General features: G+C 68.4%; 96 protein-coding genes and 2 pseudogenes (2 of these 98 running past the window's edge). 50 read left to right on the forward strand and 48 right to left on the reverse strand.

Annotation, left to right across the window (positions count from 1 at the left end; genetic code table 11):
* Positions 1–1,203, reverse strand: the 5' portion of a protein-coding gene (locus tag Rhe02_RS02170; RefSeq protein WP_203906319.1) for a serine hydrolase. 195 nt of this gene lie to the left of the window's left edge; the window shows 1,203 of its 1,398 coding nt (coding positions 1–1,203); its start codon is at positions 1,201–1,203; its stop codon lies off the left edge, out of view.
* Positions 1,204–1,414: 211 nt separating this feature from the next.
* Between Rhe02_RS02170 and Rhe02_RS02175 the strand changes: the two genes are divergently transcribed.
* A complete protein-coding gene (locus tag Rhe02_RS02175; protein WP_203906320.1) occupies positions 1,415–2,227 on the forward strand; it encodes a dihydrolipoyllysine-residue succinyltransferase component of 2-oxoglutarate dehydrogenase complex in 813 nt (270 codons plus the stop codon).
* Between the two features lie 15 nt (positions 2,228–2,242).
* The gene (locus Rhe02_RS02180; RefSeq protein ID WP_239123249.1) at positions 2,243–3,001 is read left to right on the forward strand and encodes an arginase family protein; all 759 of its coding nucleotides are present in this window, start codon (positions 2,243–2,245) and stop codon (positions 2,999–3,001) included.
* Here Rhe02_RS02180 and Rhe02_RS02185 read toward each other — a convergent pair whose 3' ends face one another.
* The 4 genes from Rhe02_RS02185 to Rhe02_RS02200 are packed head-to-tail and all read right to left on the reverse strand — an operon-like array spanning position 3,002 to position 5,544.
* Positions 3,002–3,586, reverse strand: coding sequence for a hypothetical protein (locus Rhe02_RS02185; RefSeq protein ID WP_203906322.1), 585 nt, complete (start codon positions 3,584–3,586; stop codon positions 3,002–3,004).
* Entirely contained in the window at positions 3,583–4,197 is a 615-nt protein-coding gene (locus Rhe02_RS02190) for a M23 family metallopeptidase (protein WP_239123230.1), read from the reverse strand. The genes Rhe02_RS02185 and Rhe02_RS02190 overlap by 4 nt, the downstream gene beginning before the upstream one ends.
* Positions 4,194–4,760, reverse strand: coding sequence for a GNAT family N-acetyltransferase (locus tag Rhe02_RS02195; RefSeq protein WP_203906323.1), 567 nt, complete (start codon positions 4,758–4,760; stop codon positions 4,194–4,196). Before Rhe02_RS02195 ends, Rhe02_RS02190 begins: the two co-directional genes overlap by 4 nt.
* Positions 4,761–4,773: 13 nt before the next feature.
* The gene (locus Rhe02_RS02200) at positions 4,774–5,544 is read right to left on the reverse strand and encodes a DinB family protein (protein WP_203906324.1); all 771 of its coding nucleotides are present in this window, start codon (positions 5,542–5,544) and stop codon (positions 4,774–4,776) included.
* A gap of 126 nt (positions 5,545–5,670) precedes the next feature.
* On the opposite strand from Rhe02_RS02200, the gene Rhe02_RS02205 reads away from it, so the two are divergent.
* Positions 5,671–8,760 (forward strand): AfsR/SARP family transcriptional regulator, encoded by a 3,090-nt coding sequence (locus tag Rhe02_RS02205; protein WP_203906325.1) that lies wholly within the window; start codon positions 5,671–5,673, stop codon positions 8,758–8,760.
* A 355-nt stretch (positions 8,761–9,115) separates the two neighbouring features.
* A complete protein-coding gene (locus Rhe02_RS02210) occupies positions 9,116–9,313 on the forward strand; it encodes a hypothetical protein (protein WP_203906326.1) in 198 nt (65 codons plus the stop codon).
* A gap of 149 nt (positions 9,314–9,462) precedes the next feature.
* On the opposite strand, the gene Rhe02_RS02215 is transcribed toward Rhe02_RS02210, so the two are convergent.
* Positions 9,463–21,477 carry a LamG-like jellyroll fold domain-containing protein gene (locus tag Rhe02_RS02215; RefSeq protein ID WP_203906327.1) on the reverse strand — a complete coding sequence of 4,005 codons (12,015 nt, stop codon included), beginning with the start codon at positions 21,475–21,477 and terminating at the stop codon, positions 9,463–9,465.
* Between the two features lie 116 nt (positions 21,478–21,593).
* Here Rhe02_RS02215 and Rhe02_RS02220 point away from each other — a divergent pair, with 116 nt between their 5' ends.
* Positions 21,594–23,051 carry a class I adenylate-forming enzyme family protein gene (locus Rhe02_RS02220; protein WP_203906328.1) on the forward strand — a complete coding sequence of 486 codons (1,458 nt, stop codon included), beginning with the start codon at positions 21,594–21,596 and terminating at the stop codon, positions 23,049–23,051.
* On the opposite strand, the gene Rhe02_RS02225 is transcribed toward Rhe02_RS02220, so the two are convergent.
* The gene (locus Rhe02_RS02225) at positions 23,036–24,445 is read right to left on the reverse strand and encodes a dihydroorotase (protein ID WP_203906329.1); all 1,410 of its coding nucleotides are present in this window, start codon (positions 24,443–24,445) and stop codon (positions 23,036–23,038) included. The genes Rhe02_RS02220 and Rhe02_RS02225 overlap by 16 nt on opposite strands.
* A 68-nt stretch (positions 24,446–24,513) precedes the next feature.
* Here Rhe02_RS02225 and Rhe02_RS02230 point away from each other — a divergent pair, with 68 nt between their 5' ends.
* The 4 genes from Rhe02_RS02230 to Rhe02_RS02245 all read left to right on the forward strand — a co-directional run bounded on the left by Rhe02_RS02230 (position 24,514) and on the right by Rhe02_RS02245 (position 28,391).
* On the forward strand, positions 24,514–25,698 hold the full coding sequence (locus tag Rhe02_RS02230; RefSeq protein WP_239123233.1) for a CaiB/BaiF CoA transferase family protein: 1,185 nt from the start codon (positions 24,514–24,516) through the stop codon (positions 25,696–25,698).
* The gene (locus Rhe02_RS02235) at positions 25,698–26,453 is read left to right on the forward strand and encodes a cyclase family protein (RefSeq protein WP_203906331.1); all 756 of its coding nucleotides are present in this window, start codon (positions 25,698–25,700) and stop codon (positions 26,451–26,453) included. Before Rhe02_RS02230 ends, Rhe02_RS02235 begins: the two co-directional genes overlap by 1 nt.
* Before the next feature lie 148 nt (positions 26,454–26,601).
* Positions 26,602–27,963 (forward strand): MmgE/PrpD family protein, encoded by a 1,362-nt coding sequence (locus Rhe02_RS02240; RefSeq protein ID WP_203906332.1) that lies wholly within the window; start codon positions 26,602–26,604, stop codon positions 27,961–27,963.
* Positions 27,964–27,965: 2 nt separating this feature from the next.
* Entirely contained in the window at positions 27,966–28,391 is a 426-nt protein-coding gene (locus Rhe02_RS02245; protein ID WP_203906333.1) for a nucleoside deaminase, read from the forward strand.
* A gap of 2 nt (positions 28,392–28,393) precedes the next feature.
* On the opposite strand, the gene Rhe02_RS02250 is transcribed toward Rhe02_RS02245, so the two are convergent.
* From Rhe02_RS02250 to Rhe02_RS02310, 12 genes are all read right to left on the reverse strand, one after another.
* Positions 28,394–29,908: an HNH endonuclease signature motif containing protein gene (locus Rhe02_RS02250; RefSeq protein WP_239123235.1), complete on the reverse strand. Its 1,515-nt coding sequence runs from the start codon at positions 29,906–29,908 to the stop codon at positions 28,394–28,396.
* A 90-nt stretch (positions 29,909–29,998) separates the two neighbouring features.
* Positions 29,999–31,546 carry a SigE family RNA polymerase sigma factor gene (locus Rhe02_RS02255; RefSeq protein ID WP_203906334.1) on the reverse strand — a complete coding sequence of 516 codons (1,548 nt, stop codon included), beginning with the start codon at positions 31,544–31,546 and terminating at the stop codon, positions 29,999–30,001.
* Between the two features lie 52 nt (positions 31,547–31,598).
* The gene (locus tag Rhe02_RS02260; RefSeq protein ID WP_203906335.1) at positions 31,599–32,420 is read right to left on the reverse strand and encodes an HpcH/HpaI aldolase/citrate lyase family protein; all 822 of its coding nucleotides are present in this window, start codon (positions 32,418–32,420) and stop codon (positions 31,599–31,601) included.
* Complete coding sequence (locus Rhe02_RS02265; protein ID WP_203906336.1) at positions 32,417–33,574, reverse strand: acyl-CoA dehydrogenase family protein; 1,158 nt, start codon at positions 33,572–33,574, stop codon at positions 32,417–32,419. Before Rhe02_RS02265 ends, Rhe02_RS02260 begins: the two co-directional genes overlap by 4 nt.
* On the reverse strand, positions 33,561–33,902 hold the full coding sequence (locus Rhe02_RS02270) for a Zn-ribbon domain-containing OB-fold protein (protein WP_203906337.1): 342 nt from the start codon (positions 33,900–33,902) through the stop codon (positions 33,561–33,563). Before Rhe02_RS02270 ends, Rhe02_RS02265 begins: the two co-directional genes overlap by 14 nt.
* On the reverse strand, positions 33,899–34,996 hold the full coding sequence (locus tag Rhe02_RS02275; protein ID WP_203906338.1) for a thiolase C-terminal domain-containing protein: 1,098 nt from the start codon (positions 34,994–34,996) through the stop codon (positions 33,899–33,901). The genes Rhe02_RS02270 and Rhe02_RS02275 overlap by 4 nt, the downstream gene beginning before the upstream one ends.
* Positions 34,993–35,775: a MaoC/PaaZ C-terminal domain-containing protein gene (locus tag Rhe02_RS49575; protein WP_239123237.1), complete on the reverse strand. Its 783-nt coding sequence runs from the start codon at positions 35,773–35,775 to the stop codon at positions 34,993–34,995. The genes Rhe02_RS02275 and Rhe02_RS49575 overlap by 4 nt, the downstream gene beginning before the upstream one ends.
* Positions 35,772–36,446, reverse strand: coding sequence for a RidA family protein (locus tag Rhe02_RS02290; RefSeq protein ID WP_203906339.1), 675 nt, complete (start codon positions 36,444–36,446; stop codon positions 35,772–35,774). The genes Rhe02_RS49575 and Rhe02_RS02290 overlap by 4 nt, the downstream gene beginning before the upstream one ends.
* Positions 36,443–37,711 (reverse strand): MmgE/PrpD family protein, encoded by a 1,269-nt coding sequence (locus tag Rhe02_RS02295; RefSeq protein WP_203906340.1) that lies wholly within the window; start codon positions 37,709–37,711, stop codon positions 36,443–36,445. The genes Rhe02_RS02290 and Rhe02_RS02295 overlap by 4 nt, the downstream gene beginning before the upstream one ends.
* Positions 37,701–38,891, reverse strand: coding sequence for a CaiB/BaiF CoA transferase family protein (locus tag Rhe02_RS02300; RefSeq protein ID WP_203906341.1), 1,191 nt, complete (start codon positions 38,889–38,891; stop codon positions 37,701–37,703). The genes Rhe02_RS02295 and Rhe02_RS02300 overlap by 11 nt, the downstream gene beginning before the upstream one ends.
* Positions 38,888–39,871: an LLM class flavin-dependent oxidoreductase gene (locus tag Rhe02_RS02305; protein ID WP_203906342.1), complete on the reverse strand. Its 984-nt coding sequence runs from the start codon at positions 39,869–39,871 to the stop codon at positions 38,888–38,890. The genes Rhe02_RS02300 and Rhe02_RS02305 overlap by 4 nt, the downstream gene beginning before the upstream one ends.
* Positions 39,858–40,352 (reverse strand): MaoC family dehydratase, encoded by a 495-nt coding sequence (locus Rhe02_RS02310; RefSeq protein ID WP_203906343.1) that lies wholly within the window; start codon positions 40,350–40,352, stop codon positions 39,858–39,860. The genes Rhe02_RS02305 and Rhe02_RS02310 overlap by 14 nt, the downstream gene beginning before the upstream one ends.
* A gap of 77 nt (positions 40,353–40,429) precedes the next feature.
* Between Rhe02_RS02310 and Rhe02_RS02315 the strand changes: the two genes are divergently transcribed.
* Positions 40,430–41,110, forward strand: coding sequence for a hypothetical protein (locus Rhe02_RS02315; protein ID WP_203906344.1), 681 nt, complete (start codon positions 40,430–40,432; stop codon positions 41,108–41,110).
* A gap of 348 nt (positions 41,111–41,458) precedes the next feature.
* On the opposite strand, the gene Rhe02_RS02320 is transcribed toward Rhe02_RS02315, so the two are convergent.
* Complete coding sequence (locus tag Rhe02_RS02320) at positions 41,459–42,259, reverse strand: IclR family transcriptional regulator (protein WP_203906345.1); 801 nt, start codon at positions 42,257–42,259, stop codon at positions 41,459–41,461.
* Positions 42,260–42,381: 122 nt separating this feature from the next.
* Between Rhe02_RS02320 and Rhe02_RS02325 the strand changes: the two genes are divergently transcribed.
* The 6 genes from Rhe02_RS02325 to Rhe02_RS02350 are packed head-to-tail and all read left to right on the forward strand — an operon-like array spanning position 42,382 to position 49,467.
* Positions 42,382–43,380 (forward strand): flavin reductase, encoded by a 999-nt coding sequence (locus tag Rhe02_RS02325; protein ID WP_203906346.1) that lies wholly within the window; start codon positions 42,382–42,384, stop codon positions 43,378–43,380.
* Positions 43,380–44,672 (forward strand): acyl-CoA dehydrogenase family protein, encoded by a 1,293-nt coding sequence (locus Rhe02_RS02330; protein WP_203906347.1) that lies wholly within the window; start codon positions 43,380–43,382, stop codon positions 44,670–44,672. The genes Rhe02_RS02325 and Rhe02_RS02330 overlap by 1 nt, the downstream gene beginning before the upstream one ends.
* Positions 44,669–46,105, forward strand: coding sequence for an aldehyde dehydrogenase family protein (locus Rhe02_RS02335; protein WP_203906348.1), 1,437 nt, complete (start codon positions 44,669–44,671; stop codon positions 46,103–46,105). Before Rhe02_RS02330 ends, Rhe02_RS02335 begins: the two co-directional genes overlap by 4 nt.
* Positions 46,102–47,007 (forward strand): isocitrate lyase/PEP mutase family protein, encoded by a 906-nt coding sequence (locus Rhe02_RS02340; protein ID WP_203906349.1) that lies wholly within the window; start codon positions 46,102–46,104, stop codon positions 47,005–47,007. The genes Rhe02_RS02335 and Rhe02_RS02340 overlap by 4 nt, the downstream gene beginning before the upstream one ends.
* The gene (locus tag Rhe02_RS02345) at positions 47,004–48,080 is read left to right on the forward strand and encodes an FAD-dependent oxidoreductase (RefSeq protein ID WP_203906350.1); all 1,077 of its coding nucleotides are present in this window, start codon (positions 47,004–47,006) and stop codon (positions 48,078–48,080) included. Before Rhe02_RS02340 ends, Rhe02_RS02345 begins: the two co-directional genes overlap by 4 nt.
* On the forward strand, positions 48,073–49,467 hold the full coding sequence (locus tag Rhe02_RS02350) for an aldehyde dehydrogenase family protein (RefSeq protein ID WP_203906351.1): 1,395 nt from the start codon (positions 48,073–48,075) through the stop codon (positions 49,465–49,467). Before Rhe02_RS02345 ends, Rhe02_RS02350 begins: the two co-directional genes overlap by 8 nt.
* On the opposite strand, the gene Rhe02_RS02355 is transcribed toward Rhe02_RS02350, so the two are convergent.
* Positions 49,452–49,736: a Dabb family protein gene (locus tag Rhe02_RS02355; protein WP_203906352.1), complete on the reverse strand. Its 285-nt coding sequence runs from the start codon at positions 49,734–49,736 to the stop codon at positions 49,452–49,454. The two genes, Rhe02_RS02350 and Rhe02_RS02355, sit on opposite strands and share 16 nt — an antisense overlap.
* 96 nt (positions 49,737–49,832) lie before the next feature.
* On the opposite strand from Rhe02_RS02355, the gene Rhe02_RS02360 reads away from it, so the two are divergent.
* Genes Rhe02_RS02360 through Rhe02_RS02405 form a run of 10 tightly spaced genes read left to right on the forward strand, consistent with a single transcriptional unit; the run spans position 49,833 to position 58,669 of the window.
* Positions 49,833–51,344, forward strand: coding sequence for a nitrilase-related carbon-nitrogen hydrolase (locus Rhe02_RS02360; RefSeq protein WP_203906353.1), 1,512 nt, complete (start codon positions 49,833–49,835; stop codon positions 51,342–51,344).
* An 8-nt stretch (positions 51,345–51,352) separates the two neighbouring features.
* Entirely contained in the window at positions 51,353–52,153 is an 801-nt protein-coding gene (locus Rhe02_RS02365; protein WP_203906354.1) for an oxidoreductase, read from the forward strand.
* A complete protein-coding gene (locus Rhe02_RS02370) occupies positions 52,150–53,052 on the forward strand; it encodes an alpha/beta hydrolase family protein (protein WP_203906355.1) in 903 nt (300 codons plus the stop codon). The genes Rhe02_RS02365 and Rhe02_RS02370 overlap by 4 nt, the downstream gene beginning before the upstream one ends.
* Complete coding sequence (locus Rhe02_RS02375) at positions 53,046–54,221, forward strand: aromatic ring-hydroxylating dioxygenase subunit alpha (RefSeq protein ID WP_203906356.1); 1,176 nt, start codon at positions 53,046–53,048, stop codon at positions 54,219–54,221. Before Rhe02_RS02370 ends, Rhe02_RS02375 begins: the two co-directional genes overlap by 7 nt.
* Positions 54,218–54,907 (forward strand): hypothetical protein, encoded by a 690-nt coding sequence (locus Rhe02_RS02380; protein WP_203906357.1) that lies wholly within the window; start codon positions 54,218–54,220, stop codon positions 54,905–54,907. The genes Rhe02_RS02375 and Rhe02_RS02380 overlap by 4 nt, the downstream gene beginning before the upstream one ends.
* Positions 54,900–55,823 carry a hypothetical protein gene (locus tag Rhe02_RS02385; protein ID WP_203906358.1) on the forward strand — a complete coding sequence of 308 codons (924 nt, stop codon included), beginning with the start codon at positions 54,900–54,902 and terminating at the stop codon, positions 55,821–55,823. The genes Rhe02_RS02380 and Rhe02_RS02385 overlap by 8 nt, the downstream gene beginning before the upstream one ends.
* Positions 55,820–56,566 carry an SDR family NAD(P)-dependent oxidoreductase gene (locus tag Rhe02_RS02390; RefSeq protein WP_203906359.1) on the forward strand — a complete coding sequence of 249 codons (747 nt, stop codon included), beginning with the start codon at positions 55,820–55,822 and terminating at the stop codon, positions 56,564–56,566. Before Rhe02_RS02385 ends, Rhe02_RS02390 begins: the two co-directional genes overlap by 4 nt.
* Positions 56,563–57,165: a hypothetical protein gene (locus Rhe02_RS02395; protein ID WP_203906360.1), complete on the forward strand. Its 603-nt coding sequence runs from the start codon at positions 56,563–56,565 to the stop codon at positions 57,163–57,165. The genes Rhe02_RS02390 and Rhe02_RS02395 overlap by 4 nt, the downstream gene beginning before the upstream one ends.
* A complete protein-coding gene (locus tag Rhe02_RS02400; RefSeq protein ID WP_203906361.1) occupies positions 57,162–57,905 on the forward strand; it encodes a maleate cis-trans isomerase family protein in 744 nt (247 codons plus the stop codon). The genes Rhe02_RS02395 and Rhe02_RS02400 overlap by 4 nt, the downstream gene beginning before the upstream one ends.
* A 2-nt stretch (positions 57,906–57,907) precedes the next feature.
* Positions 57,908–58,669: a hypothetical protein gene (locus tag Rhe02_RS02405; protein ID WP_203906362.1), complete on the forward strand. Its 762-nt coding sequence runs from the start codon at positions 57,908–57,910 to the stop codon at positions 58,667–58,669.
* Here the strand turns inward: Rhe02_RS02405 and Rhe02_RS02410 are convergent.
* The 3 genes from Rhe02_RS02410 to Rhe02_RS02420 are packed head-to-tail and all read right to left on the reverse strand — an operon-like array spanning position 58,643 to position 60,680.
* Complete coding sequence (locus tag Rhe02_RS02410) at positions 58,643–59,644, reverse strand: hypothetical protein (protein ID WP_203906363.1); 1,002 nt, start codon at positions 59,642–59,644, stop codon at positions 58,643–58,645. The genes Rhe02_RS02405 and Rhe02_RS02410 overlap by 27 nt on opposite strands.
* A gap of 23 nt (positions 59,645–59,667) precedes the next feature.
* Positions 59,668–60,009, reverse strand: a complete 342-nt coding sequence (locus tag Rhe02_RS02415; RefSeq protein WP_203906364.1) for a YciI family protein — start codon at positions 60,007–60,009, stop codon at positions 59,668–59,670.
* Entirely contained in the window at positions 60,006–60,680 is a 675-nt protein-coding gene (locus Rhe02_RS02420; RefSeq protein ID WP_373320572.1) for an ElyC/SanA/YdcF family protein, read from the reverse strand. The genes Rhe02_RS02415 and Rhe02_RS02420 overlap by 4 nt, the downstream gene beginning before the upstream one ends.
* 156 nt (positions 60,681–60,836) lie before the next feature.
* On the opposite strand from Rhe02_RS02420, the gene Rhe02_RS02425 reads away from it, so the two are divergent.
* On the forward strand, positions 60,837–61,424 hold the full coding sequence (locus Rhe02_RS02425) for a DUF998 domain-containing protein (RefSeq protein WP_203906366.1): 588 nt from the start codon (positions 60,837–60,839) through the stop codon (positions 61,422–61,424).
* Between the two features lie 4 nt (positions 61,425–61,428).
* Here Rhe02_RS02425 and Rhe02_RS02430 read toward each other — a convergent pair whose 3' ends face one another.
* Positions 61,429–62,910, reverse strand: coding sequence for a glycosyltransferase family 39 protein (locus tag Rhe02_RS02430; protein WP_203906367.1), 1,482 nt, complete (start codon positions 62,908–62,910; stop codon positions 61,429–61,431).
* Between the two features lie 166 nt (positions 62,911–63,076).
* On the opposite strand from Rhe02_RS02430, the gene Rhe02_RS02435 reads away from it, so the two are divergent.
* From Rhe02_RS02435 to Rhe02_RS02470, 8 genes and pseudogenes are all read left to right on the forward strand, one after another.
* Positions 63,077–64,714, forward strand: a complete 1,638-nt coding sequence (locus tag Rhe02_RS02435; RefSeq protein ID WP_203906368.1) for a WxL domain-containing protein — start codon at positions 63,077–63,079, stop codon at positions 64,712–64,714.
* Positions 64,715–64,794: 80 nt separating this feature from the next.
* Complete coding sequence (locus tag Rhe02_RS02440) at positions 64,795–65,733, forward strand: WxL protein peptidoglycan domain-containing protein (protein WP_203906369.1); 939 nt, start codon at positions 64,795–64,797, stop codon at positions 65,731–65,733.
* Positions 65,685–66,752 (forward strand): hypothetical protein, encoded by a 1,068-nt coding sequence (locus Rhe02_RS02445; protein WP_203906370.1) that lies wholly within the window; start codon positions 65,685–65,687, stop codon positions 66,750–66,752. Before Rhe02_RS02440 ends, Rhe02_RS02445 begins: the two co-directional genes overlap by 49 nt.
* Entirely contained in the window at positions 66,749–68,080 is a 1,332-nt protein-coding gene (locus Rhe02_RS02450; protein ID WP_203906371.1) for a hypothetical protein, read from the forward strand. Before Rhe02_RS02445 ends, Rhe02_RS02450 begins: the two co-directional genes overlap by 4 nt.
* 64 nt (positions 68,081–68,144) lie before the next feature.
* Positions 68,145–68,795: pseudogene (locus Rhe02_RS02455) on the forward strand (ABC transporter ATP-binding protein); the annotation flags it as partial.
* A complete protein-coding gene (locus tag Rhe02_RS02460; protein WP_203906373.1) occupies positions 68,792–71,548 on the forward strand; it encodes a branched-chain amino acid ABC transporter permease/ATP-binding protein in 2,757 nt (918 codons plus the stop codon). The pseudogene Rhe02_RS02455 and the gene Rhe02_RS02460, both read left to right, overlap by 4 nt.
* Positions 71,541–72,116 (forward strand): neocarzinostatin apoprotein domain-containing protein, encoded by a 576-nt coding sequence (locus tag Rhe02_RS02465; protein WP_203906374.1) that lies wholly within the window; start codon positions 71,541–71,543, stop codon positions 72,114–72,116. Before Rhe02_RS02460 ends, Rhe02_RS02465 begins: the two co-directional genes overlap by 8 nt.
* An 83-nt stretch (positions 72,117–72,199) precedes the next feature.
* Positions 72,200–72,601, forward strand: coding sequence for a DUF4190 domain-containing protein (locus Rhe02_RS02470; protein ID WP_239123238.1), 402 nt, complete (start codon positions 72,200–72,202; stop codon positions 72,599–72,601).
* Here Rhe02_RS02470 and Rhe02_RS02475 read toward each other — a convergent pair whose 3' ends face one another.
* The 3 genes from Rhe02_RS02475 to Rhe02_RS02485 are packed head-to-tail and all read right to left on the reverse strand — an operon-like array spanning position 72,602 to position 74,239.
* Positions 72,602–73,006: a rhodanese-like domain-containing protein gene (locus Rhe02_RS02475; RefSeq protein ID WP_203906375.1), complete on the reverse strand. Its 405-nt coding sequence runs from the start codon at positions 73,004–73,006 to the stop codon at positions 72,602–72,604.
* On the reverse strand, positions 73,003–73,488 hold the full coding sequence (locus tag Rhe02_RS02480; RefSeq protein ID WP_203906376.1) for a cysteine dioxygenase: 486 nt from the start codon (positions 73,486–73,488) through the stop codon (positions 73,003–73,005). Before Rhe02_RS02480 ends, Rhe02_RS02475 begins: the two co-directional genes overlap by 4 nt.
* 49 nt (positions 73,489–73,537) lie before the next feature.
* Positions 73,538–74,239, reverse strand: coding sequence for a CTP synthase C-terminal region-related (seleno)protein (locus Rhe02_RS02485; protein WP_203906377.1), 702 nt, complete (start codon positions 74,237–74,239; stop codon positions 73,538–73,540).
* A gap of 76 nt (positions 74,240–74,315) precedes the next feature.
* Here Rhe02_RS02485 and Rhe02_RS02490 point away from each other — a divergent pair, with 76 nt between their 5' ends.
* The 3 genes from Rhe02_RS02490 (at position 74,316) to Rhe02_RS02500 (ending at position 78,060) form a co-directional block, all read left to right on the forward strand.
* Positions 74,316–75,179 (forward strand): LysR family transcriptional regulator, encoded by an 864-nt coding sequence (locus Rhe02_RS02490; RefSeq protein ID WP_203906378.1) that lies wholly within the window; start codon positions 74,316–74,318, stop codon positions 75,177–75,179.
* Between the two features lie 111 nt (positions 75,180–75,290).
* A complete protein-coding gene (locus tag Rhe02_RS02495; protein WP_203906379.1) occupies positions 75,291–76,544 on the forward strand; it encodes a cellulose-binding domain-containing protein in 1,254 nt (417 codons plus the stop codon).
* Between the two features lie 109 nt (positions 76,545–76,653).
* Positions 76,654–78,060, forward strand: coding sequence for a SigE family RNA polymerase sigma factor (locus Rhe02_RS02500; RefSeq protein WP_203906380.1), 1,407 nt, complete (start codon positions 76,654–76,656; stop codon positions 78,058–78,060).
* Between the two features lie 60 nt (positions 78,061–78,120).
* Here Rhe02_RS02500 and Rhe02_RS02505 read toward each other — a convergent pair whose 3' ends face one another.
* Both Rhe02_RS02505 and Rhe02_RS02510 read right to left on the reverse strand, forming a co-directional pair.
* Positions 78,121–78,741 carry a hypothetical protein gene (locus tag Rhe02_RS02505; RefSeq protein WP_203906381.1) on the reverse strand — a complete coding sequence of 207 codons (621 nt, stop codon included), beginning with the start codon at positions 78,739–78,741 and terminating at the stop codon, positions 78,121–78,123.
* A 151-nt stretch (positions 78,742–78,892) separates the two neighbouring features.
* On the reverse strand, positions 78,893–79,771 hold the full coding sequence (locus Rhe02_RS02510) for a hypothetical protein (RefSeq protein ID WP_203906382.1): 879 nt from the start codon (positions 79,769–79,771) through the stop codon (positions 78,893–78,895).
* A 129-nt stretch (positions 79,772–79,900) separates the two neighbouring features.
* Here Rhe02_RS02510 and Rhe02_RS02515 point away from each other — a divergent pair, with 129 nt between their 5' ends.
* Both Rhe02_RS02515 and Rhe02_RS02520 read left to right on the forward strand, forming a co-directional pair.
* A complete protein-coding gene (locus Rhe02_RS02515; RefSeq protein ID WP_275411035.1) occupies positions 79,901–82,717 on the forward strand; it encodes a GH92 family glycosyl hydrolase in 2,817 nt (938 codons plus the stop codon).
* Positions 82,718–82,794: 77 nt separating this feature from the next.
* Positions 82,795–83,694: a DUF4231 domain-containing protein gene (locus Rhe02_RS02520; protein ID WP_203906383.1), complete on the forward strand. Its 900-nt coding sequence runs from the start codon at positions 82,795–82,797 to the stop codon at positions 83,692–83,694.
* Here the strand turns inward: Rhe02_RS02520 and Rhe02_RS02525 are convergent.
* From Rhe02_RS02525 to Rhe02_RS02540, 4 genes are read right to left on the reverse strand one after another with little or no spacing between them, the layout of a single operon-like run.
* Positions 83,691–84,923, reverse strand: coding sequence for a toll/interleukin-1 receptor domain-containing protein (locus Rhe02_RS02525; RefSeq protein ID WP_203906384.1), 1,233 nt, complete (start codon positions 84,921–84,923; stop codon positions 83,691–83,693). The two genes, Rhe02_RS02520 and Rhe02_RS02525, sit on opposite strands and share 4 nt — an antisense overlap.
* Positions 84,916–87,546, reverse strand: a complete 2,631-nt coding sequence (locus tag Rhe02_RS02530) for a hypothetical protein (RefSeq protein ID WP_203906385.1) — start codon at positions 87,544–87,546, stop codon at positions 84,916–84,918. The genes Rhe02_RS02525 and Rhe02_RS02530 overlap by 8 nt, the downstream gene beginning before the upstream one ends.
* Positions 87,543–88,631 (reverse strand): hypothetical protein, encoded by a 1,089-nt coding sequence (locus Rhe02_RS02535; RefSeq protein WP_203906386.1) that lies wholly within the window; start codon positions 88,629–88,631, stop codon positions 87,543–87,545. The genes Rhe02_RS02530 and Rhe02_RS02535 overlap by 4 nt, the downstream gene beginning before the upstream one ends.
* On the reverse strand, positions 88,628–89,479 hold the full coding sequence (locus tag Rhe02_RS02540; protein WP_203906387.1) for an AAA family ATPase: 852 nt from the start codon (positions 89,477–89,479) through the stop codon (positions 88,628–88,630). Before Rhe02_RS02540 ends, Rhe02_RS02535 begins: the two co-directional genes overlap by 4 nt.
* A gap of 89 nt (positions 89,480–89,568) precedes the next feature.
* On the opposite strand from Rhe02_RS02540, the pseudogene gltB reads away from it, so the two are divergent.
* Positions 89,569–93,909: pseudogene (gltB, locus tag Rhe02_RS02545) on the forward strand (glutamate synthase large subunit); the annotation flags it as partial.
* 46 nt (positions 93,910–93,955) lie between these two features.
* Here gltB and Rhe02_RS02550 read toward each other — a convergent pair.
* The 3 genes from Rhe02_RS02550 to Rhe02_RS02560 are packed head-to-tail and all read right to left on the reverse strand — an operon-like array spanning position 93,956 to position 96,670.
* Entirely contained in the window at positions 93,956–95,152 is a 1,197-nt protein-coding gene (locus tag Rhe02_RS02550; RefSeq protein WP_203906389.1) for a hypothetical protein, read from the reverse strand.
* 28 nt (positions 95,153–95,180) lie between these two features.
* Entirely contained in the window at positions 95,181–95,816 is a 636-nt protein-coding gene (locus Rhe02_RS02555) for an adenylate kinase family protein (RefSeq protein ID WP_203906390.1), read from the reverse strand.
* Positions 95,813–96,670 (reverse strand): ribokinase, encoded by an 858-nt coding sequence (locus tag Rhe02_RS02560; protein ID WP_203906391.1) that lies wholly within the window; start codon positions 96,668–96,670, stop codon positions 95,813–95,815. Before Rhe02_RS02560 ends, Rhe02_RS02555 begins: the two co-directional genes overlap by 4 nt.
* Before the next feature lie 69 nt (positions 96,671–96,739).
* Between Rhe02_RS02560 and Rhe02_RS02565 the strand changes: the two genes are divergently transcribed.
* Positions 96,740–97,522: a ferritin family protein gene (locus Rhe02_RS02565; protein ID WP_203906392.1), complete on the forward strand. Its 783-nt coding sequence runs from the start codon at positions 96,740–96,742 to the stop codon at positions 97,520–97,522.
* A gap of 9 nt (positions 97,523–97,531) precedes the next feature.
* On the opposite strand, the gene Rhe02_RS02570 is transcribed toward Rhe02_RS02565, so the two are convergent.
* Positions 97,532–97,990, reverse strand: a complete 459-nt coding sequence (locus Rhe02_RS02570; protein ID WP_203906393.1) for an SRPBCC domain-containing protein — start codon at positions 97,988–97,990, stop codon at positions 97,532–97,534.
* Positions 97,991–98,038: 48 nt separating this feature from the next.
* On the opposite strand from Rhe02_RS02570, the gene Rhe02_RS02575 reads away from it, so the two are divergent.
* From Rhe02_RS02575 to Rhe02_RS02585, 3 genes are all read left to right on the forward strand, one after another.
* Entirely contained in the window at positions 98,039–98,797 is a 759-nt protein-coding gene (locus tag Rhe02_RS02575; RefSeq protein ID WP_203906394.1) for a class I SAM-dependent methyltransferase, read from the forward strand.
* Positions 98,798–98,948: 151 nt separating this feature from the next.
* Positions 98,949–100,604, forward strand: coding sequence for a beta-1,3-glucanase family protein (locus tag Rhe02_RS02580; RefSeq protein ID WP_203906395.1), 1,656 nt, complete (start codon positions 98,949–98,951; stop codon positions 100,602–100,604).
* 48 nt (positions 100,605–100,652) lie between these two features.
* On the forward strand, positions 100,653–102,068 hold the full coding sequence (locus Rhe02_RS02585; protein ID WP_203906396.1) for an MDR family MFS transporter: 1,416 nt from the start codon (positions 100,653–100,655) through the stop codon (positions 102,066–102,068).
* Positions 102,069–102,087: 19 nt separating this feature from the next.
* Here Rhe02_RS02585 and Rhe02_RS02590 read toward each other — a convergent pair whose 3' ends face one another.
* The 5 genes from Rhe02_RS02590 to Rhe02_RS02610 form a co-directional block, all read right to left on the reverse strand.
* On the reverse strand, positions 102,088–102,399 hold the full coding sequence (locus tag Rhe02_RS02590; protein ID WP_203906397.1) for a winged helix-turn-helix domain-containing protein: 312 nt from the start codon (positions 102,397–102,399) through the stop codon (positions 102,088–102,090).
* A complete protein-coding gene (locus Rhe02_RS02595) occupies positions 102,399–102,878 on the reverse strand; it encodes a hypothetical protein (RefSeq protein ID WP_203906398.1) in 480 nt (159 codons plus the stop codon). The genes Rhe02_RS02590 and Rhe02_RS02595 overlap by 1 nt, the downstream gene beginning before the upstream one ends.
* Before the next feature lie 87 nt (positions 102,879–102,965).
* Positions 102,966–103,526, reverse strand: coding sequence for an RNA polymerase sigma factor (locus Rhe02_RS02600; protein ID WP_203906399.1), 561 nt, complete (start codon positions 103,524–103,526; stop codon positions 102,966–102,968).
* 2 nt (positions 103,527–103,528) lie between these two features.
* Positions 103,529–104,470 carry a zf-HC2 domain-containing protein gene (locus Rhe02_RS02605; protein ID WP_203906400.1) on the reverse strand — a complete coding sequence of 314 codons (942 nt, stop codon included), beginning with the start codon at positions 104,468–104,470 and terminating at the stop codon, positions 103,529–103,531.
* Positions 104,471–104,489: 19 nt separating this feature from the next.
* The gene (locus Rhe02_RS02610; RefSeq protein ID WP_239123254.1) at positions 104,490–105,152 is read right to left on the reverse strand and encodes a GvpL/GvpF family gas vesicle protein; all 663 of its coding nucleotides are present in this window, start codon (positions 105,150–105,152) and stop codon (positions 104,490–104,492) included.
* A gap of 141 nt (positions 105,153–105,293) precedes the next feature.
* On the opposite strand from Rhe02_RS02610, the gene Rhe02_RS02615 reads away from it, so the two are divergent.
* A complete protein-coding gene (locus Rhe02_RS02615; RefSeq protein ID WP_203906402.1) occupies positions 105,294–105,809 on the forward strand; it encodes a 23S rRNA (adenine(2058)-N(6))-methyltransferase Erm(C) in 516 nt (171 codons plus the stop codon).
* Here Rhe02_RS02615 and Rhe02_RS02620 read toward each other — a convergent pair.
* The 3 genes from Rhe02_RS02620 to Rhe02_RS02630 are packed head-to-tail and all read right to left on the reverse strand — an operon-like array spanning position 105,806 to position 109,694.
* Positions 105,806–107,107, reverse strand: a complete 1,302-nt coding sequence (locus tag Rhe02_RS02620; RefSeq protein WP_203906403.1) for a TerD family protein — start codon at positions 107,105–107,107, stop codon at positions 105,806–105,808. The two genes, Rhe02_RS02615 and Rhe02_RS02620, sit on opposite strands and share 4 nt — an antisense overlap.
* A 10-nt stretch (positions 107,108–107,117) precedes the next feature.
* Entirely contained in the window at positions 107,118–109,331 is a 2,214-nt protein-coding gene (locus tag Rhe02_RS02625) for a caspase family protein (protein ID WP_203906404.1), read from the reverse strand.
* Positions 109,332–109,694, reverse strand: coding sequence for a hypothetical protein (locus tag Rhe02_RS02630; protein WP_203906405.1), 363 nt, complete (start codon positions 109,692–109,694; stop codon positions 109,332–109,334). It lies immediately after the preceding gene.
* A 232-nt stretch (positions 109,695–109,926) separates the two neighbouring features.
* Here Rhe02_RS02630 and Rhe02_RS02635 point away from each other — a divergent pair, with 232 nt between their 5' ends.
* Complete coding sequence (locus Rhe02_RS02635) at positions 109,927–110,568, forward strand: AMIN-like domain-containing (lipo)protein (protein ID WP_203906406.1); 642 nt, start codon at positions 109,927–109,929, stop codon at positions 110,566–110,568.
* Here Rhe02_RS02635 and Rhe02_RS02640 read toward each other — a convergent pair.
* Entirely contained in the window at positions 110,559–110,924 is a 366-nt protein-coding gene (locus tag Rhe02_RS02640; RefSeq protein WP_239123240.1) for a nuclear transport factor 2 family protein, read from the reverse strand. The genes Rhe02_RS02635 and Rhe02_RS02640 overlap by 10 nt on opposite strands.
* Before the next feature lie 134 nt (positions 110,925–111,058).
* Between Rhe02_RS02640 and Rhe02_RS02645 the strand changes: the two genes are divergently transcribed.
* Entirely contained in the window at positions 111,059–112,051 is a 993-nt protein-coding gene (locus Rhe02_RS02645; protein ID WP_203906407.1) for a cellulose binding domain-containing protein, read from the forward strand.
* A 109-nt stretch (positions 112,052–112,160) separates the two neighbouring features.
* Positions 112,161–114,746 carry an ATP-binding protein gene (locus Rhe02_RS02650; protein ID WP_203906408.1) on the forward strand — a complete coding sequence of 862 codons (2,586 nt, stop codon included), beginning with the start codon at positions 112,161–112,163 and terminating at the stop codon, positions 114,744–114,746.
* Here Rhe02_RS02650 and Rhe02_RS02655 read toward each other — a convergent pair.
* Positions 114,727–115,101, reverse strand: coding sequence for a cellulose binding domain-containing protein (locus Rhe02_RS02655; protein ID WP_203906409.1), 375 nt, complete (start codon positions 115,099–115,101; stop codon positions 114,727–114,729). The genes Rhe02_RS02650 and Rhe02_RS02655 overlap by 20 nt on opposite strands.
* A gap of 107 nt (positions 115,102–115,208) precedes the next feature.
* Here Rhe02_RS02655 and Rhe02_RS02660 point away from each other — a divergent pair, with 107 nt between their 5' ends.
* Positions 115,209–115,343, forward strand: the 5' portion of a protein-coding gene (locus Rhe02_RS02660; protein ID WP_203906410.1) for a glycoside hydrolase family 26 protein. 918 nt of this gene lie beyond the right edge of the window; only the first 135 of its 1,053 coding nucleotides appear in the window; it begins with the start codon at positions 115,209–115,211; its stop codon lies beyond the right edge, outside the window.

A 115,343-nucleotide genomic window follows, 5' to 3' on the forward strand; every position in this document is an offset into this window, starting at 1 on the left:
CTTGGGTACCTCCTGCAGCCACAGCGTCCCGTCGCTCTCCTGCAGCACGGTCAGCTCGCCCACCTCCGAGGCGTAGGTGCCCAGGTACCGGCTGACGTCGACGGTGGCCGGCTGCGCAGGCGGTTTCGGCAGCGCCGGCATCTGCACCCCGGCCAGCTCGCGCAGCAGGTGCTCGAAGAGCTCGGTGTAGACGGCGATCGGGTTGCCACCGTTGGTGCACAAGGCAATGGACACCCCATGCTCGGGTACCACGCGCAGGAACGCGGACTGCCCGATGGTGCCGCCGTCATGGCCGAGCACCCTGGCCCCCGGCCAGTCGTAGATCTCCCAGCCGAGCCCCCACGAGGTGCCCATCAGGCCCAGCTTGGGCAGTTGCACCTGGGGCTGCTGCATCGCCTGGACGCTTTCGGCTTCCAGCACCGTGGTTCCATCCGCCGCCTTGCCCGCGGCGAGGTGCATCTGGGCGAAGGCGAGCAGATCGCGTGGGCGCATGGCGAGCATCGCCCCGGCCGGCGCGTTGGATCGGGCCAGCGCCCACACCGGTGCCGGTTGTGGGTCGCTGTCCGGGTCGGCCTGCAGGTGACCGACCGCCGCCCGGAACAGGATCGCCTCGTGCGCGCCGTTGGCGGCGTGGGTCAGGCCCAGCGGGGTGAACAGGTGCTCGCGCACACAGTCGTCGAAAGGCTTGCCCCGCAACACCTCCACCACACGCCCCAGCACGCAGTAGCCGGCGTTGTTGTAGGAGAACATCTCCCCCGGCGCGAACAGCTGGGCCGTCTCGCCCAGCGTCGCCACATATTTCTCGACGCAGTCATCGCCGCGGCCGGTGTCGGTGAAGATGTCGCCCTCGAAACCGGCGGTGTGCGACAGCAGCTGGCGTGTGGTGACGGCCGCGGCGGCCGACTCGTCGGCGAGCTGGAAGCCGGGCAGGGTGGCCCGGACTGGGGCGTCCAGATCGAGCCGTCCCTCCTGCGCCAGCTGCATGATCAGCGTCGCGGTCCAGACCTTGGTGATCGACCCGATCTGAAACAGCGAGTCGGGTGTGGCCTCGACACCGGTGGCTTTGCTGAGCACACCGGCGGCAAGGTCGATCACCCGGCCTTGCGCGGACACGGCGATCGCCGCGCCGGGTACCTTGTGTTCGGCCAACAGCGCAGGAAGACGGTCGTGCAGCCAGTTCGTGATCTCGTTCAGGCTCGACATGCGCCACACCATAGGGTCGGTCGATATGCGCTGTGTTCGTCGATCACGACAAGGCGGGCCCACCCGCTTCGTCCAGAACGACAAGAGGCCGCTTGGCCGATGGCGCTCGCCGGTCATCAACGCCCATGATCGGATGTTTTGTTGACCAAGCAACTGGCCGGGGGATGGCATGCGCTTACCATGGGCTGCCGCGATTGCATCGATAACGCTGATGTTCGGCATGGCCATGCCGGCCGCTGCCACAGAACCGAACACGGTACAGGCAGGGGCTTCGCCGAATGAACTTCATGCCGCGGCAGGCGGTCCGGCCGTCGACCTGTCCCTTTCCTTCTACATGGGGATGGACCACGTTCACGAAATCGAGGTCTCCTCGATCACTTTCCGGTGCTTCCTCACCGTTTGGGATTTCCGCCATGAAGGCGCGGGCATGACTCTGTTCCTGAGGGACCCAGCGACCGGGTCGTGGGATAGTGGGCATACCTCCGCAACCGGTGAATTCACCGTCAGGCTGTCTGACAAGATCAAGCTGAACCTGTTCGGCACCACCCAATTCACAGTGCCTATTCGGTTGTCATTTTCCAATGCTTCGTGGAATGGGTGGTGGCAGATCGTCGCCGCCGTCAAGGACCACGTTGCGGTTGACAGTGCGGGCAATCCGGTGACCGCTCGGCTTGAGCCTCGTGGAGTGGGCTCGGTCGAAGTGACCGGCGCGGCCAATTCGTATCACCCATGGAGCCCCGATCCGAAGAAGAAGCCGACCGGCCCGGCCAAGCCCAAACCGTCGACGATTCAGGAACCGAGCCCGACACCGGCCGCGGTTGTCCCTTCGCCGGCTCCGCAACCGTCGACATTCGACTCCCCTTCACCGTCCACAGTGGATCTGGCCGAGCCCATGCTGGCGGCGCAGACCTCTGACACCATGGTGACCACCTTGGGTTTGGCGGGCGGGATAGCCGCGCTCGGCGGGGCGACAGTCCTGGTGCTGAGATGGCGACGCCGTCGGGAACAGGCCCCGGCCCAGTAGGCTCAGCGGGTGACCATGATCGTGGTGCCCTATCACCAGGACGAGCGGCTGGCCGACGGTCAGCTTCCGGTGACCGGCGAGGTCGAGGTCGTGCAACCGGACCTGCCCGACGGTGACATCTGGCGACGGCTGGCCGCGCTGGACGACGCCGCCGCCGACCGGGTCGCCGCGTCTGTGCGCGCTGGGGGTCCCACCACGGTGATATCCGGCGACTGTCTGCTCGCGATGGCCGCGCTGGCCGGTGCGCAACGGGCCGGTGTGCACCCGGGCATCGTCTGGTTCGACGCGCACGGCGACGTCCACACCCTCGACACCTCGACCTCCGGCTACCTCGGCGGGCTGTCGCTGCGTCTGCTGCTCGGTGCGCATCCCGAGCTGCTGGCCGGTCCGCTCGGCGTACAGGTGGTGGCCGAGGATCGGGTCGTCCTGGTCGATGCCCGCGACCTCGATCCACCGGAGGTGGATTACCTGCGGTCCAGCTCGATCAGGCGCAGCGGCGTCGCCGAGCTGGACGTCGCGTCGCTGCCCGATGGCCCGCTGATCCTGCACATCGACGTGGACGTCACCGATCCCGGCGAGCTGCCCGGCCTGCTGTTCCCCGCGCCCGGTGGCCCACCGGCGACACAGGTGGTCGCGGCGGCACGGCGGATCCTCGCCACCGGACGGGTCACCGTGCTCGACATCGCCTGCCCCTGGCATCCGCTGGCCGACGAGCACACCCACCAGATCCGCGCCGACCTGCTCCGCGACCTGCTGGGCGCGCGGCACGCCTAGCTAGTAATGTTTCACCACCACGTCTTGGGCAACATTGGTGGTGTGCTTGGCGGCCGCCGAACGCAGCTCGGCCACGGGATCGATGGTCTCCGCCTCCTCCATCCAATCGCATTCGTCACACGTTGCCGCATAGAACCTCTTAGGCTCGTCCGTTCCTGAGTCGTAGTTGATCTCGAGGATCTCCACCAGGTGATCGGTCGGGGGCAGACCAAAGCGCTTGCGTTCCCGCCTGTCGGCGCGGGCCAGCCGGCCCTCGGCCAGCCAGCTCGGCGAGTCACGGAATGCTTGCGGGATAAGGACTTTCGGCCAGCCCAGCCAGCCGGCGGACAGGTGTGCCGGGATGAACAGCACACCAGCCCAGAAGCCCACCACGGCTACATAGTCGACGTAGATAAGTGCAGGCCAGCCGGGCGGCCGGACGCCGTCGTAGCTGACCGAGCAGAAGGCCAGGCCGAGTCCGGTGAACAGCGGGACGGCCCAGAGCCGGTAGGCCCGGCGGGTGCGCGACGGCGGCGCAATCACCGCGCGGGTGACGACAAACGCACAGCCGAGAACCATAAGGATGCCGAACACGAGTTCGGTCATGCGCAGTTACCGCTTTTCCGCTTGACCGTGTACTCGGCGTCGTCGTGGGTGATGCCGGAAGCCTGGCCGTCGAAGTGGGTTTCCACCTTCTGCCGGTTGCGGCGCTGCTCGTAGTGCAGATGCGGGGCGCTGGAGTTGCCGGTGCTGCCCACCCGCCCGATCTGCTCACCCTGGACGACCTGCTGCCCCTTGCGCACCAACGGAACCTCGAGCAGGTGCAGATATTGCGTCTGCCACCTGCCACCGTGGTCGATCTTCACCAGGTATCCGCCGCCGCGGCCTTTCGGGCCGTTCGGGTTGTCGGGGGTGCGGCCGCCCAGCGAGCCGTTGATCCCCGCCTCGGTCACCGTTCCCGCATACGACGCGAGCACCGGCCGCCCCCACGCCGACCCAGCCGTCGGATACATGTCGACGTCATAGTCGTCGTGGCCCGGATAGGTGCTCAGCTGCCACGTCTCGCCACAGGCCACCGGAAGCTGAAACAGCGGCCGCGGACCCGCCGGAAGCAGCAGCGGCACCACCACCACGGCCACCACCACGACGAGAGCGGCAGCACTGAGCGCCAGAACCAGCCGCACGATGCGGGCCCGACGTGTCCTGCGAACGCTCACGCCCGATCGACCTTTTTGCTCACGATCCAGGCGTGCTTTCCGACCTGGCGGCCGCGGGCGAACCCGAACTGCTCGAACAGCTCGACGGTCGCGCTGAACAGGAACCGGCCGGGCGCCTCCCGGCCGTCGGTCACCTCGGAGATGGCCTCGACCAGACCGCCTCCGGCTTGAGCGATCTGACCGAGTGCGCCTTCCAGCGCCAGCCGGGCGATGCCCTGACCGCGATGTTTCTTGTCCACGTAGAAACAGGTGATGCGCCAGTCGGGAAGCGGCGGCGCATCCTTGTCATACATGCGCCGGTGCTTGATGTTGGACAGCTCCTGCGGGCTGCCGTACTGGCACCACCCCTGGGCGAGGCCCGTCTCGTCGAGCACGAGAGCGGCGTGGGCGCCGTCGGTACGGACGCGGCGCTCCTTGACCTCGCGGTAGCTGATCCCCTTCTGGCCGCACTCCGGGTGGTAGCCAATGCACCAGCAGCCGCCGAAGATGCCGTTGTTTCGTTCGACAAGCTCGGCGAACACATCCCAGGTCGCGGCGTCGAGGGGCCGGACGAGATATGGCATCCTCGATTCCTCCTCACTCGCCCGGTTTGAGCGCGGCCAGGTCGCGTTCGGCGTAGAGCCGATGCTCCCATTCCTCGTTGAGCACGATGTTCAGGCATTCCTTGAGGGGAAAGGCTTCCTGCCTGGGCCATCCCGGCTCGAGGCGGCTGACCGTCGAGGCGAGCTGTTCGTCGGTCAGCGCCTGCATGACCTGGCCGACCATGTCCTGGCGTTCGCGCCGCACCTTGAGCACCTCCTCCAGCGAGGGCCGGGCGTCGCGGTCCCACGGGATGCCTTCCCAGCCGGGTGCGTCGTCCCACGGCAGGTCGAGCGGATGCCACGGCGAGACCTCGCCGTTGATCATGCGGGCTACCCAGGCGGCGCTGGCGAAGCCGAGATGCCGCAGGGTCTGGATGAACGACCACTCGCCGTCGACACTGCGGTGCAGCTCCGCTTCGGGCAGCTCCCGGGCCCGCGCCACGGTGCCCTCCCACAGGCGCTCCAGGATGCTCCACGCTTCCCGGAACCCGTCGCTGTCGTCGGGGCGCATCTTGGCCCGCTCGGGCATGCGGCGGTTCAGCTCGGCCTCGACCAGCGGCGCGATGTCGACACCGTTCATCACCACGTTTTGCAGCTCGCCACGGATGTCCACGTCAACCATCTCGACGCCGCGCATGCGGATGCCGGTGAAGTCGCTGCTGCGGAACTGCGCACCACTGAAATCGACACGCCGCATGGTGGTGTCTCGCAGGCTCACCCGCTCGAAGCGGGATCCGGTGAGGTCCTGATCGCGAAACTCGGTCATGGGACACCACCCTAGAGCTTATTCCGGACAATGTGCGCCCGCTTCTGCGGTCACCGGCCGGGTCCCCGCCCTCGGCCCGGCCCGTCGTAGGCTGCAGACGGGACGCCGCTGGCAACGGGGACGGCAATGGTACGCATCAGCATTCTGGGACAGCTCGAAGTGACGGTCGACGGCGAAGCCGCCGAGGTCACCGCTCCGATGCTGCGCCGTCTGCTGGCGTTGCTGGCCACCCAGCCCGGGGTGCCGATCGAGGCCGAGACCGTGGCCGACCGGCTCTGGCAGGGACAGCCGCCGCAGAACAGCCGCAAAACCGTTGCCGTGTACGTGCACCGGCTGCGCCGCATCCTCGGCGCCGACGAGCTGATCACCTTCGGGCCCAGCGGTTACGCCCTCGACGTCCGGCTGGTGCAGCTCGACGCGACCGACTTCGAACGGCTGGCGCAGCAGGCGTCATCGGCGCCCGAGACGCAGGCGCGCGAACTTATCGGCACCGCGTTGGCGCTGTGGCACGGGCAGCCGCTGGAGGGGTTTCACGACGTGGCCGCCGTCGCCCAGACCGCGCAGCGACTCGGGGAGATCCGGGCCGGCCTGATCGAGCAGCGCTTCGAGCTCGAGCTCGGCCTCGGCGAACAAGCCGGCCTGGCCGGCGCCATCAAAGAGGCCATCGCCGAGTTCCCTTATCGGGAAAAGCTTTACGGCCAGCTGATGCTGACGCTGTATAGGCACGGCCGGCGCGCCGAGGCGCTGGACACCTATCGCCAGATGTACAAGCTTCTGACCGGCGATCTCGGCGTGGAGCCGGTACCAGAGCTGCAAAATCTGCATCAGCAGATCCTCAACAGCGATCAATCCCTGGCGGTGCCTCCCCATCGCCCGCAGACGCCTTCGGTTCGGCCGGCCCAGCTGCCCGCCGGAATAGTCGACTTCACCGGCCGCGCCGGCCATCTGGCCGAGCTGGAGTCCTGGGCCACCGGCCCGGCCAGCACCGCGCCGCTGCTGCTGACCGGCGGCGCGGGGCTGGGCAAGACCGCGCTGGCCGTCCACTGGGGCCACCGCTACGCCGCGGCGACCGGCGCCGGGCACCTCTACGTCAACCTGCGCGGCTATTCCGCCGATCCACCGCTGCGGCCCATCGACGCGATCAGCTATTTCCTGCGCGCCTTGGGGACCGAGCCGGAGCAGATCCCGGTCGACCCGGCCGAAGCCGGTGCGCTGCTGCGGTCGCGGGCCGCCGACCAGCACCTGCTGATGGTGCTCGACAACGCCGCGAACGCCGAGCAGATCCAGCATCTGCTGCCCGGCGGCGCGCAGAACCGGGTCATCGTCACCAGCCGCGAGCGGCTCAGCGGCCTGATCGCCCGGCACAGCGCCCATCGCATCAGCCTGGAACGGTTCACCGAGGCCGAGGCGGTCGACCTGCTCGGCCGCATGATCGGCGCCGCGAAGGTGAGCCAGCAGGCCGACTCCGCCAGGGAGCTGGCCACGCTCTGTGGCTACCTGCCGCTGGCGTTGCGGGTGGCCGCGGCGAACCTGGCCGACGGCAGATACACCGGCATCGAAACCCTTGTCGCCGACATCAACGACACCGCGTGGCCGACACCCTTCGATCTCGACGACGATCCCGAGGCGGGGCCAAGAGCCGCGTTCGGTCACTCCTATGGCCGGCTGGCCCCGCCCAAGCAGCGTCTGTTCCGTTTGCTGAGCGCCATCCCCGGACCCGACTTCGCCGCAGCCGCCGTAGAGTCCTTCGCCGGCAACGACTTCGCCGACGCGGGCAGCACCCTGCGCGGGCTCGCCAACGCCCATCTGATCGAGCAGAATGCCCCGAACAGGTTCAGCCTGCACGATCTGGTTCACCGCTATGCCCGCAGCGTGGCGGAGGAGTCCGATCCTCCGGCGGTGCGCGATCAGGCCCGTCAGCGCCTCTACCGCTACTACCTGCGCTCCTGCGACGCGGCGGCCCGGGTGGCCTACCCGCACGTGCTCCGTCTGCATTGGACAGACGACGAGCCTGGGCCGGGCGAGGCTTTCGCCGGGCACGCCGAGGCGATGACGTGGCTCGATACCGAACGTCCCAACCTCATTGCCGCCATCGACGCCGCTTTCGGCGACGGCGACGCCGCGACTGCCAGCAACCTCGCCGACATGATGCGTGGCTACTTCTCCACCCGCCGCCTCAGATCCGATTGGCTCGCCGTGTCAGACCTCGCGCTGCGGGCCGCGGAGCAGACCGGCGACGTCCGCGCCCAGATCGCCGCCCGGCTGAGCACCTCGATGGTTCGTTGGGGCCTGGGCGAGTACAGCGAAGCGGCCTCCATCCTGCTGATCAACGTCGAGCTCGCCCGGCAGGCCGGCTGGATCGACGCGGCCGTCTCCAGTCTGGGCAACCTCGGCGGCATCTACGGCGAATGGGGCAAGCTGCAGGAAGCCGCCGACTGCCTGGAGCAGGCCCTGCACCTGCAGCCGGCCGACGGCCCGGCGACCACGAAAGCCAGCATCCTGACCAATCTCGGCGCCATGAGCGCCGACCTGGGAAGGCTCGACGCCTCGGTGGAATACGCTCTGGCCGCGTTGCGGCTGTTCGAGGAGATAGGAGTGGAGCTCGGCGCGGCGCGCGCCCGGGCCAACCTCGGCGAGACCACCCGTACCAAGGGCGACCTGCACGCCGCGAAGCTCTACCTGGATTCGGCCAGGTCCAAACTGGAGGGCATGGGCGACCCGCATGCGGAAGCCTCTGTGCTGGTCAGTTTGGCTATGCTGTACCACGAGCAGGGCGACCTTTCCGCAGCCCGCGACACCGCCGCACAGGCCAAAGACCTTGCCGAGCAAGCGGATGCGCCCATCAAGATCGCCAACGCCCTGACCGCCCTGGCGCTGATCGACCACGACCCTTTCCGCCACCAGGAGGCCATCGCCATCCTGTGCGAGTGCAAGGCCGCCCGCCACGAAGCCGAGGCGCGCCTTCACCTCGCCACCACCTTGCTGGCCCGCGGCGAGCTGGCCGAAGCCCAAGCGGTATGCGAGGACGCCCTCTGCACCAGCCGCCACGGCGGCTACCGTCACGTCGAAGCCGCCGCCATGGCCCTGCTAAGCCAAATCCATCACCAATCCGGCCACGCCGACCTGGCCCGCACCACCGCCACCCAGGCCCTCACCGCCCTGGCCGAAGTCGGCTGCACCCGCGACACCGATCGGCTCCAGAAAATCCTTTGGTAGGCCCGGCCATCTCATCACGGCCAGGCCCGCGCGGGTGCTACCGCCTACCCTTGCACGTTAACTGTCGGCTACTCGGACGACCGCGCTTGGCACGCCTTCCTCCTTCAGCAACTGGCTCAGCAAGCTGGTTTCCGCATGGGTTCCCAAAAATCCATCTCGTCTCAGACTGTTGGCGGATTCCAAGGCATCCTTCACGCTGCCATTAAAGACCTGCCGAAATGCCTTCAGAATTCCGCCGCCAGTCGAGTTGTTGCTTGCGAGTCGCAGACAATAGGTACCGTTCTGGTTCAACAGATGCTCCCGCAAGTCGGCCGGAGCAGGACCCCAATCGCCATCGTCCGAGACGAGTCCACAGGTGCTTGACAGCCTGTTCTTTCATACCCGCCGCCGAGCCCCCTCACAATGGAAAGTCGTTGTTCCAAGGCGCGTCGAGCAAGTCGGGATCCACACCTGCTTCCCGGACAACCTCATCAATGTCACCTATTTCGGCGACGATCCTCAGAAATGGCGTCCGAAAATCCGCCTCATAGAAACACACGTCGTCGTCAACTAGCCGCTTAGGTACCTCGATAGCCGCAACGCGGAACCGCCCGTCTGGGGTCGGCAGTACCCAGACCCACGAGTAGCAGTCCGGATCGCCACTCTTGCGCTTGGCAGATATCAAACCCTTTGACATCACAAGACGATTCTTAGCCTGCGTTCTCACCGACCACCCCAGAAGATTCGAACGATTGGACCCTCGAATGTATGGATCTGAAGATGCGGGAAGTCGCCGTCGGTGTTGCCGGGCCCGTGTCCCAGTACACGACCATCATCTCCAAGCTGATCATCCCAGTGGTACGTGCCTGCCTTCGATCCAAAATACTGCCTTGTGCCTGGACCATCGAATCCTGCGGCATTCCGGTAGCCCGCAGCCTGATACTGACCGAGGAAGATCTCCTCAGCTTCCGACCGAGAGCCGACCATAGCGCTGGTCGCGCCATTCTTAAGGTCTCTTGCCGCCTGTCCAACCTTGGGGCTCGACCACGGAATATCGGGGCTGCCGCCACCACACCGGCAGCTCTCCGGATGGCCCGGAACCTTGCCACCGCAGTTGTGGACCAGGACCGGGGTGTCGCCGGCGACGACGTAGTAGGTGTGGACGTTGGCGACGGTGAGGTCGCGCATTTCTTTGACGCCGTCGAAGTTTCGGACCGCGATGACGTAAAGGGTCTGGCCGTCGGGGCCGGTGAGGGTGGATTGGCCGGGCTTGAGGCCCGCGGCGATCACCCAGGAGCCGGTGGTCGCGTCCCACAGGGGGTGGTGCTGGGTGGTGTGCAGGACAGTGGTCGAGGTCGGGCCGCGGGTGGTGCCGGTGCCTTGGGCGGTGCGGCGGCCGAGGTCGGCGGCGGGTGAGCCTTCGGCTGGGGTGGAGCTGACGGTGATGTCGGTCAGGTCGAGGTCGATGTTCTTGTGCAGGGCGGTGACGGGTTGTTCGCTGGTGTGGCCGGTGAGTGGGTCGGTCGCGAGGACCTTGTCGCCGAGTTTGATGTCGGCGATGGCGACCGCCACGCCGCTGGCGAGCAGGACTTTGGTAGCCGGGTCGAAGCTGTGCAGGTTTCTGGCTTCCTGCGCGACTGCCATGCCCACGTCGCGGACGGCGCAGGCAACGTTGCTGCCGACCTTGTTCTCGAATTTGATGGCGGTGTTTCGGACGGCCGACAGGGTGGCGTTGGCGGCTTTGCCGACCGCGGTGCTTGCCACCTTGGCCGCGGCGGCCTTGGCGGCGCTGGTGGCCGCGCTGCTGGCGGCCTTGCCACCGGCTGTTCGCAGGAGGGCTCGGACGCCGGCGCCGAGGCCTGCGCCCAGTCCTAAGGTGAGGACGCCGATGACGCCGCCGATGGCACCGTCGATGAGCGCGCCGCCCCAGAGTTCGGAGCCGGATTTGCCTTGCAGGGCACCGGTGGTGAGGCTGCCCACGAAGCCGCCGACGAAGCCTGCGGCGAAGGCGCAGCCGATCGAGCCCGCGCCGGCGGTGACGGCCATGCAGACCGCGCCGACGATGACACCGGCGACCGCGCCGGCGATGGCGCCCACGGTGCTGGCGTTGCGGCACCAGAAACTGGCCTGGCATTTGGCTTGCTTTTCCGCCTCGGCCTTCTCGATGCCTTTCATGGCGGTGTCTTGCAGGACTTCGCCGATCAGGAAGGCGGTGACGTGGTCGCGGTCGGTGCCGTCTTCGTAGCCCTCGTACTGGCCGCCGCGAAGGTCCATGATGCGGGCGTATTCCTCGCAGTCGCGGGCCTCGGCGGGCAGCTGGTCCTTCGGGATGACGACACCGTTGATCTCACAGGTGTCCTTGGTGACTTTGAGGACGGTGCAGTTCTCGAAGACCTTGGCACCGGTTGCGGTGGGGCACACCACCTCCTTGGGCGGGTCCAGCATGCACTTGGTGTGGTCGCCGATAACCCGGTCGCAGGTCTTCTTCACCGGATCGACTCGGATGTCTCCGCGCTTGGATCCGCAGCCCGGAGCGTATTCGCCGCCGTGGCAAGGTGGCTCGGGAGTGCCACCGCCGTCGGTGCCGCAGCCGTGGGCGTGCTCGGAGCCACGGCAGACCGGGCCCTTCGGGGTCTGTGGCGCGCTGCCGCCGTCTTCGTTCATGCGCATGTGGCCACTGGGGTCCACATTGGTCAGTGGGTTGTTGGCGACGTAGGAGTAGCGGTTGGGGTTGCCCGGGTCGGCGATGGAGTCGCGGGAGTCGAACTGGCCGGTGTCCGGGTTGTACCAGCGGGCGGCCATGTTGACCCGGCCGGTGCTGGTGTCGGTCCACTCCGATTGGAAACCCAGGCTTCCGATCAGGCTGGAGGTGCCGATGGGTTTGCCGAACGGTTCGTACTTGGCGTTGCGGGACAGGGTGGTGTCGGTGGCGCCGAACTGGGCCACGACATCGCTGTGCAGGTCGGTCCAGGTGTAAACCTTCGAGTTTCCGGAGGTGTCGGCCACACCCGCGAGGTCGCCGCCCGGGGCGCGGATGTATTGCGCTGTCGCATCGGCGGCCAGGTCGTTGCCGGTACCCGAAAAGGAATGCCCTGGACGGATGGAACGGCCGAGCGCGTCGTAGCTGTAGGACTGCGACCCTTGGCCGGTGATCTGGCCGAAGGCGTCGGCGGTGGTCGAGGTGGTGACGGTGCCGACCGTGGTGCCGCTCAGCGTTCCGCGCGGCGTGTAGGTGTAGCTGGTGCCGCCCGTGCTGCTGGTGAGCAAACGGTTGCGAGCGTCGTAGGTGAAATTGTTGGTGCCGGCGGTGATCCGGTTTCCCGAGTTGTCGTAGGTGTAGGCGGTGCTGGCGACGCCGTCGCTCCACGAGGTGATCCGGTCGGCCAGGTCGTAGAGATAGGTGTTGGTGACGTTGGGGCCGCCGAAGCCGGTGGTGGTCTTGGATATTTCGTTGCCGTTGAGATCCCAGTCGTAGCTGATCTTCCCGACTGTCGCGCCGCCGGTGGTCTTCAGCTCATCGGTCATGAGCCGGTGGGTACCGGTGTGGTAGCCAAGGACACGAACGTTGGCATTGCCGTGGGTGACCGATGTGACCTGGTTGAGGTTGTTGTAGCCGTAGTCGAGCTTCAGCGTGCCGTTGGTGATCGTCTTGAGCCGGCCGGCGGTGTCGTAGGCGAAGCCGGTGGTGCCCGCGGCGTCGGTGCGGGTGAGCAGCTGGCCCTCGGGTCCCCAGGTGGCGCTGGCGTTGCCGGAGGTGCCGTTGACCGACAGCGGCAGGCCGCGGTCGTCGTAGGTGATGGTGTTGGTGCCGCTGGCGCCGGAGAACTCGGTCATCCGCCCGGCGTCGTCGTAGCTGAAGGTGCGATCGGTGATGACCGAACCGGCCACGCCGTGCTGGGTCCGCAGATTGCCCATGGTGTCGTAGCCGTTGGTGACGGTCACATTGCCGGGGCTGAGCTGGGTACCGACGCGGCCGTTGAGGTCATAGCCGAAGGTGAACGTGCGATCGGCCAGGGCCGGGTGCGCCGCAGTCGAAGGCTCGATGTTCGACTCGGGCAGGCCCCAGACGTTGTACACAGTGTCGAAGCTGTTGTTGCGCCCATCGGTGAACCGGGTCTGCCGCCCGGCCGGGTCGTACCAGTATTTGTCGGTGATGCCGGTGGCGGCGGTGACCGGCTGGGTCGCCTGTTGCAGCAGGCCCGTGGCGTCGTAGGTGTAGGTGCGCGTGGTGCCGCGCGCGTCGGTCGCGGTGACCACCCGCCCGGCCTTGTCGAAAGACTGCGACGTCGTTGTCACGACGGCGTTCGCCGCGGTGTAGCTGGTGGTCGCGGTGACCTGTCCAGCCAGGTTGAAGGTCGGTTTGAGGTAGGTGCCGTCGGCCTGGGTGGCTTTGGTCACCCGGCCGCGGGCGTCGTACTGGTAACCGGTCACGTTGTTCGCCGGGTCGGTGGCCGAGGCGACCTCGCCGGCTTTGGTGAACGTGGCGTGCGACTTGAAGTGCGACGGTGAGTCCACAAGCGACTGCCGCATCGGGTCACCGGCCACAATCGCTGCGGTGCAAGGGGTTTCGGCCACTCCGTAACCGAAGCTGGTGGTGTACGTGGCGGAGGTCTGCCGCACCAGCTGGGTGGTGGTGCACTTGCGGCCCAGGAAGTCGTAGGTGGAGGTGTTCTTCGCGCCGGTCGGATCGGTCACCGACAGCACATCACCGAGCAGGTCATAGGTATAGCTGACGGCCTTCAGGTTCGGTGGCGTGATTTTGGCCAGCCGTCCCATCTGGTCGTAGGTGTAGGAGGTGACGTTGCCCATCGGGTCGGTTTCGGAAGCCACCTGCCCGGTGCTGGTGAAGGTGCGCGAGGTGCGCGGGAGCAGAGGCGTGGACGATCCCGGCGGGGTGTAGGAGGGAAGCCGCTGGGCCAGGGCGCGGCCGGCGGAGTCGTATTCGGTGACGGTCACCTTTCCGGTGGGGTCACGGGTTTCCGTCGCCGAGCCGAACGTGTCGTAGCCGATGGTGGAGATCGGCGGCAGGGTGGTGAGCACGCCGTTGGTCATGGTGGCCACCGAGGGCGCGGTGCTGACGACCTGCCGTCCGGCTTCGTCGTTTTCGTACTGCCACACGTTGCCCAGCGGATCGGTCTGCGCGATCACCAGACCACGCTTGTCCAAGGCGAAGCGCGTGCGCTCCCCCAGCACCCCGGCCGGGCTGAGCGTTCCGGCCTTGACCGTGGCCACTTCAGCGTCGGTCAGGGCGCGGGGATAGACCTGGACGTCGCGGATCAGGCCACGCAGGTTGGCCTCCCCGTCGCCGTCCAGGTGGCCGGCCGCCATGAAGGCGGTGGTGGAAAACGTCCCGGAGCCAACCTGGATGCGCGGAGTCCCGGCGATGTTGGGCTGGCCGTTGGCCGGGTAGTTCGGGTAGATGTACAAGCCGAGCGGGGCCACGGTGGACTTTGCGATGATGTCCACGGTGCCGTCGCCGTTGTAGTCGCCCGCGGTGAACAGATAGTTGGTCCAGCCGTTGCCGATCTGGACACCGGTCGCGAACGTGCCGTCGCCCGCGCCCTTTTCCCAGTAAAGAATCCCGGCCGGGGTGCGCACGACCAGGTCGCAGCGGCCGTCACCGTCCATGTCGCCCATCGCGTAGGTGTTGCCACCCACGTTGGTGCGCACGGTGATGGCCGAGGAGAGCTGGCTGGTGCCGGTGCCGCCGGTCTGGTGGTGGTAGACCAGGTTCCCGCCGGAGGTGGCCACGGCGACGACGTCGTCGCGGCCATCGCCGTCGACATCACCCGCGGCGATCTGGCTGTAGGGGCACGGGTTGAGAATGTTGGTCGCCGTCGAGCTGAACGTGTTGGCGTCGCCCTGCCCGGTATTGAGCTGCAGCAGCAACCCGGAACTCTCGCAGCGCAACAGGTCGTCCAGGCCGTCGCCGTTGAGGTCGCCCAGCGCGGTGGGCACGCCGGTGAAACCCGAGCCGAGGTCGACGGTGGCGCCCGGTATGGAGTTGGTGGCCGTGTCGCCGCCACTGTTGCGGTAGTAACGCGCCGCGCCTGCGGTGTCGCGGATCAGCAGATCGGGCCGGCCGTTGAGGTCCGCGCCGGATTTCGCCGCCCCGATCACGAATTTGCCGCTGGCGCCCCAGGGAAGAGCGACGCGTTTCTGGGTACCCGCCAAAACGCCATTGACGTAGATCTTCATGGTTTTGGCCCGTGCGTCGTAGACGCCGGCCAGATGCGTCCAGGCGCCCACGCTGACCGCCGTGGAGGAGGCCACGGTCTCGTAGCCGGCGCCGCGCGAGTCGTCGCGCGGCATGGTGAAGTTCCACCTCCCGGTGGCCCGGTTGTAGTAGAGCGTGAAGCCGCTGACCGCGGTGCCGTCCTGGCTGGCGATGGTGACCGGGATGGCGGTGCTGTTGACCTGGGTCCACGCCGAGACGGTGAAGCTCGAGCGGGTGTCCACCGCGGAGGTGGCCGAGGTCAGGTATCCGGTGCCGTCGAAGGACGCGTCTGTTCCGCTCAGCGTGACATTGCCGACCGCGCTGAGGGTGTTGCCGCCCAGGGCATCGGGAGCCAGCGCGCCGGCGTTGAGCCAGCGGGCGTTGCCCGCGTTGTGCGGGTTCGCTCCCTGCGGTCCATTGTAGACAGTGTGGCTGAGCACGTTGCTCTGCGGATCGTAGGTCCAGCGGTTGAGGTCGAGGGTGACCCCGCCGGTGTCGCTGGACGCGATCGACAACACGTTGTCATCGTCATCGTAGGTCGAGGAGACGACCCGGTTGAGCCCGCCGGGATCGCTGACCGAGCCGGTCTGCCGCGACGCCGCGTCGACCTGATAGGTGGTGACCAGGCTGCCGTTGCCGGTGATCTGCTTGGTCAGGTTACCGGCCAGGTCGTAGAAGTTCTCCTCCATCAGGTAGGCACGCGCGCCCGCGTCGCGGCTTTCCTTGCGCCACTTGCGCCACACGGTGCCGTCGTCGTAGTAGTCGTAGCTGGTGGCCCAGCCCATCGCGTCGACCGTGTTGGCGACGCGGCCGGCCGGGTCGTAGTCGATGGTGGAGATGACCAGGTTCGCCGGCGTGCTGGGCGCGTTGGGGTCGCCGGTCCAGTCCTTGACCGACGCGGTCAGCTCCCGGCCCACCGCGTCGTAGGTGGTCAGCACGGTGACGCCGGAGGCGTTGGTCACCGACACCGCCTGGCCCAGCCCGTTGTAGAGGTAGGTGGTCTTCTTCCCGGCCGCATCCGTTGCCTGGTAAAGGTTTCCGTGGTTGTCGAAGGTGGAGCTGATGACGCGAGCGGCGTCCCCGCCCTCCAGATCGGTGATGGTCTGCTTGGTGTTGTGGCCGTCGTAGTCGTACTCGAAGACGCTCTTGGCGCGGTGATAGGCGCCGGTGACCCGGTTGAGCACCCGCGGCATGCTCTGCGAGCTCACCCGGGACTGCTTGTCGTAGGCCAGATCGGTGTCCAGTGCCGGATAGGCGGCGTTCTGCTCGTGCTGCCGGATCATCCGGCCCAGCGCGTCGTAGGTGAAGGTCGTCGCCTTGCCGGCCGCGTCGGTGATCGTGGCGACGTCGCCGGTGCGGTAGTAGGACACGGTCTGCACCCCGCCGCCGGGGCTGATGGTGCGCACCGGCAGTCCGGCCGGGATCCGGCCGGTGTCCACGGCTTCGGTGCCCGAGGGCAGGCTGAAGTCCATCCGGGTGGTGCGCCCGATCGGGTCGGTGACCGCCACCAGGTTGCACCGGCTGTCGTAGGTGTAAGTGGTCAGGTAGGTGTTGTCGGCCGGGCCCAAGGACCGGCCGTCGCGTGCGGTGAGCATCTTGCCGTTGCACGGATCCAGCGGGTCGGCGGCGTTGTTGTAGTAGCTGTAGTAAACCGTGCCGCAGACGGCCGCGCTCGGGTCGGCCGACCGTTTCTGGCACGAGGTCTGCTCGGTGATGTTGCCCTGCTTGTCGTGCACGAACTGGACGTAGTTGCCGTTGGGGTCGGTCTGGGTGGCCAGCCGCCCGGTCAGCGCGTCATAGCCCATGCGGATGCGCTGCCCGGTCGCGTCGATGGTCTCGACCAGCCGCCCTGACGGTAGCTCAAAGCGTTGCTGGGTAAGCTTTGCGCCCGACGGGTCGGTGATGGCGTACCGCTTGGTCAGCGCGGTGCCGGTGGCCTTGTTGCGCGAGCCCGCCTGCGCCGAGGCCACCGCGGCGGAAAGCTGCTTGCGGTAGATGGACACCTCGGCGATGTCGCCGGTGAAGTAACCGGTCGCGTTCTGCTGCGCGAAAGGCCACGAACCCGAGGACGGCCCGGCACCCACCTGCGCGAAAGTCATGCCGGCGGCACTGATGGCACCGGTCAGCGCGGTGGCGGTGACCGGCACGCCGTCCAGGTAGAGCATCTGCGAGTTCGTGGAGGCCGAAAGCAGCGCATGATGCCACTGCCCGTCATCGACCCGGCCGACCGACGCCAGCAGGTTGGTGGCGTTGCCGTTCCAGAACTTGCCCCGCAGCCGGCCATCGGTGCCCACGTAAAGCGCCGGTGTCCAGGAGGCCGGGGTCGTGCCGATCGGCTGGTCCTGGTACCCGAAAAGCGTTCCCGTAGCGCCGGATCCGGCCTTGAACCACAGCGCGATCGACTGCGGCTGCGCTCCGGGCACGTCTTCGGGCGGCAGCTGCAGGTATCCCCCGGCGCCGTCGAAATGCGCCGCCCAGGTCGCGCCGCCGAACGGCCCCTCCGCGGAGCCGAGCAGCACGTTGCCGCTGTATACGGCGGTGCCCCCGTCGAGTTCGTTGACCGCGTCGGAAACGCCGGTCTCCGACATGCGCCAGTAGTCGGCCGGCGATGCCCCGAGCACAGTGCTGCTGTGCACGAGGTATGAGCCCTCCACCGCCGGGGCATCGACCTTCCACAGTCCCCCGTTTTCGTCCGTCACCTGGGTGACGGTTGAGGTGATGGCGTCATAGCGCACGTCGGCGGCGATGTTGCCCGACGGCCGGGTGATGGTGGCCAGCGGGCGGTTGGCGTTGTCGCGGGCGGATTTGAGCGCGCTCACCTGTGCCTGCGTCAGCGGCCGGTCGAAGAAGGCCACCTCGCCGATGCTGCCGGAGAAGTAGTTCGCGTGCCCCTGGTTGGTCAGCGGCGTCGGGTTGGGGTAGCTGGGCCACTCGCCGCCGAAGAATCCGGCCCCGAGGTATTGGTACTTCTGGTTTCCGGCGACGACGAGACCGGTCTTTGTGCCGACCGCTACGCCGTCCTGGTACAGGGTCTGGCTGTTGCCCGACGCGGCGATCACCGCGTGATGCCACTGCCCGTCGTTGACCGCGGGGCCGGTCGAGGTCATCGAGGCGTGCTTGCTCGTGGTCCACACCTGTTCCGGCGACACCGGATTGACGCAGTCGCGCACCATCAGCACGTTGCCCTCGGCCGCGGCCTTCTGCACCACCAGACAGCGGCCGGTGGAAGACACCACGATGTTGCCGTTGGGGTCCATGCGCCACTTCTGGTTGGCGTTGGTGCTGCACGGATTGATCACGACGCCCCGGTTGGCGACCCCGTCCACCGCGTCCAGGCAGCGCAGCTGCCCGCCGACGGTGGTGCCGATGGTGCCGTTGCTGTTCCATGCCCACTGCTGGCTGGTGGTGTTGTAACAGGTCCACAGGTGAGCCTTGGTGCCGGGGGCGTTCGACGGGCCGACCACGTCCATGCACAGCCCGGCCTCGCCCGCCAGCAGGCTGCCGAAGTTCGCCACCCCGGGCGCGACCGGGAACTGGCCGACGAGCTTGCCGGTGGTGTCGACATACAGCGTCGGGGTGTAGTTGCGGTTGGTGGTGCCCACGGTGATGGGCTGGTTCGACTGGCCGAGAATGACCCGGCCGGTGGCGGTGGTTTTGAACCACAGGCTCACGCTTCGGTACCCGGACTCGCTGACCAGATTCTGCGGCAGCGCCACGCTGGCGTCGGTGCCGTTGAACTGTGCCGCGGTGCTGGGCGTGCCGACGAGCGGGCCGGGCTGTCCAAACGCGACGGTCGCCGAGGGCACGCCGTTGTCCGCGCCACCCTGATCCAGCGCGCTGCTGACCGCCGACGACGACCCGGCCGCGTCATTGAGCCGCCAGTTTGAGGTGGGGCCAAGGTTTTCCACCAGCGACGGGTACCCAGTCCCCTGCGCCGCATAGGCATAGACCGTGCAGTGCACGCTGTCGTCGGGCGGGCACACCTTGGTCAGCAGCTGGCCGGTGTAGGTGAAGACCCAGGTCGATATGGTGCTGGCGTCCCCGGGCGTGGCCGGGTCGGTGGCCACCTGGGTCACGTGCCCGCCCGACCAGGTGAACGACAGCGCCCGCCCCGAGGCGGAGGTCATCTTCGACACCTGCAGGCTTCCGGCCGGGTAGGTCAGCGTCTCCTTGCGCCCGCCCGCGTCGGTCAGCGAGGTGACCGCATAGGCGCCGCCGCTGGCCTGGGTGAAGTCATAGGTGATGCCGTCGCGGTCGCGCAGCCGGTAGCCGAAGACCGGGGCGCTGACCGTGGCCGGGCAGGTGATGACCTGCGCGGAACTGTTCAGGCAGCTCAGTTTCGCGCTGCTGCCCTGCGGCGGGGCCCAGCTGTGGTCGGCCCGGCGGCCGAAGACGGCCTCCTGGCCACCGGAGTAGACCACCGAAAGTGTTTGCGGCGCATGGGAAGTGGCGTCCACGTCCAACTCGGAGATCCGCATGTCGGCCAGGCTGGACCAGCCGGTGCCGAAGGCGAGCGTGCTGCGGGTGTCAAGGCTGTTGTAGGTGCGCCGGTTGTCCAGCGGCGGCCCCACGGTCGCGATCTTCACGTCCGTGGCCGAGGTGGTGTAGTTGCCAGCGCTGGGCTCGAATCCCTTCACCCCGTTCTCGGCCAGCCGCGACGTGACCGGCGGCTGCACCGGCAGCGTGGTCAGGCTGTACACCGAGGGCGGGCTGGAGCTGGCGCCGTCGCTGGCCACGATAGCCCAGCTGTACGCCTCGCCCTTTTGCAGCTTTCCGGCCGGTACCTGCCACGACGACGACGCGATCTGGCCGGAGTCCGCGACCACCGCGCCGTTGTCGTCGTAGACCTGGAACTGATATGTGAACGGCGAGCCGGAGTGGTCCGGGTCGTGCGCCTGCGCGATGAGCACCGGGGTGAGGCTGGGCGAGTTGTAGCCCGATGGCGGGTAGGCCCCGTCGACCTGGGGGGTACCCGGTCCGGTGTAGACCAGAATCAGGTAGGGCGAGTAGGCGTAGTTGGCGTAGTTGCGTGAGGTGAAGCGTTTCCATTGGGTGCTGTCGGTCTCCGACGGCGCCACCAGAGCGAGCCCGTTGTTGGCCGTCCCGGTCAGCCACGCCTGGATCGGCGCGGTCTGCAGGGTGAAGGTGACCCCGGTGCCGACGCTTCGGTTGCCTTCGTCGTTGCCGCACGCCGCGCCGGGGTTCGGGGTGGCCGAACCCATTTCCGCGCCGAGGCTCGGGCCCGGCCAGTCGACCGTGGCCGCCTCCCACGCCGAGGTGACCGGTTTGACGAGGACCTTCTTCGCGGTGCAGTTGTAGGTCCACGACAGCCACGCCCACAGGTACGCGGCCGAAATCGTCGAACCGGCGAAGCTGGACGAGAACCCGGTGAAATGCATCAGCGAGCGGGCGACATGGGTGCCGCCGTCGTAGGTGCCCACAGCAAGGTTGTCCTCGGCGGAATGGTCGACGCTACTGGTCTTGTATACGTAGGTGTCGCCGGTCTCTTTGAACGACGAGGGGTCCAGGGTGACCGGGAAGACCCGCGCCGGGTCGGCGAGCCACTTCGCGTCCGGGGTCACCCGCAGCGTCGTGCCGCCGTTGACAAGCTCGTAGCGCACATCGTCGGATCGGGTGAAATCGCCTGAGGCGCGGTCGAATTTGGCATCGGTCATGAAACCGGCCGGAGTGGACGCCTGGACCAGACCGGCGGAGTCCTTGAACAGCACCGAGCCGTTGGGGGCCAGCGACGCGGTCAGGCCCTCCAGGTCGAGCGGGAAGTCGAACGAGGCCGGCACCTGTGCTGAGTGCAGGATCAGCGACTCCTTCACCCCGATGCCAAGCGTCTCCAGCTTGAGGTCCACGCCTGGCAAGACCCCGCGATACAGCGCGGAGTTCGCGTCAAGCAACGGCCTCACGGCCGCCGCCCCGGATAGCCCATAGGAATAGGAGTGCCCGGCGTCAAGCCGCATCGTCACCAGATGCGCATCCGCGCTGTCGCGGCCCAGCGTGAAGTCGGTGTCGGCCGCTTTCTGGGCCACCCGGCCGTCGCCGGCCAGGTGCAGCTGCCGGTCGATGCGCTGCCACACGCCCCGGCCGTCCTTGTAGTTGACCGGGTCCTGGTACACCTTGCGAGCGAACGAGCCGTCCGCGTTGCGGTACATGTCCGAGGTCGGCGTGGACTCCTCCGCTATGCGCACACTGGTCGCCGGATCGAACGTGCCGAACCGGTGCGGCGTGACGAACGGCTTGGTGACCCGCTGTTTGGCCGGCGGCCCGTCGGACAGGCCATTCGGGTCGGTCGCCGACGTCGGCACCTGATGGCTGTGCCGGTCGGCGCTGCCCACCACCTGGTGCGGAATCTGCCCGAACGCACCGGCGGCGAAGGAGGGCGACTGCTTGAGCCACGACCACAGCCATGCCAACGGGAAGCCGCCGTCGCTGGGCAAGGCCCCGGACGGCAGCCCGAACGAAATCGCCATGGCGAGGACAAGAGGAACCACGATGCGAACGCCGCGCATGTCAAAGCCTCCGTGAAGCGTGGCAGGTACCGGAGCCGCGATGCTGGCACCGGGCGGTTTCAGATCGGTTTCGCCGCCCCTTGTGCGCAGAAGGAAACGGTGTTTCCATCTGGGGCATGCTCTCTATTGCCGGTGGGGTACGCGAGTTCGCCCGCGCCACCCCGAAAACGGTCGCGGTCATCGACGGCGAACGCCAGCTGACCTATGCCGAGCTTGACGACAGGTCGTCGCGGCTGGCGCAGGCGCTGCTCGGGCGGGGGCTGACGCCCGGCGACCGGGTCGGGGTGCTGCTGGGCAACCGGATGGAGTACCCGGAGATAGCGGCCGGGCTGGCCAAGGCGGGCCTGGTGATGGTGCCGCTCAACCCGCGGCTGACCATGCCCGAAATCGAGTTCATCCTGGACCACTCGCAGGCGCGGGCCTGGATCGCCGACGGCGACTACTCCTGCACACTGCGCCTGGACGACACCTACGAAAAAGCGCTCGCGGAAGCGTCCAGCCACGACCCACGGATCGCGGTCGATGAGCGTGAAACGTTCTGCGTGGCCTACACCTCGGGTACCACCGGCGACCCCAAAGGCGTGCAGATCTCCCACCGGTCGCGGGTTCTGACGTTCTACGCCAGCGCGCTGGAGTGGGGCCTCGGGCCGGGGCGGCGCACGATCGCGGTGGCCCCGATGTACCACGGCGCCGGTTTCGCCTTCGGCTACACCGCCGTCTTCTGCGGGGGCACGGTGAGCATGCTGCGCTCGTTCGACCCAGCCGCGCTGCTGGAGATGATCGCCCGGGACCGGGCCCAGTCGGTGTTCCTGGTGCCCACCCACGCCCAGCTGCTGCGGCCGCTGATGGACGGCAGCCACGATCTGTCGTCATTGGACACGTTGTTCTTCAATGCCGCAGCTCTGCCCAAACCGCTCAAGGAGTGGGTGCTCGACGCCTTCGCCGGCGTCGGCGTGCACGAGCTTTACGGGTCCACCGAAGCCGGGGTGGTGACCAACCTGCGCCCGGCGCACGCGCGCAGCAAGGCCGGGTCGGTGGGTCATCCGTGGTTCGCCACCGAGGTGCGGGTCGTCGACGACGAGGGGCAGCCGGTGCCGGCGGGCACGCCCGGGGAGTTGTTCAGCCGGTCGCCGTACCTGATGAATGGTTATCTGCACAACGAGGCCGCGACCGCCGCATGCACCACCCAGGACGGGTTCCTGACCTCCGGCGACGTGGTGGTCGTCGACGACGAGGGCTTCATCAGCATCGTCGATCGCAAGAAGGACGTCATCATCACCGGCGGGGTCAACGTGTACCCGCGTGACGTGGAGGAGGCGCTGGTCACCCATCCCCTGGTAAGGGAGGCGGCCGTGGTCGGGGTGCCCGACGAGCGTTGGGGCGAAAGCGTTACGGCTTTTGTGGTCTGCCACGACTCGCTCACCACGGAGGCGCTCGACGCCCATGTGCGCGAGCGGCTGGCCGGCTACAAGACACCGAAGTCCTACCAGGTGGTGGAGGCGCTGCCGCGCAACGCCGCCGGCAAGGTGCTCAAGCGGCAGTTGCGCGACGAGCTTACTCAGCGCGAGATGTAGCGCCCGGCCGGTTCGCCGACCACTTTGCCGTCACGGTAGGCGATCCGGCCGCCCACCACCGTGGCCACCGGCCAGCCGCGCAGCTCGCGGCCTTCGAACGGGCAATGGTCCTGGCCGGACAGGAGCAGGTCAGTGGTGACGGTCTGGGTCAGTTCGGGGTCGACGATGGCGAAGTCGGCGTCGTGGCCGACCATCAGCTGTCCCTTGCGCCCGGCCAGGCCGTAGGCGCGGGCCGGGTTCCCGGCGGCGAGCTCGGCGACACGCTGCGGTGACAGGCCACGCTTGTGCAGGCCTTCGCTGATGAGCACCGGGTAGAGCAGCGCGGTGCCGCCGAAACCGGGCAGCGCCGGCCACAGCTGGTCGCCTTTGTGCTCCTCCATGCAGCAGGCGTGATCGGAGGCCACCCAGTCGACGGTGCCGTCGAGCACGCCCGCCCACAGCGCCTCGGTGTCGGCCGCCGACCGGATCGGCGGGTTGACTTTGGCGGTGAGTCCGCCCTGGGTGTAATCCAGGCACAGGTGATGCAAAGTGACCTCGCACCGGATGTCCATGGCGGGCAACGTGTTGCGGGCCTGGCGGGCCGCGTCGAGCGCCACCGCCGAGGAGAGGTGCAGCAGGTTGACCGGGCAGCCGGTCTCGTGGGCGAGCGTGGTCGCCTCGCCGATCGCCACCCGCTCGGTCAGCGGCGGCCGCGCATCCGAGTAGGCCTTGAGGGTCTGCGGGTCGCCCGCCGCGCGAACGCGGTCGATGAACAGCCGCATCAGCTCGGCCTGTTCACAGTGCAGCGACAGCGACACGCGCCGGTCCGGCCGCTGGTTCGCGGCGACCGCTTCCATGATCTGGTAGAGGTGGCCCAGGTCGTACTCGTCGCTCATCGTGAAAGCCTTGGCGTCACGCGAATCGGCCGAAAGGTTGAACCCCTTGTAGAACATGTAGTACTTGAACGAGCTGACCCCGTGCTCGTCGACGAGCGAGCCGACCTCGCCGACCTGAGCGGTGTCCATGGGCGCGAGGTGGAAGCCGTAGTCGGTGTAAGCCTTGCCCGCCACCGCCTCCAGCACCCGGGGGAAGATCTCGCCGTAAGGCCCGGTGGTGTTGAGGTAGTGCTGCCCGGTGCGGAAGTAGGACAGCACCGTGCCCACCCCGCCGACCAGCGACGAGCGTGTCTCCTGCGCGGCGTCGACCTCCAGCGGGCGATAGATGCCCAGGTGGTAGTGGGCGTCGACGGCGGCCGGGAAGACCAGCTTGCCTGTCGCGTCGAGCACCTCCTCCCCGTCGAAGCCGTCACCGATCGCGGCGATTCGGCCCTCCCGCACGGCGACATCCGCGCGTACCGTGCCGAGGTAGGGCAACACCAGCGTTCCGTTGGCTATCACCAGGTCATAGCGGGCCACAGCAATCCTCCCGATCTGCGTTTCGCACAATGTAACGCGGTTTCCAATTTTCGGGTATGGTCTGCGCCATGCCTCTGCACGGCCTTACCGTCGTCGACGCCTCCACCCTGTTCGCCGGCCCGCTCGCGGCGATGATTCTCGGGGACTACGGCGCCGACGTCATCAAGGTGGAACACCCCGCCAAGGGCGACCCGGCGCGCGGACACGGCCCGAGCAAGGACGGCGTCTCGCTGTGGTGGACGATGCTCGGGCGCAACAAGAAAGCCGTCACCCTCAACCTCGGCACGCCCGAGGGCGCCGCGGTCGCCCGGCGCTTGCTGTCCAAAGTGGACGTTCTCATCGAGAACTTCCGGCCGGACACCCTGGAGCGGTGGGGGCTGGCACCGGAAGCGTTGCGGGAAGCCAACCCGCGGCTCGTCATCGCCCGGGTCACCGCCTTCGGGCAGCACGGCCCGTATAGGGACCGGCCCGGCTTCGGCACCCTGGCCGAGGCGATGAGCGGCTTCGCCGCCATCACCGGGCCCGCCGACGGCCCGCCCACCCTGCCGCCCTTCGGCCTGGCCGACGGCATCGCCGCGCTCAGCTGCGCGCAGGCCATCATGACCGCCCTATACGCCCGGGAACGCACCGGCCACGGCCAGATCGTCGACCTGGCCATCATCGAGCCGATGCTGACCGTGCTCGGCATGCAGGCCATGGCCTACGACCAGCTGGGGCTCATCCAGCAGCGGCACGGCAACCGGTCGGTCAACAACGCGCCCCGCAACACCTACCGCAGCCGCGACGGCAAGTGGCTGGCCATCTCCACCAGCGCCCAGACCATCGCCGAACGGGTCATGCACCTGGTGGGTCACCCCGAGGTCATCGCGCAGCCGTGGTTCGCCACCGGCGCCGGCCGGGCCGCCCACGCCGACCTGCTCGACTCGCATGTCGGGTCGTGGATCGCCGCCCGCGACGCCGACGACGTCATCGCCGCCTTCACCCAGGCCCAGGCTGCGGTCGCGCCGATCTACGACATCGCCGACGTTTTCGCCGATCCGCAGTACCAGGCGCTTGATTCGGTCACCGCCGTGGACGACCCGCGCCTCGGCCCGGTGCGCATGCCCAATCTGCTTTACCGGCTCAGCGAAACGCCAGGCTCGATCAGATGGACCGGCCGCGATCTGGGTCAGGACAACCATGATGTTCTGGGTACCTGGCTCGGCCTGCCCGACGAGGAACTGGAAACGTTGCGCGAGAAAGGAATCATCTGATGCACGTGGTCGACCTCGCCCAGCCGATGCGCACCGGCATGCCGCAATCCCCCAACCATCCGCCTTTCCGGATGGTGCTGGAGCGACGCCACGGCGACATGGTCCGCGCCGACGGCGGCTCGGCCTCCAACGAGGTCATCATCACCGGCGGCCATGTGGGCACCCACGTCGACGCGCTGGCGCACGTCTCCCACGACGGAAAGCTCTTCGCCGGCAAGGACTTCGCCGAGCTGACCATCGACACCTTCGCCCCCTACGCGGGGCCCGCGGTCCTGCTCGACGTCGCCGCGGCCCACGGCGTCGCCACGCTGCCAGCCGGCTACGAAGTCACCCCCGACGACCTTTCCGCCGCCGCGGCGGGCCTGACCATCGAGCCCGGCATCGTCATCCTCATCGGCACCGGATGGTCGCGCCACTGGGCCGACGCCACCCTCTTCACCGGCCTGCACCACGGCGCGCCAGGCCCCGGCGCGGCCGGCGCCGCCTGGCTCGCCGCCCACCGCCCGGCGGCCGTGGGCGGGGAAACCATTGCCTTCGAACATCTCCCGGCCGGCCGCGGCCACGCCCTGCTGCCCGCCCACCGCATCCTGCTGGTGGAGCACGGCATCAACATCGTGGAGACCATGAAACTCGACACCCTGCTCGACACCGGCGTCAAAGACTTCACCCTGATCCTCAACCCCCTGCCCATCGTCGGCGCCACCGGCGCCCCCGTCCGCCCCCTAGCCCTCCTCCCCAAGGCCACCACGCCATGAGCAGCAGCGCGCCTTCCTTTCCCGCCGCCCGAGGTGGCTGCAACCTGAGCGGCCGTGCGGCATGGGGAGCACGGGCGTGGCGTTGCCGCCGGGAGATACGGCGGCCAGCCACTGCGGACCGGCGCAATGAATTGTTGGTAGGGCGGCGATGACGGCGGCGCGGGAGCTGGCGCGGTTTGCCGTGGCGTGCCGGGAGGGGCTGCCTGACGAGGTCGCGGCCGACGTGCCGGGGCGGGTGCTCGACATCGTCGGGTTGATGCTTGCGGCGCAAGGGGATCCGGCGGCCGAGGCGGTGAGCCGCGCGGTCGGGCGGTGGGGTGGCACGGGTGAGGCGACGGCACTTGGTGTCAGCGGCAGGCTTCCGGCGCCGGCGGCGGCGTTGGTCAACGGCACTCTGGCGCACGCGCTCGACTTCGACGACACGCATCTGCCGTCGGTGTTGCATCCCAGCGCTTCCGTCGTGCCTGCGGCGCTCGCGGCGGCCGAGGCGACCGGCGGCGACTGGCCGGGTGCGGTGGCCGCGGGCATAGAGGTGACCAACCGGCTGGGCATGGCCGGATTCGACCCGCAGCTGCGCAACTCGATTTTCTTCGACCGCGGTCTGCACGCGACCTCGATCTGCGGCACCATCGGCGCGGCGGTCGCGGCCGGTCTGCTGTATGACTTGGACGCCGACGGCATCGCCCACGCCATCGGCATCGCCGCCAGCATGGGCGCGGGACTGTTGGAGGCCAACAGAACCGGCGGCACAGTGAAGAAAACCCATTGCGGATGGGCGGCCCACGCCGGGGTAAGCGCCGCTGTCCTCGCCGCGGAAGGGCTGACCGGCCCGCCCACGGTGCTGGAAGGGCGATTCGGCTTCTTCGCGGCCTACACCGGCGGCCGCTTCGACACCGACGCTTTGCTGGGCGGGCTGGGCGAGCGCTGGGAACTGTTGCGCACAGTCTACAAGCCCTACCCTTCCAACCACTTCACCCATCCCGGCATCGACTGCGCGCTGGCGTTGCGCGCCAACGGTCTCGACCCGGCCGAGGTGGAGTCCATTGAGCTTGGCGTGGCTGCGCCCACGTTGCGCACGATCGCCGAACCGGCTGCGGAGAAGGCGCGCCCGCAAAGTGCCTACCACGGCAAGTTTTCCGGGCCCTATACCGTCGCCTCGGCCCTGCTCGGCGGCGGCGGGCTCGGGCTGGCGCTGGACGATTTCGTCGAGCTCGACCAAGCCCGGCTCGACCTGGCGGGCCGGGTCACCTGCTTCGCCGACCAACGGGCCACCGAGCTTTTCCCCCACGCTTTCGCCGCCGTGCTGCGAGTGCGCACCCGCGCCGGCACGCTGCTGGAACACCGGGTCGACTCGTCACGCGGCGGACCTGAGCATCCGCTCAGCCGCGACGATCTGGCGGCGAAGTTCACCGCCAACGCAGGCCCGCGACCCGACCTGGTCGACGCGGTGCACCAGCGGGCAACCGCCGCTGAGATCATGTCATTACACCTGGACACCAGATCGGAGTGACAATGACACCCGAGGACGAACGATTTCTGCGCCGGGCCATCGAGCTGGCAGCCAACGCACGCGCAGCAGGACAGGCCCCTTTCGGGTCGCTGCTGGTCGGCGCCGACGGCCAGATCCTGGCCGAAGCCCACAACACCGTGCTCGCCGACCGCGACATCAGCGCGCACCCAGAGCTGAAGATGGCCAGATGGGCAGCCCGCGAACTCGATGCCCAAGCCGCGGCCGACACCACCATGTACACCAGCTGCCAGCCCTGCGGCATGTGCGCCGGGGCCATCGAGCGGTCCGGTCTGGGCCGGGTCGTGTTCGCGCTTTCCAGCGACCAGTTCGCCACCCTCAACCCCCACTTCGGCTGGCCTTCCGTGCGCTACGAAGGCCCGGCACTGTTCGACGAGGCACGCATTCCGATCGACGGCTACTACCAGTGACGCTAGGGTGGCTCGGGTCCAACGATGTAGAGCTTGCCGAGCGGGCTGCGCCAGACGAAGATGCCGGGGCTGATTTGCCATAGGCGCCAACGGCCTTGATGTTTGGCACGGTGGTGAAAACGGCATAAGGGGCCAATGTTGCCAGGCTCGGTGCGGCCACCGCGGTGGTAGGCGATGGTGTGATCGAGGTCTGTTTGCAGGGCGGGCCTGCGGCATCCGGGTGCGCGACAGGTGCGGTCACGGGCGCGGATGTGCCGCGCCAGCGCAGCGTTGGGAAAGCGCTGGTTTGGATCGCCAAAGACACCGCCGGGCGCTGCGTTAGCGCGGGAGGTGCTGGGTTGTCTGGCTTCTGGCTGACCAGGTGTGGTGCTGGCGTGGGCAGTGCCACGGCACCCTGCGTCGGCCGGGCCGAATGCTGCGGCAGTGTTTGAGTCGTTGGGCCGCTTTGCGTCGGCCCGGTCGGGTGGTGCGGCGGGACGGGAGGTGGCATGAGGCTGGGCGGGTGAGGCGGTGGCGCGGGAAGTGTTGGGGTGCTTGATGTTGCGGCTTCGCGCCGGGCGCGCCGTGTGGCGGCGGTGGCCGCCGCGTGACGCGCTGGGGCTGCTGGGTGGGGTTGGCGCTGTGTCGGGGCGGGCGCGGGTGGTGCCCGTGTGGACCTCGCCCGTGTCGTTGTCGTAGATGGTGAAATGCCATGGCGTGTGGCGTTGCTGTTGGGCGATCTGGCGGGCGATGTCGCTGACGACAGGGCCGTAACCGTTGAGGTGGCCTGGTTTGTCGGCCAGCCCGGCCAGGGTGTCGAGGGTGGTGACCAGCTCGACGCTGCCTCCGGCCCGTGTGCTGTCGGTGGTGACGCCGAGCAGCAGGTCGAGGAAGGTGTCGGCGCGGATTTGGTCGAGGCTGCGCGGGTCACCGGCTTGTTTGACGGCGCGGGCGATCGCGGTGATGCGGTTGACGGCGGCCAGGGCAGCGTCGGCGGGAAGGTTGAGGCCCAGCACGTTGGCGCAGCTGTCCTCGGTGGGCTGCAGCTCTACACGCCGGTCGCGGACCCGCGCCCGATGCCGTGCGGCCGCCGCGGCCGGGTCGGCCTCGATCACCAACTTAGCCAGCTTGGCCCGCAACTGGCCGGTGGTCAGCGAAGGTGCCAGGGGTAGGACTGTGGCGGCGATGCGGCGGGCCAACCCCAGATCGAGTGTGGCTACGCCGTCGCGGATGACGCGTGCCTTGGGCAGGTCGAGGTCGCCGCGGGCCATGGCCGCGTGGGCATCGGGCAACCGGCGCACCACGTCCATGGCTAGGTCGAGCTGGGCGGCGGCGGCCTGACGGGTCCAGGCCAGCGCCGCAGCAATCTCGAACGAGGCAAACTCTGCCACCGGGGTGGCATCGAGGACTGCCACGAGTTTGGCCAACAGCACAGCCTGCCGCTCAGACAGCTCGCGCCAACTGGCAATAAGTTCGTCGACAATCGCTGAATCGCAATGCACAGCATCCGCGACGACTACCCCCGTATCGACTGACACACAAGAGATTCTAGTACAAGTGTTCGGATAGGACAAGACGTCAGAACGCTGCCGTTAAACAGAAAATCTGTTGCAGCGCAACAAAAATGGCTAGCTCACTCTGGTGAAGCTGGTGCCGCTCCAGGCGAATTCGGCTACCAGCTGGCCGGGGTTGCCGTAGCCGATCCGGTTGCCTTTCACCTCACCGATTCGCGCTTCGCCTGGCGGCGTGACGGTGGCGATGGCTCGCCATTGGCGGCCGGACAGGTCGAACAGCACTGTTCGCGGCGCTCGCCAGCTTTCTTCGCCCACCGGCGCGCACAACACGCTCAGCAGAAGGTAGGGCTGGCCCCGGCGGCCCAGCTCGACCAGCCTGGGATGCCGCCCGCTCGCGGCCAGGCTCCATTTGACCCCACCGACCTCGCTGACCAGATCGTTGTCGACCGGCACCTGCAGGTCGCTTGATGGGCATGCCAGCTGCGAAGCGACCGGTGAAAGATCAAGAGAAGTTATCTTCGGGTACCGAGTCGAGCCATCAACAGCCTCGAAGTTGAGCGCGTTCAGCCGAAACGCAAGCACGTCACCGAGTTTCATGTTCGGCATCTCCGCGGCCTCCAGGTAGAGGATCCCATCGGTGATCCACATGGAGTTCATCGCGAATTGCACCGGGACGGAGTTGAAGCCGAACAGTGCGCCGCCCATCAGGTCCATGCCGAGCAGCACGGACCTGTTGAGCCCCATCTCGAAACCGTCGCACTCGATGGGGACGATCGCCTCGGCCAGTCCGTCGCCGTCCAGGTCACCGAAGACGATCTCCTCGGGGGCGAAGCTGATCGAGCCGCCGTGCCCATCGGACCAGGTCGACCGGTGGGTTTTCGGGTCGAGCCGGAACGGCAGCTCGGAATACTGATTGCACATCGGGACACCGGGGATCGCCACGTTGCCCCAGTCCATCGCCCGCAACGGGTCGTGGCTGTCCACTGTGGAGGAAGGATTGGGCGTCGGCTGCACGGGCGGCGCGGAGTTGTTGCGGCGCAACAGTTGCCCGGCCGCGAGCACCCCGGCGACCAGCAGCACGACCACGGCCACGATGGCGGCCCGGCGCGCTCGCTGCTGCTTGCGTGCCCGCTGCACCACCTGCTCGGCGGGTGGGGTGACGACCTGCTTGCCCATGTCGATCGCGAGCTCCTGTGCCAGCAGGGCGCGCCCGCGTTGCAGCCAGGTCTTGACGGTGCTCACCGGCACCGCCAGCTGGTGGGCGACATCCTGCACGCTCAGGTCGGCCAGGTGATGCCACACGATCGCCTCGCGCTGCTGGCGCGGCAGCTTGCGCAATGCGGCCACCACGGCGACATGATCCGGGTTCATCTCGTCGACCTGGTCGGGCTTTTGCCGTACCAAATAGGCAGTAGCGGTCTTGATCTTCCGCCACCGTGAGTGAGCCAGGTTGAAGGTCACATGGCGCACCCAAGCCATCGGGTTGTCGTAGTCGGTCAGCGCGTCCCAGCGTTGCCAAGCCCGGCTGAACGCCTCTTGCGCGATATCCTGAGCCTCGGCCAGGTCGGCCGTATACGAGTAGGCCATAGCGACGATCGCGCCGAAATTCGCCCGGTAAAGCTCGTTGAACTCGTCCTGCCGCCGGGCGGTCGCGATCGTCATATGAACTCACACTCCCAGCCGCCCGCAGTGGACTCACCCCGCGACCGAAAATCTAGCCGACGACGCGGCGGGCCGAGCGGACGACCGCCTCGTCGACCAGGCGGCCGTGGGCGTCCACGCATACCGCTGATCCGGCGGCCTGGGCAGCGGCGAAGCGGGTCAGCACATCGTGGGCGGCGGCGAGCTCTTCGGCGGTCGGGGTGAACACCTCGTGCACCACGGGCAGCTGCGCGGGGTGGATGCAGGCGCGGCCGTGAAAACCCATGCGCCGCAACGCGATCGTCGACAGGCGCAGCTCGGCCAGGTCGGTGAAATTGGTGGAGACCGGGGCGACCGGAGCGTCGATGCCGGCGGCGGCGCTGGCGGCGACCACCTGCGAGCGGGCCCACCACAGCTCGCGCCCGTCGGGGCCCGGGCTGACACCGAGGTCGGCGGCCAGGTCGGCTTCGCCGAGCTGGAGCCGGGCTGTCCGCGGCGATCGGGCGATGGCCAGCGCGTCGAAGAGGGCGGCCGCGGTTTCCAGCAGGGGAACGATCCGGGTGGAGCCCACGGCGATGCCCGAAGCGCGCTCGGCGTCGGACAGGAATCTGTCCAACGTGGACAGCGACTCCAGCGAAGCCTTCGCCACGCAGAGGCCGAGCAGGCCGGATCCGAGCACCTCGTGGGCATCCAGCAGGCCCATCTCGCCGGGGTTGATCCTGACCCAGGCACTGCCCCCCGAGCGCAGGTAGTCGGCCACGGCGTGGCGGGCGTTCTCCTTGAGCGCCAACGGCACCGCGTCCTCCAGGTCCACGATGAGCGCGTCCGCGCCGCGGCCGGCGGCCTTGGCCAGCCGGGCGGGGGCGTCGCCGGGCACGTAGAGATACGACCTCATCCGATGCGGCCTTTCCCGCTCAGCAGCGAACGGGCGATGACCACGCGCTGGATGTCGTTGGTGCCCTCGCCGATCATCATCAGCGGGGCGTCGCGATAGAGCCGTTCCACCACGAACTCTTTGGAGTAGCCGTAGCCGCCGTGCACCTGCATGGCGAGCAGGGCGCACTCGGCGGCCGCCTCGGAGGCGAAGGCTTTGGCCATGCCCGCTTCCATGTCCACCCGGTGCCCGGCGTCGGCGCGGGTGGCGGCCCAGTAGACCAGAAGCCGGGACGCCTGGGTCTTCATCGCCATGTCGGCGAGTTTGAGCTGCACGGCCTGGAATTCGCCGATCTTCTGGCCGAATGCCTCGCGTTGCCCGGCGTAGGACAGCGCCTCGTCGTAGGCGGCCTGGGCGATGCCGAGCGCGCGGGCGGCCACGTTGATGCGCCCGGTTTCCAGGCCGGAGAGCACCTGCTGCATGCCGCGGCCCTCGACCCCGCCGAGCAGGTTGGCGGCGGGCACCCGGACGTTGTCGAAAAGCACCTCACACGACTCTGTCCCCTTGTAGCCGAGCTTGGGCAGGTCGCGCAGCACCTCGAAGCCCTCCTCGACCAGGAGCACCGACATCCCGCGATGGGCCGGATCGGCGCCCGGAGTGGTCTTGCACAGCACCGGCAGCGGGTTGGCGTGGCGGGCGTTGGTGATCCAGGTCTTGCGGCCGTTGAGGAGGTAATGGTCGCCGTCGCGCACCGCGACGGTGCGGATGCCTTGCAGGTCGGTGCCGGCGTCGGGTTCGGTCAGGGCTATCCCGCTTCGGCGCGCACCCGTGGCCAGGTCGGGCAGGAACTGCTGCTTCTGTTGCGGCGTCCCGTGTTTGGCGATCATCCAGCAGGCCAGGGTGTGGCTGCCCAGGATCCCGGCGATGCCCATCCAGCCCTTGGCGATCTCCTCGAAGACCAGCGCGAAGGAGACCATGTCCGCGCCGAGCCCGCCGTACTCCTCGGGCACGGTGAGCCCGAACAGCCCCATGGAACGCATGGTGGCCACGATTTCGGTCGGGTACCGGCCGGACTCCTCCCACTCCTGCGCGACCGGCCGGATCTCGCGGTCGACGAAGGTGCGCAACGTCTCCCGAAACAGCCGCTGCTCGTCGTTGAGCTCAAAGTCCATCATCGACCTCGGTGAAGACGGGCAGGTCGCCCTGCCAGGTGAGCCGGACCGGCTGGTCGCAGCGAGGATTGCCGACACCCACGAGATGGGTCAGCAGGATCGGCCCCTCAGCCAATCGCACCCGGGCGAGCACGCGCACCGGGTCGCGGTGGATGACGGTGAAGGAGTCGAGGGTTGCCTCGCCACTCGCCTGTACCCAGCCCAGTGTGGTGCCGCCGCAGCTGGTGCACAACGCGCGCGGGTAATGCTGCAGGTGCCCGCAACGTGAACAGTGCTGCAGCACGAGCCGGTGCTGCGCCGCCTCCTGCCACCAGTGGTCCTCGGGTGTCATGCGGCGGCCTCCAGGATCACGGTGGCGTGGCTGGACATGATGCCGCCTGTACCATGTACCAGCGCTGTCCGGGCATCGGGCACCTGCCGCGCCCCGCACTGCCCGCGCAGCTGGCGCACCGCCTCCACCAGCAGCAGCACCCCGAGCTGGCCGGGATGGCAGTAGGCAAGCCCGCCGCCGCCGGTGTTCATCGGCAGGCCCGACCACGCGGCGCCTTCCCCGGGCGGGCAGAATCCGAGCTGTTCCAAGGCAAGCGGGACGCTGATGGTGAACGAGTCGTAGATCTGGAGCACATCGATGTCGCGGTGGCTCATGCCGGCGCGGGCGAAGGCTTGCGCGCCAGCGGCAGCGGCGCCCGGGTAGAGCAGATCTTCGGCACTGGTCATCTCGGCGTGGGTGACCACCTCGCCGTAGCCGCGCACCAGCACCGGCCGCTGGCGCAGGTGGCGGGCCCGGTCCAGGCTGGTCAGCACGATCGCGCCGCCGCCGTCGGTGACCAGGCAGCAGTCCAGCTTGCCCAGCGGGCTGGAGATGAGCGGCGCATCGAGCACGTCCTGCACGGTGAGCGCGCCTTGCGTGTGTGTCCAGGCGGCCGGGTTGAGCAGCGCCCGCTGCCGGGCCCACACCGCCTGCTGCGCCAGGTCGGCCCGGCCCAGCCGGTAGGTGTACAGATAGCGCTGGGCCACCATCGCGTAGTAGGACAGCGGCCACAGCGGCTGGTAGGGATCGGAGAACCGGTTCGGCTCGCCGGTCATCCGCCGCGAGCGCGCCGAGCGCTGGTCGGAGGCGAAGGCGATGACGGCCACGTGGCATTGCCCGGCCTCGATGGCTTGGGCGGCTCGCGCCACGTACATCTCGAAGACCGCGCCGCCGGCGGACGTCGAGTCGGTCCAGACCGGGTGCAGGCCAAGGTAATCGGCCAACTGGGTGGCCGGAAACCGGCCGTGCCCAGTGGTGGCCAGACCATCCACATCAGACAGTGACAGCCCCGCGTCGTCCAGCGCCCGGGACACCGCCTGCGTCAGCAGCTCGGGCACGCTCAGGCCGGTCTGCCCGAGATCGCACTCGGCAGCGCCTGCTATGGCGACCGTCATCGCAGCCGCACCGTCGCCGCGCCGGTGACCGCGAGCCGGTCGCCGACCTGGATCAGCTGGTTGATTTCGGTGTCGCTGACCTGCTGGGCGGTGCAGCGCACGGTTTCCCCGGCGAAAACCAGCGACTTGAACCGAAACCGCAGCCGGGTCAGCACGGCCGCGTCGCCGAAGTGGGCCTGCACCTGCTCGGCCAGCAGCGCGCCGAACATCTGGCCGTCCACGACCGGCCGGTCCAGCCCGCGCTGGGCGAGGTATTCCGGATCGTAGTGCAGGCGGTGCCAGTCCCAGGTGGCGCCGGCGTAGGCCACCATGTCGGTCAGCGTGATGGTGCGCACCAGCTCGGGCAGGCCGATCAGCGGCTGCGCGGCGGCGGGCAGGGCGCTGCGGCCCGGCGCCACGTAGATCATCGTCTCGGTGTTGCGGCCCAGCAGATCGCCGTGCTGATTCTCGTAGGTCGCGGTGGAGGTGACCACCTGCATCGCCTGCTTCTCGGTCACCGAAGCCAATCGCCAGGTCACCGTCAGCACATCGGTGGCGACTGCGGGCTGAAAGAACTCATAGGCATTTCCGCCGCGTACCAGTTTCAGCCCCGGAAAGCTCAGCTCCCACCCGTGTCCGGCGAACCCGTCGGCGTCGCGTGGCACGTTCGCGTATTGGTTCGACTCGAAGATCATCGTCGGCGGGGCCACCCCGGCACACGACGAACCCACGGCGGTGGCGAAATAGCGGATCGCCGCCGCCCCGATCTCCTCGGGAGCGGTGTACACACGGGTCATCATCGCAGGATCGCCTCCGGTACCACTTCGAGCAGGAATTCGGGGCGCAGCAAGGCATCGCACGGCCTGAGTTCTACAACGGCCCGGGGGAAGCGCGCTTCGCGCAGCGGCCGCACCAGCTGCGGGTCGGCCCCGGGCACGTAGTACTCGACCAGCGAGACGACGTCGCCGTCGCTGCCCCCGGCCGCGGCCACCACCAGCGAGATGTTGTCGTAGATGAACTCCGCCTGGGCGAGCAGATCGCCGTCGTGAACCGCCGCCTGGGTGACCGGGTCCAGCGCGCCGAAACCCGCCATGAACAGCCGATCACCGGCCTTGATCCCCGGCAGATAGGTGAGCGTGTCGTAGCGCGCCCAGCCCGGGTTCACCGGCTCCTTGACCCCGGACGCCGCCACCGCCTCCAGCGACACCAGTGAGCCGGGCGCGGCCGGGGTGTCGACCAGGATCCCCGCCGCACCGGGATAGGGCGCGCTGAGCAGCTCGCGGCGGGGACGTCCGCAGCGCGGGTAGTCGGCCCGGGTGGCCGTGGTGGTGAAGTCGGTGGTCAGCACCAGCGAGTCGAGCCCCAAGCCGTGCGGGGCAAGCAGTTCGGCGACCCGGTTGAGGCACCACCTGTACTGGCCGGCGAAGTCCCCCGACGTGGTGTACACCTTCGGCAGCCGCACTATCGTCATCGCACACTCCCCTGCACCGCTTGCACGAGTTCGGGCACGGTTGGCTGCCAGCTCAGCTCGGCCACCTTCGCGACCGGCTGCCCACCTGGTTGCCCGGTCACGATCAGCATCCTGCCATTGCGCAGGCGCGCGGTCAGGCGCGACTGGGCCGCCGCGGCCGGTTGCGCGCAATCCACCACCCGGTGGCTGATCCTGGGCAGCAGGCTTGCGATGTCCATCCGTTGTGGACGGTCGAACGTGTCGATGGTCAGCTCGCCGTCGATGAGCATGGCCGCGATGCACCAGCGCACCGAGAACTTCGCCTCGTAGGGCGTAGCCGGCGGCTTCGGCGAGCACACGATCGCCTCCGCATCGGGGTGCATATCGACCTCGATGGTTTCGATGTCGGCCGGATCGGCCTGGCCGCGCAGCGCGTTCGCCGCGCCGATGGCGGAATGGCTCAACCGGCACGCCGGGTAGGGCTTGAGCTCTATCCGGGTCGCCTCCCAGCGCTCGGAGAGCTGGCCCAGCAGGGCTTCGGGGTCGGGGCCGCGCCCGGCGAGCGCCGCGAACAGGCCACTGCGGCCGTCGAGCGCTCCGGCGGGGCCGGTCATCCCAGCACCGGCCAGGCGCGCGGCCACGACCGCGGTGTGCGCGGCGAACCCGGGATGGACCTGCTTGACCGACGATCCGGTGTGCAGGAACTCCAGCAGCCCGCCGGATCCGCTCGCCGCGATGCCCATCGCGTGCCCGATTCCTTGCGCGCCAAGCCCTTCCAGGCGCGCCGCCACCGCCGCGCCCGCCACCGCCCCGCATACCGAGGTGGCGTGCAGGCCTCGCCCGTGAAAGCCGTGCGGGGCGGCCAAACCCAGCCGGCAGGCCAGCTCCAGCCCGATCGCATAGGCCGCCAGCAGATCGGCCGCGCCGGCCGCGGTCTGCTCGGCCACGGCCAGCGCGACCGGCAGCACCACCGCGGTCGGATGCACCAGGGCGCCGTCGTGGGTGTCGTCGAAGTCGAGCGCGTGCACAGCCACCGCGTTGCCGAACGCCGCCGCGGCCGCCCCGGTCCTGCCCGGCGCGCCGAACAGCGTGGCCTCCCCCGGCCCGCCGAGCGCCCGCGCCACCGTCAACGCGGAGGGAACCTCGTTGCGGCGCAGGGCAAGCACCAGGCAGCCCAACCCGTCCAGCAGGTGCCGCCGGGCCGCCTGCTCCACCTCGGGCGGCAGCACGGTCACCCCCGCCGCCCATCGCGCGAGGACCTGCAGCGCGGGAGAGTCAGGGGGCACCGAAGGCTCCGGCGGCGGTGAAATCGGCGATCTGGGCCGGGGTGTAACCGAGCAGTTCCGAGGTGACGTAGTGGAAGTCCTCGTTGCGGCTGGGCGCGCGGCGGTGCTCGGTGGGGTGCTGCCCGACGCGTACCGGTGAGGCGACCTGGCTGATCGTGCCATAGCGGGGATGCTCGGTCTGCACGATGAGGCCACGGGCGAGGGTGTGCGGATCCTTCAGCGCGGCCTCGACATCGTTGACCGGCCCGCACGGCACCCCGGCCGGTTCCAGCACGGAAAGCCAATGCTGCACGGTGTGCGCCCGGAACCGTTGCTCCAAAAGGGGGATGAGCTCGTCGCGGTGGCGTTGCCGGTCGGCGAAGGTGGCAAAACGCGGGTCGGGTACCAGTTCGAGCACGGCGGCGAGCCGAGACCAGAACTTCTCCTTGGCACAGCCGACCACGAGCCAGCCGTCGGAAGCCTCGAAGACCTGGAAAGGCACCAGCGACGGGTGCGCGGAGTGCCGGGTGCGCGCCGGGGTGAAGCCCGCGTTGAGGTGCCAGGTCGCCGGGTAGGTCAGCATCCCGATCGCGGTGTCGAACAGGCTCAGGTCACAGTCCATGCCCACGCCGTCGCGGCGCGCCGCGTGCACCCCGGCGAGCAGTGAGATCGCGGCGACGAAGCCGCCGGAATAGTCCACCATGGACAGACCCGACTTGGTGGGCGGCCCGTCGGGTTCGCCGGTCAGCTCCATCCAGCCGGCAAGCCCTTGCAGCACATAGTCGTAGCCCGGCTGCGCCGAACGCGGGCCGGTCATCCCGAAGCCGGTCAGCGAGCAGCAAACGATGCGCTCATTGAGCTCCTTCAGATCGTCGTAGCGCAAGCGCATCTTGGCCGGCACATCACCGCGCAGATTGGAGTAGACCGCATCGGAGAACGCGACCAGGTCCTCGAAGACGTCACGCCCGGCCCTGGTGGACAGGTCGAGGGAGAGGGATCGCTTGCCCCGGTTGAAGGTCTCGAAGAACAGCGAGTCCTCGCCGTCGGCGTAGGGCGGGACATACCGCCCGACGTCCCCGCCCGCCGCCGGGTCTTCGATCTTGATGACCTCCGCGCCGAGGTCGGCCAGGTGCAGGCTGCCGAAGGGGCCCGCGCCGTACTGCTCGACCGCGACGATCCTGATGTCCGCCAACGGTCTCACGACAACTCCCGGATGAGCTCGATGAGGCTGTCCTGGGCGGCGCGGATCTCATCGGGCGCCAGCCCGTGGGTGGGTGCGGAGAGCTTGACCGCGTCGGCCAGACCGTCATAAGCCTTGACCGCCAAGGCCACCTCCTGGCTGGTGCCGCACAGCGTGAACGCGGCCGCCATCTCGTCGGGCACCAGATGCCCGAGCCGGTCGGCCGGGATGCCGGTGCGCCGCGCGGCCACCACGGCCTCCTGCTCGGCCGCGAAACCGGCCGCGGCGAACAGGCTCGCATATGAGCTGACGCTGGCGTAGAAGCCGACCACGCCGGCCGCGCGACGGCGCGCTACCGCGGAGGAGGCGTCGACCGAGCAGCAGGCGGAAACCACGACGTCGACACGGCGGCCGGAGCGGCCCAGCGCGGGCAGCACCGACTCGCGCAACACCGAGGGCGGGCACAGCTCGTGCGACAGCCAGCCGTCGGCCACCTCCCCGGCCAGGGCCACCATGGCGGGCCCGACACCGGCCAGATATATAGGTGTCGCCCCACCGGCGTAGGGACGCCGCCAGCCGCGCACGTCGATCGAGACCGCCGTGCCGTCGTGCAGGATCGGATCTCCGCCCGCCCACACCTTGCGGATCACCGCGATCGTCTCGCGCAGGCGTTTCACCGGCGGATCGAAAGCCGCGCCGTGCCAGTCGGCGTTCAGCCTGCGCACCCCGGAGCCTAGGCCCAGCCGGAACCGGCCGCCGGACAGGTCGTCGAGGTCCATCGCCGCCAGCGCGGTCAGCATCGGGCTGGTGGCGAAGGCCAGGCTGATCCCCGTACCCACAAGGAGATTGGTTTGAGAAGCGATCGCCGTGGCCGTCACCAAGGCGTTGCGGTGCAGCTCGGGCGCCCACGCGGCCACCGCTCCGGCGGCCTCGGCCCGGCGGGTGGCGTCGATGAGTTCGGCCATCGTCTCGCCCCAGGGCTGGAACTCAAGCCGGAGCATCTTTGGCCTTCGGGAAGAAGTCCTTGTCGTGTGGAGCGTCGCGCTTGTACACCATGACCGTGCGGGTCCAGGACATGACCTCATCGCCGTCCTGGTTGAGGCCACGGGTGTAACAGGTGACGATGCCGGCGTAGGGGCGGCTGGCCGACTCGCGCGTGGCCAGCACCCGCGACTCGGCATAGAGGGTGTCACCCAGGAAGACCGGATGGGTCAGCTTGATGTTCTCCCAGCCCAGATTCATCAGCGCGTTCTGGCTCATGTCGGAGACCGACAGCCCGAGCACGATCGCCACGGACAGCCCCGAGTTGACGATGATGCGGCCATACGGCGCCCTCGCCGCGAAGTGGGCGTTGAAGTGGTTCTGGTTGGTGTTCATCGTCAGCAGGGTGAACCACGTGTTGTCGGCCTCGCTGATGGTCCTGCCCAGCGGATGCTGGTGGAGGTCGCCCACGGCGAAGTCCTCGTAGTAACGCCCGGCCATGGTCACGAAGCTAGCCAGGCCGCCTCCGCCACGTCAAGGACTTGTTTCTCACAGCGGATCAGTGTTTCCATTTCGCCATGCATGTCAACGGCTGGTGGATCCTGCTGCACCTGGTCCTGTTCGTCTTCTGGCTCGGCGGTGATCTCGGCGTGTTCTGGTCGAGCCGGTTCGTGCTCAAACCCGAGCTCACCCCGGCCGCCCGCGCGACCGCCCTGAAGATCATGAGTGGCCTGGACCTCGGGCCGAAGATCTGCCTGGTGCTCTTCCTGCCCAGCGGCGTCACCCTGATGGCCCTCGACCCGCACGGCGCCGGCATCTTCACCTGGTGGCTGGTCGCCCTGACCTGGCTGGGCGCGGCCTGCTGGCTCTGGCTCACCATCAAAAGCCATCACCACCCCATTTCCTGGGTACGGCGAACCGACTGGGCCATCCGGATAACCCTCATCATCGCCCTCGGCACAGTCGCCTTCTACACCCTCATCGCCGACCGCCCGTTCGGCGTCGACACCAACCCGAAGTGGTTGGGCGCCAAGGTGTTGCTCTACACCGTGGCGATCGCGTGCGGCCTGGGGATCCGGTTGACCCTGCGCCCCTTCGGCCCTGCCTTCGGCGCCCTGATGACGACCGGCTCGACACCGGAGGTCGAACGCACCCTCAAACGCTCCATCGATGGATGCCTGCCCTACGTGTGGGGAATCTGGGGCAGCGTCCTGGCCGCAGCCGCCCTCGGCGTCCTCAAACCCTTCGCGGACCTCTAACCCCCGCCCCAGCGCACCTACACCCCAGCGCGGAACGCTGTCGCGGGGCGGCAGGTGGGGTGATGGTTGCTAGCACCTTTGCTCTGCACCCATAGGCGCAACTTCTTGGTCAATGTGCGCCTATGGGTGCAGAGCAAAGGTGTGGCGGAAGGACACTCCCCCGCAGGTCGGCGGCGGCGGAGCCGCAGTGCGGCGGCGAAGCCGCTGAGCCAGGCGGGTCAGCGCGGCGAAGCGGCAGGGCCCTGGCGGGTCAGCGGCGGAGCCGCCGGGGGTAACCATGCACGGGCCTTCGTTGCCGCGCGGGAGCATGCGGCGAGCGACCACGGCGCAGCGGCGTATAGACAATGCTTATTCGGGTTGGTAGCCGAGTTGGGCGGAGACGCGGGCGGCGGCTTCGGTGAGGGCGGTGGCGGCCTTGACGTTGTCGGCTTTGAAGCGGGCCGCTGGGCCGGCGACGCTGAGCACCGCGACGACGTGGCCGTCGTGGTCGAAGATGGGGGCCGCGATGGAGGCCGCGCCGGGCTGGCGTTCGCCGATCGAGGTGGCATAGCCGCGTTTGCGGATGGCGGCCAATTCCTTGCGCAGCTTGGCCTGATCGGTGATCGTGCGGTCGGTGACGGCTTCCAGTTTGTGACGGGACAGGTAGGCGTCGACCTCCTCAGGGGTGAGGAAGGCCAGGAACGCCTTGGAGGAGCCGCCGGCATGCAGCGGATAGGGGATGCCCAGCACCACTTCCATGCGCAGCTCCTGTTCCGGCACCACCTGGTCGACGTAGAGGCGGGTGTCGCCGCGGCGCAGCGAAAGCGTGGCGGTCTCGCCGATCTGCTCGGTGAGCTGGCGCAGCTCAGGCGCGCACATCGCCCGCACGTCGGTGCGCGCCAGGTAGGCGCGGCCGAGCGCGGCCGCCGCATGCCCAAGGGCGTAGCGCCGGGTCGACGGGTCGACGGTGATCAGGTCACGGCTGCGCAGGGCGGTGAGGATGCGATGCACGGCGGCCTTGGTCAGGCCCAGCGCGGTGGCCAGCTCGGTCACGCCCAGGTCGGGCTGGCCGCTACGCCCGAAGTAGAGCAGCACGTCCATGGCCCGCTCGACGGCGGCGATGGAACGCGACTGGCTCTCGTGGTCGGACTCCTCCTCGACGATCGACATGCAGGCCAGTGTATGACCACCTGTTCCGCTGTGGGAAACGGCTGGCCGTTGACACGTCGCGGCCACGTCGTTACCTTCAACGAAACAGCGTTTCCTTATCCGAAACACCCAGGAGTTCCTTCGTGGAAGACACGCACTTTCGCTCCGTGCTGGCCCAGTGGCCCAGCGGCGTAGGCGTGGTCACCACCCTCGGCCCCGACGGCGCCTGGCACGGCATGACCGCGAGCTCCTTCTGCTCGGTCAGCCTGCGCCCGCCATTGGTCTCGGTGTGTCTGGGCAATCATCTCCCGACGCGCGCCCTGGTGGAACAGGCGGGCGCGTTCGCGATCAGTTTTCTGGGCAAGGATCAGGCGCATATCGGGCGGATCTTCGCAGGCCCGCACCCGGACCGGTTCGCCCAGTCCGGCCACAGGTGGCAGCAACACGAAACCGGGTGCCCGGTGCTGGCCCGTGCCACGGGCTGGCTCGACTGCCGGGTGGTGCACGCCTACCCGGGCGGCGACCACACCATCTTCGTCGGCGAGGTGCTCGCGGCGGGCACCCCACACGTCACCGCTCCCCTGCTGTTCCACTCGCGCGCCTGGGGCCAGCTGGCCGATCCACTGCCCGACGAAATCTCCATCAGCACCAGCTTTCTCACCCGCGAGCCGGCCGACGTGGCGGCGGCCCCGGCCGGTTCGCCGGTCGCCGTGTTCACCCCCGGCGGCGGCGACCTGGAGCGGGTGCGCCGGATCTGCGCGGCGGCCGCCCAGCGCGGCCTGAGCGCGATCGCTTACGCCACAGACGCTTTCGCCCCCGACCGAGAGGCCGACACTCTGTCCACATTGGAGTATCTGACCTCGGCGCTGCCGGAGGTCGAGGTCGGCTGCCACGAGGTCGGCCAGGCCTCGCCGCTGCAGGTGCGCCGGGTGCTTCAGGACGCCGTGGTGCGGGTGCGCCCGGCCAACCTGCGCGTCAGGCTGCTCGCCCATCACGGGCTGGGCCTGGTCAACGCGCTGGTAGCGATGAAAAGCGGGGTGCGCTGCTTCGACACCGGAGCCGGCAGCGTGCCCGCCCAGGATCTGCGGCAACTCGCCGACCAGTTAGGTGTCACCGTCCAACCGTCCCAAGGGAGCAACTGATGGCCGACCGGTACACCGGCGAGCGGCTCGTCGACGACATGTCCAGCGCCGAACGCGACCGGGCCGCCCGGGTCGAGCAGGTGCTGCCCGCGCTTCGCGAGGCTGCCGCGCAAGCCGACGCCGACGGGGTCTTCCCGGCCGGGCACGTGGCGCTGCTGCGCGACGCCGGGCTGCTCGGTCTCGTGGTGCCCACCGAATACGGCGGGCTGGGCGGTGGGCTGCGCGATCTGGCGGCGGCCACCTTCGCCATGGGCACCGCGTGCCCGTCGACCGCGCTGGCCTACTTCTTTCACAACACCAGCGCCTCACGAGGGCTGCTGCCGCTGGAAGCCATCGACATCGGGCTTTTCGACGACGCCGATGTCCCGGCCGTGCGCGCCTTCGCCCACAAGGTGTTGCAGCGCATGGCCGATGGCACCTGGCTGGCCAACTTCGCCAGCGAGTCGGTGAAAAGCTCCAGCGCCAACATCGCCATCGCCACCACCGCCCGGCCCGCCACCCGCGACGGCGGGTCCGGCTGGCTGATCACCGGTGAGAAGTCCTTCGGCTGCGCCACCGGGGTGGCCGACACCTATCTGGTGACCGCCCGGCTCGACGGCACCAGCAACGCCGACGGCCTGGCCCTGTTTCTCGTCCCCCGCGACGCCGAAGGCGTCAGCAGCCGCGCGCCCTGGGACGGGATCGGCATGCGCGGGTCGGCCAACCATGGCATCAAGCTTGAGGAGGTCTGGGTACCAAGTGAGGAAGCCCTGACCGTAGAAGGCGCCTTCGTCAAGATGCTGCAGTGCAGCCGCGGCAGTTTCGTGGGCAACCAGCTCGCCATCACCGCCGTGTACGTGGGTGCCGCCCAGCAGGTCTACGACCACACCCTGCACGGGCTGACCCGCAAGACCTTCGCCGACACCGGCCGTTCCATCGCCGAGTCGCCCATGCACCAGGTCATCATCGGCGAGATGACCGAGCGCCTGGAAACGGCCTACCTGTGGCTCAAGCGCCAGCTGCTGCTGGAGTCCTCCGAGCCGCCGATCGCCCCGAAAGCCGACGTTTACCGGCAGTGGCGGCTGGCCAAGGGCTCGATCTGCGAGGCCGCCTTCGAGGTGGCGATGGGCGCGTTCAAGGCGTCGGGCACCTCGGGCGCGACCATGAACGGGGTGGTCGGGCGGGCCATGCGCGATCTGGCGATGGGGCTGGTGATGACGTTCCCGCCGGAACGAGGCAGGCTTGAGGCCGCGTCGATGGTGACCACCGACCGCGCCAACGCCCTGTTCGCCAATGAGGGAGCCGCATCGTGAGGGATCTGGTCGACGGCTCCTGGCGCGATTGCGAGCAGGAGCTGGATTTCCAGCTTGAGGATCCGGCGACCGGCGCAGACCTCGGTCCCGCCCGCGCCTCCTCGCCGGGCCGCGTTGACGAAGCGGTGCGCGCCGCGCAGGCCGCGTTCGACAGCGGCAGCTGGCTGGAAACCGATCGCGCGCAGGTGCTCGACGCCGTCGCCGATCGGGTGGAGGCCGTCGCGGCGGACATCGTGACCGTCGAGGCTAACGCCACCGGGGTGCCGATCCGGCAGGCCGCCATGCTTTCGGTCATCCTGTCCGGGGCCTTCCGCCTGGCCGCCGCCCAGCTTCGCGAGGGCTGGCTGAGCACTTCGCTGCCGCGCGAGGACGGCCGCCTGGCCATGGTCGACCGGCTGCCGTGGGGTCCCGCCGCGTGCCTGGTACCGTGGAACGCGCCCGCGCCGATGGCCGCGCACAAGGTGGCCAACGCGCTCGCGGCCGGTTGCCCGGCCATCGTCAAACCCAGCGAGCTGGCACCGCTTGGCACCCAGCTGCTGGCCGCCGCCATCGCCGAAGGGTTGCAGGAACACGGGATTCACCCCGGGGTCTTTCAGCTCGTGCACGGCGGCGCCGCCACCGGGGCCCGGCTGGTGGGCAATCCACTGATCCGGGCGGTCTCCTTCACCGGTGGGCTGGCCGGTGGCCGGTCGGTCGCGGCCGCCTGCGCCTACGACATCAAGCCGGTGCAGCTGGAATTGGGCGGCAACAACCCGCTGGTGGCGCTGCCCGATGCGGCCGTCGACGATGTCGCCCGCGCCGCGGTCGACCTGCTGACCACCCTCAACGGTCAGTGGTGCCGCGCTCTGGGCCGGCTCATCCTGCCGGAAGCGCGGTCGGCCGACATCCTGGCCGCGATCGGCGAAAGGCTTGCCGCCCTTCGGGTCGGCCCGCCGCTCGATCCCGAGACCGACTTCGGCCCGCTGATCCACTCGCGGCACCGCGCCGTGGTGGCGGCCGCCCGCGACGGGCTCGGTGGCCAGGTTCTATCCCCGACCGCTGTCCCCGGCGAGGGCAACTATCTGGCCCCCGCGCTGGTCGTCGGCGCTGATCCGGCGCGCACCACCGAGGAGATCTTCGGCCCGGTCGCCGCGGTGCACACCTACTCCACATTGGACGAAGCGGTGGCGCTGGCCAACGGAACGCCCTACGGCCTGGAAGGCTATGTCCTGGGCGGAGACGAGGAAGCCGCCCTGGCGTTGGCCAGGCGCATCCGCTGCGGTGAGGTGAAGGTGAACGGCTCGAGCATCATGAGCCTGCACCTGTTCACCCCGCGCCCGGCCTGGGGTCTGTCCGGCACCGGCGAGGAGGGCACCGCGGAAACCCTGCGCTTCTTCACCAACCCCCGCGTCGTCGGCGTCGAGGCCGGCTTCGCCCTGCACTCCCGCCCATGACCTCCCCCACCGATCCCCCACCCCTTGCCGTCTCATTTTTGCCGGGCCGCGCAGAAGCACCGCCCGGCACGGGGGCGGAGAAGCTGCGGGCACTGTTGCGCGGGCTTGACACCGTGCCGGTGCACGGGGTGTGGGATCCGGTGACGGCTGCTCTGGCGGCGCAAGCCGGACATCGGGTGGTGCATTTGTCGGGAGCAGTGACGTCGGCGCTCGAGCTTGGGCTGCCCGACTTGGGCTATGTGCACGGCACTCACCTGGCCGCTCGGGCGGCGGCTTTGATGCCGTCGTTGCGGGGTATTCCGTTGCTGGCTGACGCGGACACCGGATATGGCAACGCTTTGCAAGCGGTGTGGACGGCGCAGCGGTACGCGCGAGCCGGGATAGCCGGGCTGCACATCGAGGATCAGGTGCAGCCCAAGCGGTGCGGGCATCTGGGCGGCAAGGAGCTGGTGGAGACGGACGTGGCCGCCGCGAAGGTGCGCGCGGTCGCTGAAGCAGCCACGGGGATAGTGGTGATCGCGCGAACCGACGCCTACTCGGTCGCGGGCCTGGACGAGACGCTGCGAAGGGCCGATGCCTATCTGGCGGCGGGGGCTGACGCGGTGTTCCCGGAAGGGGTCACCGATCCGGCGCAGCTGGCCCGCTTCGACGGGATGCCGCTCGTGGTGAACCTGTCCGAGGCCGCGGGAAGCCGTGCCCACCAAGCAACCGACGACGAGCTGGGCGCCGCCGGGGTGCGGCTGGTGTTGCGGCCCACGACCGCGTTCCTCGCCGCGGTGCACGCGGTGCAGGCGGTGTATTCGGGGCGGGCTGAGGAGGTACCCACGATGAAATGGTCTGAATTCACCGGGCTCATCGGGCAGGAAGAAGCTCTGGCGCTAGACGCGAGGTACGCCCTGTGATCGTGGTGGTGGGGGCGGGCCCGGTCGGGCTGACCGCCGCGCTGGCGCTGGCCAAGCGCGGCTTCGCCGTGACCGTGCTGGAGGCCGGAGACGGTTTGGCCGCGGAGTCTCGGGCCTCGACCTTCCATCCGCCCACGCTGTCGATGCTCAAGGAGCTCGGGGTGCTGCCACAGCTGATGGCGCGCGGCCTCATCTCGCCGACCTTCGCCTACCGCGACCGCCACGGCCTGATCGCTGAGCTGGATCTCGGGCTGCTCAAGGACGACACGCCCTACCCGTACCGGGTCCAGTGCGAGCAGTCGAAGCTGACCCCGATCCTGCTGGAACACCTGCTGGCGCACGACAACTGCGAGGTGCGCTTCGGCTGGCCGGTGGCGGCGGTCAACGGCAGCACAGTGTCCACAGCGGACGGTCGTGAGGTCACCGCCGACTGGGTGATCGCCGCGGACGGCGCCCACTCCGCGGTGCGGCGCAGCCTCGGCGTGGCCTTCGACGGGATCACCTACCCGGAACGGTTCCTCGTCGCCTCCACCGATGAGGAGCTGGACGGGCTGGCCCTGGTCAACTACGTCTTCGATCCGGTGGAGTGGGCGGTGCTACTGCGCACGCCCGACCATTGGCGGGTGCTGCTGCCCACGCCCGAAGACACCCCGGACGAGGCCGAGCTGGCCCGGCTTGGGCAACGGCTGCAAGGCATCCGCGACTTCGGCCGGCCGTGGCGGGTGGCGCACGCGAGCATCTACCGGGTGCATCAGCGGGTGGCCGCGACGTTCCAGGTGGGCAATGTGCTGCTGGCCGGCGACGCTGCGCACGTGAACAACCCGCTGGGCGGGCTGGGCATGAACTCGGGCATCCACGACGCGATCGCCTATGCGCAAGCCTTCCCCGATCTGGGCGAGGTGCCGCAGCAGCGCAGGCGGGTGGCGCTCGACTTCGTGCGCCGGGTTTCGCACACCAACTGGGAACGCATGCGCGACCCGGCGGCGCACCTTGCGGGCATCCGGGAAATGGCCGCCGACCCGGTCAAGGCCCGCCAGTACCTGCTGCGCACGTCGATGTTGCGCCATGACTGAGCCGATCTCACGGGAGAATCCGGCCCGGCCAAGCGAAATCGTCGGGTCGGTGCCGGTGGGCGTGCCGCCGGTGGAGGCGGCCGATGCCGCGTTCGGCCGATGGTCGCGCACTCCGATCCAAGACAGGTTGCGTCTGCTCGAAGCCGCGGCGGACACGCTCGAGCCGCACCTGGGCGAGCTGGCCGTCCTGCTGGCCCGCGAAACCGGCAAGGTGCTGGCCGACTGCCGGGGTGAGCTGGCTTTCTCGCTGACGTTCCTGCGGTGGGTCGCGAGCCGGGCCGCGGCCGTGCTGGCCGACGCGGAGGTCGACGACGCGGCGGGCCGGATGCTTTTGCTGCGTAAGCCTTTCGGGGTGGTCGCCGCGATCACCCCGTGGAACGCCCCGATCATCCTGGCGATGCTGAAGATCGCACCGGCGCTCGCGGCGGGAAACACCATCGTGGTCAAGCCGTCGCCGCTGGCCCCGCTGACCATCGACCGGGTGGTACGCCTGCTCGCCCCCAGCCTGCCCGTCTTCATCGTGCACGGCGGCGCCGACGTCGGCGCGGCGCTGGTCGGCCACCCGCTGGTGCGCAAGGTCGCCTTCACCGGCGGCAGCGAAGCGGCCCGGCATGTGCTCGCCGCGGCCGCCACCCAGATCACGCCCACGGTCATGGAGCTGGGTGGCAACGATGCGGCCATCTTCCTGCCCGACGCCGACCTTTCCCCCTCGGCGATGCAGCGGCTGGTGATGGCGAGCTTCGCCACCAGCGGCCAGGTGTGCATGGCCGCCAAACGGCTCTACGTCCACTCCTCGATCCGGGAAAGGTTCGTCGAGTCCTATTTAGAGGCTGCTTCCGTGGTACTGCGCACCGGCGATCCCCTGGCCGAAGGCGTCACCATGGGCCCGCTCATCTCGGCGCAGGCGGCGCGGCGCGTGCGCTCGTTCGGGGCCGGGCTGCCGCTGGGCCGCGTCGACGACGGCCTGGCAGACGGCTATTTCGTGGCCCCCTCGCTGGTGCTCGACCCGCCGCCCGGCTCACCGCTGGTGACTCAGGAGCAGTTCGGGCCGACCGTGCCGATGCTGACCTACTCCGGCCTTGAGGAGGTCATCGCCCAGGCCAACGCGGGCGAGCTGGGCCTGGGCGCGTCGATCTGGTCCGCCGACGAGGAACACGCCTTTGCGGTGGCCCGGCGCATCGAGGCGGGTTTCGTCTTCGTCAACACCCACAACCGCACCGGGCTGGCGTTGCGGGCTCCTTTCGGCGGGGTGAAACGTTCCGGTTTCGGGCGCGAATACGGTGACGAGGGCATCGCCGAGTACGCCCAAACCTGTGTGGTGCATGCCCCGGCCGCGTTCCGCGCGGGCGGGGCAGGCCTGGCCGCCAACGCCTACCCGGCGGTGTAGTCGACCACCGCCCGGGCGGCCAGGCGTGGTTTGAGCCAGCTCGCCAGCTCCAGATGCACCGGGTCGGTCTGGTAGGCCTTGAGCCCGTCGGCGTCGTCATGGGTGGTGACCAGGAAAAGATCCCAGGAAACCTCGGTGCGCAACTCGTCCAGACGCACCTCAAGGGTACGAATCGACTCCACCTTGCCGATCAGGTCTTCCAATAGCCGCGCCGACTTGGCAGCATCGGCCGGGTCGGCGAATTTCATCAGCACCACGTGGGTCAGCATCGGCCATCCTCCAGTAGAGACGTACCCCTGTTGAAAACTCCCGGGCGAGTGTAGTTTCGGGAAACAGCGTTTCGCTACGGGAACCGGAGGGGTGCGATGGGATTGGTCAGAGTCGCCGCGGTGCAACTCGAGGCGACCCAGGACGTGTCCGAAAACCTCGCCACCTGCCTGCGCCTCATCGACGACGCCGCCGCCCGGGGCGCACAGCTGATCGTCCTGCCCGAGTTCTGCAACCATCTTTCTTGGTACGCCGACCGCGCGCAGGCCCGCGAACGCGCCACCCGGCCCGGCGACCCCTTCCTCACCTCGCTGAGCGAGCGCGCCGCCCGGCACGGCGTCCACCTCAAAGTCAACGTGACCCACGCCCACCCCGATGGGACCACCGGCGGCACCAACTTCCTGTTTGGACCGTCCGGCGAGCTCCTCGGCCAGTGCGACAAGCAGACCTTGATGGGCAGCGAGAACGACTTCCTGAACCCCGGCGGGCAGGTCGGCCCGATCGTCGACACACCGCTTGGCCGCCTTGGCATGTACGCGTGCATGGAGGGGGTGCTGCCCGAGGTCGCCCGCGGCCTGGCCCTGCGCGGGGCACAGGTGCTGCTCAACAGCCTCAACTCGTTCGCCACCGACGAGGCGAGCCTGCACATCCCGGTGCGCGCCGCCGAGAACCGGGTCTGGGTGGTGGCCGCCAACAAGATTGGCCCGCTGCTGCCGATCGAGCACCTCCCGCGGATCAGCGCGGGTCTGGGAGTTCCGCCGCAGTGGCTGCACGGCGCGGGCGAGAGCCAGATCGTCGCCCCAGACGGCACCGTCGTCGCCAGAGGCCCCCGCACCGGCGAGGCCGTAGTCATCGCCGACATCGACCCCGCCCTGGCCGACGCCAAAGGACGCGCCTTCACCGCGCGCCGACCCGCCCTCTATGGCCCACTCGCCCAGCCCCCACACGGCCGCCGGCACCCGGCCGGAGCGCCTAGCCTCAACGTGGCCGTGGTCCGCTCCCCCGACGCCGTGGCCACAGCCGCCGCCGACGGCGCCGAGCTGATCCTGCTCACCGTCCCCGCCGACCCTTCGGCCGTCGCCACCGCCCTGGCCAACACGACCGCCCACGCCGTCCTCGCTCAAGCCACCGGCGGGGTGTTGGTGGGGGCGCAAGGAGTGGTCGGGCGGCAGGAGCAGGGCGAGGCGCCGTGCGTGTTCGCCATGCCGTGGGGGCGGCTGGCGATCGTGATTGGCGAGGATTCCATTGTGCCGGAACACTTCCGGCTGGCCGCGCTCGATGATGCCGACGTTGTGGTGGTGCTCGGTGAGCCGCAGGAGCCGTGGGAGCTGGCGCTGGGGCTGCCCGAGCGGGCGGCGGAGAACCGGCTCAATCTTGTCCACTCGCAAGCGGTGTTCTCGCTGTCGGGCGACTTCACGCTCTGGACGCAATGGGAAGGCCCGTTCACGGGACGGATCAGCCATCCGATCATCACCGAGGCCAAGCCGGGCGAGGAGGTCACCCACGCCGTCGTCGCTCCGGCGCAGGCGGCCAACCGTCTGGTCTCGCGCAACACCGATCTGGTCGACGGCCGCCCGTGGCGGCTGCTGCACGCACTCATAGAAGGGTAGAAGCCCACGTGGCCGAAACATTGCGCCATGTCGAGGACATGGTCGACGACTCACCGATCATCGATGTCCACGACACCTTTCACCGGTTCCAGGAGCTGCTCGCGGCACTAAAGGCCAAAATCGATGCGCGCTTCGAGACCACCCGCGATCCGTCCACATTGGAGCTGGAAAGCTACGGCGGGTACCCGGACGGCCCCGGCGGCTCACTCGCGGCCTACAGCGGCCCGGAGGTGGACTGGATGGTGCACTCGTGGATCGGCAACCCCAGCGCCAGCTTCGCCAACCTGCACCTGACCGTATGGCTGGGCCCGCAGGTCAAGGTACCGCACCTGGGCATCGCGCTGCTGGTGTGGCCGGAGGGCTGGTTCTACGTCGACTCGGTGCCGCGGGTGAACATGGTCGAAGACGGCGAGTACTACGACAAGTACTACGAGCCCGCCAACGAGCAGTGGCTGGAGCGCCGGGCCGACCCCGAGTTCGAATACTTCATCAGCCGCGCCGGTTTCATCCGGGCCAGCCTGTCGCCGACCGCTTACTGCTACTCGTTCGGGCGCAGCGACCGCAATCTCGACATCGTCTCGCAGGTCACCCACGACCACGTCGACCGCTGGCTGCGCTGGGTCGACGAGGCGGAAAAGGTCCCGGAGAGCGAGCAGGCGGCGCTGCGCGCGACCGACGAACGGATCCGGCGCAACATCGCCGACCGCGACCCGGCCAACGTGATGGGCGTGCGCCTTTTCGGTCAGGAGACCACCGACAAACTCGTGCGCGCCCTCTGGGGCGGCGACCGAAAGCTCCCCCGGCCATGAGCACTATCCGAAGCGTGTGGTGGGCGGCCACGATCCCGGGTGCCAAGGCGCCCTTCGATACCGCGCACCTGCGGGTCTACTATCCGGCCGCGCCCGACGGCAGCGACCGCGAGCGGCTTTCCGGCGTGATGGCCGCCGACGCCGAAGGGGCGCCGTTTCCGGTGGCGCTCATCATCTCCGGCGTCAACGTCGGCCAGGAGGGCTACCGCTGGCTGGCGACCGAGCTGGCCGCAAAGGGCTTCGTCGCGGTCACCTTCGACTGGGTGGGCACGCTGTTCGGCGGCATGCACGGCATCACGCCCGGCGTGGACCTCGACGCCGCCCGGCCCGACGGGTACGGCAAACGGCCGACCTGCCCGAGCCTGCGCCCGGTGCTCGATGCGCTGCGCGACATGACCGGCCCGCTGGACGGCCTGCTCGACCTCGACCGGGTGGCCCTGATCGGCCACTCAGCGGGCGGCACGGTGGCGCTGCAGTCGGCCCGGTTCGTCCCCGAGGTGAAGGCGGTCGTCACCTACGGCGCGCACACCATGGTGGCCACCATGCTCGGCTGGCCGGCCGGAACCGTGTTGCCGGCCCAGGTCGACTGCCCAGTGCTGTTGCTGGCGGGCGAGAACGACGGCGTCATCAACGGTTCGGCGGACCGCTACGGCGAGGACCCGGCCACCCGCAAGGATCCGATCACCCGCACCTTCACCGAGGCGCTGCCGCCCGGCCCGCATCAGATGGTGACCCTGCCGGGGGCGAACCATTTCGCCATCGTGCATCCGGTCGACCACACCGCGGCGCGGGCCTTCCTGGATCGGGAGGCGAGCACCGACCCGGCGGTCAGCCGCGAGACTCTCAGCGGCCTGATCGGAGACTTTCTGCACCACCATGTGAGGAACGAGCCATGCTGAAGAATTTCTGGTACGCGGTGGAGTTCGCCGACCGGGTCACCACCAAACCGGCCCGGGTCACTGTGCTGGGCCAGCATCTGGCGCTGTACCGCACCCCGAAGGGGCGGCCGGTCGCGCTGTCGGATCTGTGCGTGCACCGGGGCGCGGCGCTGTCGGGCGGCACGGTCAAGGGCGACTGCATCGTGTGCCCGTACCACGGCTGGGAGTACGAACCCGACGGCCAGTGCACGAAGATTCCGGCGAACCTGCCCGGGCGGGCCATTCCGCGCAAGGCGCGGGTGGACTCGTACCCGGTACAAGAAAAATATGGTTTTGTTTGGGTCTTTCTCGGAGATCTGCCCGAGGAGGAACGCCCGCCGATGCCGGTATGGCCCGAGTTTGAGGAGCTGAAGGAAAACGGTGGCCGCTTCCGCGTGGTGCAGGGCGAGTTCCTGTGGAAGGCCAACTACGAACGGATCCTGGAAAACGGCTGCGACATCGCCCATGCGCCCTTTGTCCACGCCGGCGCCTTCGGCAACCCGGAACGTCCCGAGGTCGAGGAGTACGAGCTCGACCAGCCCGACGAGTGGAGCGCCTTCGCCACGGTGAACCTGCACCCGCCCGCGCCCAGCGGGCTGTGGAGCTTCTTCAAGCGGGACAAGACGAAGCTGGCCAACCGGCCGCCGGTGAAGACCAGCGCGGGCTGGATGCTGCCCAACATGATCAAGCTGCATGTCCGGCTGCCCATCGGCGAACTGGTCATCTACGACACCAACATCCCGATCGATGAAACCACCACGCTGGTCAAGTGGGTCGCGTTGCGCACCTTCTTCACCGGCAAGTGGGCCGACAAGAACGCCATCGAGCGCACCATGAAGATCTTCTATCAGGACGCCGAAGTCGTTAACAAGGTGCGTCCGGAGCTGCTGCCCTTCGATCTCGGCGCGGAGCTGCACATCCGCAGCGACCTGATCGCGGTCGCTTACCGCCGCCGCCGTCAGGAGCTGGCCGACAAGGGCTGGATGCTCACTGACGACGACAAGATCATGGGTGATGTGCCCAGGCGGGAGGCGACCGTCATCGCCTCGCCCGCCCGCCGGGAGAACCCGGAGCTCGCCCGCGCCTGGGTGCACAAGGCCCACGGATACCACCCCCAGGTCAAAGACGTTGAAGGAGAACCGGAATCGTGAGCCTGCCCCTCGCCCTCGCCGAGCGCACCCTCGCCTCCATTTTGGACAGTCACGAGCTGACCCTCGTCCGCGACGAGGTGCTCGGCAACACCTTCGGTGACGTCGGCCGCCTGCGCACCTGGCGCGGCAGCGCGGTGGCGAAGGTGGTGAACATCAGCCTGGTGGTGCCGCAGTTCCAGCTGGACAGCCACATGATCTTCGCGTTCACGCCCGAGGACAGCGCTGTCCCCCACTTCACGCTCGACTCGGTCTACGGCGGCGCCTACTATGCCTTCCACCTCGACCTCATCCCGCGGGCCGAGCTGGCCAGCCATCTGTCCTATATGGACGAGGCGTTCGCCCCGCTGACCCCGGTCTTCGAGGAGACCACGGCGCTGGAGGGCCTGTCCAAGGCAGCCATCGGCCCGCGTCAGTATGCGGTGATGTCGCCGTGGATGCTGGTGCACCGGGCCACCGAGGAGGCGTTCGGCACCATCGGCGAGGCCGTCGCCGCCTACCAGGCGCACTGGTCGGCGTTGGTACACAAGGGATTGCAGGTCGACGACACCGATCTGGCCGCCCGGGATGCCTTGGTGCGCGGCAACATCTTCAGCCGCGACGTCGATCCGGTCTGGGCGCAGGTGTCGCGCCTGCTCGGCGACGAAACGACCGACATGCTGCGCGCCGAATTGATCAGCAATGGCTGACGAGCCCAGCCGGTGGCAGCAGCGCATCGCGGGCGAATGGCATGGCCGCCCATCGCTTTTTGATTCGACGGGTACCTGGTGCGGCTTCGAAGACATCAGGCGCTCCAGCACTTTCGCCGACGGTGTCACCACCTACCGCATGGACGGCGGCCTGGTCGGCGGCGGCCCGCTCGCCGGGCAGTTCAAGCTGGCCGCGCCGTTCGAGTTCGGGGTGGTCGACTCCGACGCAAACCGCGTCTACACCGGTCCCGACTTCTACGGCACCGGCCAGCCCTACGGCTCGTTCGTCGACGCCCACTACTACGGCCCCGGCTGGCAGGTCGACCTGAACACGTGGAACCAGGTGCTGCCCGACGGCCAGACCCAGGTCTACTCCTCGGTGCTGTACCAGGGCTGGGCGGTCGTCGGCTGCTTCAACGGCGTCTACACCCGCTCCGACGACGAGGCGCACATAGCCGCCTTCCTCGATGCGGAGACCCGCCGCGGTCCGGTGCCCTACATCCTTCCCACCAAACAGGCGGGGGTGTTCGAAGGCGAGTGCGAGCTGTGGGGCGCGGACCAGAAGCCGCGCGGCACCGTCGATGTTTCGCTGGCGCTGGAACCGATCGACCTGCTGCGCACCCGCCGCACGGTCAGCTGGGGCGAGCGCACCTTCACCACCGACGCCCGCCGCGATGGCAACCGGCTGTTCTTCGAAGGCCCGCAAGCCTGGGGCAACGCGATCGGCTTCGGCCGCGCAAGTTTCGGCTCGTGGCACTTCACCGATGTGGTGAAGGTGCGCAGCCGCGAGTTCGCCATCGACTCCGACAGCGGCATGTCCAGCCGTGGCCGGCTGGCCGTCGTCTACGAGATCTTCCACGGAAACGTGCTCGACTCGGTCCTGCACGGCGTGATCACTTGGAGGCCTACGGCATGAGCACCACCGTGGTGGTGACCGGCGGCACGCGCGGTATAGGCGCCGGTTTGGTCACCGAATTCGTCAAGCTCGGTTGTCAGACCGTCTACTGTGGACGCTCGGTCGCCGACATCGCCGGAGCGCACGGGATCGTCGCCGACGTCACCAAACGCGAAAACGTGCAACGGGTCTGGGACGAGGCCGCCGACCGCTTCGGCGGCGTCGACATCTGGATCAACAACGCGGGCATGTCCCCGGCCCGCAAGAAGCTGTGGCAGCTGCCCCCGGCCGACCTCGACGCCACCATCGACCTCAACCTGCGCTCCCTCGCCCACGCCAGCGCGATCGTGCTCGCGGGCATGATCGGTCAGGGCCGGGGCGCGCTGTGGAACATGGAGGGCTTCGGCTCCAACGGCATGATCCGGCCCGGCCTGACCACCTACGGCGCCACCAAACGCGCGGTGACCTACCTGACCGACAGCCTCGCCAAGGAGGTCAAGGGCACCCCGGTGACCGTGCATCACCTCTCCCCCGGCATGGTGGTCACCGATCTGCTGACCCACGACTACACGCCCGAAGAGTTCGCCGAGGCCAAGAAGATCTTCAACATCCTGGCCGACCGGGTGGAGACGGTGACACCGTGGCTGGCGGCCAAGGTGCTCGCCGGTGCGCCCAACGGCGCTCGCGTGGCCTGGCTGACCCGCGGCAAAGCCATGTGGCGGTTCATGACCGCGTTCCGCAAGCGGGAGGTGTTCACGTCATGACCACACCCAGCTATCCGGTCGCCATGGCGGTGGAGGACTTCGTTCCCACCCTGCTGGCCTTCGGCGGATTCTGGCTGCTGGCCGGATTACGAAGCCTCGCCGGCACTGCGCTGCTTTGGCTGGGCCGCGTCGGCGCCGTCCTGATCGGGCTGGGCGGGGTGGCCAAGTCGGTCTGGAAACTGCTCGTCGCTGGGTGGCAGATCGACCTGCCCTGGCTGGAAGGGCTGCTGTTCCCGCTGATGTCGGTGGGCGCCGTGCTCCTGCTGACCTCGCTGCTGCGCAGCTACTGGGTGCTGCTCGCGCTGGCGCTCGCCGCCTGGCAACCCTTTATCGTCGCCACGGCCGGCGTCACCCTCATCAGCGTCACCGGCATCGTGCTCGCGGTGCGCCGCAAGCTGTGGGCCGCGGCAGCTCTCTTCACCCTCGGTATCGCCGCGGTGATGGCCCTGGTGCCGCTACGGGGCCACCCGAAGCACGAAACCGTGACGTTCCAATGGATTGAGCAAAGCACCAACACCGCCGCGCAGCTCTGCTTCTTCGTGGCGGCGTGGCTGCTCGCACGCCGCTTCGCACACTCATCCACTGGGGAGTCAGCATGACCGATGCTTTGGGCTGGCGCCGCAAGTTCGGTGTCATCGCGCCCTCCACCAACACCATTGTCGAGCCCGACTTCTACTCGATGACCGTGCCCGGTGTCACCTCCCACTTCTCCCGCATTCACATCCGTAACCAGGATCTGTCCGACGACGCGAACTTCGAGAACCTGCTGGTGCAGATCCGCGACGAGATCGGCTCGGCCTGCGAGCGGGTGCTCACCTGCGAGCCCGACTACATGGTGATGGGCATGTCGGCGGAGACCTTCTGGGGCGGAGTGGAGGGCAATCGCGAGTTCGTGCGCCAGATCAACGCCATCACCGGCCTCGAGGTGGCCACCGGCGCGGAGGCCTGCGAGCGGGCGCTGAACCTGTTCGGTGCCAGACGGATCGGGGTGGTGACGCCCTACCAGCCGATCGGCGACACCAACGTGGTCCGGTTCTTCTCCGAGATCGGGTTCGAGGTGGTGGCCATCGAGGGTCTCAAGTGCCCGACCGCGGTATCCATCGCGCACGTGAGCACGGATGAGCTACGGCAGGCCCTAATCAAGGTCAACTCACCCGAGGTCGACGCCTTGGTCCAATGTGGAACAAACCTGTCCATGGTCGGGCTCGCCGACGAGGCGGAGCGCTGGCTCGGCAAGCCGGTCATCGCCATCAACGCCGCCACCTGGTGGATGGCGTTGCGCGACAACGGCATCGAAGACAAGGTCTACGGCTCGGGCACGCTGCTACGGGAGTACTGATCATGGTGACGGCCTTCTTCGCGTTCACCGCGATCGTTATGGTGGCCTACGCAGCGGGCGCATTGTGGTTGCGGGCTTGGCTGGCCGGGCTGGTGTGCGCCGCGCTGGCCTACGACAACGCGTGCATCGCCGTAGGTTCGGCCATCGGCGAAGGCTCCACCCTGCAAACCCTTAACGCCGGCCGGTTCTGGGCCCACGCGCTGATAACCCCGCTGATGGTGGTCGTCGGCTGGCGACTGGCCGCGCGACACCAGCCCGCCATCAAGCCGGACGGCCGGGCCGGAATCCAGACGCAGCATCAGCCCGGCGGCGAGGCGGGCGGCCAGGTCGGCATAGAGGCGCTGCATCACGCCGACGGCAAAGCTGGCGGCCGGGTCCGAATGGTGCCAGCGCGCCGGGCTACTGTCGGCCTCGTCGCTCTGGTGGCGGCGCTTGTGGGGTATGGCGTCTATACCGAAATTGTGCGGCTGCGCCTTGAGCCGCAACGGGAGCACGGCACCTTGCGCTATATCAACGCGGCGGCGGAAGGCCCGCCGGTGGCGGCGATCGTCACCATCATCGTGCTCATCGTCTTCGGTGTGCTCGTGTGGCGGCGGCACCGCTCGCCATGGCTGTTGACGGGTGCGGTGGCCATGTTCGTCGCGGCTGCGGCCGGGGCCCAAATGGTATGGCTGCAGAATGTCGGCGAGCTTGCCCTGCTGACGGGCCTGCTGGTAACCCTGTGGCAGCAGCGCTCCTCAGACGGTCAAGGGCTCGGCGGCTGAGGCGATGGTCGTCTGCTCGTGCCGGCGAAGCGACCGCCACGCCAAGCCGAGCACGGTCAGCGCGACCAGCGCACAGCCGGTGTTGGTCGCCAGATCGAGAGCCAGCGAGCCGCCAAGCTCGGGGCGCAGCGGGAAGGCCAGCCACAGATAGGTCATGGTGGCGCCCGCGCCGAGGGCGAAGATGTGCCGCTGGTTCCAGCCTTGCTGTCTCGACCAGCGGGAGATGATCGCCAGCCCGAGCCCGGCCACGGCACACCACACGGCTACCCCGACCCACTCGTACCACTGCGCGGTCACCAGAACCATTGGCCCCCAGAAGGCCGTGGTCAGCACCAGCGCCAGCACGAAAGCCACCCACGGCGACGGGGCAACTCCCGCGACCGGGCGGCGGGGAAGCCGGCGCACCTGGAATGCGGCCACGATGAACGCCACGATCACGACCGTGATCCAGATCAGCTGGGCGGGTGTGGCCAGAAAGTGTTCCTCGGCGTAGTTGCCCCAGAAGACAAGCCCCGCCCCGAGGGCGAACACGAGGCCCACCACGGTCAGCCCGATCCTGCCCAGCCAGGGTTGCCGCGACGGTTCAAAGGTCTCGACTATCGCGATTGGAACGCAGATGCTCCACACCGCATGCAGGGCAACGATGGTCTGGGTCAGCTCGACGCTCATGCCCAGCGCCGGCAGGTAGGACGGCCCGGCCAGGTAATCGTGTCCCGCGTAGGAGTCGTTCCACAGCAGCTGGTCCACCGGGCCTTCCTCGATGAGCGCATAGGCGACCGCGAGCAGGGCCATACCCGGCCATCCGGACCCGGTGCGGCGTCCCAGCTCACGCACGAGCACGGCGCCGCAGCCATAGAGCGGGATGAACAGGAAAGCGTAAGCCAGCATGTCCGCCGTGACGTTGCCCAGCAGAAACTCGCCGATGAAGGGGGCGAGCAGGAGAAGGCCGATTACCGCACCGATCCGACGACTCATCCGGTCATCTTGCCTGAGCCTGTCTACTCCGGAAACACGAAAGGGTGCCCCGGCTGGGCCATGGTGCCGGCCGGACACAGCCACTGCATGACATCGACCGCCAGGCGGCCCGCCTTGACCGCGGGATCCTGCTCGGCCAGGCGGCGCGCCTCCGCTACCGAGCCGACCCGGTAGAAGGTCAGCCCGCGCAGCGACTCGTCGGGCGGGCCGAGCAGCGGGCCGTTGGTCACTATCTTTCCCTCCTGGCGCAGCTGGTCGTGGTACGCAAGATGCTCGCCATGGATGCGCTGCAGCGTCGCCTCCTCATATTCGGCCGGATTGGCCGGGCGGCGCAGCATGACCAGCTCGAAGCTCTCCAGATTCATGGCACCATTGTGCCCGTGACGCCGAGCATCCTCGGATGGTGGTTCCATAGCCATCCCAGGTACTGCTGAAGCTCCTCGGGTGTGGCCACCCAACCCTGGTCCATATAGGCGAGGATCCGCTTCACCTCGCCGGGGACCAGGGCGTAGCCGGTCGCGCCGGTTTCCGGCACGGGTGTGTGCGGGGAAACAGCCACCGGGACCGGGATCACCGGCAGCCGCACACCACTGGCGTTGCATGCCTTGAGCACAGTGAGATAGGCGCGGGGCAGATGGTAGGGCGAGATGGCCAGGGCGAGGCTGGTGATGCCACGGCTTTGCACCTGGCTGACGATCCACGCCGCCTGCAGGCCGGTGTTGGGGGCAGGCTCGGCCTGCACGTGGACACCCTCGGTGCGGCGCAGGCCGAGGCTGCGCAGGTAGTCCAGCGTGATCTCGACGTAGGTCGCTTCGGCCGGGTTTCCGTTTGCCACCAGCAGGTAGCGCAGATCCGGCTTCGCCTCCCAGGCACCGATGGCGTGGGTGAACCGCCATTCCTCGCCTTGACCGGCGGCGATGACGAGCGCATCGACGTGATCGGCGGCCGACTGTGGCAGGGCCAGGATCATCGTGAGGGCTTTCATCACGTCTAGGAGCCGGCCGGCCGGGTAGCCGGCGAACTCCTCGTCACTCACGATTCGAGGCGGCGCGCAATCGGAACTCACCCGGCAATCCTAGGCGCTGCCCGCTCCCAGGGGGCCGGGCGGCTCCAGCCGGGACTATCCAATGTGGACCTATGGCGGCCGGGGCGGGGTCGGCCGCGCGGGATGTTCTGGCGTACTGTCCAGGTCGTGAACGATCGCGGGTTTCGGCAGGCCAGCGTGGTGTTGGGTCTGGTCGCCACGGCGGGGTTGGCTATCTCCGTGCTCCCCCTGCCCGCCGCTTCCTACGTGAGCGAGGCCGGTGTAGCGGGTTCGGGCCATTTCGTGCTCTACCGTGCCAGCGTCATCGCGGCCGGTTTGGCGGCGGCCGCCCTGGCCGCGGGACTGGTTCACCTGTTCACGCTGGCCGCGTTGGCCTTGTTCGCCGCGGCGCCCGCGATCATCACCTCGGCGGTGGTGGGCTGCACGCCGGGCTGCCCGCTTCCGCCCTACGAGGCGACCACTGGCCGCGACCTGGTCCACGCCATCGCCAGCGTCATCGGCGTGGGCTGCTGCGGTCTGGCGATGCTCGCCCTGGCCCGCACCTCGACCGGCGCGCTGCGACGCCTCTCCTGGATAGCCGTTCTGGCCGGCTGGCCGGTGCTGCTGGGCACCGGCGCATCCATGGTCGTGCTCGGCCGGGGGCTGGCCACCGGCCTGCTGGAACGGATGGCCCTGGCGGTGTGCCTGGCTTGGATCATCGGTGTTGGGCTGCCACGCGGGTGGCCGGCGAAATGACGGCTCAGTCGTAGTGCTGCAGTTTCGGCCAGACCGCGGCCCAGCCATCGGCGGGCAGCTGGCAGACCATGACCGCGCTGCCCTGCTCCTCGTTGTCCACCCCGAATCCGTTGTCCATTTTGGCCCGCACCTCGCAGCCGGAAAACACCCGCTGGGTGCGGGCCACACCCTGGGTCCAGGCGATGACGACCGTGCGCTGTGGTGGCGGCGGGCCGACGAAGTAGAGCTCGTTCTGGGCGCTGTAGACGGGCGGCAGCCCGTAGGCGGGGCCGTAGCGGTCGATCGCCCCCGCCTCGCCGTAGTTGCCCGTCACGATGACTGAGCGCCGCTGCTGTTCCGGTGGCAGGGCGGCGTAGACGGCGGCCAGCTGCGCCACATATTGCGGCCACCCGATCTGGTCGCCCATCGTCGGGTTGAGGGCGACCGCCGGGGATTGACCGACCTCGGTCACCGGCAGCAGCGGCAGCGCGATGAGGGCGCTGGCCACGGCGTTCACGGCGACCGCGGCGAAGACGAGCCAGCGCCGCCAGGTGCCGGCCATCCACCGCTGCACCGGCACCCAGCCGGCCGCGAGCAGAAACGCTTGCAGCCCAAAGGCGTAGTAGAGCTGGCCGCCACCGATGAAGGTCAGCAGCAGGGCGACCAGATAGGCGACGCCCACCGCCCGGATCGGCCGCCACTGCTCGCGCCGCAGCAACGCGACCAGACCGGCGATCCAGACCGCCAGCAGGGCCGGGCCGATCAGCAACGCCTGGAACGGCAGCACCTGGATGCGGACCTCCCCCGCGTTGTTCTCGCTCAGCGCCCCGGCCATGGTCAGCTGCGGGAAGTCATGGGTGATCTGGTAGATGGCGTTGGGCAGGCTCAGCAGCGCCGCGAGCCCGAGACCGGCCCACAGCCACTTGGACCGCAGCACCGACCTCGGTCCTACCAGGAGCAGCCCGGCCCCCAGCGATATCACCAGCATGGCGATGAGCAGCTTGTTATAGGTGCTCACCCCGACCACAGCGCCGAAGGCGAGCCACCACCGCGGCTCACCGCGCAGCTGCGCCTTGACCACGAACAGCAGCGCCGCCGCCCAGAGCGCGAAGTCGACGGTCGCCGTCGACAGCAGGTGCCCGGTGATGAGGGGCAGTGAGCAGAACGCGAAGCTCCACGCGGACAGGGCTTGCGCGACCCGGCCGCCGCCCAGCTCACGGGTAGTGAGCACGGCCAGGATGACCGCCGCTCCAATCAGGACGATCGCCGGCACGCGCATCGCCGCCACCGTGTCGCCGAACGCCCAAGCCGCCAACCGGGCGAGCATCGGGGTCAGCGGCGGCTGGTCCACATATCCCCAGGCCGGCTCGAGCATGCGGAAGTAAAGCTCATCGCGGTGATAGCCGTATTGCCCGGCTGTCAAGGCAAGCACCCCACACACGGCCGCCACCGCGCCCGCGACCGGCCACCACGGCACCTCGGCAAGTTTCGGCTCAGACTTCGCCACGCGCGCACCTTAGCCCACCCGGATGACATCTTCGTACCGCGCGAACTCTTCGGTCGGCAAACATCGTCGCTCCGGGGGCTTGACATTCGCGCCCCGCACACCGCTTATTGATGTATCGCTGAACGAAACGCCGTTTCCTTTATGGAAACGGTGAGAGGGGCGACACATGGTAAGCAAGACAAAGCAGGCGGGCCTGACCGCGACCGTGGTCATGCTCGCCGCCGCAAGCCTAGCCGGGCAGCCAGCCCAGGCATATGGCCCGGTGGCCAACTCCCTTGGCTGCCGGCTCTACTTCACCGATGCCGGAACCGGTATCTCCCCGACCACGTGGAACGACACGTTCGGCCTGACCCTGTCGCCGGCGCAGCCGTCGCCCGGTCAGACCGTCACGGTCACCCTCACCGCGGCGGCCGGGCCCACCAACGGGCCTTCGCCGCTGGTCGCCGGGGATGTCCCCGTCGTGGTGGCGGTGGACCTGGGTGGGGTGGCCTCCGGCACCGTCACCTTGAACCTGGCCGGCTATCCGGCCTCGGCCAAGGATCCCTACACCCCATTGGGATCCATCACCGCGACCGGCACGTTCGTCGCCGGTGCGGCGGGCGCGGCCACGGCAACAGTGCGCCAGGTCAAGTTCGCCAACACCACGGCCGCCACCTACTGCTCCAACGCCGGTGACCGTGACCAGAAGGCGAGCCCGGAACCGACCACGATCGTGGAGGAGTTCACCGTCTTCGACGGGGCCACCACCATCACCTCGGTGACGGGACAGACGGTCAGCACCCACGCCCGGGCGGGAAACACCATCAACTTCGCGGTCACCGGGCTCGCGCCCAACGCGGCGTTGACGGCCTCGCTCAAGGATTCCACCGGCGCGGGGACAGGTGAAGGCAGCGGAAGCGGAAGCACCACGGCCACCGGAAGCGGGACGGGCACCCTCGTGGTCCCGGCTGCACCCACTCCCGGTGCGCGCACCCTGGTGGTGAGCGATGGGGTGAACTCCGTCAGCAAGCCGATCACCATTCTCGGTACGCCGACGGTGTCCATCAATCCGCACGGTGGCGGCGCGGGGACCTCGGTCGCCGTGACCGGTACCAACTGGAACCCGGGCAGCAGCGTCACGATCGGTGGCTACAAGCCGTTGGCCGGGCCACCACCGCCACTGTCCACTTCGGACACCAAGGTGACGGTGACCGCTTCGGCCTCCGGCGGAATCGGTGGCAGCTTCACCGTCAGCGATCCCACCACCGCGTATGTCGGCGCGTCAGCGGGCTTCGGCCCCTCGACGCTTTTCGCCATCGCCGGCTGGACGGTTTCGCCCGACAGCTGCGCAAGCCCGTGTCCGCTGGCCTACAACCTGACCCAGGTGGTCACCGGGGGCAGCCTGGCCATGGCACGCACAGCGGGATCCAGCAACATCTCGCTGAGCGGCATCACGCTCAACGGTTCCGTCCAGGAAAGCTCCGGCACCCTGTCGGCGCTGACCGTGACGGACTACCGCGGCAGCACCTTCGGCTGGAGTCTGGTCGCGACATTGAGCGACTTCACCGGTACCCCGGGCGGCACCATCTCGAAGGCCAACCTGTTCTGGTCCCCGCTGTGCGTGAGCACACCGGGCGCCACCAACGCGGTGACCGCCGTCGCCGGCTCAGCCGGACCGGTGGACGCGGCGACCCTGTGCTCGGCACCGGCTGACCCAGCCGGCACCGGGGGCAGCTTCGACGCCTCCGCGGCGCTCGCCCTGACCGTGCCCGCCAACCAGCTGGCCGGAAACTACACGGCCACGCTCACCATCACGCTGAGCTGACCGGCACGACACCTGGTGGGGGCGGGCGCTATCCGTCCCCACCAGGCGCCAGAGCAAATCCAACCACGGAGGGCCACGCGATGCGCCGGATCATCGTCACCGTTGTGCTGAGCCTGGCCGCGTTCGCCTGGGCACCGCCGGGCGCGCAGGCCACCGGCAACGGAGACTGGGCGGTCAACCCGACTCCGCCGGCCGACCCCGGCCCCGCGCCGAGGCGCTACTTCTTCCTGGAGTCCCCGGCCGGGCAGGCGATCGTCGACTCGGTGCGGATAAGCAACCTGTCCGATCGCGAGCTTTCTTTCAAGGTGTACCCGGCCGACGCCTACAACACCGAGCGCGACGGCGGCTTCGGCCTGCGCACCGCCGACGAACGGCAGACCGGCATCGGCGCCTGGACCACGGCTCCGGTGTCCAACCTGGTGGTGCGCGCCCGTACCCAGGTGGACATCCCGTTCACCATCAACATTCCCGCCAACGCCACCCCGGGCGACCACGTCGGCGGGCTGGTCGCGGTGGAGAGCACGCCCAGCAGCCAGACCAGCCAGGGCGGCTCCACGGTGGCGGTGCTTCGCGCCGTGGGGGCGCGCATCTACCTGCGCGTGGCCGGGCTGGCCGCGCCCAGCTTGGCGATCCAGGACCTCGACCTCGGCCGCCGCGGAACGCTGGCCTACACCCTGGCCAACACCGGCAACGTGCATCTGGCCCCCACCCTTAGCGCCAAGGCCACCGGACTGTTCGGACACCGGATAGGTCAGCAGGGCGAATTTCCTTCCCCCGATCTGGTACCAGGCGCACATTCGACGCTGAGCACCACGCTGACCGGCCTGTGGCCGCTGGACTTCGTCACCACGACGGTGACCGCCTCCGCGGAAGGCAGCGTGCTCACCACCGCCAGCACCCACAACCTGGTCGTGTCCTGGCCGGTGCTGACCGCCCTCCTGCTGCTCGGGGCGGGGCTGGCCTACTACCTGTGGCGGCGAAACCGCACCCGCCGCCGCAAACCGCGGGCCGCGCTATGACCCGCGCCCTGCTCCTGCTCGCCCTCCTGTCGCCGCTTGCCTTAACCGGCACAGCCGACGGGCCGCAGGCGGCGTTGAGCACCTCCGCGGCCGCGCCGGGTGAGAAGGTGCGGGTCACCGGGCAGGGCTGGCCTGCGGGTCAGCTTGTCCAGCTGACCACCTGCGGCGAGCTGGGCCGGGCCGGATCGGCGAGCTGCGACATGCCCACCGCGCTGGCGATCACGGCCCGCGAGGACGGTGGCTTCGCCGTGGATCTGGTGCTGGGCAAGCCTTCCCGTCCCTGCCCGTGCATCGTGCACGTGGCCATGGTCGGCGGTGGCGGCACCGGTCATGTCGACCTGCCGATCGAGCTGCGCGGCCATCCGGTCGGGCCGGTGCCCGAGGTCGCCGCCACCAGGGCGCGGGTGGAGGTGGTGCAGGCAAGCCTTTCCGGCCGCGGGGCGGTCAGCGCCTGGTTCGGTGGCGCACAGCGGCTCACCCTGACCTACACCGTACGCAACGCCGGGGCCGAGCCCATCCGCGGAGTGCCGCTGATCCTGCGCGTCGGCGGCGATCAGTCCACTGTGGATGCAGGAGAGCTGGCGGCGGGCCAGACCCGCAGCTACCAGCTGCCGGTAGACATCCCGTTCGCCGCTTTCGGACGCTACCGGGTCGAGGCCAGCATCGGCGGTGTCGGCGTGGCCACCACCGACCACGACGCTCGCCCGTGGGGTCTGGTGCTGCTCAACGCGATCGGCCTGACGCTGATCGGCTGGGGCGTATACCGCAGATTCCGCCGTCCTAAGGCGCAGGGCGAAGGCCTCAGCTCGGTGGTGCGGGTGGCGCAGTGGCAGGCCTACCTGGTCTTCGACGACGCCCCGGGTTCGGCAAGGCTGCGCCGCCTCGCCGGCGACGAGCTGAGCCCGCAAGAGGTGCAAAGCCTGCTGAGCACACCGCGCCTTACGAACAACGCGGTCATCGACCTGGAAGCCTTGGACGCGGTGCTGCTGGCACGCGCGGCCGGAAAGCGGGAACCGTGAAATCGTTGGTGCTGCGCCTCTTCGCCGCTGCCGCGGCGACCGCCGTCGCGGTCAGCGGCTGCGACGCGGTGATGCCCGGGGCGCTGGATCGGCCGGACACCCCGGTCACCACGACCGGCGTCGGCCCAGGTGTCACCGCGGAAACCGTCAAAGTCGTTTTCGTCGGGGTGGACCTGCAGCGCACCAGCGAGCTCACCGGCTTTCGCAGCGTCGACGCGGGCGACCCGCAGGCACAGGTCAAGGCGCTGGAAACCTGGGTCAACGCCAACGGGGGCATCGCCGGGCGGCGGATGCAAGCCGTCTTTCGCAGCTATGAAGCCAGCAACGACTCCCCCGCCGCCGAGGAGAAGCTGTGCAATCAGGTCACACAGGACGATCAGGCTTTCGCGGTGGTGCTGACCGGACAGTTCCAGAGCAACGCCCGGCCCTGTTATGCCCAGCGGCGCACCCTCATGCTCGACGCCACCCTGGTCGCCACCGATCAGAAGACCTACCAGCAGCTTGCCCCCTACCTTTGGGCAGCAAGCTATCCGGCTTATGACGAATTCGTGACCGCCTTCCTGCGTACGCTGTCGGCGCGCCAGTTCTTCGCCGGCCCGGTCGGGGTGGTGGCAGCCGACACCCCCAGCAACCGCAACGCCTTTGACACCGTGGTCGCGCCCTACCTGCGCGAGGCGAAGGTGACCCCGACCGTGGCCTGGGTCGACACCACCGATCTGGGCACCCTCAACGCCGGGCTGAACCAGGGCGCGGTCGCCTTCCGCAGCAAGGGAATCCGTCAGGTGATGTTCCTCGGCGGCGCGCGCATGGCCTCCTTCTTCCTCACCGCAGCGGCCGCCCAGGACTTCACCGCCCGCTACGCCATCAGCAGCTTCGACAACCCGAGTTTCCTGGTGAACAACCCGGCCACCATCCCGCAGGCCGCGCTGAAGGACATGATCGGCATTGGCTTCAACCCGAGCCAGGATGTGCCCGACGCCAAATATGCCTTCCCGGCCACGGATGCCGAACGCGCCTGCGTCTCGATCTTCTCGGCCGGTGGCCAGTCGTTCAAGACCCGGGAGAATGCGCGGGTCGCGCTGACCTACTGCGACGCGGCCCGGCTGCTGCACGCCGCCGCGCGCACCCTGGGCGCCGATCTCAACGCGGCCGCCTGGTCGGATGCCGCCCGCTCGCTGGGCCGCGGTTTCCAGCCTGCGACAGGCTTCAGCGGCCTGCTGGGCGCGGGAAGGTTCTCCGCCGCCAACGGTTATCGGGTGCTGGGCTACGAGCAGGGCTGCCGCTGTTTCACCTATCTGAGCGAGGAGGCCAGCTTTGGCAACGGCTGACGCGCTGCGGGTCAATGGGCTCGCCGCCGGCTATGGGCCGGTGCAGGTGCTCTTCGGCGTCGAGCTGCGTGTCGGCGATGGCGAAATGGTGGCGGTGTGCGGGCCCAACGGGGTCGGCAAGAGCACTCTGCTTCGGGTGCTGTCCGGGCTGACCGCGCCGTCGGCTGGAAGCGTTGCCCTGTATGGCCACGACATCACCAACGACATCACCAACGTGGCCGCTGCCGCCCGGGTGCGGTTGGGTCTGAGCACCGTGGTCGGGCAGGCCGCCTTCGGATCGCTGACAGTTCTGGAAAATCTTCGCCTTTTCGGGTACCAGACAAAGAAGCCCCAAAAATCCATCACGGCAGCGCTTTCGGTCTTCCCGCGCCTGCACGAGCGGCGCGACCAGCTGGCCGCCACCCTGTCCGGGGGCGAAAGGCAAATGCTCGCGCTGGCCAAAACCCTTATCCAGCAACCCCGGCTGCTGCTGATCGACGAGCTGTCGCTGGGTCTGGCCCCGGTGGTGGTCGGCGCGCTGGTGGAAATGGTGCGGCGGCTGAACAGGGCCGGCACCACCGTCGTGGTCGTCGAACAATCGGTCAACGTGGCACTGTCCCTTGTGGACAGAATGCTGTTCATGGAGAAGGGCGCCATCGTGGCCGAGCACAGCGCCGCCTTCCTGCAAGCGCAACCGCAGCGGCTGCAATCACTTATCCTGGGCGGCCATTCATGAGCGTGGACATCTTGGCGGTGGGCCTGCTGACCGGGCTGCCCTATGGCCTGCTCGCGGTCGGGCTGGTGCTGGTCTACCGCTCCAGCCGCTTCCTCAACTTCGCCCACGGCGCGATCGGCGTCTTCGGCGCGGCGCTGCTGGGCAGGCTGGTCAACGAGCACGGAATCCCTTACTGGGTCGCCTTTCCGCTCGCCCTGGCCGCCGGTGCCGCCTGCGCGGCCGCGATCGAGGCGGGTCTGGTGCGCCGGCTGCGGCACCGCCCGCGGCTCATCGGCATGATCGTCACGCTGGGCCTGTCCCAGTTCCTTCTGGTGCTGGCGCTGCTGGTGAACCCGCAAGGGCTGAGCGGGCTCACCTTCCCCGAGCCACCCGGGCTGCCCTCGTTCACCGTCGGCCGCACCCCGATCGGTCCGGCCCTGACCGCGCTGCTGCTGTTGAGCCCCGTTCTGCTTGCCGCGCTTGGCATCTTCCTGCGCCACTCCCGGCACGGGCTGGCCATCCGCGGCGCGGCCGACGCCCCGGAAACCGCTTCGCTCAACGGGATTCCAGCCGCCCGGATGGCCACCATCGCGTGGGCGGTGGCCGGCGGGGTGGCCGCATTCTCCGCCATCCTCGTGACACCGACGCAGGGGGCCCAGTCGATCGAAACGCTCGGCCCGGAGCTGCTGCTGCGCGGCCTGGCCGGGGCGGTGGTGGCGCGGCTGTCCTCCATCCCGATAGCCTTCGCGGCCTCGCTGGGCATCGGTGTGCTCGAGCAGATCCTGCTCGCCCAATCCGGTGGACCCGGTCTGGTCGAGGTCGGCCTGGGCGCGGTCATCGTGGTCGCCCTCCTGGCCCAGCCCAAGCTCAGCGGGCGGCGCGACATCGACTCCGCCAGCTGGCCGGCGATGCCGCTCACCGCACCCACCCTGCTGCGCCGCACGCTCACGGCGCTGGGCCTGCTCGCCGCCGCCGGCCTGGCCTACCTGATCACCAACGAGACCGCGTCCGTGCTGACCTCGGTGGCCGGATTCGCCCTGGTCGGCCTCTCGGTGTTGCTGGTCACCGGGGTCGCGGGCGAGCTTTCGCTGGGCCAGTTCGCCTTCGCCGGCATAGCCGCCGCGGTCTCGGTACAGGTGGCCGGGCGCACCGGCAACTTCTTCCTCGGTGTGATCGCCGGATGCGCGGCCGCCGCGCTCGCCGCGATCCTCATCGGTATCCCCGCCCTGCGCCTGCGCGGCCTGGCCCTGGCCGTCACCACCCTGGCCTTCGCGCTGGCCACCAGCGCCTGGCTGCTGCGCCAGGATTGGCTGCTGGGCAACGGAATGGCGGCGCCCAAACCGCAGTGGGCGGGCTATCCGCTGCTACTGGCCAAGGACTACTACCTTTTCGCCCTGCTGATGCTCGCCTTCGGGGTGTGGCTGACCAGCAACCTGCGCCGAAGCGGGTTCGGTCGCGTGCTGAGGGCATTGCGCGACAACGAGGACGCCGCGCGGGCACTCAGCGTCGCCGCTCCGCTGCGCAAGCTCCAGGCCTACGCGATGGCCGCGATCCTCGCCGGGCTGGGCGGAATCGTCATCGGACACGGCCAGAGCCAGCTGACCGTCAACAGTTTCCCGGCCGCAGCCGGAATCGACGCCGTCGCCCTGGCCGTCGTGGGCGGCCTCGGCCTGCTCGGCGGCCCGCTGCTGGGCGCGATCCTGTTCGCCGGCATCCCCGGCCTGGTCGACCTCGGCATCGCCGGCCGCGCCGCACTCACCATCGCCTGGCTCCTGATCGTCCTGCTGATCCCGGCGGGCCTGGCCAGCCTCCCCGCCAAACTCCTTACCCGCCACCGCAAACCAGCCACCCCGACCACCCGCACCGGCCGCGGGCAAGCCGCTGGCCCCACCGCCCCACTCCAGCCCGGCGGCGGGTGGGCGGCTATGCCTGAGGTGGGCGGCGGGCGGCGATGGCTGGGGCACGCGGCAACGGGGATTGGTGCGGCCCGGTGGCGGCGGGTTCGGCCGGATCAGGCGGGGCGGCTGAGCGTACGCGGGGTGGCGCGGTCGTTTGGCGGGGTTCGGGCGGTGAATGGGGTCGATCTCGAAGTCGCGCCCGGCGAGGTCGTGGGCCTGATCGGACCCAACGGCGCGGGCAAGACCACGCTCTTCGAGATCATCGCCGGCTTCACCCGGCCCGATGCCGGCCGGGTTTCCTTCAACGGCATGGCTGTCACCCAGCTGAGCCCGCAACGCCGGGCCAGGCTCGGGCTGGTCCGATCCTTTCAAGACGCCCGGCTCTTCCCCGCCATGTCGGTTCGCGAGACCGTCATGGTGGCGGGCGAACGCCTGGCGCCGAGCAACCTGCTCATCGCGGCGCTGGGCGCCACCGACCGCGACCGGATGACCGCGGCCCGCGCGAGTGAGCTGCTCGACCTGATGGACCTGCAAGCACAGGCCGAAACTCCCATCGCCGCGCTGTCCACCGGCACCCGTCGCTTGGTCGAGCTGACCTGTCTGCTGGCGATGCGGCCCACCCTGATGCTGCTCGACGAACCCTCCTCCGGCGTGTCCCACGCCGACGGCCTCGCCCTCGCGCAGATTTTACGGCGCATCAACCGCGAGCTGGGCATCTCCTTGCTCGTCATCGAACACGATCTGCCGCTGCTGTCGGGCCTGGCTGGCCGGATGGTGGCCATGGAAGGCGGCCGCGTCATCGCCGGGGGAACCCCCGAACAGGTGCGCACCCACCCCGAAGTTGTCCGATCCTACCTGGGAGTTGCTCATGTCTAACCTCACCAGGCGAGCTGCCGCCTTCGTCCTCGGCATCCTCGCGGCGACCGTCCTTTTTGGTGCGAGCCCGGCTCAGGCCGCGCCGACGCTGACGTTGAGCAAGTCGACCGGTCTCAGCGACGGGGACCGGATCACCGTCAACGGCAGCGGATTCAAGCCCGGCCTCACCCAGATAGCGATCGGCCAGTGCATCGCCGAGGTGGCCGGGCCGACCGACTGCAACCTGGCCGGCGGCGCCCAGTTCGTCAACGCGGACGCCAACGGGAAGATCCCGGAGGTCACCCTCAAGCTCGCCGTGAAGTTCGGGAACTTCGACTGCACCAAACGGCAGTGTGTGATCGCGGCCCAGATCCTGCCCTCTGGCAACAACGCCGAGGACATCGCGGCCAACAAGACCAGCACCCGCATCACCTTCGGCACCGCCACCACCTCGCCGTCGCCCACCCTGCCCAAGACCGGCCCCGGCGACGAATACGTGGTGATCACCCTGGCCGGTTCCGCCCTGCTGCTGTGCGGAATCGGCGTCGTGCTCCTGCTACCCCGCCGTAGACGAGCGTGGCGAGCCTGAGAGCATTCCGCTACTATGTCGGCTTGCATGACAATACTCAGATTTACCGATCTGTTGCATGCCGGCCAGGAAGGAATGCCGCCTTGACGCAAGGGACGCCGGATCCCGGCCCGACACCGCCAAACCTGCCCGAGCCTGGCGTTCCCCTGCGCATCGACGACAGCCACGCCATCGCGGTGTCGAACGCGACCGCCAAGGCCATGAGCCACGCCCGGCAATTCGTCGGCCAGAACAACGTCCTGGCCGTTCCGGCTCTCGTGCTGTCCTGCCTCGGCGTGGTCACGTATATCTGTGCGCCGATAGGGGCCATCCTTGGTCACGTGGCCCGCAAGCAGATCCAGCGGCGCGGCCAGACCGGCGGCGGGTTCGCGCTTGCCGCGGTGATCATCGGCTGGACCGTCACCGGTCTCTACACCTGCGGCATCGTCATTCCCGTCCTTCTCATCCTGCTCAAGGTAACCGCGATAAGCGGCCTGCTGTCGTGATCAGCTGACGGCGGCGGTGGGCAGCCCGTCGGCCTTCCACGCGGCGAAGCCGCCGGTGAGGTCGGTCGCGCGCTGAAGCCCGAGATCCAGCAGCGCCGAAGCCGCCAGCGATGAGGTGTACCCCTCCTGGCAGAAGACGATAACCTCGAGGTCATAGCTGTTCGCCATCGGCAGACGGGCTTCGCAGCGCGGGTCGAAGCGCCACTCCAGCACATTGCGCTCGACCACGAGCGCGCCCGGGATCTCGCCGTGTTCCGTGCGCTGCGCGACCGGGCGAATGTCCACCAGGATCGCGCCATCCCGTTGCGCGGCAAGGGCTTGCGCCGCACTGACCCGGCGCAGCCGGCGGCGGGCGGCGGTGAGGACCTCGTCGATGCCGCGCGAGCCCGGCGGAGGCACGTTCACCACTGCACTCCCGCCCGATCTACCGAGCTGACTTTTAATCGGTTTTCACTTATGTGGTACCGGGTCATGCTCTGCAACGCCGGGCCGTAAACGTGCACACTGACCGCGGGAACGCGCCCGTGGTTGAGAATGCGGTGCACATGATTTGACCCGAAGCCGCGCCCCTGCCCGGCGCGAAGAGTTTGCTCGACGACAGCCGCCCGCGCCTCACCGCTCACCGTCTGCTCCGTGAGCACGCCGGAGACCACAACAAACGCCCCCGCCGAACCGCCGTGGTCGTGCAGGTCGGTGTGCTGACCGGGCAGCCAGGTCAGCAGCCACACCTCGTAATCCGGCTCCTGCGAAAGCCGGTAGTACCACCGCTCCCGCGGGTTGAACCGCGGCGCCACCGCCCAGTCGTCCGGAGCGGCGGCGAAGCGGCGCGCCACGTCCAGCAGCGACGTGCGCTGCGCCGTGCGCCCGACAGTGACCGTGCCCGTCATACACCCTCCCAAGCCCAGCTTCTCGGGAATCCTATCAGACCTATAGGGATTATAGGAATGCCATCGCGTGGGTCGTGGCGGCTGTGGCGAAGGCTCGGATGAAGGGGTGCGGGCGGGGGCCGTCGGCTAGTTCGGGTTGGAAGAGGGCGGCGAGGTAGAACGGGTGGGTGGGCAGCTCGGCGATGCGCACGTCGCCTTCTGTGTCGTGGCCGCTGAAGACCAGCCCGTGGCTGGTGAGGGTTTGCACGTAGGCGGGATTCACCCCGTACCGGCAAAAGTAGCGTTCAAAGGTTTGACCTCGGCCGAGCAGGCTTTCGGCGATTGAGCCGGCGGTCAGCTGGACCGCGCCTTGGTGACCGGCCAGCGAGCAGGCCAGCGGCACGACGATGAGGTCGTCGCCTTCGGGGTTGTTCTCGCCGTGCTGGGCCGAGGAAAGGCCACACACGTTGCGGGCGAATTCAAGCAGCGCGTGCTGGAAACCTCCGCAGGAGCCCAGGAAGGGCAGGCCGTTCTCGCGGGCTTGGGTGACGGCGGACAGGGCGCCGGTCTCGCTGGCGTAGGGGCTGCCTGGCAGCAACCAGACCCCATCGAAACCGGTGAGATCGCCGACGTCGGTGGTGGGGATCCAGTAGGCGTCCACGGGCAGCTGTTCGGTCTCGGTGAGCGCGGTGAGCACGCCCGGGATGCGCTGGTGCGACTGCACAAGCGGCGATCTGTCTCCGACCAGGGCCAGGCGTGGCAGTTTCGGCATGACCTCACTATGGACCGCCTGCAGACTTAAGCACCAACGATGATTCGCGGTCCTTCGATAAGCAACACTGATGGGCGTGGACCCGCATCTTCTGCGAACCTTCGTCTGCGTGGCCGAGCTGGGCTCCTTCTCGGCGGCGGCGCAGCGGCTGGGCTACACCCAGTCGGCCGTTTCCCAGCACATCGCGGTGCTGGAGTCCGATTTGGGCACGCCGGTGCTGCAGCGCAGGCCGGTCGCGCCGACGCTAGCCGGCCAGCGCCTGCTCGAGCACGCTGCCCCGATCCTGCTGCGGCTGGCCGCGGCCCGTGCCGACGTGGCGCGCGCGGTCGCCCCGCAACCGGCGATGCATCTGGGTGTCACCTCGCTGGCGCTGGTTCCCGGGCTCGCCGCGCTGCTGCCGGCGATGGCAGAGCTGACCTGCGCCCCGCGTGACGAGGTGGTGGCCGGGGTCGCCGCCGGACGTTTCAGCGCGGGACTGGTGGCCGGGTTGGCCGCGCCGAGCGATCCCTTGCGGCTCAACGATTTCGGGCCGCTGCACCGGTTTCCGGTCGGGCAGGCCGAACAGGTGGTGGTGGTGGCGCTGGCGCTGGATCATCCGCTGGCGGGCCGGTCCGGGCTGGCGCTGGCCGATCTGAGCGGGGCGTTCTGGATCGACGCGCCCGGGGCGGCGGTGCCGTTGAGCGATCTGTGGCCGATGCCGGCCCGGGTCTCGACCCGGCTTCACGGCGACGACGTGCTCACGCTGCTGGCCCTGGTGGCGGCCGGGCATGGGCTGGCGCTGCTGCCGCAGCATCTGGCCGGTACGGCCGGGGTCGGCTGCGTGCCGATCACCGAGCCGCGGCTGGTGTTCCGCGTCGAGGCGGTGGCCACCAGCGACACGGATCCGCTGCTTGAGCTGCTACGTCAGCGAACGGTTGTGCCGGACCGGGGTGGGCTTTAGGCTGACGTGTATCGATTCGTGCCGAGAACGGGCGCTCGTGCCGTGTCGAACGTCCAGTCCACGTGGGGCGTCCGACAACAGTTGCCCCGCCCGAATTTCTCGGAGTAATGCATGCACACGTCGAGACATCGCCGTGTCCTCGTCGCCGCGATTGCGGCCACGATGGGCACCGCGCTGCTCAGCTGGGTCGCCACCGCCACGGTCGCGCAGGCCGCGGTCGCCGGCTGCCGGGTCACCTACACCATCCAGTCGCAATGGGGCGGCGGGTTCACCAGCAACGTCAGCATCACCAACCTCGGCGATCCGCTCACCAGCTGGTCACTGCGGTGGACTTTCCCGGCCGCGGGCCAGGCCGTCTCCTCGATCTGGAACGCCAGCTACACCCAGAGCGCAAGCCAGGTCACGGTTTCCAACCTGGGCTACAACGGCAACGTCGCCACCAACGCCAGCGTGTCCTTCGGCTTCAACGGTGCCTGGACGACCAGCAACCCGGTCCCGGCTTCGTTTGCTGTCAACGGCGTCACCTGTACCGGGACTGTCCCCACCACCTCCCCCACCCCGACCCGCAGTCCGTCGCCGTCTCCCACGCCGTCTCCCACGCCGTCGACCTCGCCGCCGCCCCCCAGCGGCTGGAACCCGCCGGCGAACCTGGTGCAGCCGCTGAACGAGGTGTGGTCCCATGTGGAGAGCACCTACTCCAACCTGTACGGGTTCCGCAACTACGGCTGGGATCAGCTGGTGGCCAACCGCGGATCCATCAACTACTGCGTGCGCTGGGATTCCAGCGCCCCGGTGTCCGCCACGCAGCGCGACCAGATCCACGCGGCGCTGCAGCGCTCGTACAAGAAGTGGATGGACGTGATGGCGGGTCACAACGCCTTCCCTTACGCGGCTGTCCCGGTACGGGTCGTCGGCTGGGCGGTGCGCGACCGCAACACGCTGCAGTGGACCGACAACTCCGTCGATATCTACGTCAACAACATCCGTGAGAACGCGCCGCAGTGCAGCGAGCCGTGCGGGCGTTTCTTCCACCAGGACGGCAACTATTCGTCCTGTCCCGGCGGTGCGGCGCGGCATTACGACCATTCGCTGTGGCTGACCGCAGGTTTCGGCGGCGGCGCCGGTGGCGACTGGGGTCAGCGTATCGGCAGCGAGTACATGGTGAACAACGTCAACACCGACAACATTCACATCCTGCTGCACGAGATCGGCCACACCTACGGCCTTGATGACTTCTACGACTGGACCCCCACCGGCCAGTGCTGTTTCATCATGAAGGCGGGCAGCGCCACCACCATCACCGAGTTCGACAAGTGGATGCTGCGCGACTTCTGGCGGCATCTGAAGAGCCGCTACGGTCTGTAGCCAACCCGCGCGGGGAGGGGTGAGCCCTCCCCGCGCATCTTCTCGCCCAAGCGGTAAACCTTTCCGCGCCTCCGATGAGTAGGGTCTACGACACCGCTCAGGAGGAGAGATGGCCGAGGCCGGCACGTTCGAGGAATTCGTGACCACCCGCTCGTCGGGGCTGCTTCGGGTGGCCACGCTGCTGACCCGCGATCACGCCATGGCCGAGGACCTGCTGCAGACGGCGCTGGCCCGCAGCTGGTCGGTGTGGAAGCGCATCGACGGCGACCCCGAGCCTTACGTCTACCGGATCCTGGCCAACACCTACAAGACGTGGTGGCGGCGGCGCTGGCATGCCGAGCGTCCCACCGAGCGGCTGCCGGAGCTGGGCGAGCCGGGCGGCCAGCTGTCAGTCGAGACGCGCGACGAGATCTGGCGAGCGCTCAATCGCCTGCCCCGCCAGCAACGTGCTGTGCTTGTGCTGCGCTACTTCGAGGATCTGACCGAGGCGCAGGTCGGGCAGACCCTGGGCATCTCCCTCGGCGCGGTGAAGAGCCACGCCAACCGCGGCCTGGCCAAGCTGCGCCTCGACCCACAGCTGCTGGCCGAGTTCCCGGTGCCACGCCCACCGGCGAGCATCGAGCGCCTGCCCGCTGTGCGCCAGCGGGTCCGCCAGCACCGCCAGCACAAAGTGATGGGCGCCATCGCGATCATCATTGCCGTGGTGGCGGGCTTTGCCGTGGCGCCCAGCCTGTTGCGCAACGTCTTCCCTCCCACCAGAACCCAAACACCCAAGCATATTCAGGGGTACCTGATCAGGGACACCGTTTCGGCGAAGCTGACCGAGCTGGACCGGGTCACCACCACCGCTTGGATACCTTCCACATTGGACTATCTGGTCAGCGGCAGCTGCGACACCCGCGATGTGCGCTTCGTCGCGAAGGTGTCGGTCCAGCTCAACGGTAAGATCTTCGAGGACTTCCCGTGCTCGGCCGAGCCGGAGCGGCTGGGCACCAGAACCGACAGCGACGACGCGTCCACCGCGAGACTCAAGATCGGCGAACCGGTGACGATCTCGCTGCGGCTGCAGATCCTGCACGGCGACACCATTCCGCCCGACAGCACGCTGACCCTCGCTTTCGCCGAGCTGGTGCCTTTCGAGCAGCTACCCCTGCCACCGCGGCCCAAACGGCTCAAACCGCTGGACCGCCACATATCTGAGCAGCCTGCCGCCGTGCTAGGTCCCCACAGCCCGACCACCGCCACGGTCACGTTGCCGGTAGGCACATATCTCCACGTCAACGTGGGGTCCCAGACCCCGGGAAAGATCCACATTGAGGTCAACGGCCATCCGCGGCGGGCCCACGTCTTCTGGGATTACGACAACGGGTACGGCGGTTTCGACCTGATCCCCAACGAGAAGGGCGCAGCCGACCTCGGCGTGCACGAAGGCGTGCCCATCCTCATCTCGGTGTGGACCGAATACCTCACCGCCGACTGGTATGTGGCGCTCTTCGTCAAACCGAAAACCTGGTAACACAAGCGTTTCGGGAGCCGGCGGCACGACGCCGGCTCCCTGCTTTGTGCGGTGTGCGGGTTACCACCAGACGTTCATCGAGGAGGTGATGTTGTCAAAGCCCCACCAGGACAGGTTGCCCCAGCCGGTGCCGGCCAGGTAGAGCCAGCTGCCCCGGTACTCGATGTCGTCGTAGATCGAGACGCGGCCGTTGACGTAGATCGATGAGGCGACGTTGTCCCAGTTGCCGGCGCAGCCGAACAGGCCGCAGCCGCGGTTGACGCCGGCCAGATAGTTGATGCCGTAGGGCGAGTTGAGGCTCATCGCGTCGCCGGTCAGCTCGTCGTTGGAGTAGAGGGTGGCGTACTGGCCGGCCTGCTGCACCCCGACACCCGACCCCATCGTCTTGGTGGCGGCCACCGCGGTGTCGAAGGCGGCCTTGTCGGTGAAGCCGACCATCTCGTCGGGCTTGGCCAGATCCACCACGAAGTAGAGGGCTCGCCCGTCGAATTTGGAGATCTGCTGCGGCGCGTAGCGCACCCCGTCGACGATGAACGCCGAACGCGGGGCCTTGTGCACCCCGCCGGTCGGGGCGGCCGGTACCGGCTTGGCCGTGGCGGCCGTGGTGCTCACGGTCAGCAGGCCACCGGCGAGAACGACGGCGAGCGCGGCCAGACCGGCGATGCGTGATTGTGTACTCATCTCAGTTCTCCTTAAAGGGGAATTGGCTGGGCGGTACACAAATCAGGTTGGCGTGAAACGCGGCCGATGCCGTCTGCCGGCAGTGGGACCTTCCCCTAAACCCGCGGGCGGACCCCCCGCGGGCATTTACCTCAACCTATGGGTGGAGGGGCTAGCTCGGCCAGCGCCAAGCGATTCCGTGCACACCGGTGATCAGCGGGGTGCCGATCAGGTGGACGCTGTGATGCGTGCTCAGGGGCAGCGCCCCGATCCGGCGCGGCGGCTCGTACAGGTCGGCCTGGCTGAACGCGTGACAGTCCACCGGGCGCACGCTGGGGTCGAAACGCACCTGCAGCAGATATTGCTCCACCCGATGCCGCACCGCGCAGGCGTGCACGATGCTGGGCGGCCCGCACGGGTTGTGGATGCGCCGCTCGAACACCCACGACTCTCCGGCGCGCAGCCTCTGTCCAAAAAGGAATTCCGCGACGATCACCGGCGCCCGCGAGTGGCGGCGCACCTCGCCGAGCCGGCAGTTCTCCCCCGCCTCGAACTCGACCTGGTCTGCGGGGTTGGCCAGCGGGTCCGCGCCCGGATCGGCGAAGAAGCGCATCACGTACCGGTCGACCCCGTCGCGCCGGGCCCGCAGCACGATGCGCGACCAGATGCGCGACGAGCGCCTGCTCGCGTCGACGCTGACCTTGTCGTGCTGGCACAGCAGATCCACGCTGCGGTCACGTGCGCCCGGGATGTCGTCGAGCAGCTCGCCCAGCGCGCCGCTGCGCTCGTCGAGATCGCTGCGCGGGATCAGGTCGACCAGAGCACCGCGCGGAAGGTCAAGAACCTCCTCCAGGGCGTGCACCGGGCCGGTTGAGGCGGGCCTGGTGTGCCCGTGCTGCCAGCCGCTGAGCGTGGAGAGCCCCACCGGCCAGCCCCTGTCGGCCAGCCGGGAGCGGACCCGGTCGAGGGTCAGCCCGCGGGAACGGATCGCCGCCCGCAGCGTGTCGTGGAAGGGCCCGGCCCGCAGCAGCAGCTCGACCTGGCTATCCATGGCACCGCCCAACCTCGAAACGTAACCCGGTGGGCGAGCGCCGGCCAAGGCCCGAAATTTCCGGCCTGGCGCCACCTGCACCGCAACAACTAGACATGGGTCAATATCCCTCGACATCCGGAGACGACTATGCCTCTCATTAAGACAACGTTGTCATCAGGGCTAGTGTGCCTGCTGGTGGCGACGATGTCGATGGCGACCAACGCCCCCGCGGCTGCGGCGGTGCCGAACCCGGCGAGCTTCGTCAACACGCTGATCGGCTCCAGCAACAGCGGCGAGACCTTCCCCGGCGCCGACACCCCCTTCGGCATGGTGCAGTGGAGCCCGGAGAACACCGCCGGCAACCAGACCCGCACCGTGCAGCCCGGCGGCTACGGCTACAACAACACCCGCATCCGCGGCTTCGCGCTGACCCACATGTCCGGGACGGGATGCGCCGGAGCCTACGGCGACATCCCGTTCTTCCCCTACCTCGGCACGGTCGACACCTCGCCCACGGCCGACACCACGGATGCCAAGTACGCCAGCAACTTTTCCCACACCAACGAGACCGGGACGGCGGGCTACTACCGGGTCGGGCTCAGCTCGGGGGTCAACGTCGAGCTGACCGCGACGGCGCGGACCGGGTCGGGCCGGTTGACCTACCAGGCCGGCCAGACCGCCTCGCTGCTCGTGCGCACCTCCAACTCGGAGGTCGGCAGCAGCGCCGCGTCGACCACCATCAACACCGCGGCCCGGACCATCAGCGGCTCCGTGACCAGCGGCAACTTCTGCGGCTACATCAACGCGATCGGCCGGCGCAGTTACTACACGCTGCACTTCTACGCGGTCTTCGATCAGCCGTTCACCACCACCGGTACCTGGCAGGACGGCACGTTGCGCCCCAACACCACCACGGCCAGCGGCGCCACCACCTACGGCACCGACGGCTGGCCGGTGGCCGGGCGCGGATCGGGCGGCTACGTGACTTTCGCCTCCGGGCAGACAGTCAACGTGCGGGTCGGCATCTCGTTCGTCAGCCAGGCCAACGCCCAGGCCAACCTGAACGCGGAGAACCCTTCCGGCACCACTTTCGACACCGTCCGGCAACGGGCGACCGACGCGTGGAACACCGAGCTCGGCCGCATCGAGCTCACCGGCGGCACCACCGCCCAGCTGACCACCTTCTACACCGCGCTGTACCACTCGCTGTTGCACCCCAACATCTTCAGCGACACCAACGGCCAATACATGGGCATGGATCAGCAGCTGCACAGCCTCTCGGCCGGGCAGGGCGCGCAATACGCCAACTTCTCCGGCTGGGACGTCTATCGCAGCCAGCTGCAACTGGTGACTCTGTTGCGACCGGACGTGGGCAGTGACATCGCGCAGTCGCTTTTCAATCAGGCCAACCAGAACAACGGGGTCTGGGACAGATGGACGCATGCCCAGGGCGGAACCCATGTGATGACAGGCGATCCGGCACATGCCGCGCTGCCGAGCATTTATTCTTTTGGGGGTACCAATTTCAGCGCCTCAGGCGCGCTGACCTCGATGATCAACGCCGCCACCACGGTCACCGCCGCCGACCTGAGCCGCGACGGCTGGAACGTGATGGTGGTCGGCGAGCGGCCGTCGCTGGACAAGTGGCTGTCGATTCACTACATCCCCACCAACGGCAACGCCTGGGGCGGCGCGGGCGAAACCCTGGAAACCTCGATCGCCGACTTCGGCATCTCGCAGCTGGCCGGCCGGCTCGGCCAGAGCAGTGTGCAGCAACAGTTCCTGGCCCGCGCCCAGTATTGGAAGAACGTGTTCAACCCGGGCAACGGCGGCTACATCCAGGACCGCAACGAAAACGGCACCTGGCCCTCCTTCAACGCGTCCAGCAGCAGCGGTTTCGCCGAGGGAAGCGCCGCCCAGTACACGTGGATGGTGCCGCACAACGCCCGCGGACTGCTCGACCGCATGGGCGGCAACGCCACCGCGACCTCGCGCCTGGATACCTTCTTCCACAACAGCGACGGCTCGTGGGCATTGACCGGGGCCGGTGGGCTGAAGGCGGAGATGGACAACGAGCCGTCGATCGGCTCGCCGTGGCTCTACAACTTCTCCGGCAGCCCGTACAAGGCGCAGCAGACCATCCGCCAGGTCGTCAACACGCTGTGGTCGGCCACCCCGGGCGGCATCCCCGGTCAGGACGACCTCGGCGCGATGTCGTCGTGGTACGTCTGGGCCGCCATGGGGATGCATCCGCTCACCCCGGGCCGCGCCGAGCTGCTGCTGGCCAGCCCGCTGTTCCCGCAGATCGTGGTGCACCGCGGCAACGGCGTCAACCTCACCATCAACGCGCCCGCGGCCGCCTCGGGCACCTTCTACGTGCAAAGCCTGACGGTCAACGGCGCTTCGTCGAACAGGGCATGGCTGCCGGAGTCCTTCGTCGCCAACGGCGGCACCCTGTCCTACACCCTCGGCACCACCGCCAACACCACCTGGGGCGCCGCGGCCGCCGACGCTCCGCCTTCCTTCGACACCGGCGGAACCGGACCGTCCAATGTGGCGCTGGGCAAGCCGGCCACCGGATCGGCGGCGTGCAACAGCAACGAGACACCGCCCAAGGCGGTCAACGGCAGCGTGTCCGGCGGCAACTCCGACAAGTTCTGCTCGACCGCGGCCACCAAGTTCCTGCAGATCGACCTCGGCCAGCCGTTCGCGCTGACCTCGTTCACCATCCGGCACGCCGGCGCTGGAGGCGAAAGCACCACCTGGAACACCCGTGACTACGACATTCAGGTGTCCAATGACGCGTCCACCTGGTCGACCGTGGTCCAGGCTCGCGCCAGCACTGCGAGTGTGACCACCCACACGGTGACGGTGACCGCGCGCTACCTGCGCCTCAACGTCATCACGGCCCAGCAGACCGCGGGCGGCGCGACGCGGATCTACGAATTCGAGGCCTACGCCTAACCGCTCAGCCTCCCCGTTCACGGTGCGGCGGATCCCCCGCACCGTGAACGGTTGCGCCGAAATCCTAGACTGGGTCAATGGTCACCACCCCTGGACAAGTTGGCGTCGGGTTCAGCCTGTCGCGTGTGGACCTTCCGGAGCGATACCGGCTGGCGTCGGATTATTCGATGGCGGCTCAGCGTTCGACCACGCGATGGTCTGCCCTTCAGCTGGCCCTGCTCGGCGCGGGCGCGCTCGTCGGCGGGGTCGATGTTCAGCTTGACAACGGGGTCCATCTCGGGGCGCTCGCCGCGGCGGTCTCGTTGACCCTGGCCATGTTCCCGGCCGTGTGGCTGGCCCTGCGCAACCCGCAACGCGCCTGGTACAGGGGACGGGCCGCGGCCGAGTCGCTCAAGACGCTGGCCTGGAAGTACGCGGTGCGGGCCGCGCCCTTCACCGACGACACCGACGCCGACGACCGGTTCGCCGCCGATGTTCGCGCGCTGCGCTCAGACCTGGCCGAGGTGATGCTCGACGACGATGGCACCGCCATCACCGAGCCGATGCGGCGGTTGCGGGCCGCGGATCTGCCGGTGCGGCGCCGCGCATATCTGACCGACCGCATCGACGCCGAGTGCGATTGGTACCAAGGAAAAGCAGCTTTCTATGCGCGCGCGGCAAGGTGGTGGATAGTCGCCGCGATCGGCGCCACCCTGCTCGGGTTGGGGGCCGGGTTCTTGAAAGCGTTCGGGTTTGTCAGCTACGACGGGCTCGGCGCCGCCTCCGCGATCGCCGCCGCGGCGACGGCCTGGATGCAGCTCAAGCAATACCGGCCGCTGGCCGCCGCCTACGCGCTGACCTGCCGCGAGCTTGGCGCGGTCCGCCAGCAGCTGACCGAGGTGACCGGGGAGCAGATGTGGGCGCTGGCGGCGGCGAGCGCCGAGGAGGCGATCTCGCGTGAGCACACCATGTGGATAGCGCGCCGCGAGTCGGTCTAGGCCTGCCCGCCGAACTTGCGGCAAAGCTCGTTGTAGGTGCGGATCAGTGCCGACTCCTGTGCCGGGGCCAGGGTCCGCACCGACAGCTGGTCCTCCTGCGCGCGATGGTCTTCGACGTAGAGAAACAGCACGGTCGGGAACTCGCGGCAAAGCCGATCGCGCAGCTCCACATCGATGCCGAACCTGATGACGATGGCGATCGGGCCATCCTCGTCCTCATGCTGGTGCAGCAGTTCGTCGAGCTCCTGAGCGGTGCAGGGCACCCCGAACGACACGGTGTCGACCAGGAACTCGCGGATCTGGCTGACCAGGTCGGCGGCGAAGTTTCCGGGCGACCCCGGCGACGGCTCGAAATGGGCCCAGACATGATGAAAGTCGCTCGCCCTGCGCAGATACAGCAGCGGGGTCAGCGGGTGTGCCGCCTGGATGGCCGCGATCCGGGCGGTGGGCTGGCCCGCGATGTGGCGAAGCTGACGGGCCGTCTCGGTGGGGATGCGGGCGAAGGGCACCACCCGCTCGATGAGCTCCCGCCGGCCGTCCGCGGGGACGGTGGGCAACAGACGCTTCATGGCCAGCCGCAGCGGGTCCGCCTTGGTTTCCACGAGCCGTTCCTTGAGCAGCTCCACGGCGACCAGATCGGGCAGATGCCTAAGCCATCTGGTCGGCGGGAGTTCAAGCATCGCGGCCGCGTCCTCTATCGCGTGCCGGTGCGCCTGGCCGACATGTTTGGACACCACTTCGTAGATGCGCGGCTCGGGAAGCACGCGATGCCACAGCTGGAGATCGCCAACCGCTTGCTTGAGCGCGGGCGGCGGCGAGATCTGCTCCGATTCCCACTGCGCCATCTGCAAATCGGTCAGCTCCACCGCACCAAGCGGGCTCTCTTTGAGCCGGGCGCGGGTGGCCGGCGGGATGAGCACGGGCAAGATGGCGAACCTGCCGTCGGAGTACTCGGCCAGCAGCCGGCAGACAATAGCTTCCTCATGCACATACTTCGACTCAAGGGCGTGTTCGGAAAGCAAAATGACCGCCGCGTCGCACGTGAGCATCTCGCGCAGAATCCTTGGATGCCAAGGCTCACCGGGCTCCAGGAACAACTGATCGACCACCGGCTCGCACCCGGTGGTCTCGAGCAGCCGCACCGTGGAGTCGCGGGCAGCCTGGCACAGGCACCCGGGTTGCTTGCAGGCGCTGTAGCTGACGAAGATCCGGGGGCTACCGCTACGCATCGGCCTCGCCCCCCGACCTCTTGCACCAGACCACCGGATCGTTCGGTGACAGCTGCACATGGCCCTCTGGCGGGAAAATCACATACCCGTCAGGCGGACTGTGTGCCGCCCCGGTCAGGGAGGCCAGGCAGACGACGGTCTCGCCGACGAGGAAGTGCGTGATCTCAATGATCTCCGCGCCGCTGCTCACGGTGACCCTCGTGGCGAGCTTCATGGTTATCTCATTGGCGCGGACCGACAGCGCCAATTCCAGGCGCTGCTTGTCTTGGCGGGCAAGCCTCGCCACCGCCTGGGCGGAGACACTGACCATCCCCGGCAGCCCCAGCAGGATCAGCAGGTCGGTCGGGCCCAGCGCGACGTCGGCCGGGCAGTGCGTCAAGGTGGCATCCAAGGTGGGCTCCACGATGGCGGCCATGTCACGCAACACCGGCGCGGCCGCGGTGATCCAGCGTTCGCCCGCTGCGGGCCTCACCTGGATGGTCTGTGCCTCCAGGACAATCTGTTCCGTACGGTTCACCGTTCTTCCGATGCGGCTGTGCAGTGTGGAGTCGCCGCCGAGCAGCACGACGCCGTCGATCGGCGTTCGCAACCACCTGCGCAACGCAGGCACCGGATCGCCGTACCTGCAGTCCACTTCCACCAAGGCCCGGATGCCGCGGCTGTGCAGGGCGGCAACGATGGTGAGCATCTCCCCCACATGCGCCAGCCCAGCGGGCATCTCCAGATCGCTGGGAAACCTTGCCTGCGTGGCGTTGTCGGGGGCCGACAACCCGATGAGCGCGGCGGCTCCGCGCAGCGGTGAGAGGGTTTCGGCGAGCATCGCCGCCCGCAAGACGATGTCGGGCTCGCTGACCAGTGGCATGACATCGCGGATCACCAGCGACGCCTTGGCCCAGCTGTCCCTCTCGAAGTCGGCGAACGGCGAGGCTGGCCGCAAAACGTAGCCGGTGCCGTCGGCGCACTCGATCCGCACCGGACCGCCCGCCCCGACCACGGTCAGCCGGTCGCCATGCGCGGCGATGTGCTTACCCACAAAGTCAATCCCGATGCGCCTCGGGAGCGCGTCGACGGCGAAGGCGAGCAAAAACGAGTCGTTGCCGGCGACGTACACCGTCGGCGCCTCTCCTTGGGTCAACGCTATTGAGGTGGCCTGCCAAGGCGCCAACCCCAATTTTCTGGGTACCGATTCCGCGCGGCACACCGCGATTCCCCCATCGCTACTGGCCCAGGCCAGCCACCCGGGTTCCCCCACCGCAGCGGTAATCACATTGTTCTCACGGTAGGCGAGGTCCGGCCACGGAGGGATGCCGTGCTGTAGGCCCCAGGTGCACTGGCCGATATGCGAAACCCCACCCAGCCGACCGACACGATCGAACGCAAGGCATCGAGGATCAAACCCGTCGGAGAGCCAGGACTTGTCCCAGCCGTTGCGGCCCCGGCGATGGAGCTCGCCTCTGGTGTCGGTGGCCAGGGCAACCGCGGTCGCCCTGGCATTGATCGCGATGGCATGCACCGGCGATGAGGCGGAAAATGCTTGCTGGGCGACGGCTTTGCGCCTTCGGCTGGGCGTCGTGAACAACACGGCCTCGAGGCCGCACGCCATCAGGACGCGGGATCCGTCTGCGGAGAACGCGGCCAGCGGGATGCCTTTCCCCGACAGGGTGAGGCGGTCCAGCGAGCGGCCCTGTTCGTCGCAGATCTCGACCGTCCCGTGCTCGCTGACCCACACCTCGGTGCCGGTGACCGAGACGGCCGCCAGTTTGCGGTCCAGGCGGCACAGCGAGCTTGCCTCGGCGTGACCGCGAGCGTTCATGACCTGACGGACTCCCCACGGCAGCAACGTCTTTCCCTGCCGGATCACCACCTGCACCGGTGCCCCGGTGGCGTGGGGCAGGTCGGTCTGAAGCGAAAGGCGCACGGTGGCCCGCCCCGCGGCGGAGATGATCTGGCTGCCGGGTTCCGGCGGCCAGCTGATTTCCACGCCGTCGGAGCGCAGCGTCACCCCAAGCTCGATCTCGCGCAGCAGCCTGCTGCTCAGGGCAGCCAGCCCTGGCGGCGCCGGGCCGGCCGGAAGCGGCTCGCCAAGACGTTGCGCCGCAATGCTTTCCAGCAGCCGCACCTCTCCGCCCCGCCGGATCGCCTCGGGAAGAGCAGGCAGGTGACACAGCAGCCAGCGGCTCAGATCGTCGGAGGCGGCGGAGTCGTCGAGCACCGCCTCAATCAGCGCTCCGATGGCGCTGGCCTGGGCGGGCGCGATCGCCTCGCCGGTGAGCCCGGACCAGATCAGGCTCTCCATCAGGAGGATGGTGGGTTCGGCGCCGTCATGGGCGGCCGCCGTGAACCGCTGAATGCGATGCATCCGTTCCGGGTCGGCGCTGAGCAGCCCACGCAGCCGCTGGGCGACCTCAGGCACCAGCGACATCGCCGAGCGGCCGTGGGCCTGCGACAGCGCCGAGAACCACAACCCGGCTTCGGCCGCCGCGGTCGCCTGGGGCAGGAACTGGAGCCGCGCCCGCCGCAGGAAAGAGGCATCGATGCGTGCCGACAGGCTCACCGCTTCGGCCAGGCGCACCACGTCAGCGGGCGTCGAGGCGAGCAGTTCGTCGGCGTCGGAGGAACTCATGCCCGGAACCGCCCCCTCAACCGTGAGGCCGAGTTGAGCACTTCACGCATGGTCAGCCGATGATCCAGCGGGACGATCAGCGCGCAGCGTCGCACCGACGCGGGATAGACGGCCTTAGGGAACGGTGAAATCACGGTTATCGGATTGATGGTGGACAAGCGGTTCAGGAAGATCTCCCACCAGGCCAGAACCCTGGCCGCAGAACCGAAGCGGTTGCCGATCAGGCCAAGGTCGGAGATCACCACCACCGGCAGGCCTGGCATCGGCGGCGGGTAGGAGATCAACCGGGGCGGCGGCCCGACCGCGACGACCTCCGGGATGGAACGGAAGCGCACGATTTCGACCTGGTCCTGGCCGACGACATGCTGTGCCAGCTCGGCCAGCCAGGCGCGGTCGGCGGCGAACGGACTCATCGCCTCGGCGTGGTCGATCAGCAGCTGGATGCCCAGCCTGACGGTCAGCCGCCGGCCGAGCGGCAGCCGCCTGATCACCTCGCCTTTGGCGATCCGGCGCACCGCCGATGCCATGTCCAGCGTGCGCGCCGGCTGCATGGTCGCGGTGCTTGCGAGCATGATGCCGGAGGCCCATTGCCGTTGCCACGGGGCGACGTAGCTCTGCACTCCTTGGGCCGCAACGCCCCCAACCCAGCCCGCCGCGTTCGGGCCAGGGCTTTGCTCCCCGCGCAGGCCGGCGCTTGCACCGCTGGTCCTGGTCACGGATACGCGTATGGCGCGATCGGGCACCCTGGAACGCGCCAGCGACGCCTGCTCCTCTCCGGCGACCTGCCTCGCGACGGCGACCGGCTGCTCCTTGGCCGGCTCCGCGGACTGTCCCGGCCCGGCGGAGCCCGCGCTCGTCACCGGCCGCGGCTCGATGTCGTTGACCTGCCTCGCCGTCGCGGTGGCCGCGTCGCTGGCCGCGACGGCGGCCCGGGTCGACGAGATGACCGGCGACACCAGCGTGGCCTCGGGCGGCCGGCCCAGGCCTAGTAGCGCGGCGACCTGCGCCGCGTGGCCGGGATCGGTGATCTGCAGTGCGTGGACGGTGCGCAGGAAGTCGGCCAGCGCCCCGCGATGGGAGCTCATCGCGACAGATCGTCGCTGCCGCGACGCTTGAGCAAGGCGACGTCGCGCAACAGTTCCCACTCGGCGGCGTCGGCGTTGATCTCCAGCTTGATACAGGCCACCAGAGTGTCCAGGAACTCGGCCGTGCTCGGCCGCTGTGGCGCGTCGCGGCCGGCCTGCTCAAGCTCGGCGGCGACCCGCAGCGCAAGGCTACGGTCGTAGTGCTCGCCCAGGTGACATTCGGCGACTTTGAGCAGGTGCTTGGTGGTGGGATGGCCCACCCTGATCGTGATGCATCGCCTCAGGAACGGCCCGGAGAGCTGCCGCTCATCGTTGGTGGTGATCACGACCAGCGGCGACCGGCCGGTGCTGGCGGAAACCGTTTGCCCCCAAGGGGTCTCGAAGGAAAGCGTGCCCAGCGGCTTGAGCAGGCCATTGGGCACGTCAGGGTCCGCCTTGTCGATCTCATCGATGATCGCGACAAATCCCTGCGGGTCGGCGAACGCCTCCCACAGCACGCCACGGGAGAAATAGGCGTCCATCTCCGGCTTGAGCGCCCCGGCCTGGGCGTCGTTGAGGCGTCGCAATGCGTCGAAGCGCCACAGCAGGTCCTCCGGCTCGGTCCGGGCGGTGATCACTTCGGTGCGGCTGTTCCAGCCGAGAATGCGCGCGATATTCGGACCCAGTGTCGATTTGCCGGACCCGGGCGGGCCGAAGACCAGCAGCGGCCTTCCGGTCTGCAGGGCGACATTGACGGCCAGCACCATGCGCTCATTGTCGAAGACGTAGACAAGGTCGTCGCCGGGAAAGGCGCCCAGTGTGGGGCGCGCCGGTTCGCTGGCGGGATCAAATACCTTCCGGTACGTCATGCTTTCACCGTGTTTCCCTTGGCCCGACGAGGATTGCGCTCGCGTGACTAAGATAACGACACGCAGCCCGCGCATGGTCAGGGGATCGAATGTCTTTTCAGGCTCACGCAGCCGGCACGTTCGGCCTCGTCGCCCACCTGACCGGGCAGCCCTCCCGCGCGGTCGTCCAGTTGGGACTGTCGCTGCTGCACCGTGAAGCGAGTGGAAGCCAGGAGTTCACGGACGGAGCTGGGCTGCTCACCCAGATTTCAGATCATTTCTTCCGCGATGAAGTGGACTTCGAGCTGCCAGCGAGCGGCGAATACGCCACCGGGCTCGTCTTTTTGCCGCGCAACCGTGCCGACGAGGCCCGCGCGGTGTCCGTGCTGGAAAAGTATGCGCTGGTCGAGGGAGCTCACATCGCCGGCTGGCGGGACGTGCCCGTCGAGGCCCCTTCCGCCGCCTCGGAGTCGATGCCGGTGATCCGCCAGCTGTTCTTGACCGGCTGGGATCTCACCACCGGCGCCAATTTGCGGGGGATGGCTCTGGAGCGCACCGCCTATTGCGTGCGCAGGCAGGCCGAAAGGGAGACCGCTGAGCGCGGGGTGCCGATCCACTTTCCCTCCCTGTCCACCCGGACAATCGTCTACAAAGGACTGATCACTCCGCTCGAATCGTTCTATCCAGATCTGATGGACGAGCGTTTCACCAGCGCGATCGCGATCGCGCACAGCCGGATGGCCACCACGACCCCGGCCACCTGGGCTCTGGCCCAGCCGCGCCGGCTCATGGCGCACAGCGGCGAGTTCACCAGCGTGCGCGGCAATGTCAACCGCATGCGGGCGCGTGAGGCCCTGCTGGCCTCTCAGCTGATTCCTGGTGATCTGCGCCGGTTACTCCCGATCTGTTCCGCCGATGGGTCCGACTCCGCCAGCTTCGACGAGGTGCTTGAGCTGCTCCACCTTTCGGGGCGTCCGCTGGCGCACGCGATGCTGATGATGATGCCGCCGCCCTGGGAGAACTGGCCGGAAATGGACCCGCGAACACGGGCGTTCCACCAGTTCAACTCGATGCTGATGGAGCCCTGGGACGGCCCGGCCGGGGTGGCCTTCACCGACGGTTCGACGGCCGGGGTAATGATCGACCGCCGTGGTCAGCACTCCTCCCGGTGGTGGCAGACCGACGACGGCCTGGTGGTCGCGGCGAGCGACTCGGCCGCGCCAAGTCTCGACCCGGGTTCAATTGTCGCCAACGGACGGCTGACGCCCGGCAGGGCCTTCCTGATCGACACCCGCAACGGGCTCGTGGACCTCAGCGCCACAGTCGAAAGCGAGCTCTCCGCCGCAGCGCCATATGCGGATTGGCTGCACGCCGGTGCCATGCACGTGGAGTCGCTGCCCGAACGTGATCACGTGATCTACACCCACGATTCGGTGCTGCGGCGCCAGCAGACCTTCGGCTACACGGAGGAGGAGCTTGAGCTGGTGCTCGCGCCGATGGCGATGACCGGCGAGGAGCCGTTGGGCGCCATGGGAAACGCCGTCCCGCCCGCGGTGCTGTCGAAGGTCCCGCGCCTGCTCTACGACTACTTCCACCAGACTTTCGCGCAGGCCACCAGCCTCGCGCTGGACCCGAATACCGAGGAATTCCTGACCGCATTCGCGACGGTGATCGGCCCGGAGACCAACCTGCTCGATCCCGGGCCGGCCAGCTGCCGTCGGGTGATCGTTCCTTATCCGGTCCTGGACAACGACGAGCTCGCCAAGATTATATCGATCAACGAGGATGGCGACCTGCCCACCTTCGCGGCGGTGCGCGTCTCGGGCCTTTATCGGCTCACCGAGGGCGCTGCCGGGCTCAAGAGCCGGTTGGTGGAGATATGCCGCCACGTTTCGGAGGCGGTCGAGGACGGCGTGCGCATTCTGGTGTTGTCCGATCGCGACAGCACCGCCGACCTGGCCCCTATCCCGTCGCTCTTGCTGACGGCCGCGGTGCACCAACATCTGGTACGCGAACAGACCCGCAGCAGCGTCGCCATCGTCGCCGAATCCGGCGACTGCCGCACGGCACATCACGTCGCCGTCCTGCTCGGTTACGGTGCCACGGCGGTCAACCCTTACCTGGCAATGGAAAGCGTCGAGGACATGGTGGCTCTCGGCGAGATCACCGGGGTGACGCCGGCCAAGGCGACGCGCAATGTGATCAAAGCGCTTGGCAGGGGTACTCAGAAAATCGTGGCGAAAATGGGGGTGTCCACGATCTCGTCGTTTCACAGCAGCGCCTGCTTCGAGGCCATCGGCGTCGCGTCGCAACTCATCGAACGCTACTTCACCGGGACCCGCACTTCGATCGGAGGCATTGGCCTGCACGAGATTCATGCCGAGATCGCCGCGCGCCACGACTCCGCCTATGACTACTACGACCCCATCCGCCGACAACTTCACGGCATGAATCAAACTCTGAGCCGCGGTGGCGACTGGGAGTGGCGTCACGACGGCGATGCCCACCTGTTCGACCCGGTGACGGTGTTCAAGCTGCAACACGCGACTCGGTCCGGCCAGTACTCCGTCTTCCAGGAATACACGGCCGAAGCCGACAAGGCGACCACGGCCTTCGGGTCGCTGCGCGGGCAGCTCGACTTCCGGCCTGCCGAGGCGGTACCGGTGGACGAGGTGGAGCCTGCGACGGAGATCGTCAAACGGTTCACGGTCGCGGCCATGTCCCACGGATCGATCTCGGCTGTGGCACACGAGACGCTTGACGTGGCAATGAATCGGCTGGGCCTCACCTCCAATTCGGGCGAAGGTGGCGAGGAGCGTCACCGGTTCACCGATCCTCAGGTGCGCAGTGCGGTCAAACAGGTTTCCGGTGGACGGTTCGGCGTCACCACCGGCTACCTGGTGCACGCCGACCGCCTCGAGATCAAGCTGGGTCAGGGCGCCGAGCCGGGCGAAGGCGAACGGCTGCCCGCCGAGAAAGTCACGCGGCCAATTGCCGATCTGCGCGGGATTCCCTGGGAGGTGGAGTCTGTCTCGCCCGTAGGAAACTGCGATGTGCGCTCGCTGACCGACCTCGGCCATCTGATTAATGAACTCAAGTGCGTCAACCCAGCGGCGCGAGTGCAGGTCAAGCTGGCCTCGCAGCCGGGCATCGGCGCGACCGCGGTGGGCGTGGCGAAAGTCAAGGCCGAAGCGATTCTGATCAGCGGTTACGACGGCGGCACAGGCGGTTCAGCACTGGGCAGCATCAAGCACGCGGGGACGCCGTGGGAGCTGGGCCTGGCCGAAGCCCAGCAGTCGCTGCTGCTGGCCGGGCTGCGCGAGCGGGTGATTCTGCAGGTCGACGGGCAGCTCAAGACCGGGCGCGACGTGATGATCGCGGCGTTGCTCGGCGCGGAGGAGTTCGGTTTCGGCACCGCCGTGCTGGTGGTCAGCGGCTGCGTGATGATGCGTCAGTGCCGGCTGAACACGTGTCCGGTGGGGATCGCCACCCAGGATCCCGCGCTGGGCGAGCGGTTCACTGGCAAGCCGGAGTTTGTCCAGAACTTCTTCATGTTCCTGGCCGAGCAGGTGCGCGAACACCTTGCGGCGCTGGGGTTGCGCACCCTCGACGAGGCGATCGGGCGGGCCGACCTGCTTCAGGTGCGGCCCAGCGGCCAGCACTGGAAGGCCGGCAGCCTGGACCTTTCCCCGATGCTGTTCACGCCGGTGCCACCAAACGGATCTGCACGCCGCCGCACCCGCGCACCGGATCACCGGCTCGAGGATGCTTTCGATCTACGGATGATCAGGCTGACGGACGAACCAGGTTTCATACAGTCGATCCACCAGCTTGACCAGCCCTATCACGCCATTGGTGCGATGCTGGCAGGCAAGGTGACGCGCAACGATAGCCTGATGCCTACCGCTATTGATTTCACGCTGCACGGCGATGTGGGCCGCGCCTTCGGTGCGTTCATTCCGAAAGGGATAACGCTGCGCCTCAACGGCGACGCCGCAGACTTCCTGGGCAAGGGCTTGTCCGGCGGGCTGATGATTGTGACCCGAGGCGCGGGGACGCAAAGCCTGATAGGTGACGGAGCATTTTACGGGGCGACCAGTGGTGAAGCATTCCTTTGTGCCACAGCGGGCCAGCGCTTCGCCGTGCGCAACTCAGGGGTGAGAGCGGTCGTGGAAGGTATAGGCGACAACGGTTGCGAATACATGACCGGCGGAATGGTTCTCGTGCTCGGCCCGGTGGGACGCAACTTCGCCGCGGGTATGACCGGGGGCATCGCCTATGTGCTCGACCTCAACCCGATGATGGTCAACCGCGAGCTGGTCGATATCGCCCCCGCAGACGACACGCTGCGGCATCTGGTCGCGTCTCACTTCGAGGTCACCGGTTCGGTGGTTGCCGGACAGCTTCTGTCCAATTGGGACGGTTCCCGCTTCACGCAGATCACGCCGCGCACCGCCGGAGTTGCGCTGGGCCGCTGACGCGGCCCAGCGCATGGCGTCAGCCGTCGTAGCTTGCCTGCTGCACCACGAAAACGTTGCGGTGCCCCAGGGTTTCCTGCAGCGACCAGAGCAGATCCGGGTTGGTTGTGTCCTCCCAATAGCTGATGCTCTCAGCCCCGCCCACCCAGGAATAGGTGGACGCGCCCGCGGCCGGGGTCCAGTAGTACAGCTGCTTGGCCCCGGAGGAGGCGAACCACCAGCGCCCGTTGTGCGAAGCGACCCCGTTCAGCTTGTACCAGGGCAGCTGCAACGCTTGCGACGCTGTCGTGGTGGAGGCGAAGGTCGTGACGCCGGCCGCGAACGGGAACCGCACAGCGCGCGGAGCCCGGTTGGGGTAAGCGGTGCAGCCGGAGGCGCAGGTGTACTCGGTCATGACAATCGACCTGCTGACCCGGTCCAGCGAGATGGTCGACCACACCAAGGACGTGCCCGAGGTGGTGGCCGCCGTGACCGTGCCGATCTGGGGCAGCACATAGGCGTAGTTGTGGGCGTAGTAGACACCGCTGGACTGGCGGCCGATCTGGGCGGCCGTGCCGCCGGTGTTGGTCTTGAGGATCTTCCTCATGTCGAACACCCGCATGCCCCGGCCGGTCTCGGCGACGTACAGATAGTCGCCGTACCAGGAGACCCCGCCCGCGTGGATCGGGATGTCCTTGAAGTTGGGAGTGGCAGCTGTCCCGGTCGGCTCGACCAGCAGCACCTTGCGGTACTTGTTGGGATACGTAGCATCCCAGTCGACAAGGGTGACCCGGCTGCGCGTGCCGCCGCCGTCGCAACCGTCCTTTGTGTACCAGCTGACCACGACGAGCTGATGGCCGTCATAGTTGCCGCTGTTGGCGGTGCCGATGGCGTCACGGCTGGTGGTGACCCCCTGTGGGTAGTTGGTGCAGTCGCCGTTGTCGCCGGAGTCGAAGCGGAACCCGCCCTCGTACCCGGCGAGCCCGAGCGAGTCGGTGATGCCGACCCGGTCGTGGTTGGCGTTGTCCATGACCGTGTGTACCGCTGCTGTCCCGAGTGTGGAGACCAGCGAGTTGAGCACCGTGTCGAATTGATGGTAGTTCGACGTCAGGGTGAACTGGCTTGCCGGAAGGGTTGTCGGCCCGGCGGCGGCCGCGCTCGATGGCCCGATGAGTGTGGTGGCGGTGAGCACCAAACCACCGACAGTCATCGCCAGCATCCTGTTACGTATTAACATGAATCGAACAATAGCGTGTTTGCTGAACTCAAGGGGCGACTGAGCCGCCAAGCGCCGCCGCGAACCGGGCCGAGGTCGCCTCCCCGCCCCCTTGCGCGCTCACCCGAACCAGGCGGCTTCGACCCTGGTAGTAGCCCACCACGTCATCGGTGCGCTCGCGATAGTCGGCGATCTTCTCCAGACACATGCTGCGCAGGTGGTCGGGCAGGGCGGGATATGGTGCGCCGCAAGGGTCACACACGCCCACGCGCGTTGGCGGATGGGTGAACAGGTGCCGTTTCACACCGCATTTGGCGCATTGACGCCACCCGCCCATCCGGTCGAGCTGGCTCGCCTCGTCCAGGCACAGCTCCACGAGCAGGTCGGGCAGGTAACCGTGGTCGGTCAGCAGCTGCGCATGCGCCCGCGAGTGCGGAAAGGATTTCACCATCCAGCTTTGCGCCGCGCCCAAACCCGCGATGACCATCTGCACGAGGAGCTCGCCGGGCACCAACATGCCCGCGTCCAGATAGGGCTTCATCAGCAGGCCGAGATCGGTTTTGGCTTGATGGTGTTCACGAAGGCGCTCCACGAGGTTGACATACGCCATGCCCCAAGCCTGCGCGACCTGCGCGGCCGGGGTGTTCGCGTCGATGCCTGGCCCCGCCATGACGATTATTTTCACGGGCCCTCTCCCACCTGTCGTGCGAGGAAGTCGGCGACCTGTCGCGCCGTGGGAATAGCTTCGTGTATCCCGGGTCTGGTCACCGCGATCGCCGCCGCCGCGCAAGCCCACCGGACAGCGTCGGCCAGGGTCTGCCCGGTCAGCCAGGAAGCTGCGAGCGCGCCGACGAAGGTGTCGCCGGCTCCGACCGTGTCCGCGGCCCGCACCGGGAAGCCGGGCTGCCGTTGGCTTTCGCCTTGGGGGCCAAGCAACGTGGCACCCGCAGCCCCTTGGGTCACCACCACCCAGGGCGCCGCGTCGCGGCCTACGACGGCAAACTCCAGCTCGTTGACCACCAGCAAATCTATGGGCATTTCGGCGGGTACCAGAAAAGCCGGAGCCGCGTTCAGAACAACCTTGCCGCCGTTGGCCTTCACCGCCTGAGCCGCCGCCACGTTGACCTCCACCGCCACCTCGCCCTGCAACAGCAGCAGGTCGCCCGGATGCACGGGCAGCTCGCTGACTGAAAGCTCAGCGTTGGCACCGGGGAACACCCCGATCAGGTTCTCCCCCGATTCCTCCACCATCACCAGCGCCACCCCGGTCGGCTGGGTCGGCGAGACCCGCAGATGTGGTTGCACGCCAAGCTCGGCGAACCGATCGGCCCAGCTGGTGTCGAAGTCCCGGCCGACCTGGGCGACCAGGTGGGTCACCGCACCCTGCCGGGCGCAGGCCACCGCCTGGTTGGCGCCCTTGCCGCCGGGACGGCTCTGCAGCTGTCCACCCACGACGGTCTCTCCGGCCCGGGGCAGGCTCGGCACCGACAGGGTGAGGTCTACGTTAAGGCTGCCCACCACCCAGATCGCGGAACTCACCTCGACCTCATCGCCACATTATGCAGTAGCCTGTCCCGCACAGCTGGCAGTGCCTGTTTGGGAGGACCCATGGCCTTCGACATCGACGCCTACCAGAACACAGCCGGGCGGGTGCGCGACGACGACATCGATTATGCGCAGTTCACGCATCGGCCGCTGTCGCCCGATGCGCTGCGCTGCCTGCGCTACATGTCCGACATCGAGAGCCACACCGTGTGCTATCTGCGCGACCTGCTGGTCACTCCGTCGCATGTCGATCCGGCGGTCACCACGTTCCTGACGATGTGGGTGTTCGAGGAGCACTGGCACGGCGAGGTGCTGGCCAAAGTGCTTGCCGCCCATGGGATATCCACCGGCAGCGCGCACATCTCGGCGGTGCGGCGGCGGCTGGGCTGGCGTGACCGGATGGCCCCGATCGGCCAGGCGCTGATCGCCAACATCGTCGGCGAGGACTTCGTAGCCGTGCACATGACGTGGGGCGCGATCAACGAGTGGTCGGCCTACGCCGGCTACGCCCGGCTGGCCGAGCTGGAGCAGCATCCGACCCTTTCCGAGCTGCTGACCCGCATCATCCGGCAGGAGGCGCGGCACGCGGCCTTCTACGCCAGTCAGGCCCGCGACCGGCTCGCCGCCTCGGCTCGGGCACGGCGGCTGACCCGCTTCGCGTTGCGCCGTTTCTGGGAGCCGGTAGGAGCAGGCGTCGCCCTGCGCAGCGAGACCGCACACATGCTGCGCCACCTGTTCAGCGACACCGCCGGCCGGCGGGTCATCGATCAGGTCGACGAGCGCGTCCATCGCCTACCCGGCCTGGAAAACCTAAACCTGGTCCGCAACGCCTCAGCCACCTACTGAATCCTGGCTTTAGCGCGCGTCTAGCAACTGAGCCAGCTTGTCGAGCGCCATCCTGGTGCCTGTCTCGTTGTCGGCGGCCGGGATCGCGTCGGGGATGCCTTCGTGCACAATCAGCACGTCTGTTCCGCCGTCGGCTTCGGTGAGAGTGGTGGTCATCGTCATCTCGCCGCGCATCGCCGGGTCGGAAGTCTCGAACTCGAACACCTCGACCACCTGCTCGTCTGGCACCAGCTTGCGGAAGTGGCCGTGGTAGGTGTCGGTGTGTGAGGAGGATTTGCCGACGGCGTCGGGCGTGTCGTAGGTCAGCGACACCCGGAATGAGCCGCCCTCGCGGGCGTCGTACTCGTGCACGTGGCTGCTCATGCCGTGCGGCACGCGCCACCGGGCGATCGCGCCTGGGTCCAGCAGCGCCCGGTAAACCTGCGACCGCGGCGCGTTGAGGTGACGGCGGACCTGTGTGGAGTACATGATGGTCAACCCTATCCTGAGTGCGCACGATGATCGGAGGCGAGCAGAATGGACGGAGCCGACCCGGGCCGCTGGTCGGGTGTTGCCGGCGACTGGGCACGCTGGTGGGGCGGGCTCGCCGCGCCCGTGTGGGAAGCGATCATCGAAGCGAGCGCGCTCGGCCCCGAGGCCAGGGTGCTCGATGTGGGCTGCGGCGCAGGCGATCTGCTCGCCCATCTCGACCGGCTCGGCATGGCGGCCGCGGGCATCGACCCGGCGCCGGCCATGGCCGCGCTGGCCCGTTCCCGGGTGCCCCGGGCGCAGGTGCGCGTCGGCGACGCCATGCGGCTGCCCTGGCCCGACGCCCACTTCCGGCTGGTGACCTCTATCAACGCCCTGCACTTCGCGCCCGACACCCTGGACGCCCTGGCCGAGGCGGTGCGGGTGACTGTCCCGGGTGGACACGTGGCGCTGGCCAACTGGGCCGAGGCCGGCCGCAACGATCTGGCGCCGGTGGAGGCGGCGGTGGCCCGCGCCCAGGGCGAGGAACCGTTGCCCGACGGGGATTTGCGCCTGCCCGGCGGCCTTGAGCAGCTGCTGGGCGAGGGCGGGCTGACCGTGGTGGCGGCCGGGGTGGTCCCGGTCATCTGGCAGGCGGCCAACGAGGACACGTTGGTACAGGCCATTTTGATGGGCGAGGAACCAGCCGACATCGCGGCGCTCGCCGAAACGGTGATCGCGGCGGCCGCGCCGTTTCGGGTGAACGGCGGCTATCGGCTGGTCAACGCCTTCCGTTACGCGGTCGCCCGCAAGCAGCCCACCGGCTGATCCCCATCGCCACCTGTCTATTGACGGGTTGTCCGCCGCGTCGTATGGTTCAGAGAGCGCTCTCCCATGCTGATGGAATCACGCTCCCATAGCGATTCCGTGGACGGAGAGCGCTCTCGTCCCCCCTCTATTTGGATTGTGAGGGCTCTGAATGCGTACCCGACAAAGGGTCTTCGGCAGTTTGGCTGCGATCGCCATGACCGTCCCCCTGGCCGTTGCCGCCGCAGCGCCTGCCCAGGCGATCGGACCCGCCCTGCTGCCCGTCACCGTCACGAACAACACCGGCCGCGGCGACGCGGTCTACCTGTACGTGATCGGCATCAACCTGGCCACCGGCCGCCTCGGCTATGTCAACGCGGCCGGCACCTTCACGCCGTGGACAGGCGGCCAGATCCCACCCTCGCCCGCCCCCGACGTCGCCATCGCCGGGCCCGGAAACGGTGGCAGCACGACCATCCGGTTCCCGCGCGGCTTCTCCGGCCGCGCGTACTTCTCCTTCGGCGAGAAGCTCAAGTTCTTCCTCACCCCCGACGGCCTGGTCCAGCCCGCGCCATGGGCGGCAGGTGACGCCAACCAGAACATCCTGTTCGACTGGAGCGAGTTCACCTACAACGACGCGGGCCTATGGCTCAACAGCTCCCAGGTCGACATGTTCGCGGTCCCGCACGCGGTGACGGTCACCGGCGCGACCGGGGTCACCAAGCGCACCGGAGACGTGGTCTCCAACGGGCGCAACAACACCATCAACTCGATCCGGGCCCAGTCGGGCTGGGCCAACACGGTGTACACCCGCTCCGACGGCACCGTCCTGCGGGTGCTCGCCCCGGGCAAGGCCGCCGGGGCAGGGCTGTTCAGCACCACCTATCTGGACGGTTACATCACCTCGGCGTGGAACGCCTATGCGAGCAAGACGCTGACCGTGGTGCCGTTCGCAGACCAGCCCAACACCCGCTATTTCGGCCGGACCAGCGGCAACGTCATGAACTTCACCAACAGCGCGGGGCAGCAGGTGGCCTCGTTCAACAAGCCGACCAGCGCCCATGTCTGGGGCTGCGACGGCAACCTGGGCGCGCCCAACGATCTGATCGTCGGGCCGATCGCGCGGACCCTGTGCGCGGCGCTGAACCGGGGCACCCTGGGCACCATCGACACCCAGCCCAGCCTGAACGCGGCCCAGTTCTACCAGAACAATCCCACCAACCAGTACGCGAAGATCATCCACGCGAACATGGCTGACGGCAAGGCCTACGCTTTCGCCTTCGACGATGTGGGCGCCTTCGAGTCGCTGGTCAACGACGGCGACCCGCGTTCGGCGAGCATCATCCTGAGCCCGTTCGGCGCGGGCGGCCCGCCCCCGACCGACCCGCCGATCTCGTCCACCACCTGGTACAGCGTCGTCAACCGCAGCAGCGCCAAGTGTGTCGACGCCCGCTCCTCCGGCACCGCCAACGGCACCGCGATCCAGCAGTACACCTGCAACAACACCTTCGCTCAGCAGTTCCAGTTCCAGCCCACCAGCGGCGGTTTCGTGCGGATCAACAACCGCAACAATTCGGCCCAGGTGCTCGATGTGAGCGGTGTGTCCACTGCGGACAACGCATTGGTTCACCTGTGGGCCTACGGCGGCGGCAACAACCAGCAGTGGCAGCCCGTCTCCGAAGGTGGCGGCTACTACCACTTTGTCGCCCGGCACAGTGGCAAATGTCTCGATGTGCCCGGCGCGTCCACCGCGGACAGCGTTCAGCTGGTGCAATACACCTGCAACGGCACCGGCGCGCAGTCGTTCCGTCTGGTCGCCCAGCCCTGACCCATTAGTAAGGAGCGAACTCCGGCCGGACCCCTATAAGATCGGCGGATGACCCAGGCATCCGTGGACGTAGGCTTCCGGTCGGAGCGGGGTCCCGTCCTCATTTCGCTGATGCTGTGCGTGACGCTGGTGGCCATCGACTCGACGGTCATCGCCACCGCGGTGCCCTCGGTGGTGGAGGACCTCGGCGGGTTCAGCCAGTTCCCGTGGCTGTTCTCGATTTACTTGCTGGCGCAAGCGGTTTCGGTGCCGATCTACGCCAAGCTGGCCGACCTCTATGGCCGCAAACCCATGATGCTGCTGGGCATAGGGCTGTTCCTGGCCGGCTCCATCCTGTGCGGCTGCGCATGGTCGATGCCCGCGCTGATCGTGTTCCGGGCGCTGCAAGGCCTTGGCGCCGGGGCGATCCAGCCGATGAGCCTGACTATCGCCGGGGACATCTACTCGATGGCCGAGCGCGGCAAGGTGCAGGGCTACATGGCCAGCGTCTGGGGGATGTCGGCGGTGGTCGGGCCTGCGCTCGGGGGTGTCTTTTCCGAGTACCTGACCTGGCGCTGGATCTTCTTCATCAACATCCCGTTGTGTGTCCTGGCGGCGACGATGCTGATCCGCAACCTGCACGAGCAGGTCGAGCACAAGAAACACCAGCTCGACTATGTTGGCGCCGCGCTGCTGACGGTCGGGTCGACCCTGCTGATCCTGGGCCTGCTTCAGGGCGGCGAGGGGTGGCCGTGGCTTTCCCTTGCGGGAGTAGGGATTCCGTCGGCCGGGGCGCTGCTCATCGCGGTGTTCATCCAGGTTGAGCGGCGCGCCGCCGAGCCGGTGCTGCCGCTGTGGGTCTTCCGGCACCGCCTGCTGCTGACCGCCGGTCTGGTCTCGCTGGGCGTCGGGGCCGTGCTCATCGGCCTGACCTCTTACGTGCCAACGTTTGTGCAGGGTTCCCTGGGCACCGGGCCGCTGGTGGCCGGCTTCGCGCTGGCGACGCTGACGATGGGCTGGCCCATCAGCGCATCCCAGTCGGCCAAGTTTTACATGCGGATCGGCTTTCGTCCCACCGCCCTGATCGGCAGCGCCATCGCCATTCTGGGCACGTTCCTGATGACCCTGCTCAGCACGTCCAGCTCGGTGTGGAGCGTGGCCGTGTTCTGTTTCCTCATCGGAGCCGGGATGGGCCTGGTCGCCTCCCCCACCCTGATCGCCGCCCAGGCCACGGTCGGCTGGTCGGAACGCGGCGTGGTCACCGGCAACAACCTGTTCAGCCGCTCGATGGGAATGGCGGTCGGCGTGGCCGTCTTCGGCGCGATCGCCAACTCCACCCTTCCGTCGGGCACCGACACCCACTCCGCGGCCGATCTGGCCACCGCGTCCAACCACGTCTTCATCGGAGTCGCCGTGATGGCTGTCCTGATGGGGGTCGCGGTGGCCTTCATGCCCGCGGTGCGCGCCACGGACTCCCCCGCGTGAGCCGGTGGCGCGCCTCAAACTAGCCGGGTAGCACCGACGCGCCGGCCCGCGCGACGATCTCCTGCAGCGCCGCGACGTGCTGCTCGAACGCGGCACGCCCGACGCTGTTGAGCCGGGCCGAGGTGCGTGGCCGCTTACCCACGAAACCCTTGCGTATCTCCACGTATCCGGCCTCCTCCAGGATCGTCAGCTGCTTGGACAGCGCCGAGTCGGACAGGTCGACGCTGTCGCGGATGAACGCGAAGTCGGCCCATTCGGTGGCGGCGAGCAAGGAGACGATCGACAGCCGGGTGGGTGCGTGGATCAGCTCGTCGAACTTCGGCTTGATCATCAAAGCCCGCCGGTCACGTTGGCACGCATGACGCGGTGCAGGTAACGCGTCAGCAGCGGCCCGCCTCCCACGAGCAGGGCGGCCGCGAGCAGCATGCTCAGGGTCGCCGGATAGGACACGCCGGTGGCCTTGAGCGCGAACCCGGCCGGCAGCGTCACGGCCAGCACCACAGCCACAAAACCAAGGATGGCCATGACCCCGGCCGGTGGCACCAAGTCGTTGCGCGGCTTGGCATGCCGGATGCTGCCCAGCACTATCCGCAACACCATGGTCACCAGCCCGACGACGAACACGGCTACCCCGATGCCCACCACGATCGGCCGGCGCGACTCGACCGCCGCCGTCAGCCCGACCATCAACGCGGCAGTGACCCACCAGAACCACACCGGCATCCGCATGAGCCGGATCACCTGTTCCTGGCGTTGCCCGATCTCGGCCAGCGCCCGCGCGGCCTCGTCCGGCCGCAACTGCTCACCCATCTCCGCCTCCTGTCCCACTCAGACAATACTTTCCTACTAGGAAAGTATCAGAGCACTTTCCTGTCTGGCAAGTAGTTGGTGGAGGTGTTACGGGTCGATGATCCCTTCCGCGGCCAAGCGGCTGGCCAGCGTGGCCAGGCCCACCCGAAGCCGCGACTTGGCCGTGCCCTCGGGGATCTGCAGGTCCTGCGCGACCTGCCGGTAGGTGCGCTGGTGATAGAACGCGAGCAGGACAGCGCTGCGCTGGTGCTCCGGCAGGGACTGCACCGCCTCGCGCACCGCCTTGATCTCCATCTGCCATATCAGGCCGTCGTCCACCTCGGGCTGCGTGTCGACGATCGCCGCGGCCGCGGTCTGATAGCGGTTGCGGGCTTCGTTGCTGCGAATCCAGTCCACCGCACGGCTGCGGCTGGTCATGCAGAGCCAGGTGCGCAGGGTGCCACGGCGCGGATCGTAGGCGTGCGGCCGTTCCCACAGGCGCACAAACACCTCCTGGGTGACATCCTCCGCCGCGGCGCGATCGCCGATGATGCGCGCGGCGATCGAGTAGACCAGAGCCGACCAGCTGTCGTAGATCTCAGCCAGGGCGTCATCGTCGCCGCCGATGAGGCGTTCGTGCAGCCGCACGTCCGTCTCGGAAGCCGGCATGCTCAGTCACATCCCAACAGTGCGGCGACATGCAGCACTCGCCTGGCCAGGTCGTGATCACCAACCACCGTGTACTGCAACGCTTCCGGTGATCGCCGGTTGGCGACCAGGCGTGCGAACGCCGACGCCTCCATGCCAAGAGCGAGGCCGCTAGCTGTGCCCTGACCGCCCAGCGGGAAGGTCCACTCCCCCGAGGCCGGCCCGGTCAGCACCAGCCGGCATGAGCCCGGCCTGCTCACCCCCCGCGCCGCCAGCGCCTCGGGCATCAGGTTCACGGCCAGCGAGACGATGCGCCGCACCTGTTCCGGCGACGGAGTGATGGCCAGCGAGCGCACGTCTTCGAGATGAACCCAGGTCTCAAAGGCCCGCTGCACCAGCGCCGCCCGCAGCGGGCCGGGCTGGTGCCGGTCGCGGCCCACCAGGGTCACGATCTGATCCAGATCTGCCCTGTCATCGAGCCCACGGATGAGGATCTGGGCCTGGTCGCGCCACACCTGGTAAACCCCACCCGCACCATCGCCGGGCACGGTGGCCGCCAGCGGCAGGGCGAGATCGGAGGCCAGCAGGGCGTCGTTGGCATACAGGTGGCGGATCAGCCCGGTCATGTCGCCGTGACGCGGGTCGGGACGCCGCCAGCCCTGCGCTGTCAGCTCCCGCAGCGCGCTGTCGAGCGAGGCGACCTGCCCGGCGTAGGCCTCGACAAGCGTGCGCACGGCCACGGGTGGGCGGCGGCGCCGCGCTTCGTCCAAAATGGACTGCCGAAGCCGGGGCGGCGGCTTCATCGCTTGCTCCAGCGCGAGCCAGCCTGCGGCCGAGCGCAGCTGAGCGGCTTCGGTTCTGCAATCGGAGCACTGTTCAAGGTGTGCCTCCACCGTGGCCGCCTCGGCGTCATCGCACGCATCCAGCGCCCATGCACCCAAAAGTTCAGCTACATGCGGACTCATAGCCACCTCTGGATGCAGGTTACCTCCCGTGTTTGCCCCCGGCCACGCTGATCATGCCAGAATCCATGAAGTGATAGGCCGGTTGTGGTCCGGTCATTCTTATCTGGGTACCAGGAAAGGCCTCCACAAGCTCGAAAACCTTGCCGGCGAAGGCGCTCTCCTCGTCGCGCCGCACCAGATAGAACCCATCGCGGGCGCGAAGGGCCAGCCCCGCGAGCGTGTCACGCACCGTCTCATAGACCAGTGATGCCTGCTGACGGCCCTTCACGTCCAGCACTTCGTTTCCGTCCACATCGCACGCCGCCTGGACCTCGATGTCCCACTCGGCTGCGTCACGCACCAGATCCAGGGCCTCCCGAAACCGCCGGTACTCGGTTCTCAGCCATCCGGCGAGGGCTTCCTGTGTGGCGAACACCGTGCCGAATCGGCATGGCAGCACCGCCGAGTGGGCGAACACGTGCCAGATGACCCGATCGTGCGCGCGCACCGCCCGCCCCAGCTCGCCGTCCTTGCTCAGGTCGGCCCGCCTCAGGGCGGCCTCGAACCCTGCCGCGTCGATCTCCGAGGCGAAGGCCACCAGATCCCCGGCCACCAACGTCTTGACCGGCCGATCGTCGATCCCCGGCGGCGGCCCGATGGCGTGGGCGTCGTCGACGCCGGCCAGGGCATACAGGTACCACATGATGCTCACACCCCTGGTACGCACACCCCGGCGCGCTGGATGACCGCAACGCCCGGCCCATTGGCGAAAAAATGAGATGCCGCCCGCACGCTGGTGGCGATATGTTGGGCCACATGGTCATGTTCATGGTGATGGTGCGCCGTGCCCGCCCGCGCGCCAGGGTCCGCTTGGGCGTGGCATCGCCTCGATGACGCCTGGGCCGCACGCATCGTCGCCGAGTCCGGGGTGCTCCCGGGCGAGCTGGTCCTCGACATCGGGGCCGGAAAGGGCGCGCTGACCGCACCTCTGGTCGCGGCCGGGGCGAGAGTGATCGCCATCGAGCTGCACCCGGGCCGGGCGGCCTACCTCAGGCACCGCTTCGCCGGGGCCGGCGTGTCGGTGATCGAGGCCGATGCGGGCGAGTCGCTGCTGTTGCCCCACCGGCCTTTCCGGGTGGTCGCCAACCCGCCCTACGGCATCTCCAGCAAGCTGCTGCGCACGCTGACGGCGCGCGGGTCGCGGCTGGTGCGCGCAGATCTGGTGCTGCAAAAGGCTTTCGTGCGCGGCTTCACCGCCACCGGCCGATGGCGCGCCGAGCCCGGGATAAGCTTGCCACGCAATGCTTTCCAGCCCAGACCGCAGGTCGACTCGTGCGTGCTGGTGCTCACACCGGCCTAATCATCGGTGTATCGCACAAAGACGACACCGTGGTCGGCTCCGACCGCCGCCAGATCTCGCGCGCCATGGTCGATCGCCCGGTAGACCCACCTCGTGGCGTCCTCGCGGGAGAACGCGCCCAGCACCATCGCCGCCGTTTCCGTTGGCGCGTCGAGCAGGTACTGCGCGAATACGGTGGCGCCCGAGTCGTCGAGGATGTCGTCCAAACTGTCCTCGTATTCCTCCGCCGCTTGCACCGGGCCAAGGTCGTAGCAGGTCGCCTTCGCCTGCCGGACATCCTCGAAGCGGTAGCCGCCGTCGGGAACGTAAGCGCAGATCACGATGCTGGCGACCCTCGTGGTCACCCTGCCGAAGGTGATGGTGATCGTTTCGTCGGACGCGCGGAATCCGTGGCGCTGCCGCCCGCGCCGGATAGTCGATCCGTCCTTGGACCGGTCATTGTCGTGGTTCACGGAGTAGTACGGATTGCTGGCCGGCACCTTGCCCCCGCCATCGACCAGGAACGCGGCAAGGTGAACGATCGCGCCTTCGCGGCTGGCCGACACATCCCAGGTGAGCCTGATCCGCACCCGGCCACCGACCGAGTAGCCGGCCGTTGGAGCTGTCACGACGCCATGCCGTCGGGTTCCGGTCAACGGCCCTGGCGCCGACGCCTCCAGCACCTCCGCGTGGTGGCGTAGCCGTTCGACCACCTCGGGCGCGTCCGAGGTCAAGCCCTCGGCCAGCGAAATCAGCACCCTGACCACCGATTCGTAGTCCGAAATCGCCGGGCCACAGGAGCGGAACTGACGATAGGCGTTGTGAGCCTCCTCGTCATCGCCGATGAGCACGCTGAGCATGCCGTAGTCGGCCCATGCCCACCACTGGTCGCGGCGCGAGCTGGCGATCTGCTTACGCACCACCTCTGCGGCGGCAACGATTTCCGTGCTCATCTGCGTCAGCCCGGCCGGGGCGATGAGCAGCCCGGCCACGATCGCGTTGACCAGGTTGTACGAGTCTTCGATGTGGTATCCGGGATCCTGCTCGATCTCTTGGCCGCTGCGGTATGCCTGCCTTGCCTCGGACAGGTTCCCGGCGCGCATCTCGATTCCGCCCAGCATCCCGTAGGCGTCCGCGAGCGCCATCGCCACCTCGGCGGCCAGCGAGGCGGGAAGCGAGCCGACGGCCAGCTGCGGGCTCAGCCGCCTGATGAGGTCGGTGAGCACCTTGCGGGCCAGGGCAATGTCGCCCTGGGCGGTGAAGACCCTGGCCTGCCGCCGCATCTGCCCGGCGATATCCAGCAACTGGACGTAATCCATGGCGAAGTCCTCAGGCCCTCTCGACAAGTGCTTTGATGTCGGCATACACCTGCGCCGCCATCGCGCGGTCGTCCTCGTCGGCCGAATCGGCGAGCAGCTCGATGAGTTCGTATCCAATCTGGAGGATCAGGTCGCTTTCGTTGGCGGCCTCCCGGCTCGTGTTCTTGCCGCGGTGCTGAAGGTACAGCCAGGCGGCGATGAGCCGCTCCTGCGCGTTGCGCCGGGCCGCCTCGGTGAAGGCGTGGCCGGCGGGAAAGATGAAGGGAGTGCTGGCCCTCGATTTGTTGGTGCGAAGCTCCATCGCCGAGGTGTGCAGCAGGTCGACGACGTCGATCGCGGTCGGCTCGTTGCGGGCGTCGGCGTACTGCCACGCGACCCGATGCACGCCGCCCACGGGCAGCCCGGTTCCGGCCCAGGTGCGGCTGAGCGGCTCGTGCAGCGAGCCCTTCATCGCCAGATGCCTGTCCACGATGTCGTAGTAGGCCTTACGTTTGCTCGGCTCGTAGGCGAGCACATTGAAGATCGACAGAAGGCCCCGGCGCTGTGCGGCCACCTCGCCCTCCTCGTCCGCGGCCGCTGTGTCGATGATGCACACCGGATCGAGCGGATTGGCGGCCAGGCGAAGGCCGAGCTCGAAGAGGACATTGGGCCGCCAGCCGGTCAGATCGCACAGGCAAAGATCGGTGAGCCTGATCGCTTCCAGCAGGTTGGCCGACACCACCCTGGGCGATCCCATGTCGAGCGTGCGCTCGATCCTCACGTTGTGGGCGTCGTCCCCGGCGGTCTCCTCGCCGGTCATCTTCTGCGTCACCGCCGCGGCCATGCGGCGTGGCAGCTCGCGCCAGTTCCGCTCGTCGTACTCGGAGCTGAACGAACACAGCACGAGCACCTTCTCGAAATAGGGAATCACCGTGCGGCTGACCACCGTCGGGGGCAGCTGCCGGATCCCGTCGAAGCCCGGCAGATCGGCGTAGCGATAGGGAGAGCGCAGAAACTCCTGGATTCCAGCCAGGGCGCGCTTGCCGAGCGCGTCCTCCGGGATCTGGCCCGCAGCGCAACTGACCACATTGATGTCGCGCAACAGAAAGGGCGGGGCGGTGGCGAGCTCACGCGGCGCCTCGCTGGTGAAGCAGATCGTCACGCCCCGGCGGATCACCGCCCGGATGCCCAGCAGCACCATCACGGCCGGTTCCAGCCCGGTGATGTCGAAGAAGGCGAGGTCGGCCTGGCACACCTGCGCCACGGCTTCCTGGAGCCCACGCGGGCTGTCGAACACCGTCGAGGCGGCGACGAGGACCGGATCCTTGCGCAACAGCCAGCCGGTCTCATGGGTGATCCGACCCCGATAGAGATCCTTGAATCCCACGATGGCGTCCGCGAACACCCCCTCCGGCACCCGCCGCCCATCGGCCTGCGACACCACCGCGCACCACATGCGCTCCGGGCCACGGGCGGGCGGCGGGCGATAGCCGTAGGCCGGGTTGGGAAACAAGCCGATTTCACTGACATCGCCCCGGCGCTGATACGGCGAGTGAAGCTCGGGACGCACCCTGTCGACCGAGCTCGCGGTCAGCTCGTCTTCCACCATGTCCCGGGCATCGCGCAGGCTCAGGTGCCGGCCCGACTCGGGCTCGCCCCTGGCCAAGACATCGATGAGCGCCTTGGTGAACGGCGTCGCCGGCTCGTCCGGCCCGGCCCTGGAGTAGTCGCCGCTGCTGGCCGACGCGAACACCGCCACGCCCGCGCTTCCCACCGGCTGCTGGAACGCCTCCGCCGCCGAGGCCGAGAAACAGGCATCGAGCACCAGGAAAAGCGGAAGCTCCCGGCCGCTCTCCCTGGTCGCCTCCACCAGATAGGCCAGCCGGAACGCCGAAGAGTCCCGGCTGTCGCTGTCCGCGACTGCGGTGAAGACGGCGAAGTCGCCGGTGGAGGCGAGGCGGTCGCCGTGGCCGACGTAATAGATCAGCACACCGGTGGGCGGCGCGGTCGGGGCAGGCCTGCGGAGGAACTCTTGTACCTGCTGAACAAGCGCGTTCGGGCTGTCGGCCGATCCGAAAAGGTCGAGGACATTCTCGGCGGGCACGCCCATCGCTTCTTCGACATATTTCTTGACCATGAGGTACGAGCGTTCGAACACGTCGTTGTCCAGGCTCGGCCAGGACGGCCAGGCCGCCGCGCCCAGCAGGATGACCCGCACGAACTCCGATTCCACGACGTGCGGCATCTAGCTGCCGCCAGCGCCTTTGGTCAGCTGCACGAGCTTCTCGGCCAGCTCACCGGCCTTGCGATTGGACAGGTTGGTGACTTCGACCTGATCGGCGCCACTACTGATGATCACCGATGAGCTGTTGCGGCGCGCGATCCACCGCTCCACACCGCGGGCCACCGCGACCAGAGCCGGGGTTCCCAGCAGAATCACCAGCGTGGCACCGAGATCCTGGGTGTCGGCGTTGGCGCGCACCTGCTCGATCTGCAGCGCGCCGTCCTCGTCGAGGAGGAACTCGCGCAGCTCCGAAGCCAACGCGCTCGCCTGGCTGAGCGGGACGCCATCGAGCTCAACATCTAGGCGGTGCAGGGCATCAGCCATCCCCGGAGTCCTCCGTTTACCAACCTAGTTGCTCCTACCGGTACCGACATTAACGTGGCAGCCGCAATGTCGAAAGAGGACAGACGCTTTCCACCTGAATGGCGCGGCCACCGCACTGTCACACGGGGCGGGTCGCCCGAACGGATGACCGATCGCCAGGCCAGCACCGGTGTGACACAACGGTTACATGACTGTGAAGGCGTGGTTAGACGGCCGGCCGACCGTGGCGGGCATGACCACACTCAAGAGCACGCTGGCCGCCTGCGCGGCGATCCTGTTGCTGGCCGGTTGCGGTGCGCCGGCCAGTAAGCCCCAAGCCGATCCCCAGCAGTCGGCGGCGCCCACCGCGCCTTCATCCGCAGCGCAGTCACCGGCTCCCGCCTCGGTGCTGCCGCTGCCCACGTCGGATGCGCCCCAAGGCCTGCTGCAGGCCGTTCAGGCCACCGCATTCGCCGACCACGATCAGCTCGTTTTTGCTTTTGGGGGTACCAAGGCCTCCGTGCGCCGGATCGAATTCGTCAGCGAGGTCCGCGAGGACCCCTCCGACCGTCCCGTGTCGCTGGCCGGAAACTCTTTCCTGGTAGTCGTTTTCGACGGCACCCTGGACACCGCCGGACGGGAACCCGATCCGGGCAAGGCGCGCAAGTACACCGGCCCCACCCGGATCACCCCGGGCCTGCCTGTGCTCAAGGAGGTCGCCGCGGCCGGCGACTTCGAGTTCGTGCTCAGCTTCGGGGTGGGGATGGGCCGGCCCGCCTGCGTCACCGCGAAAACTCAGACCGGTCCGGCCCGTCTGGTCCTGGATCTGTGGCACGACCGCGCCCACCAGCCCGCCGACGCCGCCTGCAGCGGGACGGTCAAGGTTCAGCGGTAGCCGTTTTCCTTCAGCTCGATGACCCAGGCCCGGCGTTCGGCGATCTTGCCGTCGCGCATCACGAACACCTCCGCCATGGACATCGCCATCACCTCGCCGCTGTCGCGGGTCGCCGAGCCGGTGAGTTCGGCCATGACGACATCGCCCTGCTCGACCATGCGGACGACCTCAAGCTGCGGCGGGCCGGTGAAGCCCTCGCCGTCGATGGCGTCGTTGTAGGCCTGTTTTCCGGTCAGGTGGAAGTGCCCGAAGACGGTCCACTCGATGTCATCGGTCAGGCAGGACAGGATCTGCTCATGATCGTTCTTGCGGAAGCCGTCCAGATAGGTCTGCACGGTCTGGATGTTTCTCGACATGGTTCCTCCGGCGGCTGTCCAACTCCGTCCAGCCGGGTCCAGGATCGCCCGGCCGAGGCCATAGTGGCCGCTCATCATTATCGCGGCGCTCCGCGCTACCTCGCCGCTGCCCTCGAATAGATTGACAGTGCCCGATGACAAAACTCGCCACTCCGCTCCGTGGTCTGGTCGTGGTCCTGGCCTCGACCGTGATCGTCCTGTCCGCCTCCTCTTCCTACGCCGCGACACCGCTGCCGGCGCCCAGCAACCTGCAGGCCATGCACGTCTCCGACACCAGCGCCGACTTCGTCTGGCTACACGACGGTGCCACCGCACAAGATGTGGTCGAGCGAAGGGTCAACGGGGTGTGGCGCGAATTCGGCCGTACCAACGCTGGATTCCTTGCTATGAGCGCGCTTTCGCCGGCCACCAGCTACACCTTTCGGGTGTACTCCATTCCGGTGTCGGGCCTTGGTTTCTCCACCAGCCCGCGCTCCGCGCCGCTGTCGTTCACCACGCTCAGCGGCCCGGACACGGTGCCCCCGGCCAAGCCCGCCTCGCCCACATTCAGCAGCATCACCACCACGTCCGTGAATGTGTTCTGGCCCGAAACAACCGATAACGTCCAGGTCACCGGCTACTACCTGCAGCGGCTCACGGCGGGTGTCTGGTCCACCTTGCGCACGGTCGGCCCCGGTGAGCGGTTCCAGACCGTCAACGGCCTGAGCGCCGGCACGTCCTACACCTTTGGTGTCATTGCCTTTGACGCCCGGGGCAACGCTTCACCTCGCTCCGACGCGGGCACCGTCACCACGTTGGCCAACACGGCGACGCTGACCTGCCGGGTCCACCTGATCGTCTACAACCCCGGCTTCACCGCGGACATCACGCTGATCAACAGCACCACCGCTCCGATCTCCGGCTGGACGATCCAATTCACCGCGCCCCTGACCACCAGCGTCGGATCGGCCTTCAACGGCACGATCACGCGCAACGGCGAGGCGTTCACCCTCACCCCGGCCTTCTACTACGCCACACTGCCGCCGGGACTTCAGGCCACCCTCGGCTTCTCCGGCACTTCCACCTCACCGGTGTTCGCCGGGCCGACCGGATTCACCGCCGCCGGGGTGCCCTGCACCGTCGGGTAACACCCGCCCATCGGTGTTGCCGATCCCCCGACAACATGCCAACCGGCAACACCGATGGGGACGACGACCAGCTCACCGATATGCTGCGGTCATCGACGGTTATGACCGCGTGAGCCGGGAGCCGGAGAGCCCAATTGCGGCTTTCCGGCTCGACGCCGTGAAGTCCATAACCGACCTCGCCCTGGCCCTTCGTGAACTACGTCGCCGCCACGCCCGCGTGAGCGGCACGGCCGAGCTGACCTATCGGGCGCTGGCCGCCCGAACCGGGTGGTCACACGGCATCATCGGCGAATACCTGGCCGGGCGGGTGCTGCCGCCCACCGACCGGTTCGATGTGCTGATCCGGCTGCTGGGCGCCAGCCCGGCTGAACAGGGCGCGCTGGCCACCGCACGTGACCGGGTCGAGGAAGTCCGCCGCGCCCCGGCGGGCTCGCCTGCCAACACGGTCGCGCTGCCCCGCCATCTTCCGGCCGAGGCGTTCGGCTTCACCGGCCGAGACCAGCAGCTCGCCGAGCTGGACGCGGTCCTGGAGCGCGGCTCGCACGATTCCGCAGTCGTCATCTGCGCCATATCGGGAATGGCCGGCGTCGGCAAGACCACGCTCGCGCTGCACTGGGCGCATCGTCTCACCGACCGCTTTCCCGACGGCCAGCTCTACCTGGATTTGCGCGGCTATGACCGCGAGCAGCCGGTGACGCCCAGCGATGCGCTGGCCCGGTTCATCCGCAGCCTGGGCCTTGCGCCGGGCGACGTTCCCGCCGACCTTGACGAGCGCGCGGCCTGTTACCGCACCCTGCTCGCGGGTCGGCGCATGCTGGTGTTGCTGGACAACGCCTCCGGCGTCGACCAGGTCCGGCCGCTGCTGCCCGGCACCGCCAGCTGCCTCGTGCTGATCACCAGCCGCAATAACCTGGCCGGGCTGGTGGCCCGGGAGGGCGCTCGTCGGGTCGACCTCGAGGTGCTGGACGACGCCGACGCGGTCGCCTTGCTGCGCGCGGTCATCGGCTGGCGCGTCGACGCCGAGCCCGAGGCCGCGCTCGGCCTGGTGCGGCTGTGCGCCGGGTTGCCGTTGGCGTTGCGGATCGCCGCGGAGACGGCAGTGGCCCGCCCGGCGATGACCCTGGCCCGGCTGGTCGGCGATCTGTGGGACGAAAAGGGCCGCCTCGACCAGCTCAGCGCCGCGGGCGACGCACGAACAGCGGTGCGGAGCGTGTTCTCCTGGTCGTACCAGAACCTGTCCGCCGAAGCGGCGCAGGCGTTCGGGTTGCTGGGCCTGCATCCCGGCCGCGACCTCGACCTGTTTGACCTGGCTGCGCTGGCCGGCACCGAGCCGGCCCACGCCCAGGCCGCGATCGACGAACTAGTTCAGGCTCATCTGCTCGACCCCGCCGGCAACGGCATGTTCACGATGCATGATTTGCTTCGGGTGTACGCCGCCGAATGCGCCCCGGATCGGCGCGCACCACTGACCCGGCTGCTCGACCACTACACACAATCGGCCACGGCCGCAGTCGACGCCCTGTTCCCCCACGACCGCGCCGGCCGCCCACCGGTCCCCCCGACCCACTCATCTCCCGTGCCGACGGCGAGGTTGCTGCCCGCCGAGGCGGTGTCCTGGTTGGACAGTCATCGGCCCAATCTGGTGGAACTGGCCCGATTCTCGGCCCGCAACGGCTGGCCGGCGCACACCGTCGCGCTGTCCGGGATCCTGTGGCGCCACTTCGAGGTCGGCGGGCACTACCAGGAGGCGCTGGCCGTGCACTCCAGCGCCGTCGACGCGGCACGCAGCGACCCACGCGGCGCGGCAGGACACGGCCTGGCCACCGTGCTGGCCAACCTTGGCAACGTCTACTGGTGGCTGGGCGACTACCGCGATGCGCTCACCCACTTCCAGGAGGCGCTGACCGGGCATCGCGAAAGCGGCGACACTGACGGTGAGGCTCGGGCGCTGGCCCGCATCGGCGTCGTCCACGAACGGCTCGGCGACTATGGGCAGGCTCAAACGCGACTGCAGCAGGCGCTCGACCTCTACCGCGCCGCGGAAAACCGGCACGGCGAAGGAGTGCAACTGGTCAACCTTGGCACCGTACACCGCAGGCTTGGCCGCTACGAGCAGGCGGCGCAGCACCACGAGCTGGCCGTGAAGTTCTTCGCGGAGCTCGGCGATCGGCGGCTGGAAGGTTACGCGGCGGGCAATCTGGGCGCCGATTACGGTCTGCTGGACCGCCACGACGAAGCCCTGGACCAACTCGAGCGGGCCCTTGACCAATGCCGCGACTCCAATGATCCCGGCGGGCAGGCCAGTGCGATGGCCGGCATCGGCGCGGTCCTGCTGCGGATGGGCCGGTTCCAGCAGGCGCTGGAGCAGCTGCTGCCGGCTCTGGCGATCAGCCGTGAGACCAGCGAACGCGCTCTGGAGACCGAAGTGCTCAACTGTCTGGGCGAGACGATGCGTGCCATGGGCGACCTCGCCCCGGCGCTGGATCACCATGAGGCGGCGCTGGCCTTGACTCAGCGCACCGGTGACCCTTTTGAACAGGCGCGCTCGCTGGACGGGATAGCCCAGACGCATCAGCTCGCGGGCGAGATGGACAGGGCGCGGGAACATTGGCGGCAGGCGCTTGCCATCTACGTCCGCCTCGCCGTACCCGAGGCGGACGCGGTGCGCGCCAACCTCAGCAGCGCTGGCCGTTGACGGTGATTTCGGTGGGTAGCTCGGCGATGGTTGCGGTGGCCGTCCAGCCGAACGTCACCGCACCTCCCGTCGGGATCTTTTGGGTCCACGGCGCAGGTGTCGCCAGCATTTCTCTCGGGTTGACCTGGATCAGCGCAGCCGACCACACCGCTGTGGCCTGGGCCGGAGTGAGGAAGGTCCAGCGCGCCCGCCAACCGTCGATCTCTGGGCCGCTGTTGGCGATCGCCAGATCGGCCGTGAAGCCGCCGGGCCACGACGAGAACGTGTAGCGGCAGGTCACCGCGGGCGACGCGGCGTGTGCCGGGGCAGCCGTGGTGGCAACCAGCGCCACGGCCGCGACCAGGGCAGTTGTCATTGTTCTCAACGAAGATGCCACGGGCACACTATCTGCCGATGCGTCGAGCCCTGTCAATGGGCACAGCAGGCAGCGATCATGGTCTGTCCAATGTAGAGTCCCACCCCGTGAACCTTCGGCAATGGAAGCCGGTCACGGCGGTGACGCTGGGAACGGTGCTGGTGCTGGCCGCCGCGACCGCGCTGTTCTTGGTGCTGACCAACGACACTGCGGCGCCGGGCGCGCAGCCGCAGGTCACCGCC

Origin of the sequence: Rhizocola hellebori (genome assembly GCF_016862955.1) — a bacterium.
In the GTDB taxonomy this organism is placed as follows: Bacteria; Actinomycetota; Actinomycetes; order Mycobacteriales; family Micromonosporaceae; genus Rhizocola; species Rhizocola hellebori.

Excerpts from the sequence above, each read along its gene's own strand:
- Rhe02_RS02315 (WP_203906344.1), top strand. The coding sequence starts at position 40,430 with ATGCATGTCAACGGCTGGTGGATCCTGCTGCACCTGGTCCTGTTCGTC.
- Rhe02_RS02570 (WP_203906393.1), bottom strand. The coding sequence starts at position 97,990 with ATGTACTCCACACAGGTCCGCCGTCACCTCAACGCGCCGCGGTCGCAG.
- Rhe02_RS02415 (WP_203906364.1), bottom strand. The coding sequence starts at position 60,009 with ATGAATCTGGAGAGCTTCGAGCTGGTCATGCTGCGCCGCCCGGCCAAT.
- Rhe02_RS02310 (WP_203906343.1), bottom strand. The coding sequence starts at position 40,352 with ATGGCCGGGCGTTACTACGAGGACTTCGCCGTGGGCGACCTCCACCAG.
- Rhe02_RS02605 (WP_203906400.1), bottom strand. The coding sequence starts at position 104,470 with ATGAGTCCGCATGTAGCTGAACTTTTGGGTGCATGGGCGCTGGATGCG.
- Rhe02_RS02520 (WP_203906383.1), top strand. The coding sequence starts at position 82,795 with ATGGTCACCACCCCTGGACAAGTTGGCGTCGGGTTCAGCCTGTCGCGT.
- Rhe02_RS02245 (WP_203906333.1), top strand. The coding sequence starts at position 27,966 with ATGACACCCGAGGACGAACGATTTCTGCGCCGGGCCATCGAGCTGGCA.
- Rhe02_RS02180 (WP_239123249.1), top strand. The coding sequence starts at position 2,243 with ATGATCGTGGTGCCCTATCACCAGGACGAGCGGCTGGCCGACGGTCAG.
- Rhe02_RS02595 (WP_203906398.1), bottom strand. The coding sequence starts at position 102,878 with ATGGGTGAGCAGTTGCGGCCGGACGAGGCCGCGCGGGCGCTGGCCGAG.
- Rhe02_RS02435 (WP_203906368.1), top strand. The coding sequence starts at position 63,077 with ATGGTAAGCAAGACAAAGCAGGCGGGCCTGACCGCGACCGTGGTCATG.
- Rhe02_RS02590 (WP_203906397.1), bottom strand. The coding sequence starts at position 102,399 with ATGATCAAGCCGAAGTTCGACGAGCTGATCCACGCACCCACCCGGCTG.
- Rhe02_RS02275 (WP_203906338.1), bottom strand. The coding sequence starts at position 34,996 with ATGACGGTCGCCATAGCAGGCGCTGCCGAGTGCGATCTCGGGCAGACC.
- Rhe02_RS02585 (WP_203906396.1), top strand. The coding sequence starts at position 100,653 with ATGACCCAGGCATCCGTGGACGTAGGCTTCCGGTCGGAGCGGGGTCCC.
- Rhe02_RS02515 (WP_275411035.1), top strand. The coding sequence starts at position 79,901 with ATGCCTCTCATTAAGACAACGTTGTCATCAGGGCTAGTGTGCCTGCTG.
- Rhe02_RS02355 (WP_203906352.1), bottom strand. The coding sequence starts at position 49,736 with ATGCTGACCCACGTGGTGCTGATGAAATTCGCCGACCCGGCCGATGCT.
- Rhe02_RS02395 (WP_203906360.1), top strand. The coding sequence starts at position 56,563 with ATGACCACACCCAGCTATCCGGTCGCCATGGCGGTGGAGGACTTCGTT.
- Rhe02_RS02580 (WP_203906395.1), top strand. The coding sequence starts at position 98,949 with ATGCGTACCCGACAAAGGGTCTTCGGCAGTTTGGCTGCGATCGCCATG.
- Rhe02_RS02200 (WP_203906324.1), bottom strand. The coding sequence starts at position 5,544 with ATGACCGAGTTTCGCGATCAGGACCTCACCGGATCCCGCTTCGAGCGG.
- Rhe02_RS02625 (WP_203906404.1), bottom strand. The coding sequence starts at position 109,331 with ATGCCGCACGTCGTGGAATCGGAGTTCGTGCGGGTCATCCTGCTGGGC.
- Rhe02_RS02175 (WP_203906320.1), top strand. The coding sequence starts at position 1,415 with ATGTTCGGCATGGCCATGCCGGCCGCTGCCACAGAACCGAACACGGTA.
- Rhe02_RS02460 (WP_203906373.1), top strand. The coding sequence starts at position 68,792 with ATGAGCGTGGACATCTTGGCGGTGGGCCTGCTGACCGGGCTGCCCTAT.
- Rhe02_RS02500 (WP_203906380.1), top strand. The coding sequence starts at position 76,654 with ATGGCCGAGGCCGGCACGTTCGAGGAATTCGTGACCACCCGCTCGTCG.
- Rhe02_RS02645 (WP_203906407.1), top strand. The coding sequence starts at position 111,059 with ATGACAAAACTCGCCACTCCGCTCCGTGGTCTGGTCGTGGTCCTGGCC.
- Rhe02_RS02305 (WP_203906342.1), bottom strand. The coding sequence starts at position 39,871 with ATGCTCCGGCTTGAGTTCCAGCCCTGGGGCGAGACGATGGCCGAACTC.
- Rhe02_RS02480 (WP_203906376.1), bottom strand. The coding sequence starts at position 73,488 with ATGACGGGCACGGTCACTGTCGGGCGCACGGCGCAGCGCACGTCGCTG.
- Rhe02_RS02630 (WP_203906405.1), bottom strand. The coding sequence starts at position 109,694 with ATGGCTGATGCCCTGCACCGCCTAGATGTTGAGCTCGATGGCGTCCCG.
- Rhe02_RS02385 (WP_203906358.1), top strand. The coding sequence starts at position 54,900 with ATGGCTGACGAGCCCAGCCGGTGGCAGCAGCGCATCGCGGGCGAATGG.
- Rhe02_RS02390 (WP_203906359.1), top strand. The coding sequence starts at position 55,820 with ATGAGCACCACCGTGGTGGTGACCGGCGGCACGCGCGGTATAGGCGCC.
- Rhe02_RS02575 (WP_203906394.1), top strand. The coding sequence starts at position 98,039 with ATGGACGGAGCCGACCCGGGCCGCTGGTCGGGTGTTGCCGGCGACTGG.
- Rhe02_RS02535 (WP_203906386.1), bottom strand. The coding sequence starts at position 88,631 with ATGAGCTCCCATCGCGGGGCGCTGGCCGACTTCCTGCGCACCGTCCAC.
- Rhe02_RS02465 (WP_203906374.1), top strand. The coding sequence starts at position 71,541 with ATGTCTAACCTCACCAGGCGAGCTGCCGCCTTCGTCCTCGGCATCCTC.
- Rhe02_RS02240 (WP_203906332.1), top strand. The coding sequence starts at position 26,602 with ATGACGGCGGCGCGGGAGCTGGCGCGGTTTGCCGTGGCGTGCCGGGAG.
- Rhe02_RS02350 (WP_203906351.1), top strand. The coding sequence starts at position 48,073 with ATGACTGAGCCGATCTCACGGGAGAATCCGGCCCGGCCAAGCGAAATC.
- Rhe02_RS02510 (WP_203906382.1), bottom strand. The coding sequence starts at position 79,771 with ATGGATAGCCAGGTCGAGCTGCTGCTGCGGGCCGGGCCCTTCCACGAC.
- Rhe02_RS02620 (WP_203906403.1), bottom strand. The coding sequence starts at position 107,107 with ATGGATTACGTCCAGTTGCTGGATATCGCCGGGCAGATGCGGCGGCAG.
- Rhe02_RS02320 (WP_203906345.1), bottom strand. The coding sequence starts at position 42,259 with ATGTCGATCGTCGAGGAGGAGTCCGACCACGAGAGCCAGTCGCGTTCC.
- Rhe02_RS02290 (WP_203906339.1), bottom strand. The coding sequence starts at position 36,446 with ATGACGATAGTGCGGCTGCCGAAGGTGTACACCACGTCGGGGGACTTC.
- Rhe02_RS02550 (WP_203906389.1), bottom strand. The coding sequence starts at position 95,152 with ATGTTAATACGTAACAGGATGCTGGCGATGACTGTCGGTGGTTTGGTG.
- Rhe02_RS02405 (WP_203906362.1), top strand. The coding sequence starts at position 57,908 with ATGGTGACGGCCTTCTTCGCGTTCACCGCGATCGTTATGGTGGCCTAC.
- Rhe02_RS02270 (WP_203906337.1), bottom strand. The coding sequence starts at position 33,902 with ATGACACCCGAGGACCACTGGTGGCAGGAGGCGGCGCAGCACCGGCTC.
- Rhe02_RS02540 (WP_203906387.1), bottom strand. The coding sequence starts at position 89,479 with ATGACGTACCGGAAGGTATTTGATCCCGCCAGCGAACCGGCGCGCCCC.
- Rhe02_RS02330 (WP_203906347.1), top strand. The coding sequence starts at position 43,380 with ATGGCCGACCGGTACACCGGCGAGCGGCTCGTCGACGACATGTCCAGC.
- Rhe02_RS02360 (WP_203906353.1), top strand. The coding sequence starts at position 49,833 with ATGGGATTGGTCAGAGTCGCCGCGGTGCAACTCGAGGCGACCCAGGAC.
- Rhe02_RS02230 (WP_239123233.1), top strand. The coding sequence starts at position 24,514 with ATGCCTCTGCACGGCCTTACCGTCGTCGACGCCTCCACCCTGTTCGCC.
- Rhe02_RS02185 (WP_203906322.1), bottom strand. The coding sequence starts at position 3,586 with ATGACCGAACTCGTGTTCGGCATCCTTATGGTTCTCGGCTGTGCGTTT.
- Rhe02_RS02525 (WP_203906384.1), bottom strand. The coding sequence starts at position 84,923 with ATGCGTAGCGGTAGCCCCCGGATCTTCGTCAGCTACAGCGCCTGCAAG.
- Rhe02_RS02530 (WP_203906385.1), bottom strand. The coding sequence starts at position 87,546 with ATGAGTTCCTCCGACGCCGACGAACTGCTCGCCTCGACGCCCGCTGAC.
- Rhe02_RS02565 (WP_203906392.1), top strand. The coding sequence starts at position 96,740 with ATGGCCTTCGACATCGACGCCTACCAGAACACAGCCGGGCGGGTGCGC.
- Rhe02_RS02440 (WP_203906369.1), top strand. The coding sequence starts at position 64,795 with ATGCGCCGGATCATCGTCACCGTTGTGCTGAGCCTGGCCGCGTTCGCC.
- Rhe02_RS02600 (WP_203906399.1), bottom strand. The coding sequence starts at position 103,526 with ATGCCGGCTTCCGAGACGGACGTGCGGCTGCACGAACGCCTCATCGGC.
- Rhe02_RS02235 (WP_203906331.1), top strand. The coding sequence starts at position 25,698 with ATGCACGTGGTCGACCTCGCCCAGCCGATGCGCACCGGCATGCCGCAA.
- Rhe02_RS02205 (WP_203906325.1), top strand. The coding sequence starts at position 5,671 with ATGGTACGCATCAGCATTCTGGGACAGCTCGAAGTGACGGTCGACGGC.
- Rhe02_RS02265 (WP_203906336.1), bottom strand. The coding sequence starts at position 33,574 with ATGATGGACTTTGAGCTCAACGACGAGCAGCGGCTGTTTCGGGAGACG.
- Rhe02_RS02610 (WP_239123254.1), bottom strand. The coding sequence starts at position 105,152 with ATGTGGTACCTGTATGCCCTGGCCGGCGTCGACGACGCCCACGCCATC.
- Rhe02_RS02485 (WP_203906377.1), bottom strand. The coding sequence starts at position 74,239 with ATGCCGAAACTGCCACGCCTGGCCCTGGTCGGAGACAGATCGCCGCTT.
- Rhe02_RS02260 (WP_203906335.1), bottom strand. The coding sequence starts at position 32,420 with ATGAGGTCGTATCTCTACGTGCCCGGCGACGCCCCCGCCCGGCTGGCC.
- Rhe02_RS02505 (WP_203906381.1), bottom strand. The coding sequence starts at position 78,741 with ATGAGTACACAATCACGCATCGCCGGTCTGGCCGCGCTCGCCGTCGTT.
- Rhe02_RS02655 (WP_203906409.1), bottom strand. The coding sequence starts at position 115,101 with ATGACAACTGCCCTGGTCGCGGCCGTGGCGCTGGTTGCCACCACGGCT.
- Rhe02_RS02375 (WP_203906356.1), top strand. The coding sequence starts at position 53,046 with ATGCTGAAGAATTTCTGGTACGCGGTGGAGTTCGCCGACCGGGTCACC.
- Rhe02_RS02195 (WP_203906323.1), bottom strand. The coding sequence starts at position 4,760 with ATGCCATATCTCGTCCGGCCCCTCGACGCCGCGACCTGGGATGTGTTC.
- Rhe02_RS02495 (WP_203906379.1), top strand. The coding sequence starts at position 75,291 with ATGCACACGTCGAGACATCGCCGTGTCCTCGTCGCCGCGATTGCGGCC.
- Rhe02_RS02215 (WP_203906327.1), bottom strand. The coding sequence starts at position 21,477 with ATGCGCGGCGTTCGCATCGTGGTTCCTCTTGTCCTCGCCATGGCGATT.
- Rhe02_RS02340 (WP_203906349.1), top strand. The coding sequence starts at position 46,102 with ATGACCTCCCCCACCGATCCCCCACCCCTTGCCGTCTCATTTTTGCCG.
- Rhe02_RS02410 (WP_203906363.1), bottom strand. The coding sequence starts at position 59,644 with ATGAGTCGTCGGATCGGTGCGGTAATCGGCCTTCTCCTGCTCGCCCCC.
- Rhe02_RS02640 (WP_239123240.1), bottom strand. The coding sequence starts at position 110,924 with ATGTCGAGAAACATCCAGACCGTGCAGACCTATCTGGACGGCTTCCGC.
- Rhe02_RS02635 (WP_203906406.1), top strand. The coding sequence starts at position 109,927 with ATGACCACACTCAAGAGCACGCTGGCCGCCTGCGCGGCGATCCTGTTG.
- Rhe02_RS02400 (WP_203906361.1), top strand. The coding sequence starts at position 57,162 with ATGACCGATGCTTTGGGCTGGCGCCGCAAGTTCGGTGTCATCGCGCCC.
- Rhe02_RS02220 (WP_203906328.1), top strand. The coding sequence starts at position 21,594 with ATGCTCTCTATTGCCGGTGGGGTACGCGAGTTCGCCCGCGCCACCCCG.
- Rhe02_RS02255 (WP_203906334.1), bottom strand. The coding sequence starts at position 31,546 with ATGACGATCGCGACCGCCCGGCGGCAGGACGAGTTCAACGAGCTTTAC.
- Rhe02_RS02370 (WP_203906355.1), top strand. The coding sequence starts at position 52,150 with ATGAGCACTATCCGAAGCGTGTGGTGGGCGGCCACGATCCCGGGTGCC.
- Rhe02_RS49575 (WP_239123237.1), bottom strand. The coding sequence starts at position 35,775 with ATGATGACCCGTGTGTACACCGCTCCCGAGGAGATCGGGGCGGCGGCG.